This is a genomic window from Acinetobacter sp. LoGeW2-3 (assembly GCF_002688565.1).
Taxonomy (GTDB): domain Bacteria; phylum Pseudomonadota; class Gammaproteobacteria; order Pseudomonadales; family Moraxellaceae; genus Acinetobacter.
Map to the genome: position 1 here is coordinate 3,050,041 of NZ_CP024011.1, position 115,343 is coordinate 3,165,383.

Annotated in this window: 101 protein-coding genes, 1 tRNA gene and 2 pseudogenes (2 of these 104 only partly in view); 43 read left to right on the forward strand and 61 right to left on the reverse strand. The window is 42.0% G+C overall.

Annotated elements, in window-relative coordinates; genetic code table 11:
* Positions 1–226, reverse strand: the beginning of a protein-coding gene (locus BS636_RS14825) for a nitroreductase family protein (RefSeq protein WP_099339475.1). The gene continues 356 nt to the left of window position 1, outside the view; only the first 226 of its 582 coding nucleotides appear in the window; it begins with the start codon at positions 224–226; its stop codon lies off the left edge, out of view.
* Positions 227–485: 259 nt separating this feature from the next.
* Here BS636_RS14825 and BS636_RS14830 point away from each other — a divergent pair, with 259 nt between their 5' ends.
* The gene (locus BS636_RS14830; RefSeq protein WP_171266036.1) at positions 486–866 is read left to right on the forward strand and encodes a hypothetical protein; all 381 of its coding nucleotides are present in this window, start codon (positions 486–488) and stop codon (positions 864–866) included.
* A gap of 57 nt (positions 867–923) precedes the next feature.
* Here the strand turns inward: BS636_RS14830 and rhlB are convergent, their stop codons facing one another.
* Together rhlB and BS636_RS14840 are read right to left on the reverse strand one after the other, a co-directional pair.
* The gene (gene rhlB / locus BS636_RS14835) at positions 924–2,075 is read right to left on the reverse strand and encodes an ATP-dependent RNA helicase RhlB (protein WP_099339477.1); all 1,152 of its coding nucleotides are present in this window, start codon (positions 2,073–2,075) and stop codon (positions 924–926) included.
* A gap of 98 nt (positions 2,076–2,173) precedes the next feature.
* Positions 2,174–2,389, reverse strand: coding sequence for a cold-shock protein (locus BS636_RS14840; protein ID WP_004280099.1), 216 nt, complete (start codon positions 2,387–2,389; stop codon positions 2,174–2,176).
* Between the two features lie 382 nt (positions 2,390–2,771).
* Here BS636_RS14840 and BS636_RS14845 point away from each other — a divergent pair, with 382 nt between their 5' ends.
* The 5 genes from BS636_RS14845 to BS636_RS14865 all read left to right on the forward strand — a co-directional run bounded on the left by BS636_RS14845 (position 2,772) and on the right by BS636_RS14865 (position 5,541).
* The gene (locus BS636_RS14845; protein WP_213064227.1) at positions 2,772–3,005 is read left to right on the forward strand and encodes a sulfurtransferase TusA family protein; all 234 of its coding nucleotides are present in this window, start codon (positions 2,772–2,774) and stop codon (positions 3,003–3,005) included.
* 141 nt (positions 3,006–3,146) lie between these two features.
* Positions 3,147–4,016 (forward strand): RNA polymerase sigma factor RpoH, encoded by an 870-nt coding sequence (gene rpoH / locus BS636_RS14850; protein WP_004894167.1) that lies wholly within the window; start codon positions 3,147–3,149, stop codon positions 4,014–4,016.
* Positions 4,017–4,151: 135 nt separating this feature from the next.
* Positions 4,152–4,517: a DUF423 domain-containing protein gene (locus BS636_RS14855; RefSeq protein ID WP_099339479.1), complete on the forward strand. Its 366-nt coding sequence runs from the start codon at positions 4,152–4,154 to the stop codon at positions 4,515–4,517.
* Between the two features lie 28 nt (positions 4,518–4,545).
* Positions 4,546–4,743 carry a sulfur carrier protein ThiS gene (gene thiS / locus BS636_RS14860; RefSeq protein WP_004812315.1) on the forward strand — a complete coding sequence of 66 codons (198 nt, stop codon included), beginning with the start codon at positions 4,546–4,548 and terminating at the stop codon, positions 4,741–4,743.
* Between the two features lie 15 nt (positions 4,744–4,758).
* Positions 4,759–5,541 (forward strand): thiazole synthase, encoded by a 783-nt coding sequence (locus BS636_RS14865; RefSeq protein ID WP_099339480.1) that lies wholly within the window; start codon positions 4,759–4,761, stop codon positions 5,539–5,541.
* A gap of 207 nt (positions 5,542–5,748) precedes the next feature.
* Here BS636_RS14865 and BS636_RS14870 read toward each other — a convergent pair whose 3' ends face one another.
* The 3 genes from BS636_RS14870 to BS636_RS14880 form a co-directional block, all read right to left on the reverse strand.
* Entirely contained in the window at positions 5,749–6,060 is a 312-nt protein-coding gene (locus tag BS636_RS14870; RefSeq protein WP_099339481.1) for a putative quinol monooxygenase, read from the reverse strand.
* A 15-nt stretch (positions 6,061–6,075) separates the two neighbouring features.
* Positions 6,076–6,657, reverse strand: a complete 582-nt coding sequence (locus tag BS636_RS14875; RefSeq protein WP_099339482.1) for an NAD(P)H-dependent oxidoreductase — start codon at positions 6,655–6,657, stop codon at positions 6,076–6,078.
* Positions 6,658–6,815: 158 nt separating this feature from the next.
* Complete coding sequence (locus BS636_RS14880; protein WP_099339483.1) at positions 6,816–7,427, reverse strand: glutathione binding-like protein; 612 nt, start codon at positions 7,425–7,427, stop codon at positions 6,816–6,818.
* A 218-nt stretch (positions 7,428–7,645) separates the two neighbouring features.
* Between BS636_RS14880 and BS636_RS14885 the strand changes: the two genes are divergently transcribed.
* Both BS636_RS14885 and trmB read left to right on the forward strand, forming a co-directional pair.
* Positions 7,646–9,091 carry a SulP family inorganic anion transporter gene (locus BS636_RS14885; protein WP_099339484.1) on the forward strand — a complete coding sequence of 482 codons (1,446 nt, stop codon included), beginning with the start codon at positions 7,646–7,648 and terminating at the stop codon, positions 9,089–9,091.
* 158 nt (positions 9,092–9,249) lie between these two features.
* Positions 9,250–9,966, forward strand: a complete 717-nt coding sequence (gene trmB, locus BS636_RS14890; protein WP_099339485.1) for a tRNA (guanosine(46)-N7)-methyltransferase TrmB — start codon at positions 9,250–9,252, stop codon at positions 9,964–9,966.
* Positions 9,967–10,007: 41 nt separating this feature from the next.
* Here the strand turns inward: trmB and BS636_RS14895 are convergent, their stop codons facing one another.
* The 7 genes from BS636_RS14895 to BS636_RS14925 all read right to left on the reverse strand — a co-directional run bounded on the left by BS636_RS14895 (position 10,008) and on the right by BS636_RS14925 (position 18,601).
* Positions 10,008–11,435: a coniferyl aldehyde dehydrogenase gene (locus BS636_RS14895; RefSeq protein WP_099339486.1), complete on the reverse strand. Its 1,428-nt coding sequence runs from the start codon at positions 11,433–11,435 to the stop codon at positions 10,008–10,010.
* A 43-nt stretch (positions 11,436–11,478) separates the two neighbouring features.
* A complete protein-coding gene (locus tag BS636_RS14900) occupies positions 11,479–13,092 on the reverse strand; it encodes a GMC family oxidoreductase (RefSeq protein WP_099339487.1) in 1,614 nt (537 codons plus the stop codon).
* Positions 13,093–13,231: 139 nt separating this feature from the next.
* Positions 13,232–14,011, reverse strand: coding sequence for a Rossmann-like and DUF2520 domain-containing protein (locus BS636_RS14905; protein WP_099339488.1), 780 nt, complete (start codon positions 14,009–14,011; stop codon positions 13,232–13,234).
* Positions 14,012–14,110: 99 nt separating this feature from the next.
* Entirely contained in the window at positions 14,111–15,601 is a 1,491-nt protein-coding gene (locus BS636_RS14910) for an OmpA family protein (protein WP_099339489.1), read from the reverse strand.
* Positions 15,602–15,785: 184 nt separating this feature from the next.
* Entirely contained in the window at positions 15,786–17,024 is a 1,239-nt protein-coding gene (locus BS636_RS14915; protein ID WP_099339490.1) for a dihydroorotase, read from the reverse strand.
* Between the two features lie 10 nt (positions 17,025–17,034).
* Positions 17,035–18,051 carry an aspartate carbamoyltransferase catalytic subunit gene (locus BS636_RS14920; protein ID WP_099339491.1) on the reverse strand — a complete coding sequence of 339 codons (1,017 nt, stop codon included), beginning with the start codon at positions 18,049–18,051 and terminating at the stop codon, positions 17,035–17,037.
* Between the two features lie 223 nt (positions 18,052–18,274).
* On the reverse strand, positions 18,275–18,601 hold the full coding sequence (locus tag BS636_RS14925) for a hypothetical protein (RefSeq protein ID WP_099339492.1): 327 nt from the start codon (positions 18,599–18,601) through the stop codon (positions 18,275–18,277).
* Between the two features lie 252 nt (positions 18,602–18,853).
* Between BS636_RS14925 and rlmKL the strand changes: the two genes are divergently transcribed.
* Positions 18,854–21,058, forward strand: coding sequence for a bifunctional 23S rRNA (guanine(2069)-N(7))-methyltransferase RlmK/23S rRNA (guanine(2445)-N(2))-methyltransferase RlmL (gene rlmKL / locus BS636_RS14930; protein ID WP_099339493.1), 2,205 nt, complete (start codon positions 18,854–18,856; stop codon positions 21,056–21,058).
* A gap of 148 nt (positions 21,059–21,206) precedes the next feature.
* On the opposite strand, the gene clpB is transcribed toward rlmKL, so the two are convergent.
* The 3 genes from clpB to crp form a co-directional block, all read right to left on the reverse strand.
* Positions 21,207–23,786, reverse strand: coding sequence for an ATP-dependent chaperone ClpB (gene clpB / locus BS636_RS14935; protein WP_099339494.1), 2,580 nt, complete (start codon positions 23,784–23,786; stop codon positions 21,207–21,209).
* Between the two features lie 251 nt (positions 23,787–24,037).
* A complete protein-coding gene (locus BS636_RS14940) occupies positions 24,038–25,087 on the reverse strand; it encodes an NADP(H)-dependent aldo-keto reductase (protein ID WP_099339495.1) in 1,050 nt (349 codons plus the stop codon).
* 180 nt (positions 25,088–25,267) lie between these two features.
* Positions 25,268–25,972 (reverse strand): cAMP-activated global transcriptional regulator CRP, encoded by a 705-nt coding sequence (crp, locus tag BS636_RS14945; RefSeq protein ID WP_099339496.1) that lies wholly within the window; start codon positions 25,970–25,972, stop codon positions 25,268–25,270.
* Positions 25,973–26,120: 148 nt separating this feature from the next.
* On the opposite strand from crp, the gene BS636_RS14950 reads away from it, so the two are divergent.
* Positions 26,121–26,543 (forward strand): OsmC family protein, encoded by a 423-nt coding sequence (locus BS636_RS14950; protein WP_099339497.1) that lies wholly within the window; start codon positions 26,121–26,123, stop codon positions 26,541–26,543.
* Between the two features lie 78 nt (positions 26,544–26,621).
* Here the strand turns inward: BS636_RS14950 and BS636_RS14955 are convergent, their stop codons facing one another.
* The 3 genes from BS636_RS14955 to BS636_RS14965 all read right to left on the reverse strand — a co-directional run bounded on the left by BS636_RS14955 (position 26,622) and on the right by BS636_RS14965 (position 31,840).
* Positions 26,622–27,662: a metallophosphoesterase gene (locus BS636_RS14955; protein ID WP_099339498.1), complete on the reverse strand. Its 1,041-nt coding sequence runs from the start codon at positions 27,660–27,662 to the stop codon at positions 26,622–26,624.
* A gap of 305 nt (positions 27,663–27,967) precedes the next feature.
* Entirely contained in the window at positions 27,968–30,205 is a 2,238-nt protein-coding gene (locus BS636_RS14960; RefSeq protein ID WP_099339499.1) for an NADP-dependent isocitrate dehydrogenase, read from the reverse strand.
* Between the two features lie 981 nt (positions 30,206–31,186).
* Positions 31,187–31,840, reverse strand: a complete 654-nt coding sequence (locus BS636_RS14965; RefSeq protein ID WP_099339500.1) for a YitT family protein — start codon at positions 31,838–31,840, stop codon at positions 31,187–31,189.
* Positions 31,841–32,249: 409 nt separating this feature from the next.
* Here BS636_RS14965 and BS636_RS14970 point away from each other — a divergent pair, with 409 nt between their 5' ends.
* Positions 32,250–32,441 (forward strand): hypothetical protein, encoded by a 192-nt coding sequence (locus tag BS636_RS14970; protein ID WP_099339501.1) that lies wholly within the window; start codon positions 32,250–32,252, stop codon positions 32,439–32,441.
* A gap of 10 nt (positions 32,442–32,451) precedes the next feature.
* On the opposite strand, the gene BS636_RS14975 is transcribed toward BS636_RS14970, so the two are convergent.
* The 12 genes from BS636_RS14975 to efp form a co-directional block, all read right to left on the reverse strand.
* On the reverse strand, positions 32,452–33,144 hold the full coding sequence (locus BS636_RS14975) for a hypothetical protein (RefSeq protein WP_099339502.1): 693 nt from the start codon (positions 33,142–33,144) through the stop codon (positions 32,452–32,454).
* A 106-nt stretch (positions 33,145–33,250) separates the two neighbouring features.
* Entirely contained in the window at positions 33,251–33,982 is a 732-nt protein-coding gene (locus tag BS636_RS14980; protein ID WP_099339503.1) for an ABC transporter ATP-binding protein, read from the reverse strand.
* Positions 33,975–35,198 carry an ABC transporter permease gene (locus BS636_RS14985; protein WP_099339504.1) on the reverse strand — a complete coding sequence of 408 codons (1,224 nt, stop codon included), beginning with the start codon at positions 35,196–35,198 and terminating at the stop codon, positions 33,975–33,977. Before BS636_RS14985 ends, BS636_RS14980 begins: the two co-directional genes overlap by 8 nt.
* The gene (locus BS636_RS14990; protein WP_099339684.1) at positions 35,195–36,418 is read right to left on the reverse strand and encodes an efflux RND transporter periplasmic adaptor subunit; all 1,224 of its coding nucleotides are present in this window, start codon (positions 36,416–36,418) and stop codon (positions 35,195–35,197) included. Before BS636_RS14990 ends, BS636_RS14985 begins: the two co-directional genes overlap by 4 nt.
* Positions 36,419–36,741: 323 nt before the next feature.
* Entirely contained in the window at positions 36,742–38,469 is a 1,728-nt protein-coding gene (locus BS636_RS14995; protein ID WP_099339505.1) for an NAD-dependent malic enzyme, read from the reverse strand.
* Positions 38,470–39,143: 674 nt separating this feature from the next.
* Positions 39,144–39,220: transfer RNA gene (locus BS636_RS15000), tRNA-Val, on the reverse strand.
* A 25-nt stretch (positions 39,221–39,245) separates the two neighbouring features.
* On the reverse strand, positions 39,246–41,258 hold the full coding sequence (locus BS636_RS15005) for a transglutaminaseTgpA domain-containing protein (RefSeq protein ID WP_099339506.1): 2,013 nt from the start codon (positions 41,256–41,258) through the stop codon (positions 39,246–39,248).
* Positions 41,259–41,271: 13 nt separating this feature from the next.
* Entirely contained in the window at positions 41,272–42,177 is a 906-nt protein-coding gene (locus BS636_RS15010) for a DUF58 domain-containing protein (protein WP_099339507.1), read from the reverse strand.
* 10 nt (positions 42,178–42,187) lie between these two features.
* Positions 42,188–43,147: an AAA family ATPase gene (locus BS636_RS15015; protein WP_099339508.1), complete on the reverse strand. Its 960-nt coding sequence runs from the start codon at positions 43,145–43,147 to the stop codon at positions 42,188–42,190.
* Positions 43,148–43,606: 459 nt separating this feature from the next.
* Positions 43,607–43,909, reverse strand: coding sequence for a YbdD/YjiX family protein (locus tag BS636_RS15020; protein ID WP_099339509.1), 303 nt, complete (start codon positions 43,907–43,909; stop codon positions 43,607–43,609).
* 10 nt (positions 43,910–43,919) lie between these two features.
* The gene (locus BS636_RS15025; RefSeq protein WP_099339510.1) at positions 43,920–46,019 is read right to left on the reverse strand and encodes a carbon starvation CstA family protein; all 2,100 of its coding nucleotides are present in this window, start codon (positions 46,017–46,019) and stop codon (positions 43,920–43,922) included.
* A gap of 179 nt (positions 46,020–46,198) precedes the next feature.
* Positions 46,199–46,768 (reverse strand): elongation factor P, encoded by a 570-nt coding sequence (gene efp / locus BS636_RS15030; RefSeq protein WP_099339511.1) that lies wholly within the window; start codon positions 46,766–46,768, stop codon positions 46,199–46,201.
* A 378-nt stretch (positions 46,769–47,146) separates the two neighbouring features.
* On the opposite strand from efp, the gene epmB reads away from it, so the two are divergent.
* Genes epmB through BS636_RS15045 form a run of 3 tightly spaced genes read left to right on the forward strand, consistent with a single transcriptional unit; the run spans position 47,147 to position 52,092 of the window.
* On the forward strand, positions 47,147–48,163 hold the full coding sequence (gene epmB / locus BS636_RS15035) for an EF-P beta-lysylation protein EpmB (protein WP_099339512.1): 1,017 nt from the start codon (positions 47,147–47,149) through the stop codon (positions 48,161–48,163).
* A 12-nt stretch (positions 48,164–48,175) separates the two neighbouring features.
* Positions 48,176–49,921, forward strand: coding sequence for a GTPase (locus tag BS636_RS15040; RefSeq protein WP_099339513.1), 1,746 nt, complete (start codon positions 48,176–48,178; stop codon positions 49,919–49,921).
* On the forward strand, positions 49,903–52,092 hold the full coding sequence (locus tag BS636_RS15045) for an EAL domain-containing protein (RefSeq protein WP_099339514.1): 2,190 nt from the start codon (positions 49,903–49,905) through the stop codon (positions 52,090–52,092). The genes BS636_RS15040 and BS636_RS15045 overlap by 19 nt, the downstream gene beginning before the upstream one ends.
* 86 nt (positions 52,093–52,178) lie before the next feature.
* Here the strand turns inward: BS636_RS15045 and rpmE are convergent, their stop codons facing one another.
* From rpmE to BS636_RS15065, 4 genes are all read right to left on the reverse strand, one after another.
* Entirely contained in the window at positions 52,179–52,403 is a 225-nt protein-coding gene (gene rpmE / locus BS636_RS15050) for a 50S ribosomal protein L31 (protein ID WP_004782616.1), read from the reverse strand.
* A 200-nt stretch (positions 52,404–52,603) separates the two neighbouring features.
* The gene (locus BS636_RS15055; RefSeq protein ID WP_099339515.1) at positions 52,604–53,584 is read right to left on the reverse strand and encodes a bile acid:sodium symporter family protein; all 981 of its coding nucleotides are present in this window, start codon (positions 53,582–53,584) and stop codon (positions 52,604–52,606) included.
* A 150-nt stretch (positions 53,585–53,734) separates the two neighbouring features.
* Positions 53,735–54,136 (reverse strand): lactoylglutathione lyase, encoded by a 402-nt coding sequence (gene gloA, locus BS636_RS15060; RefSeq protein ID WP_099339516.1) that lies wholly within the window; start codon positions 54,134–54,136, stop codon positions 53,735–53,737.
* A gap of 11 nt (positions 54,137–54,147) precedes the next feature.
* A complete protein-coding gene (locus BS636_RS15065; protein WP_099339685.1) occupies positions 54,148–56,301 on the reverse strand; it encodes an AmpG family muropeptide MFS transporter in 2,154 nt (717 codons plus the stop codon).
* 243 nt (positions 56,302–56,544) lie between these two features.
* Between BS636_RS15065 and BS636_RS15070 the strand changes: the two genes are divergently transcribed.
* Complete coding sequence (locus tag BS636_RS15070; RefSeq protein WP_416202915.1) at positions 56,545–59,172, forward strand: Lon protease family protein; 2,628 nt, start codon at positions 56,545–56,547, stop codon at positions 59,170–59,172.
* Positions 59,173–59,264: 92 nt separating this feature from the next.
* Here the strand turns inward: BS636_RS15070 and grxD are convergent, their stop codons facing one another.
* Positions 59,265–59,606: a Grx4 family monothiol glutaredoxin gene (gene grxD, locus BS636_RS15075; RefSeq protein WP_099339518.1), complete on the reverse strand. Its 342-nt coding sequence runs from the start codon at positions 59,604–59,606 to the stop codon at positions 59,265–59,267.
* Between the two features lie 198 nt (positions 59,607–59,804).
* Here grxD and BS636_RS15080 point away from each other — a divergent pair, with 198 nt between their 5' ends.
* Complete coding sequence (locus BS636_RS15080; RefSeq protein ID WP_099339519.1) at positions 59,805–61,016, forward strand: aspartate aminotransferase family protein; 1,212 nt, start codon at positions 59,805–59,807, stop codon at positions 61,014–61,016.
* Between the two features lie 60 nt (positions 61,017–61,076).
* Here BS636_RS15080 and BS636_RS15085 read toward each other — a convergent pair whose 3' ends face one another.
* The 3 genes from BS636_RS15085 to surE all read right to left on the reverse strand — a co-directional run bounded on the left by BS636_RS15085 (position 61,077) and on the right by surE (position 63,818).
* The gene (locus BS636_RS15085; RefSeq protein ID WP_099339520.1) at positions 61,077–62,006 is read right to left on the reverse strand and encodes a LysR family transcriptional regulator; all 930 of its coding nucleotides are present in this window, start codon (positions 62,004–62,006) and stop codon (positions 61,077–61,079) included.
* 93 nt (positions 62,007–62,099) lie between these two features.
* Positions 62,100–62,933, reverse strand: a complete 834-nt coding sequence (locus BS636_RS15090; RefSeq protein WP_099339521.1) for a peptidoglycan DD-metalloendopeptidase family protein — start codon at positions 62,931–62,933, stop codon at positions 62,100–62,102.
* Positions 62,934–63,041: 108 nt separating this feature from the next.
* Positions 63,042–63,818 carry a 5'/3'-nucleotidase SurE gene (surE, locus tag BS636_RS15095; RefSeq protein WP_099339686.1) on the reverse strand — a complete coding sequence of 259 codons (777 nt, stop codon included), beginning with the start codon at positions 63,816–63,818 and terminating at the stop codon, positions 63,042–63,044.
* A gap of 109 nt (positions 63,819–63,927) precedes the next feature.
* Here surE and BS636_RS15100 point away from each other — a divergent pair, with 109 nt between their 5' ends.
* From BS636_RS15100 to BS636_RS15120, 5 genes are all read left to right on the forward strand, one after another.
* Positions 63,928–64,302 carry an MCR_0457 family protein gene (locus BS636_RS15100; RefSeq protein ID WP_099339522.1) on the forward strand — a complete coding sequence of 125 codons (375 nt, stop codon included), beginning with the start codon at positions 63,928–63,930 and terminating at the stop codon, positions 64,300–64,302.
* A gap of 158 nt (positions 64,303–64,460) precedes the next feature.
* Positions 64,461–64,844 carry an MCR_0457 family protein gene (locus BS636_RS15105; RefSeq protein WP_099339523.1) on the forward strand — a complete coding sequence of 128 codons (384 nt, stop codon included), beginning with the start codon at positions 64,461–64,463 and terminating at the stop codon, positions 64,842–64,844.
* Between the two features lie 126 nt (positions 64,845–64,970).
* Positions 64,971–66,119 carry a D-alanyl-D-alanine carboxypeptidase PBP5/6 gene (gene dacC, locus BS636_RS15110; protein WP_099339524.1) on the forward strand — a complete coding sequence of 383 codons (1,149 nt, stop codon included), beginning with the start codon at positions 64,971–64,973 and terminating at the stop codon, positions 66,117–66,119.
* Between the two features lie 103 nt (positions 66,120–66,222).
* On the forward strand, positions 66,223–66,753 hold the full coding sequence (locus BS636_RS15115) for a gamma carbonic anhydrase family protein (RefSeq protein ID WP_099339687.1): 531 nt from the start codon (positions 66,223–66,225) through the stop codon (positions 66,751–66,753).
* Between the two features lie 61 nt (positions 66,754–66,814).
* The gene (locus BS636_RS15120) at positions 66,815–67,597 is read left to right on the forward strand and encodes a DUF4262 domain-containing protein (RefSeq protein WP_099339525.1); all 783 of its coding nucleotides are present in this window, start codon (positions 66,815–66,817) and stop codon (positions 67,595–67,597) included.
* A 41-nt stretch (positions 67,598–67,638) separates the two neighbouring features.
* Here the strand turns inward: BS636_RS15120 and BS636_RS15125 are convergent, their stop codons facing one another.
* Entirely contained in the window at positions 67,639–68,154 is a 516-nt protein-coding gene (locus BS636_RS15125; RefSeq protein ID WP_099339526.1) for a DUF1543 domain-containing protein, read from the reverse strand.
* Between the two features lie 272 nt (positions 68,155–68,426).
* On the opposite strand from BS636_RS15125, the gene BS636_RS15130 reads away from it, so the two are divergent.
* From BS636_RS15130 to purB, 7 genes are all read left to right on the forward strand, one after another.
* A complete protein-coding gene (locus BS636_RS15130; RefSeq protein WP_213064228.1) occupies positions 68,427–68,840 on the forward strand; it encodes a hypothetical protein in 414 nt (137 codons plus the stop codon).
* A gap of 13 nt (positions 68,841–68,853) precedes the next feature.
* Positions 68,854–69,411 (forward strand): hypothetical protein, encoded by a 558-nt coding sequence (locus tag BS636_RS15135; protein WP_099339527.1) that lies wholly within the window; start codon positions 68,854–68,856, stop codon positions 69,409–69,411.
* Positions 69,408–69,821 carry a hypothetical protein gene (locus BS636_RS15140; RefSeq protein ID WP_099339528.1) on the forward strand — a complete coding sequence of 138 codons (414 nt, stop codon included), beginning with the start codon at positions 69,408–69,410 and terminating at the stop codon, positions 69,819–69,821. Before BS636_RS15135 ends, BS636_RS15140 begins: the two co-directional genes overlap by 4 nt.
* 299 nt (positions 69,822–70,120) lie before the next feature.
* A complete protein-coding gene (locus tag BS636_RS15145) occupies positions 70,121–70,606 on the forward strand; it encodes an NUDIX hydrolase (protein ID WP_099339529.1) in 486 nt (161 codons plus the stop codon).
* Positions 70,607–70,610: 4 nt separating this feature from the next.
* The gene (gene mnmA, locus BS636_RS15150; protein ID WP_099339530.1) at positions 70,611–71,750 is read left to right on the forward strand and encodes a tRNA 2-thiouridine(34) synthase MnmA; all 1,140 of its coding nucleotides are present in this window, start codon (positions 70,611–70,613) and stop codon (positions 71,748–71,750) included.
* A 7-nt stretch (positions 71,751–71,757) separates the two neighbouring features.
* Positions 71,758–72,489 carry a high frequency lysogenization protein HflD gene (gene hflD / locus BS636_RS15155; protein WP_099339689.1) on the forward strand — a complete coding sequence of 244 codons (732 nt, stop codon included), beginning with the start codon at positions 71,758–71,760 and terminating at the stop codon, positions 72,487–72,489.
* Positions 72,490–72,545: 56 nt separating this feature from the next.
* Entirely contained in the window at positions 72,546–73,934 is a 1,389-nt protein-coding gene (gene purB, locus BS636_RS15160; protein WP_099339531.1) for an adenylosuccinate lyase, read from the forward strand.
* A gap of 727 nt (positions 73,935–74,661) precedes the next feature.
* On the opposite strand, the gene BS636_RS15165 is transcribed toward purB, so the two are convergent.
* On the reverse strand, positions 74,662–75,735 hold the full coding sequence (locus tag BS636_RS15165) for an acylphosphatase (protein WP_099339532.1): 1,074 nt from the start codon (positions 75,733–75,735) through the stop codon (positions 74,662–74,664).
* Between BS636_RS15165 and BS636_RS15170 the strand changes: the two are divergent.
* The 3 genes and pseudogenes from BS636_RS15170 to BS636_RS15180 all read left to right on the forward strand — a co-directional run bounded on the left by BS636_RS15170 (position 75,720) and on the right by BS636_RS15180 (position 77,706).
* Positions 75,720–76,660, forward strand: a pseudogene (locus tag BS636_RS15170) (IS5 family transposase). The gene BS636_RS15165 and the pseudogene BS636_RS15170 sit on opposite strands and share 16 nt — an antisense overlap.
* A 193-nt stretch (positions 76,661–76,853) precedes the next feature.
* A pseudogene (locus BS636_RS16650) lies at positions 76,854–76,955 on the forward strand (adenylosuccinate lyase); the annotation flags it as partial.
* A 91-nt stretch (positions 76,956–77,046) separates the two neighbouring features.
* Positions 77,047–77,706 (forward strand): DUF2238 domain-containing protein, encoded by a 660-nt coding sequence (locus tag BS636_RS15180; RefSeq protein WP_099339533.1) that lies wholly within the window; start codon positions 77,047–77,049, stop codon positions 77,704–77,706.
* A 49-nt stretch (positions 77,707–77,755) separates the two neighbouring features.
* Here BS636_RS15180 and BS636_RS15185 read toward each other — a convergent pair whose 3' ends face one another.
* From BS636_RS15185 to BS636_RS15200, 4 genes are all read right to left on the reverse strand, one after another.
* Positions 77,756–77,995: a hypothetical protein gene (locus BS636_RS15185; protein ID WP_099339534.1), complete on the reverse strand. Its 240-nt coding sequence runs from the start codon at positions 77,993–77,995 to the stop codon at positions 77,756–77,758.
* Between the two features lie 199 nt (positions 77,996–78,194).
* Positions 78,195–79,157, reverse strand: a complete 963-nt coding sequence (gene sohB / locus BS636_RS15190) for a protease SohB (protein ID WP_099339535.1) — start codon at positions 79,155–79,157, stop codon at positions 78,195–78,197.
* Between the two features lie 237 nt (positions 79,158–79,394).
* The gene (locus BS636_RS15195; RefSeq protein WP_099339536.1) at positions 79,395–80,927 is read right to left on the reverse strand and encodes a pyridoxal phosphate-dependent decarboxylase family protein; all 1,533 of its coding nucleotides are present in this window, start codon (positions 80,925–80,927) and stop codon (positions 79,395–79,397) included.
* Positions 80,928–80,930: 3 nt separating this feature from the next.
* Complete coding sequence (locus BS636_RS15200; protein ID WP_099339537.1) at positions 80,931–82,304, reverse strand: diaminobutyrate--2-oxoglutarate transaminase; 1,374 nt, start codon at positions 82,302–82,304, stop codon at positions 80,931–80,933.
* A 475-nt stretch (positions 82,305–82,779) separates the two neighbouring features.
* On the opposite strand from BS636_RS15200, the gene BS636_RS15205 reads away from it, so the two are divergent.
* Together BS636_RS15205 and BS636_RS15210 are read left to right on the forward strand one after the other, a co-directional pair.
* The gene (locus tag BS636_RS15205) at positions 82,780–83,484 is read left to right on the forward strand and encodes an SIMPL domain-containing protein (protein ID WP_099339538.1); all 705 of its coding nucleotides are present in this window, start codon (positions 82,780–82,782) and stop codon (positions 83,482–83,484) included.
* A gap of 166 nt (positions 83,485–83,650) precedes the next feature.
* Complete coding sequence (locus tag BS636_RS15210) at positions 83,651–84,247, forward strand: phosphatase PAP2 family protein (RefSeq protein WP_099339539.1); 597 nt, start codon at positions 83,651–83,653, stop codon at positions 84,245–84,247.
* 56 nt (positions 84,248–84,303) lie between these two features.
* Here the strand turns inward: BS636_RS15210 and proB are convergent, their stop codons facing one another.
* Both proB and cgtA read right to left on the reverse strand, forming a co-directional pair.
* A complete protein-coding gene (gene proB / locus BS636_RS15215) occupies positions 84,304–85,437 on the reverse strand; it encodes a glutamate 5-kinase (protein ID WP_099339540.1) in 1,134 nt (377 codons plus the stop codon).
* A 27-nt stretch (positions 85,438–85,464) separates the two neighbouring features.
* Positions 85,465–86,670 carry an Obg family GTPase CgtA gene (gene cgtA, locus BS636_RS15220; RefSeq protein ID WP_099339541.1) on the reverse strand — a complete coding sequence of 402 codons (1,206 nt, stop codon included), beginning with the start codon at positions 86,668–86,670 and terminating at the stop codon, positions 85,465–85,467.
* A gap of 272 nt (positions 86,671–86,942) precedes the next feature.
* On the opposite strand from cgtA, the gene BS636_RS15225 reads away from it, so the two are divergent.
* Complete coding sequence (locus tag BS636_RS15225; RefSeq protein WP_099339690.1) at positions 86,943–88,133, forward strand: MFS transporter; 1,191 nt, start codon at positions 86,943–86,945, stop codon at positions 88,131–88,133.
* A gap of 56 nt (positions 88,134–88,189) precedes the next feature.
* On the opposite strand, the gene BS636_RS16505 is transcribed toward BS636_RS15225, so the two are convergent.
* From BS636_RS16505 to uvrB, 7 genes are all read right to left on the reverse strand, one after another.
* Positions 88,190–88,789: a hypothetical protein gene (locus BS636_RS16505; RefSeq protein ID WP_228206912.1), complete on the reverse strand. Its 600-nt coding sequence runs from the start codon at positions 88,787–88,789 to the stop codon at positions 88,190–88,192.
* A gap of 29 nt (positions 88,790–88,818) precedes the next feature.
* Positions 88,819–89,193 (reverse strand): winged helix-turn-helix transcriptional regulator, encoded by a 375-nt coding sequence (locus tag BS636_RS15235; RefSeq protein WP_099339542.1) that lies wholly within the window; start codon positions 89,191–89,193, stop codon positions 88,819–88,821.
* 186 nt (positions 89,194–89,379) lie between these two features.
* On the reverse strand, positions 89,380–90,837 hold the full coding sequence (locus tag BS636_RS15240) for a glyceraldehyde-3-phosphate dehydrogenase (RefSeq protein WP_099339543.1): 1,458 nt from the start codon (positions 90,835–90,837) through the stop codon (positions 89,380–89,382).
* Between the two features lie 240 nt (positions 90,838–91,077).
* Positions 91,078–92,844: a hypothetical protein gene (locus BS636_RS15245; RefSeq protein WP_099339544.1), complete on the reverse strand. Its 1,767-nt coding sequence runs from the start codon at positions 92,842–92,844 to the stop codon at positions 91,078–91,080.
* Between the two features lie 125 nt (positions 92,845–92,969).
* On the reverse strand, positions 92,970–93,905 hold the full coding sequence (rarD, locus tag BS636_RS15250) for an EamA family transporter RarD (RefSeq protein WP_099339545.1): 936 nt from the start codon (positions 93,903–93,905) through the stop codon (positions 92,970–92,972).
* 156 nt (positions 93,906–94,061) lie between these two features.
* Entirely contained in the window at positions 94,062–94,649 is a 588-nt protein-coding gene (locus tag BS636_RS15255) for a lipocalin family protein (RefSeq protein WP_099339546.1), read from the reverse strand.
* Between the two features lie 152 nt (positions 94,650–94,801).
* Positions 94,802–96,823: an excinuclease ABC subunit UvrB gene (uvrB, locus tag BS636_RS15260; protein WP_099339547.1), complete on the reverse strand. Its 2,022-nt coding sequence runs from the start codon at positions 96,821–96,823 to the stop codon at positions 94,802–94,804.
* 556 nt (positions 96,824–97,379) lie between these two features.
* Between uvrB and BS636_RS15265 the strand changes: the two genes are divergently transcribed.
* Both BS636_RS15265 and BS636_RS15270 read left to right on the forward strand, forming a co-directional pair.
* The gene (locus BS636_RS15265; RefSeq protein WP_099339548.1) at positions 97,380–98,168 is read left to right on the forward strand and encodes a hypothetical protein; all 789 of its coding nucleotides are present in this window, start codon (positions 97,380–97,382) and stop codon (positions 98,166–98,168) included.
* Positions 98,169–98,357: 189 nt separating this feature from the next.
* Complete coding sequence (locus BS636_RS15270) at positions 98,358–99,809, forward strand: sensor domain-containing diguanylate cyclase (protein WP_099339549.1); 1,452 nt, start codon at positions 98,358–98,360, stop codon at positions 99,807–99,809.
* 67 nt (positions 99,810–99,876) lie between these two features.
* Here the strand turns inward: BS636_RS15270 and BS636_RS15275 are convergent, their stop codons facing one another.
* Positions 99,877–100,056 (reverse strand): hypothetical protein, encoded by a 180-nt coding sequence (locus BS636_RS15275; RefSeq protein ID WP_099339550.1) that lies wholly within the window; start codon positions 100,054–100,056, stop codon positions 99,877–99,879.
* Positions 100,057–100,460: 404 nt separating this feature from the next.
* On the opposite strand from BS636_RS15275, the gene BS636_RS15280 reads away from it, so the two are divergent.
* From BS636_RS15280 to BS636_RS15295, 4 genes are all read left to right on the forward strand, one after another.
* A complete protein-coding gene (locus tag BS636_RS15280) occupies positions 100,461–101,573 on the forward strand; it encodes an OmpW/AlkL family protein (protein ID WP_099339551.1) in 1,113 nt (370 codons plus the stop codon).
* A 220-nt stretch (positions 101,574–101,793) separates the two neighbouring features.
* The gene (locus tag BS636_RS15285; protein WP_099339552.1) at positions 101,794–103,008 is read left to right on the forward strand and encodes an MFS transporter; all 1,215 of its coding nucleotides are present in this window, start codon (positions 101,794–101,796) and stop codon (positions 103,006–103,008) included.
* A 315-nt stretch (positions 103,009–103,323) separates the two neighbouring features.
* On the forward strand, positions 103,324–104,289 hold the full coding sequence (locus tag BS636_RS15290; RefSeq protein ID WP_099339553.1) for a TauD/TfdA dioxygenase family protein: 966 nt from the start codon (positions 103,324–103,326) through the stop codon (positions 104,287–104,289).
* 251 nt (positions 104,290–104,540) lie between these two features.
* Entirely contained in the window at positions 104,541–104,870 is a 330-nt protein-coding gene (locus tag BS636_RS15295; RefSeq protein WP_099339554.1) for a four-helix bundle copper-binding protein, read from the forward strand.
* A gap of 112 nt (positions 104,871–104,982) precedes the next feature.
* Here the strand turns inward: BS636_RS15295 and sthA are convergent, their stop codons facing one another.
* Complete coding sequence (sthA, locus tag BS636_RS15300) at positions 104,983–106,398, reverse strand: Si-specific NAD(P)(+) transhydrogenase (RefSeq protein ID WP_099339555.1); 1,416 nt, start codon at positions 106,396–106,398, stop codon at positions 104,983–104,985.
* 216 nt (positions 106,399–106,614) lie between these two features.
* Between sthA and lipA the strand changes: the two genes are divergently transcribed.
* From lipA to BS636_RS15315, 3 genes are all read left to right on the forward strand, one after another.
* On the forward strand, positions 106,615–107,628 hold the full coding sequence (lipA, locus tag BS636_RS15305; RefSeq protein WP_099336962.1) for a lipoyl synthase: 1,014 nt from the start codon (positions 106,615–106,617) through the stop codon (positions 107,626–107,628).
* A 412-nt stretch (positions 107,629–108,040) separates the two neighbouring features.
* Positions 108,041–110,545 (forward strand): acyl-CoA dehydrogenase, encoded by a 2,505-nt coding sequence (locus BS636_RS15310; RefSeq protein ID WP_099336963.1) that lies wholly within the window; start codon positions 108,041–108,043, stop codon positions 110,543–110,545.
* A gap of 169 nt (positions 110,546–110,714) precedes the next feature.
* Positions 110,715–111,107 (forward strand): carboxymuconolactone decarboxylase family protein, encoded by a 393-nt coding sequence (locus BS636_RS15315; RefSeq protein ID WP_099336964.1) that lies wholly within the window; start codon positions 110,715–110,717, stop codon positions 111,105–111,107.
* Between the two features lie 145 nt (positions 111,108–111,252).
* Here BS636_RS15315 and BS636_RS15320 read toward each other — a convergent pair whose 3' ends face one another.
* The 5 genes from BS636_RS15320 to rutB form a co-directional block, all read right to left on the reverse strand.
* On the reverse strand, positions 111,253–112,092 hold the full coding sequence (locus tag BS636_RS15320; RefSeq protein WP_265735298.1) for an NAD(P)-dependent oxidoreductase: 840 nt from the start codon (positions 112,090–112,092) through the stop codon (positions 111,253–111,255).
* Positions 112,093–112,143: 51 nt separating this feature from the next.
* Positions 112,144–113,505 carry a pyrimidine utilization transport protein G gene (gene rutG, locus BS636_RS15325; RefSeq protein ID WP_099336966.1) on the reverse strand — a complete coding sequence of 454 codons (1,362 nt, stop codon included), beginning with the start codon at positions 113,503–113,505 and terminating at the stop codon, positions 112,144–112,146.
* 33 nt (positions 113,506–113,538) lie between these two features.
* On the reverse strand, positions 113,539–114,054 hold the full coding sequence (gene rutF, locus BS636_RS15330) for an NADH-dependent FMN reductase RutF (RefSeq protein ID WP_416202916.1): 516 nt from the start codon (positions 114,052–114,054) through the stop codon (positions 113,539–113,541).
* Positions 114,055–114,199: 145 nt separating this feature from the next.
* On the reverse strand, positions 114,200–114,580 hold the full coding sequence (gene rutC, locus BS636_RS15335) for a pyrimidine utilization protein C (RefSeq protein WP_004646493.1): 381 nt from the start codon (positions 114,578–114,580) through the stop codon (positions 114,200–114,202).
* Positions 114,581–114,613: 33 nt separating this feature from the next.
* Positions 114,614–115,343, reverse strand: partial view of a pyrimidine utilization protein B gene (gene rutB, locus BS636_RS15340; protein WP_099336968.1) — the 3' portion only. The gene runs 32 nt beyond the window's last position; 730 of the gene's 762 nt are visible here — the last part of the coding sequence; its start codon lies off the right edge, out of view; its stop codon occupies positions 114,614–114,616.

Sequence of the window (115,343 nt, forward strand, 5' to 3'; positions counted from 1 at the left end):
CTAGATCAATCAATGCCTGTGACAACAACTCACCAAAAGCTTCACGCTTGTCATCCGGAATAACCACAAATTCAGTCGGTTTCAAACGATGATAATCAGGAGCAGTAAGTGCCGCTTGAAAAGCCATTTCCAGCTGTTCGGCATTTGGTGCTGGAGCAATCAGCTGACCAATAGATTGACGTTGATGAATATTCTGATGAACGATTTCGATCGTTGATTCGGTCATTGCCTTGTATTTCTATACTTAAAAACTGTGATCAAGATTAGCATATTCATCTCGGGATTCTCTATATCCTGTATTTTTATTCAGCCTGCTTAAGCACTTTTAGCTCATCTTTAATCATTTTTGATCACGATTTTTAAAATGCTTTAATCATGATGACATGGCTAATACTGAAAATTGCCAAACTTATACATGCTCTACAAATTATCAAGATTATTATGTGATTAATTATACGATTATCTGATCTTGACGAGTTTTAGACATGACAAAAACATTAACCATGGGTGCAGCGATTGCTACTGCACTAGCTTTGACCGCGTGTAGCTCCAATCCAACCAACACGACTGCAATCCAAAAAGAAAATAATCAATTTGAAGTCACTGGCTTAGGTAAGACTCAGGTGATTGCCAAAAACAATGCCGTGAACGCTGCTTCTAAAACCTGCGGCTCACGCGCAACACCAATTATTGTCGATGAACAATCTACTTATGATGGCGCACTCAAAGGCGTAGTCGATGAACAAACTGGTCAGATGATTCAGGCAGCTGCCAAAGTACTGGGCAATATCGCGGGTACAGGCAATAGCATTAACTCAGATGATGACTACCAAACCACCCTGACCTTCCGTTGTCAGTCTAGTTAATTAAAGTATTAACTATAAAAAAACCGCTCAATGAGCGGTTTTTTTATGAACTGGAAATTAGCAATAACCTTCCAGGCGCGTCAGTGGTAATTTCTGGCCAATGGCTTTCTCAATCTCTGGAAGATAGAACGCATCATCTTCAGACAGGAAACTGATACTCACGCCACGGGTACCAGCACGGCCAGTACGGCCAATACGGTGTACATAATCATCCGACTGTTCTGGCAAAGTAAAGTTCACCACATGCGATACGCCATCGACATGGATCCCACGACCAGCCACATCGGTGGCAATCATGATGTTGTGCTTACCGTTTTTAAACTGATCCAGCATTTTCAAACGCTTGTCTTGTGCAATTTCACCAGACAGCATCACCACTTTATAGTTATCACGTTTTAGATGATCATAAAGTTTACGCACCTGATCACGACGATTGGCGAAGATCATCACCTTCTCGATCGGTTCATCACGCAGAATGTCTTGTAGCAGTTTGTATTTATCTGCCTTGGCGACCATATACACACGTTGCTCGACATCGGCATTAGTTTTCTTCTCTGGCTCAATTTCAACAGTGACCGGTTCAAACAACCACTGTTGTGCCAGATTCAATACGTCATAACTAAAAGTCGCCGAGAACATTAAGGTCTGGCGCTGTTCCTTACGTGGTGAGAAACGTACGATACGTTTTACCGAAGGAATAAAGCCCATATCCAATAGACGGTCAGCTTCGTCGATCACCAAGAATTCAATCTGATCTAACCAAACTTCTTTTTGTTCAACAAAGTCAATTAAGCGGCCTGGCGTTGCCACCATGATATCAACAGGAGCTTTATCTAACTGCGCTTTTTGCTTGTCAAAATCCACACCACCAAGCAGTGTCACTACACTCAGGTCAGTAAACTTGGTGAGCTCATGCGCATCACTTTCGATTTGCAGGGCAAGTTCACGTGTTGGTGCCAGAATCAGTGCACGTGGTTCACCACGATAGCGCTGGCCTTGTACAGGATTGCTCAATAGATCATTGATGATACTCACCAGGAAGGCCGCTGTTTTACCCGTACCCGTCTGAGCACGACCAATTGCATCGTGACCTGCCAATGTGAATTTTAAAACCTTCTCCTGAATAGGCGTCATAGAAGAAAAGCCTAAAGCATCGATCGCTTGTTTTAGATTAGGATGTAAATTTAAGGTTTCAAAACCAGATGACATAAAGCGGTGCTCTAAATAGATAATCACTAAGATATAGACAGTATAAACAAAAAACGCCCCAATTTATATTGGGGCGTTTTATTAGCTTAATCCGAAGATTAGTCTAATGGTTGTACTTCTTCAGCTTGGAAGCCTTTTTGGCCTTTTACAACACTGAATTCAACACGTTGGCCATCACGAAGTGAACGGTGACCGTCACCTTGGATCGCACGGAAATGAACGAATACGTCATCACCGCCATTACGTTGAATAAAGCCGAAGCCTTTAGTATCGTTAAACCACTTAACTACGCCTTGTTCGCGAGCAGCTGTCATAAGTCAATCCTCATTGTACCGAAAAGAAGGACCACCCGGTGTTGCAAACAGCAGAGCAAACAAGTTTGAAAATATTATTTTTAAGCTTGTAATCATTCTGTAAAACTATTAACAAAATCCCGGTTACATCCATTTAGTCGTAGGACGAAAAACAATCAATTTGTTTATCTAAAATCCCACTAACGCATCGAGCTTAACATGGGTTTCTGACAAATAATAGCCTTTTTTTAGGTTTGTTCTAATTGATTTCGCTATTTTTTTCAGAAATTTGCATAAGGTTTTTTTATTTATTATTTCGTTTAATTTTTTTTAAAAAAGTTGGGATTTGGCATCCTATTTGCTAATATTTAAACCCTTTTTAAGTCGAATGAATATTACGGAAATGAGTGATCACGCAGATCAGATCCGCACCATCGATGCCATGGGTAAACTCTGCCCTATGCCACTCTTGATGTTAAAGCGCGCACTGAAAAGCCATCCAGGCGAAACCTTTCTGTTGAAATCATCAGATCCGCATAGTCAGATTGATGTTTCGCGTTACTGTGAGTTAAATCAGCTGAAGTATGATATGAAACAAATTTCCGACGTGGAGTTTCACTACGTAATTGAATCCTAAAAATTTTCAATTAAACTATTTATCTTCACATTCGTATAAAAGTTTACATATCTATACCCAAATATCCATCATTTGACTGGAGATTGGATTAACATAAATCTTAGATTTGGGAATGATCCCGTTATTCCTTAAGGAGAACACATGAGTGACAGCAGCAATCAATTGATGCCCCTGTCATTATCGGCGCCAGGTGTCAATCTCGGTGCTTATATTAGTACTGTCAATCAGATTCCTATTTTAACTGCCGAACAAGAAAAAGAGTTGGCAGACCGATATTTCTATGACCAGGATTTGGACGCAGCAAAAATGCTGGTGATGTCCCACCTGCGTTTTGTTGTACATATTGCACGTAGTTACGCAGGTTATGGCCTGCCTCAAGGTGACCTCATCCAAGAAGGCAACCTTGGTCTTATGAAAGCGGTAAAACGCTTTGACCCGAATATGGGTGTCCGTCTTGTTTCCTTTGCCGTGCACTGGATTAAGGCGGAAATCCACGAATATGTGATTCGTAATTGGCGTATTGTTAAAATTGCGACCACCAAAGCACAGCGTAAACTGTTCTTTAATCTGCGTAGTCTAAAAAAGTCATCTAAAAAGCTGACATTAGATGAAGCTCGATCCATTGCTAATGACCTGAATGTGACCCCTGAACAGGTTCTGGAAATGGAAGGCCGTTTGACTGCCTATGATGCAGCATTTGAAGCTTCTGGCGATGATGACGATGAAGGTTCAGGTCATGTTGCTCCAGCACTATATCTGGAAGATAACCGTTACGATCCGGCACGTCTGATTGAAAATGAAGACTACGAAGAACAAAGTACTGCTGCCCTGCACGATGCCATGGAACAACTTGATGACCGTTCACGTAACATCTTGCAGCGTCGCTGGTTAGATGATGAAAAATCCACCCTGCATGAGCTTGCCGCAGAATACAATGTTTCTGCCGAGCGTATTCGTCAACTGGAAAAAAATGCCATGGAAAAAATTAAAGTTGCGATGTCTTCCAACTAAGTTCCAAGCATTTTATAAAAAGTTTTATATAAAAAAGCCTTCAGATCTGAAGGCTTTTTTATCTTTTAATGCCGTGTTTCAGCCTGTACTTTTATGCTAAGGTTAAGCGCAAAATTTACAGGATGATCAATTCAGATGTGGATTGCGATTTCAGCGATTAACCTCGCCCTAGCGGTCATGCTTGGTGCTTTTGGTGCACATGGTTTAAAGAGCCGTGCAACTGAGGCTCAGCTTGGCTGGTGGCAGACTGCAACCGATTACTTTTTCTATCATGCGCTGGGCTTACTGCTATTAGGTATCCTGGCAAAAGTGATTCCACAGTTGCCAATTAAGCCAAGTTTTATTTTGATTCAATTGGGCATTTTACTGTTCAGTGGTTCACTTTATATTATGGCGCTTGGTTTACCGCGCGGTTTGGGTGCAATTACCCCGATTGGCGGTGCACTGATGATCGCAGGCTGGCTGACTCTGGCCTGGAATGCATTCAAATACATCAAGTAAGAACTGATCACATTCAGAGGGTGCCAACATGAACATCTATATCAATGGCGAACAACAACAGACCGACTGCACGACCTTGATGGAACTGGTCCAGCATCTTGCGCTTGAGGGTAAGCGCTATGCTGTTGAAGTCAATGAAATGATCGTTCCCAAAAGCAGATTGGCAGCAACGCCAATCTGTGAGGCAGATAAAATCGAAATCATTCACGCTGTCGGTGGCGGCTAAGGTTCGGAAAATACTATGCAAGATATACTTCAAATTGGCTCACGCCAGTTCCAGTCACGTCTGTTGGTTGGTACAGGAAAATATAAAGACCTACAGGAAACTGACCAAGCAATTCAGGCCAGTGGTGCAGAGATCGTGACGGTTGCAATCCGCCGTGTGAATATCGGTCAGCATCCCGATCAACCGAACCTGCTCTCTGTCGTTCCACCAGAAAAATACACCATTCTGCCAAATACGGCGGGTTGTTTCGATGCCAATAGTGCAGTACGTACCTGTATGTTGGCACGTGAACTACTGGATGGACATAATCTGGTGAAACTGGAAGTTCTGGGTGATGAAAAGACCTTATATCCAAACATTACTGAAACATTAAAAGCTGCCCACACCCTGATTGATGATGGTTTTGAAATCATGGTGTATACCTCAGATGATCCAATTGTAGCGCAAGAACTGGAAAGTATGGGCTGTGTTGCGATTATGCCTTTAGGTAGTCTGATTGGTTCAGGTCTCGGTATTTTGAATCCGCACACCATTTCCATTATTAAAGAAAATGCCAAAGTGCCTGTTTTGGTTGATGCCGGTGTTGGTACAGCCAGTGATGCAGCAATTGCTATGGAACTGGGTTGCGACGGCGTATTAATGAATACCGCGATTGCTGCTGCGCAAAATCCGGTCTTGATGGCGTCTGCTATGCGCAAAGCAGTGGAAGCAGGTCGTGAAGCATTCTTGGCCGGTCGTATGCCGCGTAAGCGTATGGCCAATGCCAGCTCGCCCGAAACCGGTTATTTCTTTAAATAAGAATTTGGGATGTTATATACAACCAAAGGATTTATTTTAGTGATGTCAATCAGTTCAGGAGCTTCCAGTAAACTCCTGAACTTTTAAACATTCATTATCCTGATTACATTTTAAGATTAAGTATGAGATTTCATCCACTCACTTGGATCAGTCCAAATGTGGAACTCAAAATATAATCACAGACTCTTTTAAACTCACAGTTGCAATCTAAAGCGCTTCTAAAATACGGATCTTCACACTGGCAACCGCGCCTTCAGTGGCTTTGGCATGTTGCTGCATATTCACACTGTGCATATGGGTTTCCAGATGCTGAATACTTTCCCATTTCTCAAACATCATGATTGAAAAAGGCACTTTGGTCTGCAATTGACTCTCAATCGATGGATGATCAATATAAACATCATAGAGATGACAACCCAGCTCTTGTAATACCTGTGCACGAATGTTTTCAAATGAATCCAGAACTTTTTTCATATCTTGTTCTGAATGACAGATAATTTCAGCAATAACGGTAATCATGGTTACATCTCCTGATTAAGCGAAAATTTTAGTTAAGTGTTCACGATACTGGACGATATATGTGTCAACTTTCGGTACTTTAATGACATCATTTACTATAAATGTTGGTAAAGCCTGCATACCCAAGAATTGGTTGGCTTTATGAAATGGTAAGTAAACACCATCTATGCCTACTCCATGGAAAAATTGCTCAGCATCATTAAAAGCCTCCATCGGTGCATTCCAGGTAAGTGACAACATATAGTTTTTATCGTGAATAAGACCACCTGAGCCATATTTTTTTGAAACGTCTGAACGTGAGCGACCATCATTTGCATACAGGCTGCCATGCCCTTCTGTAAAGACATCATCAATATACTTTTTCACTGTCCATGGTGTACCCATCCACCAGCCCGGCATCTGATAAATGACCGTATCTGCCCAAAGATATTTTTCAACTTCAGCTTGTGTATCATATTCACTGTCGGCACGAGTGATCTGAACCTGATGTCCTAACTCTGACAATACTTCTTGAGCCAGCTCAGTCAAGGTATCATTTAATTCACCATTCGAGTGTGCAAAAGTTTTCGCGCCATTTACCAATAAAATATTTTTCATTAAAAAAAATCTGCATCTAAAAATCTATGCAGGCACTATAAAGATTCTGTTTATCCCTAAAAAGTCGTTAATCTGAAAATGATTATTGACTAAATATCAATAATAATTTTTGAAGTAATAAAAAAAGCGCCATATGGCGCTTCTTCGAAACTTGAGAATTAAGGAATTAAACCTTCATCACGCATCGCAATTTGTACTGACTGACGTTCAGCTACTTTATTGCGAATCGCAATAATATTCTTATAAGGAGTCAGGTCATGTTCAATATGGTTAGACCAGTTAGTCAGTACAAACAGATAAGCATCTGCTGGACCAAAGTTATCATCTACCAGATAGTCATTGTCTGATTCACCAATGGCTTTATCAATGTAGCTTAATAAACGGTCAATTTCTGCATAGGCTTTTTTCTTGGTTTCATCATCCATTGGCGCACCAAAAAAAACTGAATACGCATCATGCAATTCTGAGTTCAGGTAACCTAACCATTCCAGAACTTTGGCACGCCCCATACCCGATGGCGGAATTAAATCTTGTTTTGGATCGTGTTGTGCCAGAAATGGAAGAATCGCAACGTTTTCAGTTAGGATCAGACCTGGGTTAATTTCCAGTGCTGGAACATAGCCTTTTGGATTGATCTCGTAATAATCTGCGCCTTTCTCAGTTTTATGTGTTTTTAAATCAACACGTTCCAAATCAAAATCAACATTAATTTCATTTAAAATAATATGTGCTGCCAACGAGCATGCACCAGGTGCATAGTAAAGCTTCATTTCTGATCCTTGTTATCTACTTCTCAATGTTTTAAATCGCTTCCAACAAACTTTCAAGTGATCAAACCTGTAAATTGCAAAAAAGCGTAACTGCCGCCAAAAGACATTTACTCCTTCAATATTGAGTATATTCCTGACATTTTCAAGTCATTCTTGTGTGGATTTTTAAACCAGGACGATTAAGATACGCAGGGTTTAAAATTTAATGATGAAATTCTGTGATAAGTCTGAAAAAAGAGGAATGGTTTTCCAATATCCGCACTGATGTTCTGGCTGGACTGGTGGTCGGTTTGGCACTCATTCCAGAGTCGATTGCCTTCTCTGCCATTGCTGGCGTCGATCCTCAAGTCGGTCTGTATGCCTCGTTCTGTATCGCGGTATCCATTGCTTTCTTTGGTGGTCGCCCTGCGATGATTTCGGCAGCAACAGGTGCGATGGCATTACTGATGATCACCTTGGTTAAAGACCATGGTTTGCAATACTTACTGGCTGCTACGATATTGACCGGGATAATTCAGGTGATTGCGGGAACATTTAAAGTTGCCAAATTAATGCGCTTTGTTTCGCAATCTGTGGTTTATGGTTTCTTGAATGCCTTGGCGATTTTGATTTTTGTCGCGCAGATTCCAGAAATGCAAAAAATGGATGCTATCGGTTATCTATTTGTCGCGCTCGGTTTAGTGATTATCTATTTATTTCCTTATATTCCGAAAATTGGTAAAGCCATTCCCTCACCGCTGATTTGTATTATGATCCTCAGTGGATTAGCACTTTTACTCGGTGCAGATATGCGTACCGTGAGTGATCTTGGGCATTTTCCAGATACTTTACCTGTTTTCTTGATCCCAGAAATTCCGCTGAATTTTGAAACACTACAGATCATTTTCCCTTATTCAGTGACTTTGGCTACTGTCGGTTTACTTGAAACCATGATGACCACAACCGTGGTGGATGAAGTCACCGATTCAGAAAGTGACCGTCATCAGGAATGTCGTGGTCAAGGTATGGCGAATATTGTTAGCGGCTTTATGGGCGGCATGGCCGGCTGTGCCATGATTGGTCAGTCGATCATTAACGTTTCTTCTGGTGCACGTACCCGTCTGTCTACCCTAGTTGCCGGGGTATTCCTGCTCTGTCTGGTGGTGTTCCTGAAAGACTGGCTGGCTTATATTCCTATGGCTGCATTAGTCGCAATTATGATCATGGTGTCTTTTACCACCTTCCAGTGGGGCGCGATCAAGCAATTTGGCAAGCATCCTCTTGTCTTTAATGTGGTGATGATTGCAGTCGTACTGGTGGTTTTGGCAACACATAATCTCGCGTTAGGTGTACTCATTGGTGTCGTTCTGTCTGCTCTGTTCTTTATCAACAAGCTAGAAAATACGGTTCATGTTGATACCCATTTGATTGATGAAAATTCACGTCGTTATGAGATTTCCGGGCAGATTTTCTTTAGTAGTTCCGACCGTTTCTATCAGTTCTTTGACTTTAAGGAAAACGTGAAAAAAGTCGAGCTAGATCTGACTCATGCGCATATCTGGGATGTCACTTCTGTGAATATGTTTAATAATATGGTGCAGAAATTCAAGGCTCAAGGCATTGATGTACAGGTAATTGGACTGAATGAAGCCAGCAGCACGTTGGTGGATCGTTATCAGACCTGATTAGAAATCATATTCAGTAAAAGGACCAATTGGTCCTTTTATTTTACCTGTCCTTTGCTGAAGCTCTATTTTTAATGGCGAATTCCTGAGAAAAGTTTGACTTGCTCAGCTCAGGACTTAAAATACCGCATTCTGAATTATTTAGATTTGCCAAAGTTATGTCGAACGATCAATTAGACCAGCAAGTCGTGGAGCTGGACAATTTAAGCGAGCACCGTGAAATTGTGACGTTTATGCGCCGCTCAGCACCGCTGAACACCTCTCAACGTACTGCGCTTGAACAATATGGTCACTTAATTTTGGAATATCCTGTTGGGGATTTACGTCAGCATTTTGAACATCCTGAACGTCCACTGACTGTAGAAATCGGTTTCGGTATGGGCCGTTCACTGGTACTGATGGCCAAAGCCAATCCTGAACGTAACTTTGTCGGTATCGAAGTGCATGTACCGGGTATTGCACAGTGCGTGTATGAAGCAGGTATGGCAGGCGTGACTAACTTACGTGTACTAGATGCTGATGCAATTCAGGTATTACGTGAAATGCCAGACAACAGTATCAATACTATTCAACTCTACTTCCCTGATCCATGGCAGAAAAAACGTCACTTTAAACGCCGTTTCGTGTCACACGACCGTATGCCATTGGTTGAGCAAAAGCTAGAGCTTGGCGGTACATTCCACGCTGCAACAGACTGGGAACCATATGCGGAATGGATGCTGGAAGTTCTGGAAGAACGTCCACGTTTAGAAAATCTGGCAGGCAAAGGTAATAGTTATCCACGTCCTGACTGGCGTCCTCAGACTAAATTTGAACGTCGTGGTATCGAAGCTGGTCACAAGATTAATGATTTTATCTTTAAGAAAATTTCTTAATTTAAAAGTCAAAAAAGCGCTGATTGTTCAGCGCTTTTTTATTAACGTAGAAAAATACGATAAATCAATTTGAGGATCGAACTGCCATACGGCGGATAAATCAACTTCATCAAACTGAATTTTGGTCGACTAAAGACTGACTTGGCATGACTAAAGGTCTTAAAGCCTTCATGTCCATGATAATGCCCCATTCCAGATGGTCCGATCCCGCCAAATGGCATATCTTCCATACCCGCGGTCATTAAAGTTTCATTGAGACAAACTCCACCACTATGCGTTGCATGTAGCACTTTTTGCTGCTCAACTTTATCATAGCCGAAATAATACAGTGCTAATGGCCGGTCATGCTGGTTGATATAGTCAATCGCTTCATCAATCTGCTCATAGCCAATGACTGGTAGCAATGGCCCAAAGATTTCATTCTGCATGATTAGCATATCTTCATGCACATTGGTCAGGACCAGATGTGGCAAACGACGCCCATCTACGCCCTGTTCAATCTGATGTAACTCAGCACCTTTGGCTCTCGCATCCTCAATATACTGCTGCAAACGAGTAAACTGGCGGTCATTAACAATGGTCGTATAATCCGGATTACTCAGGATACTATTTGGATAAAACTGTCGAATTGCGTTGAAATAAGCCTCTATAAAGGCCGGTATTTGTGACTGATGAACAAATGCATAATCAGGTGCCACACAAGTCTGCCCGGCATTCATGGTTTTGCCAAATGCTAGACGACATGCACTTTCCTGTAAATCGGCATCCTTAGCAACAATCACAGGGGACTTGCCACCAAGTTCCAGTGTCACTGGCGTTAGATTATCGGCTGCTGCATGCAGCACATGCCGCGCAATAGATGTCGCACCGGTAAATAGCAAATGATCAAACGGCAAAGTCGTGAATTGCTGCGCCACCTGAGCATCTCCTGTCACAACTGCAATTTGATCCGCTGGAAAATATCGCGCAATCAGCTGTTGAAACAGGCTGGAAAATTCCGGGGTATATTCACTCATTTTCAGCATGATCCGGTTACCCGCTGCCAATGCCTGTCCTAAAGGTCCGATGGCGAGAAAAAGTGGATAATTCCATGGGACTACAATACCAACCACGCCTACTGGCTGGTACATTACATAGCCAGTCGCTGGCTGGAATAAAATTCCGACCTGACGTTTACTCGGCTTCATCCATTTTTTTAGATGCTTTAAGCTGTGTTTCAGTCCATTTAAGCTGATCAGCACTTCAAACAGCTTGGTTTCATCAAGGCTCCGATTGGAGAAATCCCGGCTAATCGCGTCTGCCATTTCATCCTGATGCTCAACTACCATTTGATGTAGCGTTTTCAGTTGCTGCTGACGCTGTTCATAGCTTGGATAGGCCGCTTGCAAACAGGCCTGACGCTGCTGCTGAAAGATATCCTGCATATATTTGGTATTATCCAGATTGGTACCTTGTTCCCATGACGTCATATGCTATCCCTATTAATTCTGTAAAAATGAAGTTCTCATATTATTAAGCAACTTTTGGTGCCTGTTGTCTTGCACGGATCAGATCCACTGCTTTTTCCGCAATCATAATCGTTGGCGCATTGGTATTGCCATTCACAACCGATGGCATGACTGAAGCATCAATGACTCGAAGATTTTGAATACCATAAACACAGAGTTCAGGATCGACCACAGACATCTCATCAACGCCCATCTTACAGCTACCGACCGGGTGATACACGGTATCGACCCGATTACGCAGAATGTCCCGGATGTCATCATCCGTTTTCACATTCGCGGTAAATAAGTCCTGCTTATACAGACTGGAAAGTGATGGTGATTGCATTAACTTTTGCGTCAATTTAAAACCTTGCACCAGATCATCCAAATCGCGCTCATCATCCAGGAAATTTGGATCAATCAAGAGTGGATCATGAATATTTGGTCCACTGAGTTTGATCGAGCCCCGACTGCGCGGATTTAATAAACAGACATGGCAGGAAATGCCATGACTACTACGGAATTTTCGTGCATGGTCATCCACCAGCGCCACCACAAAATGCAGTTGCAGATTTGGAATTTTCAGATCAGGGGAACTTTTGATAAAGCCACCACATTCAGCAAAATTAGAGGCAATCATGCCACGGCGTTCACTGCGATAACGTGTAATCTGCTTCAACATATCCAGTGAACCTGACATGGAAATTCCAAAGGTTCCGGCAAACTCCTTGACACTATAGCCAAAAATAAAATCGGGATGGTCATGAAAATTCTTTCCAACGCCCGGTAAATGATGATTAAGTTCAATGCCATGCTGTTGCAATTCTTCAGCATTACCAATTCCAGATAGCATCAGGATATGTGGAGATTGCATAGCGCCAGCCGAGAGTAAAACTTCCTGCCGTGCCTTTAAAATTTTTAATTGACCAGCATGTTGTACCTGAACGCCGACTGCTGTTTTTTGCTCAATTAAGATTTTATGTGTGGTGGCTTTGGTCCAGATGGTTAGATTCGGACGATTCAAATGAGGAAACAGATATGCTCGAGCTGCACTACAACGTTCACCATTATCATGCGTGACCTGATAAATACCTAAGCCTTCTTGCTCTGCACCATTAAAATCATCCAGAACCGGATAGCCCTGTTCACGTGCTGCCTGCAGATAACGTTCATGGAAAATACTGTCCGTTTGCACATCGGATACATGTAAAGGACCATCATTACCATGATATTCATTCTGAATGCGATGATTGTTTTCAGACCTGATGAAATATGGCAGCACTTCCTCATAAGACCAACCAGTACAGCCTTGCGCTGCCCAATCATCATAATCGGCACGATTACCACGAATATAAATCATGGCGTTAATTGCGGATGAACCACCCAGACATTTGCCACGTGGCTGATAACCTTTACGTCCATTCAGCCCTTTTTGTGGAACAGTTTCAAACGCCCAGTTGTTGATTTTGGTCGGCAAACTCATGACACAGGCGGCGGGAATGTTCACTGTCCATGCATTGCCATGACCACCTGCTTCTAAAAGACAGACCGAAATATTAGGATCTTCACTTAAACGACTGGCCAGTACGCATCCTGCGCTCCCTCCACCAATAATGATGTAGTCAAATTCCTGTTGCATTGTTATTGTTCCATTTTCATTATTATCTTCTCAACTTAAGATATTTTTTGAAAATAGACAATCAAAATTCTGAATGAAACTCAATGCCTGATTGAGAATTCTGCACGGAATTCAAGTAGCTAGATGGTTTTTCTTACACTTAAGAAGATTGATGACGTTGCAAGATCTGCTGGCTTAGCAATGCATACACTTCTGCCAAATCATTTCGTTGAGACTGCTCTAACATCTGCTGATGCATATTGAGAATATTCTGATCGCCACGCATCGCAGGTCCGGTCTGCATCTGACGAGGATCATTCTGTGTGGCTTTATTGGCAGTTTCCAGAATCAAGGGATAAAGTAAGCTGAAATCTACATTTTCTGCATCAACCACCTGTTTGGCCATGTCATAACAATAATTACTAAAGTTACAGGCAAATACAGCAGCTAAATGTAAGCTCAAGCGTTGACTAGAACTGTAATTATAGACTCGCTTGCTTAGACTTTTTGCAAGCTCTAATAATAAGGTTTGATCTTGTTCATTTGCCGCTTCAATAAACAGTGGTGTCGTCTGCCAGTCAATATCACGCTCCAGACTAAAGGTTTGTAATGGATAGAATACGCCAGCTCGTGCATGCACTTTTTTGAGTACATCTAGATGGGTACTACCTGAGGTATGGACAATCAAGTTGTGTGGTAGATACGGGTGAATCTGCTCAATCACTGAAGCAATAGACTGGTCACTCACAGCAATTATTACCAGATCCACATCACTAAGCAGCTCTTTAGGTTGGGCTATCGCTTGTGCCTTGAATTGTTCAGCCAGTTGCTGTGCTTTTTCTAAAGTCCGGCTATAGATCTGCACAACCTCATGTTGTTCTGATAATACCCGCGCCAGATGATAGGCCACTCGCCCTGCCCCGATGATAGTAATCCGCATCTACTCATATTCCTGAATCATTGCGCACAGCATGCCAATAAAAAAAGGACGAAGCAATTCGTCCTTTTTTATTTTAATCAATTTACTTAAGTCTTATATTTATACCTTCTGTTTCACACCTTGCTCATCAACCGCACGTACAGTACCAGTATCGATATTCATTACCTCAAAGGCAATACGACGGTTTTTATAACGGTCTACCTCTTTAGCATTACCGGCATTTGGTTGAGCTGACCCGATACCTACTGCATTCACTTGAGCAGGATCAACACCCTGCTTAATCAAATAATTCATAATTGCTTGGGCACGCTGTAAAGACAACTGTTTATTTTGCTCCTCATTACCTTGCGCATCTGTATGACCAATCACTCGCAAATGAACTTGTGGTGCACGTTTCATCAAAGCTGCGGTCTGATCCAGAATTGATTGATTGGTTTCAGGGATTTCTGTTGAACCTGCCGCAAAGTTAATCGCTTGTAAATTTAAAGCTGTCGCAACATCTAAAGCCTTAATTTGTTCAGTTTGCATACTCGCCAGTACTTTTTCAGCCTCATTACTTTGAGCACTTGCCATTTGTTGAGGTTTCACTGGTTGCTGGGCCATGACCTGCATATTTTTTGCCAGATTACGGATTTCACCAGTAATACGCGCTGCATCTGCGGAATTGGCTGCCTGCACAGATACCTGATCACCCACCCAGTTCAAGCTGACATTCGGTACACCTTGTATCGTTTTGAGTACTGTGGGAATAGCATCCTGATCAATAAATTGCGAATGATAGCTCTGGTTATTGGCGGTACCACAACCAATGTTGTAGTTGTAAATCTGCTTGATTTCGTTTTGCAGAATTTCCATATATTGCTGATCATTCACCTGCACCTGACAGCTGGTGATCTGTCCTTCACTACCCGTACTTAATTTTAAAAATGCAGGTTGTGTTGCAGCTGCCTGACTCTTCTGCATGTCGCGGATATCATCTGGATCATCATCACGCGTACATCCTCGGAAGAAGAACATAATTAAAACTGCCACCGCAATGAATGCAAACACAGGTACAAGGAACGCATTCCGTTTCGCTTTCTGAACGGGTGGCTCAACCGGTTCGGGATCAATTCCTGGTACTGGGGTTGGATGATGATCCACTAGTGGCGATGCGCCTATAGTCAACAGAAGCGGAGAAGCCCACGCCGGCAAGGATTTTTGTATTGAGTCATTATTGGTTTCAATTACATAATTAATTGCATCTGGATTAGATGCATCGGCTTCAGTTTTTAAATATTCAATCGTTGGTTTAATCGAGCGGTTTAAGGTCTGTTCAAGCTGTTCCTGAGGTACGCTATCTGAGGTGTTAGCCAGATGATCTAGCAGTCGTTGTTTGATTTCTGGTTTTTCTGTGAATAATTCACTGATCTTTGGATTTAATTGCTGACCGAGGGTTTCTGCCTGTTCCGGATGCGCACGCAAGACGCTCAGGAAAATAGGATAAAATTGAGCAAGCGCCTGCTCTTTGGCAGCAACATACTCCGTTTCACCTTGCAGTACAGTCGGAGTGACATGATATTTTAATCGTTGAATCAGGTCTTCATTCATAAAGTCACCATTCTTTTGATTTTTTAATGATTAATATTTATTCAGTTTAAAGCCCGATCTTTTTAGTAAATGTAAATAGTTGTATGGAAATCATAACGTTTCATGAGTGCTAGTTAATGATATGTTTACCAAAATAAAAAAAGCCAGCCGAAGCTGACTTTAATTAAAACAAGCAAAAAATGATTTAAGCAGGTACAAAGCTTTGTAAAACTTTTCCTTTGACCTTTTGGTTGATCAATGGTGTATTTTTACCTTGAGATACGATGGTTTCTTTAGTTAAAGTCCATTCCAGCTCTGGATCCACCAGCACCCAACCCGCTTCCTGAATCCAGCGGTTCTGCATTTTCGCTACTGTTGCCGGCGCCAGGGTGACTTTCTCCACCCATTCCAGTGGGGTAAACAGACCTTCATTTACCAATTGCACACCGAATGGTACAAAAGTATCAAAAGCAGTAAAGCCCGGTTGAGTTTCAGCAAACGGTGCCATTTTTGCAGAACTGCTCAGTGGTTCGTGATGGGTACAGATCGCGTCAATCACACCAGATTTTACGCCTTGACGCAGTAATTCTTTATCAGCCTCAGAACGTAATGGCGGACGAACATGCGCAAGTGAATTAAAGCCATCAATCAATGCATCGGTCAAATGCAATTGATGCATTGCTACGTCACAGGTTACTGGTAAGCCTTTTTCTTTAGCGATCCGAATCAGTTCTACTGAAGCGCCACAAGACAATAGACCGAAGTGAGCACGTACTTTCGTTGCTTCAATCATGAGCAGATATTTGGCAATCGCAACGGTTTCAGCCAGTGCTGGAATCATTGGCAAGCCTTGGCGTGATGCAATAAAGCCTTCATGCACACAGCCATCTTTGGCAATTTGTGGTTCTTCTGCATAGAACACTACAGTCAGATTCAGACCTGCTGCATATTCTAGAGTACGAATCACGACGTCATCATCAGCAAACGGCGCATTGGCATTCGAAACTGCAGTACAGCCACCTTTTTTCAGACCGGCCATATTGGCAGGCTGATTGCCTTTCAAACCTTGAGTTTGCGCACCAATTACTTCCAGATAGATACCACCATCCAGCATGGCTTTTTCAACTAGACCATGAATCAGCGCACCATTGTCCTGCACGATTGGCTTTGAATCTGGTGGAGTAAATACATGCAGAATACCGTTTTCACGTGCTGCTTTACCTTCAGATTTCAGCGTACCATGCTGTTGCTGGCCTGGTTCACGTAAACGTGCGCATAGATCGACCATGGTTGGCATCAACCATTTGCCTTGTCCATCAATGGTCTCTAACACCTTCGTAGTTTCAGCAACACGCTTGCCATTTTCTAAATAAACAGTTTGTACGCTGTCGATTTTTTCGATTGGGTCTAGAACTCGAACATTCTCAATTTTAACAATAGACATGACTTATTCCTTATACCGCAATCGCTTCAATCAAACCTTGTTCCTGGAGCTGGCCTTGCATTGAAAGTGCCAACACCGCCATACGTACCGCAATACCATTGGTCACCTGATGCAGAATCACGGACTGTGGACCATCGGCAATACTGGAATCAATTTCTACACCACGGTTCATTGGGCCTGGGTGCATCACGATGCAGTCCGGTTTAGCCAGTGCCAGACGTTCTTTGTTCAGACCGTACATTTTGTAGAATTCAGCTTGAGAAGACAGTGCTGGCGAATCAATGCGTTCGTTCTGGATACGCAAGGTAATGATCACGTCACAGTCTTTAATGCCATCTTCCATGTTATTGAACAGACGCACTTCTGGACCGTAATCATCGAAACCATAAGGAAGCAAGGTATTTGGTGCAATCACACGGATATCTTTACAGCCTAAAGTTTGCAAGGCTGCAACATCAGAACGCGCGACACGTGAGTGTTTGATATCACCAATGATGGCAATTGAAATATCTTCAAAATTCTTTTTAGTCTCACGGCGAATGGTGAGCATATCCAGCATGGCTTGGGTTGGATGGGCGTGACGGCCATCACCTGCATTAATAATCGCGACATTTGGACACACATCTTTGGCAATAAAATGCGCTGCGCCTGAAGATGAATGACGTACCACGAAAATGTCTGCCGCCATTGCTTCTAGGTTCCACAAAGTATCGCGCAGCGTTTCACCTTTCGAGGTACTTGAACGTGCGATATCAATATTCAGAACATTGGCAGATAGGCGCTTTGCAGCTGCTTCAAAAGTGGTACGGGTACGGGTAGAATTCTCGAAGAAGAGGTTCATTACCGTTCGCCCTTCGAGCAAATTATTGGTAATGAGCTGATTTTGGTCATTAAAAAAGGACGCCGCGGTGTCCAATATTTTTGTAAGAGTTTCTTTAGATAGACCTTCGATAGTCAAGAAGTGTTTTAGATTGCCTTCTTTATTGAGTTGAATCTGGCTCGGTGTATGCAATGCAGCCAAGTGCATGAGAGATTCCTTATACGTTAAGTCAACGTATTATACAGAGATTCACTCCTGTTCGCACTTGGGAAATCGGCTACTTGTACAAAAACCGACTTGATAATAAAAATTGATTTTGAAATTCCTATGTATTTTTTCAATAAGATAATTTAACTTTATTTTAATAGATCGATGTTTTGGCATTCTAAAATGAGTGCTTCAGTCTGGAGCATCCGCACTCATAACCAGATTAGCGCAATGAGCCAATATAATGATGTGAAACCTGAGCACGATAGATATCTTCTTCTGTAGGTTCCACCCGAATCAAGTCTTCCTGACCCTGTCGATTTATTTCCGTTAAGGATTCATCTTGATCAGCAAATAGATTAAATACCTGTCTTAATTTTTCAACAAGTCGCAATAACTCATGATCTTGAGTAGCTTCAGCCAACTCAATCACATGCTTGGCATATTCCTTATTTTCAGACAGGTAAATTGCATCAATCACACGACCAGAAACGCGTCTTAAACGTGCGTAGATTAAAGTTGCAATTGAAAAGCTATCTCCGTTCACCATTTTAAATCCCCAATATATTTAAAAAAGTGAGACCGCAGCCCCTCCCCAGTGGCTGCAGCCTCATATTTTATAAGGAGCAATTTCCATACCAATTTTATTCACTTATCACGTATTTAATATCTTTTTTATTGCACCGGGTTCATTGCGATGAAATTTCAGAGCCAATCGAAACAATTTCAAAAGCTTTAAAAGGCAAAATACGGTAAACTGAGCACAGTTTTTTTATTTATTCTTTTCCGGTCTCTCTATTTTATGAATACCTCTTCACGTTTAAGCAATTATTGGGTCACCTGTGCCGATGGTCTGGAAACCTTATTAGAAGAAGAAATCAAAGGTTTAGGTGTTCAGGATATTGAACGTTTCCCGGGTCGTCTGACCTTTAAAGGCACACTTGAAAATGCATATCGCATTTGTATGTGGTCTCGCCTCGCTTCTCGTGTCCTGATGCCAATCCATACGCATGAAATTGAATTCTCCCATGATGCGCGTGATGTGGCTGAAGAGCTTTATGAAGGTGCAATCAGCTTTGACTGGTCGCTTATTTTTGCACCACAAAGTACCTTTGCAATTCGTCTGCATGTGGAACGTGATATTAAGGTCAATACCCAATTTGCCACTTTACGTGCTAAAGATGGTGTCGTAGATTCCTTTATGGAAGCTGTGGGCAAACGTCCAAGTATCGATACCAAACAGCCAGAAATCACCATGTATATTCTGGCGGGTAAAAAAGCGCATACCTACTGCCTGGATTTGTCGGGTGACTCACTGCATAAACGTGGCTACCGCCGCTTTATGACCGAAGCGCCAATCAAGGAAAACCTGGCAGCTGCGATTCTGCAAAAAGGCGGTCTGAAAGACATCAATCCGGATATCGTGGTTGATCCGATGTGCGGTTCAGGTACCTTTATTATTGAATCTTTAATGATTCTGACTGATCGCGCACCTGGTCTGGTACGTCGTTTCGGCTTTAATGGCTGGAATGGTCATAATCATGAATTATGGATGGAAATCAAAGCTGAAGCTGCTGAACGCCATAAAGCTGCGCTGGAAAATCCATTACCAAAATTCTATGCCTTTGATGCCGACTGGGAAGCGGTTAAAGCTACCAAGCAAAACATCATTGCGGCAGGTTTTGAATCAGCGCTCGACCAGATCATGATCGAAGAACGTACTTTAAATGACTGGCCGGACTTCCAGGCTGAAGGCAAGAAGGCCTTCTTCGTAACCAACCCACCTTATGGTGAGCGTTTAGGTGATAAGGCTTCTAACCGCGCATTGTATTTGGGTCTGTCTAATCTGCTACAGAAGAATTTCCCGAATCAGAAAGCAGCTGTGATTGCATCCCAAGTTGAACAAGCAGATGTTTTAGCTTTCAATGATCCGCAAATTCTACGTCTGATGAACGGTAAATTACCGATTTACATTCGTTTCGGTACAGTTAAACCAGCAGCAGTGGTACGCTCATTCCTGGAAAGCTGGCAGCCACAGCAATTTGAGCCAATCGAAGGTGCGATGGAATTTGCTAACCGTCTGACCAAGAATATGCAAACCCTGAAAAAATGGGCTGTGAAAGAAAATATTCACTGTCTACGTTTGTACGATGCCGATCTGCCTGACTTTAATGTCGCAGTAGACCTATATGGTGAACGCCTGCACGTTCAGGAATATGCACCACCGAAAAAAATTGATCCTGAAAAAGCCAAAAAACGTTTTAACCTTGCACTACAAGCGATTCGTGCTGTGACTGGTTTAGGCCGTGATGCGATCTTCATTAAGACTCGTGCCCGTCAGGAAGGTAAAAACCAGTACACCAAACAAAGTACTGCGTCTAAACGTTTTATCGTGCAAGAAGGTCAAGCCAAAATTCTGGTGAACTTAACGGATTATCTAGATACCGGTCTGTTCCTGGATCACCGTCAAATGCGTCTGCGCATTGCCCGTGAAGCCAAAGGTAAGCACTTCCTGAATCTGTACAGCTATACTTCTACGGCGAGCTTACATGCGGCTTTAGGTGGTGCAGCAAGTACAACTAGTGTGGATTTATCTAATACGTATCTGAACTGGTCTAAAGAAAACTTCGTTCTGAATGGTCTGACTGTCGATCATGCCGATCAGCAGCATCAATTCTTTGCTTCTGACTGTTTCGAATGGTTGAAAGAAGGTCATGAGCAATATGAGCTGATCTTTATTGATCCACCGACATTCTCAAACTCGAAGAAGTTCTACGGTACTTTTGATGTACAGCGCGACCATCTATCTTTGATTAAACGCGCGATGAACCGTTTAACCACTGATGGTACCTTGTACTTCTCAAATAACTATCGTGGCTTTGAAATGGACGAAGAGATTCTGGCATTCTACGACGTAGAAGAAATCACCCACGAAACCATCGGTCCTGATTTCAAGCGTAATCAGAAGATCCACCGTGCATGGAAAATTACTCATCCAAAAATGTAATATGATTGAGAATTAACTTCTTTCATCACGATTTACACCCTCTTTCTTTTTCTCCCATAGGGAGAAATGAAAAGTGGTGCGATGAAAGAAGTAAATACCATATAAAAAACCCAGCCTAGGCTGGGTTTTTCTTTTCAATGATCACGGATTAATTGAGCTTCATTTTATCAAAGACCAATTCACCATTTTCAGCGCTAACCACAATGGTATCGCCCGGGTTGAATTTACCTTCAAGAATGTTTTGTGCCAAACCATTTTCAATACGTTGCTGGATTGCACGTTTCAGTGGACGAGCACCGTATAATGGATCGAAGCCGACATCGATCAACTGATCGAAAGCACTGTCTTCCACGGATAAGCGCAAGTCGCGTTCTGCCAGACGTTGACGTAGACGGTTCAACTGGATATCGGCAATACCACGGATCTGTGCTTTTTCCAGAGAGTGGAACACCACAATCTCATCGATACGGTTAATGAATTCTGGACGGAAGTGTTCCGATACCGCATTCATCACCACACTACGCACTTCATCTCGTGTAGCACCGCTGCCCAGTTCACGCACATCGCTTGAACCCAGGTTAGAGGTCATCACGATCACAGTGTTCTTGAAGTCCACCACGCGACCTTGTGAGTCAGTTAGACGACCATCATCCAGCACTTGCAGCAGGATGTTAAATACATCTGGATGCGCTTTCTCGACCTCATCGAACAGCAGCACGCTATATGGTTTACGACGTACTGCTTCAGTCAATATACCACCTTCTTCATAACCGACATAGCCCGGAGGCGCACCAACCAAACGGCTTACCGAATGTTTTTCCATAAATTCCGACATATCGATACGGATCATCGCATCATCACTGTCGAACAGGAAGTTCGCTAAGGCTTTAGTTAACTCAGTCTTACCGACCCCTGTTGGGCCAAGGAACAGGAATGAACCACTTGGGCGATTTGGATCAGACAATCCGGCACGGGAACGGCGTACTGCATTCGATACTGCCACCACAGCTTCATCCTGACCGACGACACGGTTATGCAGAAATTCTTCCATATGCAACAGTTTCTCACGTTCACCCTGCATCATTTTCGATACAGGGATACCGGTTGCTGCGCTCACCACTTCTGCAATTTCATTGTCAGTGACTTTGTCACGCAACAGTTTTGGCGCTTCACTTTCTTCAGCTGCTTCAATGCGTTCCAGCTGTTTCTGCAACTCTGGAATCACACCATATTGATAACGTGCCGCTTCCGCCAGATCACCTTCACGTTGTGCCTTTTCTAATGCAATACGTGCTTGGTCCAGTTTCACCTGAATGTCTTTGTTACCAGCAACCAAGGCTTTGTCTGCACGCCAGATTTCTTCCAGCTCGCTGTACTCTTTCTCTACAGTGGCAATCTGCTCTTCCAGATGTTTCACTTCGCCTTGCGCACCAGAATCTTCGTCTTTTTTCACCGCTTCAAGCTGCATTTTCAGCTGAATCAGACGGCGTTCCAGTTTATCCAAGGCTTCTGGCTTAGAATCCAGCTCCATTTTGATACGTGAAGCTGCCTCATCAATCAGGTCAATCGCTTTGTCTGGCAATTGACGATCGGTGATGTAACGATGTGACATTTTTGCAGCCGCGATAATGGCTGAGTCTAGAATCTGTACACCATGGTGAGTGGCATAACGGTCTTTCAGCCCACGCAGAATCGCAATGGTATCTTCGACACTTGGTTCATCCACCAGCACTTTCTGGAAACGACGTTCTAGAGCCGCATCTTTTTCAATGTACTGACGGTATTCATCCAGTGTAGTCGCACCAACACAACGTAGCTCACCACGTGCTAATGCTGGTTTCAGCATGTTACCCGCATCCATGGCGCCATCACCTTTACCGGCACCGACCAGTGTATGCAGCTCGTCGATGAATAGGATGATTTCACCTTCGTGTTTGGCTAAGTCTTTCAGAACGGCTTTTAGACGTTCTTCAAACTCACCACGATATTTGGCACCCGCCAGCAATGAACCCAAGTCCAGTGACAAAACACGTTTACCTTTCAGTCCTTCTGGAACTTCGCCATTCACAATACGTTGTGCCAGACCTTCGACAATCGCTGTTTTACCGACACCTGGTTCACCAATCAGTACCGGGTTATTTTTGGTACGGCGTGACAAGACCTGAATGGTACGGCGAATTTCATCATCACGACCAATCACAGGATCGAGTTTGCCTTGCATGGCACGTTCGGTCAGGTCAATGGTGTATTTATTTAAAGAGTCACGTTGATCTTCATGATTATTGCTCATGACTTTTTCATTGCCTCGAATTTGATGAATAACTTGTTTTAAGGTCTCAGCTTTAACACCCACTTCACTTAACAGTGATTTGGTTTTGCCTGTTTCGGCCAGTGCCAACAGCACCCAGTCAGTAGAGAGAAATTCGTCCCCTGCTTTTTGGGCAAAACTGTCTGCCAGATGCAGTACTTTGGCTGCTTCAGGGCTGAGGTTAATGTCACCAGTGGATTGACTTAAAGTCGGTGCGTTACTCAGCGCAGTTTGCAGTTTAGTCTGCAAGTCACGTAAGTTGGCACCTGCCTGTTGCAGCAGACTGATATTAGATGATTCATCTAACAGGGTTGCCAGAATGTGAATACCGTCAATAGATGCATGATCCTTACCCATTGCTAAGGATTGAGCATCGGAAAGGGTTTGCTGCAGGCGATTTGTAAATTTTTCAAAGCGCATTATTGTTATTCCTCACAACAAATTTTTAACTTAATTCATATATGGGAGCAGGCGCACAAATTTCAAATAAAATTTTATATATTTTTCAAAAACTTAATATAAATAATGGGTAGTCTTCAATAATAATATTGGTATGCTCAAATCATATTTCAAGTGAGCTAAGAAGAATTATTATTAGGCTATAAAATTAATCATGTGAAATAGAAAAAGCCTTTATCAATAAAGGCCTTTTCAAAATAAAATCGCAAAAATTATGGTGCTGGATTTGGCTGCTGACGGTGAATCGCTTCAATACCTTGTAAGACTTCTTCAGACAGATTCACGTCAAACGCCTGAATATTTTCTTTGAGCTGATCCAGATTGGTTGCACCAATAATGGTACTAGTCACGAAGAACTGCTGTTTAATGAAAGCCAGTGACAACTGGGTTAATGTCAGGCCATGCTGCTCAGCCAGTTGTGCATACTGCTCGACTGCCCATTCACTTTCAGGATTACTATAACGGCTAAAGCGAGAGAACAAAGTGACACGGGCATTGGCTGGACGCGCACCATTGCGGAATTTACCGGTCAGATAACCAAATGCCAGTGGTGAATAAGCCAGTAAGCCTACACCTTCATATTTGGCGATTTCTGACATGCCAATTTCATAAGTACGGTTCAGCAAGCTATAAGGATTTTGCACACTGACAAATTTAGAAAGACCCAGCTTTTCTGCCAAATGCAGGAACTTCATGGTGCCCCAAGGCGTTTCATTCGATAGACCGATATAGCGAATACGACCTTTCTTGATTTCATCATGTAAAGCGGTCAGGGTTTCTTCTAGATCAGTGACTGCACGATCTTCTGCTGCTTCAGCATTGCCATAACCGAGCTTGCCAAAGAAATTAGCTGGACGTTGTGGCCAGTGCAATTGGTAAAGGTCGATATAATCAGTCTGCAAACGTGCAAGCGAGTTATCAATTGCAGCAGAAATCTCCGAAGCCACAAACTTGGTTTGGCCATCACGGATATGGCTACCACCTTGCGATGGACCAGCAATTTTAGAGGCTAAAAATAGTTTGTCACGACCACCACGTGATGCAATCCAGTTTCCGATAATGCGTTCTGTGGCACCTTGGGTTTCCGGTTTTGGTGGCACCGGGTACATTTCCGCAGTATCCCAAAAGTACAACCCTTGATCCAGTGCATAATCGAGCTGTTCAAAAGCTTGTTCTTGGGTATTTTGCTCACCAAAGGTCATGGTACCCAAACAAATTTCTGGAAGTAAAATGCCTGTATCTGCAAGTGGTTTGAATTGCATGAATAATCCCTGTCTATTCTAGATTCGACTTATCGTACTAAAGTGCCCATAGAGTATAGAAGGAAAGCGACTGGCTGAAATCATCTTTTCTGAGAAGTTTGTTCTTATTTGTGATGTTGAATTTTTAGCAGACATAAAAAAAGCAAACCCTGAGGCTTGCCCTTTTATCAAAATCGAAGCTTATTCTTCAGATTCATCTTCAGCTGGCACTTCATTTTGTTCTAATGAAGCATCAAAGATCAGAATTGCTTTACCATCCGTTTCGATCATGCCTTGCTCTTCCAGCGTTTTCAGCACACGCCCCACCATTTCACGGGAACAGCCCACGATACGGCCAATTTCCTGACGAGTAATACGGATCTGACGGCCATTTGGCAGAATCATCGCTTCAGGCTGAGCTGAAAGATCAATCAGACAACGTGCAATACGACCAGAAACATCGATAAATGCCAGGTCAGTTACTTTACGCGTGGTGTTCTTCAGACGTCGAACCAGCTGGGCAAATACCGCATAACTTAAGTCAGGATATTGCTTGCTGAGTTCATGGAAGTTTTCGTAGGTAATTTCCGCAATTTCACAAACGTCACGCGTACGCACTTCTGCAGTACGTTGTGGATTTGCTTCGAATAAACCCATTTCCCCAAAAAAGTCACCCGCATTCAAATATGCTACGACAATTTCACGCTCATCATCTTCACGAAGAATGATCGATACAGACCCCTTCAGAATCAAATATAAAGATTTAGATTCTGTTCCTGCATCAACGATCGTTGTACGTTTTGGGTAACGGTTGATATATGCACGTTTTAATAATGCCTTCACGGATTCTGGTAATTGCCCCGGAGAAAGTGCATCTGTGCTTAATTGTGAAAAGTTTGAAGTCATGCTTAACAGTTCCAAATAAGGATAATTTTTAGATCGCACAAGACCTAATGTGAACTTGTCACACAGAGGGAATGAAATTCCTTATCAACCCAATTTATGTTAGTGTACAGTTACTTCGTAAATTTATAGCTTTTTTTAGGTAGTTGCAATGCAAACAAGTGTACATTGGCTAGAGAATGTTGCTTTTGAAGCAAAAACTCAAAGTGGTCATACTGTGATTATGGATGGCTCGCCAGAATACGGTGGTGAGAACCGTGGTCCTCGCCCAATGGAACTATTATTAACCGGTTTGGGCGGTTGTGCTTCGTTTGATATTGTCACCATTTTAAAGAAAGCGCGTCAGGACATTACCGACGTTCGTTGTGAACTCAAAGCAGAACGCGCAGATGCGATTCCTGCAGTATTTACGAAGATTCACCTGCATTTTGTAGTGACGGGTAAAGGTGTTAAAGAGAAGCAAGTGGCGAAAGCTGTCGAGCTTTCTGCCGAAAAATACTGCTCAGCAAGCAAAATGCTGTCTGATGGTGGTGTAGAAATCACGCATGATTTTGAAATTATTGAAGCTGAATAATACTGCTGATTTAAGTATAAAGGCGGTCCTAGTGGTCGCTTTTTCTTTGCCTGAAATTTGATAGTGGGATAATAAAATTTAAACAGATCGAGAAGTCGAATAAGTTGAACCATCTTCAAAAATTACCTGCTTTTCAGGCCATCTAAGTGCCCCTAATTTACTAGAAAATTCTCGTTGATGCTGTCGATCCAGATAACGTTTCCCGACTGAATAATCTACGCAGAAGACATTCTGCTTATGACCAAACCACTGTAATGGATCAATCTGCTGAAACAGTCCAGCTTTGACTTCAGCCGAATTAAACTTACGCCAGTAGTGTCCAATAATCACCGGGATATCATCCTGATAATGCTCCCACCATGGTAAACGGTCTTTCATACGCCACTTACCACCTGCATAGATCGGCTTATCTGTCATATATTCAGCACCAGAAGTCGTGACCTTGATCGGGTTATACATCTGCTCAATCCATTCCTTTTGCGCCAGATGTTTCAGCCACGGAATATCACTATTCGGATCAGTCAGCTCGTCACGGAACTGCTCTGCCTCTCTTGATGCGTGTTCTGCAATACCCGCATCATCAATATGCTTCTGGGTCTGCTGGACAAAATGCTCATAGGCTTCACGCAAGTGCAGTTTGTCCAGTGATTTGAGTTGTTGAATAGATTGTGTATCCCAACATGCATGCACAATCCGGATTTGATCAGATTCCAGTGCGATGGGTAAGGTTTGCAGAAATTGTAGAATCCATTGTTGGTCTTCTGGGGTGGCCGATACGGAATAAAAAGATTTATAGTCATCCATATGCGGTGAGCCAAAATACCAGCCATTACCTTCACGACGGGATTGATTCAGCAAATTCAATTCATGGTTGCCAAGTACACAGTAGGCATTCCCCCGCTCCATCAGAATCTTGACCTGTTGAATCACGGCAATACTGTTCTGCCCACGGTCACAGAGATCACCGACAAAGATCAATTTGCGCTGTTCTGGATGCTTACCCTCAAGGTTATAGCCCATCACATGCAGTAAGCTGTTTAAGGCGTCGATCTCACCATGAATATCGCCCACAATGTCGAACCTATCTCCATGTATAGGCTGAATGAACTGATATGACATTCAGACACCTCCTTCGACACTTAAGTACGGGCATTATCCAAACACAGTTTTATAATAATTCTTTCAATATAATCATAATATTGTCTATACCATTAATCAGTTGTTCAATCCATACTTTGGAACGTTAAGAAAGAATCATCTTCTTTATATATGAAGAGCATTTTTATTAATTTTACTTATATATCTAGTACTTACAATCTGACTGATAAAGCGTCTTTTTATATTCTAGTAAACAAATAAAAACCGGCGCCTAAGCACCGGTTTCTGTTTCACCTCACTGACCTGATGGTCAGTCGAGCTTTTAATTAAGCTTGTAGTGATTCAATGATTTGGTTCAATGTAGTACTTGGGCGCATTACTGCATTTACTTTCGCAGGATCAACCGCGTAGTAACCACCGATGTCTACAGTTTTACCTTGAACAGTGTTTAGCTCTTCAACGATTTTCGCTTCGTTTTCAGCCAATGCTTGAGCAATCGGTGCAAACTTCGCTTTCAATTCTGCATCTTGGTCTTGCGCAGCAAGCTCTTCAGCCCAGAATTTAGCCAGGTAGAAATGGCTACCACGGTTGTCTAGCTCGCCAGTACGACGTGATGGAGACTTGTCATTGTCAAGCAATTTACCAGTCGCAGCATCAAGTGTGTTCGCTAGAAGTTTCGCACGTGGGTTGTTTTCTTTGATGCCCATTTCTTCTAGAGAAACAGCAAGCGCCAAGAACTCACCTAGAGAATCCCAACGTAAGTGGTTTTCTTCAACCAGCTGTTGTACGTGTTTAGGCGCAGAACCACCAGCACCAGTTTCGTACATACCGCCACCTGCCATTAACGGCACGATAGACAGCATTTTCGCAGAAGTACCAAGTTCCATGATTGGGAACAAGTCAGTCAGGTAGTCACGCAGGATATTACCAGTTACTGAAATAGTATCCAGGCCGCGAGCAACACGTTCAAGTGTATAACGCATCGCACGTACTTGAGACATGATTTGAATGTCTAGACCGTCTGTGTCGTGATCTTTCAAGTAAGTTTGTACTTTCTTGATCAGTTCGTTTTCATGTGGACGGTACGGGTCAAGCCAGAAGATTGCAGGCATGCCAGAGTTGCGAGCACGCGTTACAGCAAGTTTCACCCAGTCGCGGATCGGTGCATCTTTCACCTGACACATACGCCAGATATCGCCTTCTTCCACGTTTTGAGACATCAGCACTTCACCAGTTTCGATGTCAGTGATGTTCGCAACACCCGCTTCTGGAATTTCGAAAGTCTTGTCGTGTGAACCGTATTCTTCAGCTTTTTGCGCCATCAAACCAACGTTAGGTACAGTACCCATAGTACGTGGATCGAAGTTACCATTCCATTTACAGAAATTGATCATTTCTTGGTAAATACGCGCGAATGTAGATTCAGGCATTACAGCTTTACAGTCGTAAGGTTTGCCGTCAGCACCCCACATTTTACCGCCACCACGGATCATTGCAGGCATAGAAGCATCTACAATTACGTCGTTTGGAGAGTGGAAGTTAGTGATGCCTTTCGCAGAATCAACCATTGCAAGTGCAGGACGGTGTTCTTGACAAGCATGTAGGTCACGGATGATTTCTTCACGTAGAGAAGTTGGAAGAGTTTCGATCTTCTCGTAAAGGCCAGCCATACCGTTGTTGACGTTAATGCCTAACTCATCAAACAGTTTGCCGTGTTTTTCAAACGCATCTTTATAGTAAATTTTCACACAGTGACCAAATACGATCGGGTGTGAAACTTTCATCATGGTTGCTTTAACGTGTAGAGAGAACAGGATGCCTGCTTCTTTACAATCATCTAATTCTTTTTCATAGAAGTCGCAAAGCGCTTTTTTGCTCATGAACATTGAGTCGATGATTTCACCATCTAGAAGCGCAACTTTTGGCTTAAGAACGATGGTTTCACCAGAATTCGTGATCAATTCCATTTTCACGTTACGCGCGCGGTCTAAAGTCATAGACTTTTCGCCATGGTAGAAGTCACCTTCGTCCATGTGTGATACGTGAGTTTGTGACCACTGTTTCCACTCGTTCATAGAGTGTGGGTGTTTTTTCGCGTAGTTTTTAACTGCGGTTGGGGCACGACGGTCAGAGTTACCTTCACGTAATACTGGGTTTACAGCAGAACCGAGGCATTTACCGAAACGTGCTTTAAGTGCTTTTTCTTCTTCAGTTGTTGGGTTTTCTGGGTAATCAGGAATTGCATAGCCCTTAGACTGAAGCTCTTTAACACATGCTGTTAACTGAGCTACAGAAGCACTGATATTAGGAAGTTTAATAATATTTGTGCTTGGATCTTGTGTAAGACGGCCTAGCTCAGCAAGGTTGTCAGCTACTTTCTGTTCTTCAGTCAGGTAGTCTGAGAATTCTGCGAGCACGCGTGCTGCAACAGAGATGTCAGTTTTGACAATCTCAACGCCAGCAGGCTTAGTAAAGGTCTCAATGATCGGCAGTAGCGAGTAGGTCGCCAACAATGGCGCCTCGTCGGTCAGTGTGTAAATGATTGTTGACTTTCCACCAGCCATATATAGCCCCTTGCGTTTGATAGAGTTTTGCGGATCAAGCTTTTGGCTCAGACCCTGCGAACCGATATGTTTGAATTAAACCCTGAGAGTATCGTATCTCCTTGCTTTACAGTCAATGAAATATCATTTCAAGTTGTGATTTTGCTGAAAAATCATACAATTTGTTTCAATTTTTAGCTGTTTATAATCCGATCAATCTGGTCATATTCCATATAGAAAAAATCTATTATTTAAATTTTCCTATTTTTAATAGTTTATTAGCAGTTTTTTAAATATAGATTACTTGATCAATTTAAAAGCTCCTATGAATCCTTATGTTTGCATCAATTATCAGACTTATAGAACGCGATTTTCCTCAACATCTTTCTTCAATTAAACAAAATGGACAATTAAAAATGATTGTTTTTGGCACCATTTCAGGGCGATTAAAGTTTTTAACTATTAAAACTAATAAATAAACGATGAACGGAAATTTTAATTGTTGGACTAAGTGACAAGATGCTTGAAACATGTTGGTCAATTTAAAGCAAACCTGAATGTGCTAGTGAAAATGATGATTTTGCTGTTTTTAATTTTATTTTTGGTTCTGGATTTTTGACGAATAAATAGGCAAATTTAAGCTAAAAAATATACTTCCGTCTTCTTCAGCACCCTACTATAAGATTCTAATTTTGAAGTTCACAGAGCTACTTTGTTTGACTTGTAACACAATAAATAATTGTAGATATTTGTTATAAAAAAAGCCTTCAACCATGAAAAGTGAAGGCTATAGAAAACTAAACTTATGACTGTTATTTAAATGGTGAATTGAAGTAATTCGTGATCGTTAAGAAACATTGTGGGCTATCAATAAACATCATAATGATTACGTCCTGATTGAGGCAGATTGATTAAATAGCTAAAGAGCAATGAATTATGTATACATTGCTCTTTATAAATAAGGGATAATACTTAGGCTATTTTCTTAATATTATCTGTCAATTAGTGTCCTTTATAACGTCCAGGACGATGGTGCATTGCCAGAAAACTTCCCATAATTACTGCTGCCAAAATTGACCAGAGCACTTTATCCAAGGGCACAATCCAGATTGCAAGTAATACAACAATACAGTCAATTACCATCTGCACATTACCGGCTTTCATGCCCCACTTTTCTTGAGCATACAGGGAAATAATGGTTGCACCACCAAGACTGGACTTATGCCTAGCTAGAAATAGCACGCCAGTTCCCATCAGAAAGCCACCGACAATCGCAGCAAAGGCTGGATGCAGATAATCAATCTGCAAATATTGGGGTGCAATAAAGGTAATCAGCGATAATAAAGCGACAGAAATAAAAGTCTTAAGAGTAAATTCCCTGCCAATATACTTCCAAGCAAACCAGTAAAAAGGAATATTGATCACAAAATAGATCAGACTGAACGACCAGCCTGTGGCGTAATGCAGCACAAAAGCCAGCCCTGCTGTACTCCCGGTCAATAATCCTGCCTGAGCAAACATGGTCATACAGATACTGACAAATAGAGAACCTGAAAATAAGGCTTGAACATCTTCAAACAGGCTATGTTTTCTGGTGTCCAGCGGTACAGGATGATGCGTCGGGTAAATCACCCGAGGATTAGATTGAATTGCCATATGCGCTAACCTTTAAAACTCATTTTCGCTTGTGGCGAAGCCGAGGGTTTAATTTAGGCTTTGCACTTTTGGCACAAAACCTGTTGGTATGTTGTTATTGCAATTTGCTTGCCATCAATAGGCATTAAAACTGATTTTTATATGAAATTTATCATTCTCAATGTGATCAGGTATTTAATGCACTTTGCCTAGATTAATACATAGATCTATCCAAAAGAAAAAGAATTTGTGAACCAGTGCTTCTAAAACAAGATTAACCTTCATAAGGGGCTATCAATATTATCCAAACCATTTACATCAGCAACAATTTTTAAAATCAGCCTAGCTATAAATACAACAGACTCATCTGGGTCTGTTTATACAATAAAAAGCATATTTAATAACGCGATCCATTAGCAGGTGAACTCTTATGGCGAATCCAGATGAAAATAAAGAACTTGAAGAAGCATTAAATGAAGAATTTCCAGAAGAGGAATTAGATCCGCAAGAGAAACAGGATCGAGAGATTCAGCGTGGTCAATTAGGTGTAGATAAAGATCCTCAGGTTAAACGCGACCAGATCCGTCAACGACATGAGGATGAGGACGATGAGAGTCCATAACTCATGGCTTTTAATCGAGTACAGGCTTAATGGATTTACTCAACTGATCACTTCTTTTATAAAGCCACGTCAAAATGATTGTTGGAACAATAAAGCCAACTGTCACTAATATGCTATAAAAAAATGATGAATAAGGTTCTGGCAACATTGCAATAAACTTCATTGGTGATGTCCATGGTGACATCTGTAATGCTAACAGTCCGATAAAAAATAGCTGCCATTTAATATTTTCATTGGCTTTCAAATGTTGCTGAAAGGCATAGGTCAGCAATATCACTGCAAAACCAATCTCAAACATCCAGGACCAGACTCCCCATTTATCCCACAAACCCAAACCTAAATATTGCCCAGCATAGGGATACCAAGCCAAGTCAGCATTATGCATGGGAATATCTGCGACAAAATGCAAGAAACAGGATAATACAGCGACTGCTGCAATGCGTTTATCTTTGAAAAAAAATGCACCCCAAACGAATGACCAGACAATAGCCATCAGTAAGGAATGATCCCAATCAATAAAGGTCAAATCAAAATATAAGTAAGGTAAAGCCTGTAAATTTGCTGTAACTTTCTCAATGCCAATCGCCACCAAGATACCGTTAATCACATCAAGAAAACCTGCACCCAAAATAATCGGCAGCAAAGGAACATCCTGATATTTGGCTTTTATAGCCATCCCCACTGCAAAATGTCCAAAGTACATATGCTTTCCTTATAATTTTTATATTTTCTTTGACTTGATAATGTCATAAAAAGATTTATATCAGCAAATCAAACCGATCAAATGTTTTTAATTATGGATCAAAGGTTTATTGCGTTGATACCTCAGCAACCTCCTGTCCTCTAGTATCACTTTGAATCAGACCATCGACTAGATTAATAGTTCGATCACAAGTGGCTGACAAACGCGGATCATGGGTGACCAAGAGCACGGCACAATCTCGCTCCAGATGCACTTTTCGGAATAGTGCAAACATTTCTTCTGCAGTTTGCGTATCCAGATTTCCGGTCGGTTCATCGGCCAGTAACAAAGCTGGATTGGTGATTAAGGCCCTAGCAATTGCGACACGTTGCTGCTGTCCGCCAGACAGCTCATTTGGTTTACGATCCGCATATTTTTCCAGCCCGACCGCTGCCAGTAGTTCACGTGCCCGATCAATGGACTGTTGATCCGGTTTGCCATGAGTCAGCATGAGAGGCATCAAAATATTATTCAAAGCAGTAAAAGCCTGAATCAGATGATGAAACTGAAACACAAAGCCAATACTATTACCCCGTAACGCAGTCCGTTCAGTGTCTGTCATTTTACTGGTGGGCTGTCCCAGCAGATATAACTCACCACTACTTGGCTGATCTAGCAGCCCCAGAATATTTAATAAGGTACTTTTTCCTGAACCTGAAGGACCGATCAAGGCAGCGAAATCTTGTCGTTCAATACACAGGTCAATGCCGTGCAAGACTTCTACTTCATTGGGCTGACCGATATTATAGGATTTGCGTAATCCCTCTAAGCGCAACACTTCCTGAAACTGCTCAGACATGACGAATAGCCTCCACCGGATCCAATGCTGCTGCACGACGTGCCGGTATAGCGGCGGCCAATACACCCGTTAGCGTTGCCAATAACAACGCTAAAAATACCAGATTGATGGGCACCGGAATATAAAATAGCCCTGGACCAAAATTATTAAACACCCATACCAAGCCATAGCTGGCAGAACTTCCGATTGCCGAGCCAATAAGACCAAAGATCGCACCCTGGAATAGGAAAACTCTTAAGATCTGAGATTGGGTTGCACCGGTTGCACGCATAATCCCGATTTCCCGGGTTCGCTGTACTACGCTGACTGACATGACGCTGGCAATACCAAATGCGACTGAAACAGCAACGAAGATAATGATCATATTGGTGGAAAGGCTCTGAGATGTAATCGCATTCATCAACTGCGCATTGGTTTCAATCCAGCTTTCAGCTTGTAAAGAGGTTAATCGGCCCACCTGATCCGCAATCTGGTCCGCCTGAAAAAGATCGGTCACTCTAAGATCAATGACTGTTACACCGCCCGGGAGCAGCAATAAAGACTGTGCCTGCTTCAGATCTAGATAGATATATCGCGCATCCAGATCACGTACCCCTAGCTCAAAAATTCCAGCAATATTTACCAAAGTACTGTCTTGCTGTCCGGTATCTAGTCGCAATTTACTCCCAACCTGAACCCCGAGATCTTTAGCCAATTCACTGCCAATTAAGACATCATCTGCCCCAATCCTTAACTGACCGCTCTGCAAGTAGTCTTTTAACGGAATAATCTGCTGATAACGCTCCAGATCAATACCGACTATCGCAACAGATTCAATTGCATCACCACGTTGTACCAAAGCCGGCCCAGAGACAACTGGTGATACAGCTGTCAGATCTAGCAACTGATCCAGTGTCGTGACAATCTGCTGCCAATTATTAATCGAACGCAGTCGCTGGGCGCGTTTATCTTCCAATAAAAGCTGGATTACGCCTGCTTTGGTCGGTGCAACCTGATTGACTTCATCTGGAGACAATAAACGGATATGCGCCTGCGTTCCTAAAGTCCGATCCACCAGATTGGATTGCAGGCCCTGAATCAAGGCGGTAATGAACACAATCACAGCCACACCCACTGCAACCCCGACAGTGATCATGATGGACTGTGACCGGCCTTCACGTAAGAAACTGACCGCAATCGTCCATTCGGTCCATAGCCGTCCGAATAAGTTTTTCAATCGAATTTCACCGGTATTTCGTTTTTGGTATTGCTTTGGCTGGCCGTATTTTCAATTAAGATACTTTGTGGCTTTAATCTTACCCGCGTGCCGTCTTCTAAAGAAGCATCCGGATTCGCCAGTACCTGATCGCCTTCCTTCAAACCTGAAGTTACTTCAGCACGATCCAGACCGCGCAAGCCTAAGGTCACCTGCTGACGTTGAACCTTGCCATTGCGTACCAACAATACCGTAGCTTTATTTCCTTTCAGGCCGGTGAGAGCATCATTGGGTATGGCTAAAGCTCGCTCGCGCCGCCCCGTTTCTACATTGACTGAAACAGTCATATCCTGACGTAAAAAATCAGGTACCGGATCTACCGTCAGTTTAAGCTCAACTGTTCCACGCTGCGGATCGATACTTGGGGCGATAAAATTAATCCATGCCGGGAAAGTTTGTTCCGGATAGGCATCAGCAATCACTGTAGCTTTTTGCTGTAAAGCCAGTCGTGATAAATTGCGTTCATCCAGTGGTACACGAATTTCAGTATTGCCATTAATTGCAATGGTAAATATGGTCTGTCCCGGCTGAACCAGATCACCCGGCTCAACATCGCGAGTCAGTACTGTGCCTGCGACCGTTGCCCGAATTTTGGTTTTTTCCAGTTGAGCGTTTGCCACAGCGAGTTGCTCACGTAATGATGCATCTTCAACCTGCCCCTCTGCCAATGCAGTTGCTTTGATCCGTGCGGTTTCAAAGTTATTGCGTGCAATCCTTTGCGCTTCGACTGCCTGTTCAATTTCTTCAGCGGAAAGAATTCCTGGCTCTGCATTACGTCGGCGGTTGGCTTCACGGCTGGCCTGCTCAAGCTGGGCTTTGGCCGAGGCTAATTCAGCTGCGGCTTGTGGACGGCGGCTGGTGGCTAATTCAGTCAATGCTACTTCGGCCTGACGTACCTGGGCAGCCAATTCATCTGATTTCAGTACGACCAGCAGATCGCCCGGCTTGACTTGATCCCCTTCCTGCACTCGTCGTTCCAGCACTACCCCTGCAATCTCACTACCAACCTCGGCACGTGATACCGTTGCCACTCGTCCTGTTGCCACCACATTTTGTACTAATGGCATCGCCTTTAAGGTATAGCTCGGCAACTCTGGTCCTTTCCACCAGCGGAAAAGCCCAAAACCCACTATCAGGATCAGTAAGATAATAATCAAAATTTTATAGTGGGTAGCACGCAAATGATAGATCTCCAAGGATTTTTAACTGCATATTCAATTAAAAAGCTATAGAAGTATTTAGTGTTTTCGTAATCTTTAATTTATAACAAGTTTTTATCATAATTTGTAAGACGAATTTATTCAAAATCTCTCCACAATTTGCAGTAAATTGGAATATTTAAAAATGATTTGCTAGTGAATCTATCTAGATTTATTTTTAGCATCTAGCTTGCTAAATCAAGAAAATATTGATCGTAAAGATGATTGCTTTAGATATTAAAAAAGGGTTTATAAGCATACGACTTATAAACCCTTGAACCTAAATATTGATATCTATTGATCTATTAAAAAGTTACCCGTTGATATTTTCGATATTCAGGCTTCCAAAAGTTCCCTTCGATTGCTTTTTTCAAGGTTTCAATACTCACCTGAGGCGCTACACCATCTTCAATTGCCGCTTGTGCAACTTTCAAAGCAATCACCTTGGAAATCTGCTGAATCTGATCTAATTCCGGCAATAAATCTGCTTTTGGATCTTTCAATTTAGGTGAACATTCTGCCAAGGCATTACTGGACGCCATTAACATATTATTAGTCACCCGCTTTGCCCCAGAAGCAATCACACCTAATCCAATCCCAGGGAAAATATAAGAGTTATTACATTGTGAAATATTATAAATTTCACCTTGATAATTCACAGGAGCAAATGGACTACCCGTAGCAATTAATGCTTTTCCATCGGTCCATTGAATAATATCTGCAGGAACTGCTTCGACTTTAGATGTCGGATTAGACAATGGGAAAATAATCGGATGCTCACAGTACTCAGCCATTGCAGTGATGACATCTTTACTGAATAAACCTGGCTGTCCAGAAACCCCTATCAGTACAGTAGGTTTCGCAGATTTAACGACATCCAATAATGAAATCGTGCTCTCTGCATCTGCCCACTTGGCGATATTCTTCGGATCTTGAGCCAGCTTTCTTTGGAAATCTAAAAGATTCGGCTGGTTATCCGTAATCAGGCCAAAACGATCCACCATAAATACACGTTTACGTGCCTGAGCATCTGTTAATCCTTCAGACACCATTTGAGCAATAATCTGTTCCGCAATACCACAACCTGCTGAACCCGCCCCCAAGAAAGCAACAGTCTGATCTTTTAGCTTCTTCTTAGATGCATGTGAAGCTGCGATCAGACTACCCACAGCAACCGCAGCCGTACCCTGAATATCATCATTAAAACAGCAAGCTTGATCACGATATTTTTCTAATAATGGCATGGCATGATGCTGGGCAAAATCTTCAAATTGAATCAGGACATTTGGCCATCTTTTTTGAATTGCCTGAATCACCTGATCAACAAAATCGAAATATTCATCACCAGTAATCCGTGGTTTACGCCAGCCCATATAAATCGGGTCATTCAGTAATTGCTGATTATTGGTCCCAACATCCAGCGTGATAGGCAATGTATATGCCGGACTGATGCCACCACATGCGGTATATAAGGCTAATTTTCCAATCGGAATACCCATTCCACCAATACCTTGGTCGCCCAAACCTAAAATCCGCTCGCCATCTGTGATCACCACGACTTTGACATTTCTGCGATTGACGTTATGCAAGATCTGATCGATACCATCACGATCTGGATAGGAAATAAAAATTCCGCGATGTCGACGATAGATATCTGAAAAGCGCTGGCATGCCTCACCTACTGTTGGCGTATAGATGATTGGCATCATTTCACTTAAATGGTTTTCAATTAAGTGGTAGTACAGCGTTTCATTGGTATCCTGAATGTTACGCAGATAAATGTGCTTATTAATGTCATCATTAAACGAACAGTATTGCTGATATGAACGCTGACTTTGTTCTTCGATGGATTCGATAACATGAGGGATCAGCCCATGTAGATTAAAACTTTTTCGTTCTTCTTCGGTAAAAGCAGAACCTTTGTTTAGAAGAGGCAGTTCAAGTAACGTATATCCTGCATATGGTACATAAAGGGGACGTTTCTCTTTCTGGCTTTTAGTCACTTTGGTTGACTCACTTCTAGAATTTGACATATATCTCGGAGAATAGCTTCGTTAATTTTATGTTTTTAATCTTAGCTCTGTTTTCATTATTTTAGATATTTTAATAATTAATATTAAACAAACAGGTATTTAGTAAATTAATAGCCAGTTAATAAGTATAATAAATAGGCTATTTTTTGCACTTATATTTCAAAGAAATATGAAATTTACTTTTTATGTATTAATAATTTTTTAAACAGAAAATTGCATTTATATTAAAATTATTCAAGTAGATATGCAGCATGAAATTAAAAATAATCCATAAACAAAATATGGGTTTGACAGTCAATCTTAAATATTAACTAAGAGATTTTTTATTACCTACTTCTATTTGATCTTATCAATTAAATTTAAAATTCTGCTTTATATTTAAATAGTTTTACTAAATTGATAAAAATATCAAATTACTAGAATTACTGAGATTAGCCTGGATATCTGGGATATAGCTACACGGTCAACACATACTCAATAAATAAGCTTCTTTTAAATACCTGTTTATTTTTAAATTCCTAAAGATTTCCTTTCGAGTTCATTTCATTAATCTGAAGAATAAATTAAGAAGCTATGACGAAAAGTTGTAAAAGAATCTAATCGAATAAAATTTATATGTGGAAAGTGCTTAAAATAAAAAACCTCCTAAATAAATTGAGGAGGTTTTTTAATCTTGGTAGGTATATCCAGACTCGAACTGGAGACCTCTACGATGTCAACGTAGCGCTCTAACCAACTGAGCTATACACCTAGAATGCTACGCATATTATAAATTTTTAAATCCTAAGACAAGTTTTTTCCTTTTTTTTCAGTGTATATGCACATTTTTTAAGCAAACCTTTGAATTTATTAATATCCTTTTGTTCAGCTTCATAAGCTGAAAATCGATTCTTCTCATAAAGCCGTACAGCCTCATAAAAAGGCGTGACTTGATCCGATTTCAGGCTATCTGATATACGAAGCATCCACTGCTTAAAAGTTTCAGCAGACTGCTTACGCTCCTGAACAAGTAACGAACGATTAAGGCTTTCAATTGCTAGTTCAAACGGAGAATTCTGCTTTCGCTTTTGAATATAAATCCATAAAAAATAAGATGCTATTAAAAATGTAATACCTATTATAAGTCCCCATACGGCTGCATAAACTGAGTTCAAGCCAAGTTTAGACATCCAGCTGCGTTGTGAATCAGCATCGTAGCCGACTACCTTACTTTGCCATTGATAACTGGCATAATCACCCCAGATTCGCAGTTTGGTCAGCAACTGATAATGTTGTGCTGTCCAAGCTCTGCCCTCACCTAAAACTGATGCATTCTCAGACATCAAGTTTTGCATGCCATTTTCGATACGTTGTGGCGCAATAATGGCTGTAGGGTCAATTCGCTGCCATTGTTGATTTACCCAGACTTCTGTCCAGGCATGCGCGTCCATCTGGCGGACTTCCCAACTTTTGCCATCAGGTGCCAAAGAACCACCTTGATAACCTGTAACCACACGTGCCGGTATTCCTGCATAACGCATCAGCATGACAAAACTAGACGCGTAATGCTCACAAAACCCACGGCGCGTATCAAACAGAAATTCATCTACCCGATTTTGACCTAATGTCCCAGGAGTTAAGGTATATACAAAATTATTCTGTCGATACCAGTTCAACACGTTTTGAATATACCTTTGCGGGCTACCATTACTCTGTTTAACCAATCTTGCTGCTAACGCCTGAGTTTGAACATCATACTGAGCAGGCGTTCGGGTATTCACATATTGTAAATAGTTAGTATTTAAATAAGGCTGCTTTACCTGTATCCCAATCCAACGTAACTGAATAGGTTCCACGCGCTGAGTCAAACGGCGTGGCATAATACCCCAATCATAACGGTTGTAATAACGACGCTCCAAAGGAATTGATTTCTCCAATCCCATTACCCAAAGAATAGAGGGATCTGAAGCCAGATATTGATAATCCCAGCCTGATGGTAATTGGGCATTATCTTGCTGTTGGCGAAGTTGCGGTTGCTGATTGACTGCACTGCTGGTCCAGGTCTGACCATCATATTCATCTAAGACTAAGGCACGCCAGTATAATTCTGCACGTGGCGGCAGCTTGCTGACATCGCCTATAATTCGAAATGCCAAGGCACTCGACTGAGATAATTCGGCAATATCTCCTGGGGACATCCTGTCACTAATCCCGGTCACCCCTTTATTTTCTGGAATGGGGATATGCCACATCGGTGGTAGTCGTGGAAAAAAGATAAACAGCAAAACAAAAAATGGTAGCGCGTAGAGTATAAACTTGCCGACATGTTTTGCATCTTGTCTTAATGCTTTCTCTTGAGCCTGTGGATCGTGCTCAAATTCACCGACCTGAATACGATACAGGCCGATCAGACAGCTTAATAAGCACAACAGAATTCCAAAAGTCATGATAAAAGACTGGCTATACAGGAAGGTACTCGCCGCCACAAACAGGGCAAAGTTAAACAGAATAATCAGGTCGCGTTTAGTACGGGTTTCAAAAGCTTTGGCAAATAAGAAAGTGGAGAGCACAGCCACACCTGCATCTACACCTAGAAAACTCTGATGAGTGAAGTAAATGACTGCAAGCGCTATGACTGTCAGCAACAGGGTCCATGTTTTGGGAAAGTTCTTTCCTTTTCTGAGGTTCAGCCAGAGCAGTACCAACATCAAGGCAAAGATGATGCTGAGTCCTGCAGGCAGATAACTCACCTGTACAGCCAGAATTAAACTGAGACTGAGCAAAATGGCGGTTCGGATATTTGCATTCATCTTCTATATCCTCCTAAGCCTGTGCCAGTAAAAGTTTAGCCTGATATAAATGTTCAGCTCCAAAGCCTGAAGCTAATTGTGCCTGTGGCAAATATAAGCTATATGATAATTGCTGCTGTTCACATTGCTCGACCAAACCCATCATCCATTCCAGCTTTTCTTCATGCGACGAGCTTGGCATATGCGCATAATGAATCTCAATATTGTGCTGATTCTGCTGCTGTTCAAAGACTTTAATATACAGCCCCTGCCCACGCGCCACCTGCTTCCAGGAAACAGCCTGCAAAGATTCCCCAGCTTGATAGCTGCGCAACTCCCGAAACTCATCCATCTCTGGATCAAAATTTGGCAAATGCTGCTTATTTTCAGCAGTCGAATATTGAGCTTTGGGCGCTACCCAGGCAAAGCGCTGGTGATAAAGATAGGTCCACGCTCTTACCAATCCAAAAGGATAGACCGAATATATTTGAATGGCCGGATAGACAAATTTTCCACGTTGTTCTCCATAAAATGAAAGGCTGAATTTCTGCTTGGTCTGATTAACCAATACCTTATAAAGCTGCTCATCTGCCTGAATATATAAATATCGTGATTGTGTAACGAGCTGCTGAAAATGGAAATGCAGATTCAGGTCCTGCCCCACCTGCCCGATTTCATCTGTAAGCAATTCAATATTCAGGCCATGCAGCTGTTTAAAGGTCAGATAGAAACTGATACACAGGATGGCACTAATCAGAAAGCAGAAACCTAAAATCAGGTTATTGGCATAATTCACACCCGCAATAAAGGTGATAAAAATAAGTACCAGATACAGATAACCCTGCTGATAGATAAAAACCAGCACATCACGCTGTGAGAGTTTTTTCTGCTGTGCAAACTGAAAACGCTTACTGAGCCAATTCTGCCAAAACTTCCCCAAGATCTGGCTCCTAGCTTATCGCCACTTGCTGCATGACATTGAAAGTTTCTGCTTCGCTTAAACCTAAACGATGCGAAGCCACTGCCACAAATACCGCCTGCACATCATCCGGAGTGACAAAGGCACGATTCTCAATCAAGGCATGTGCCTGAGCTGCCCGTTTTAATGCCAATAGGCCTCGAGTAGACAATCCATAACGGTTTTTACGGCTTTCTTCAGCCAGATCTAGCAAATATTCCTGAACAGGTTCACTAATATAAATCTGATTAACCAGTTTCTGCAATTCTAAAATCTGTTCTTCATGAAAGACATGCGCCAAGGTCGCAATCAGGGCAAAACGAGATTCTTGCTGTAATAATAGTTTTTCTGCATGTCGGGATGGATAACCCAAAGACAGGCGCATAAGGAAGCGGTCTAATTGAGATTCCGGTAAGGCATAAGTTCCACTTTGAAATAATGGGTTCTGTGTTGCAATTACCCAAAATGGTTGAGGCAAGGCATAACGTACACCATCTACTGTCGCATAGCCCTCTTCCATCGCTTCCAGCAATGCACTCTGGGTTTTCGGACTACAGCGGTTAATTTCGTCAGCCAAGAGAATTTGAGTGAAGATCGGACCTTGCTTAAACTCGAACTGATGTTCTTTCTGATTAAACATATTGATGCCAATCACATCACTGGCCAGCATGTCATTGGTAAACTGAATGCGGTGAAATTTTAAGCCAGCAAGATGAGACAAAGCACTTGCCAATGTCGTCTTACCTAAACCTGGCAAGTCCTCAAACAATACATGTCCACCGGCAATCAGGCAACACAGCGCTAGTCGGGTTTGTGCATGCTTATCCAGCACAATTGCGTTTATTTCTTCAAGGAATTTTTCAATGCTGGGAGCATAGCTGGCAATCTGCTGTTCAAGCTGAGTATTTATATGCGCTACATCCTGATTTACTTTTTGCTTTATGCCCCACATCTCAATTTTTCTCATTAAAATAAATACTTGTAATTAACATACACCGAATTTAAATCGTACTAAAGATCAATAATATATCTTTACACTGGCTTGCATGCCTAGTCATCAGAAACATCAACTGAAAAGCGGATCATTTAAAATTTATATCCACTCCAATCAATCCTCTCAACTTAAAAAAATATAGCCTGATCCAGTATTAGAGATAAATCATCACAAGCAATTTAAATTGATTTTTTTATATATTGCTAAAGCGATGAAATGAATTAATCATCTACATATTTTAGAGTTATAAAACCTATATCTTAAAAGTATATTTTTAAGTCATTTGAATGAAATTTAAATTTTATAAATGGATATAAATCAGATCATACATCTATATAACCATCTCGTATTTTATCGATCTAGATTTTTAAACATAAAAAAAGCGCCCCGAAAGGCGCTTTTTTTTTTATTGATTCATTAACACGGACATTTCTTCATACCACCACCAGCAGATGGATAACGTGCATCCACGCAGTGACGATAGAAGGTTTTTGGATCCATCGCTTCCAGATCTGGATGATGTTTTTTCATGTGCTCCAGATAAGTCTGGTAGTCCGGCACACCCACCATCAGGCGGAAACTCTGCTGCAAACGTTGCCACAAGGTCGCAATACGCGACCAGTTTTTTGGATTCAGGATTAAATCCTTTTGCGACATGACAGTCATTTTAATGATTTTATAGATCACCGCTTTTCCGCCTTTAGCAAATTTCAGATTCATACCAGTCTCCTTAGTGATGCGCTGTCGGTTTAATCTCAGCAGGATCACGATAGATCGCTTCAGCTTCATGCACGGTTGGTTCCGGATTTGCCAAGGCACGGCGAATCACACCAATGGCTGCAAACAGCATTACGAAAGCAACGATCATAAAGAAAGCACATAGGCCCGCGTTGATTTGGTTTGCCATCGCAACCGTATGCATCTCAGCTACATTTTTTGCGGGTGCTAGGATTTCATTATTAGCAATTGCATTATTAAAACGATCTGCCTGTGCAAGGAAACCGATTTTTGAATTTTCGTGGAAAATCTTCTGCCAGCCTGCAGTCATCGAAGTAATGAACAGGAATACGGTTGGAATAATCGTTACCCAAACATATTTCTGTTTCTTCATCTTGAACAGGATTACGGTACCCAGAATCAATGCCATGGCAGCCAGAATCTGGTTACCAATACCAAACAGTGGCCATAAGCTGTTAATACCGCCCAATGGATCGACCACGCCCTGATAAACGAAGAAGCCCCAACCAGCAACCGCTACGGCAGTACCTAACAAGTTCCCGAAGAAGTTATGTGATTGTTTCACTGCAGGAATCACAATACCGACTGTATCCTGAACCATAAAACGGCATGCACGCGTACCCGCATCTACTGCAGTTAGGATGAACAATGCTTCAAACAGAATCGCAAAGTGATACCAGAAGGCCATCATTTCACGGCTGTTAAAGATTTCGGTAATGATATGCGCCATACCAATCGCAAAGGTCGGTGCACCACCAGTACGTGACAGAATCGAGTTCTCACCCACTTCCTGAGCCAACAGCGTTAATGCTTCAGGAGTGACCACAAAACCAAGTGTACGTACTGCTTCAGCTGCTGTGTCTACAGTTGTACCTAACAATGCAGCTGGTGAGTTAATCGCAAAATACACACCTGGATCTAGAATCGCGGCACAGATCAACGCCATGATCGCAACGAATGATTCCATTAACATGCCGCCATAACCGATTATGCGGATATCGCGTTCGTTGTTGACCAGCTTCGGTGTAGTTCCTGAAGAAACCAGCGCGTGGAAACCAGAAATCGCACCACAGGCAATAGTAATAAACAGGAATGGGAACATGGAGCCTGCAAAGACAGGACCTGTACCATCAACAAATTTGGTAATCGCTGGTAATTTCATTTCCGGCATCGCAAACAGAATACCAATCGCCAGACCTGCAATCACGCCAATTTTCAGGAAGGTCGATAAGTAGTCACGCGGTGCCAGCAGCAACCATACTGGCAGTACAGAAGCAATGAAACCATAGATGATCAGTGCCCAAGTCAGTTCAGTCCCTGAAAGAGTAAAGAATGGACCCCAATATGGATGTTGGGCAATATTTTCACCATAGATGATGCCGAGCATCATCAATACGAAACCAATAATGGATACCTCTGCGATTCGACCCGGACGGATGAAACGCATATAGATGCCCATAAAGATCGCAATCGGAATTGTCGCCGCAATACTGAATACACCCCATGGGCTATTCGTCAGTGCTTTCACAACAACTAATGCTAATACTGCTAGGATAATGATCATTACACCCAACGCACCGAGCATTACGACAATACCAGCAAAGGTACCCAGCTCCTGCTTGGCCATCTCACCCAGTGAACGGCCATCACGACGAGTCGAGATAAACAGTACTAAAAAGTCCTGTACTGCACCGGCTAGTACTACACCAACCAGCAACCAGATCGTACCTGGTAGATAACCCATCTGTGCTGCCAGAATTGGACCGACTAGTGGACCTGCGCCAGCAATTGCGGCAAAGTGGTGACCAAAAAGTACCCCTTTGTTGGTCGGTACATAGTCCAGACCATCAGCCAGACGATGCGCTGGCGTCAAACGGCGTTCATTCAGTTCAAAAACTTTATTGGCAATAAATAAACTGTAGAAACGGTAAGCGATACTATATACACAGGCAGCTGCTAGCACTAGCCAGACGGCATTGACATGCTCACCTCGGCTAAGTGCAAGAATCCCAAAGGATACTGCCCCGACAATGGCCACAATGAGCCACATAATTTTCGAAGTCATGCTCGACTTCTGTTGTAAAGTTTCCATTCAATCCCTCATATCTGTTGCATTTAAATCAGCGTGATTCTTTTTGTTCGAGGTACTGCTGTTTTCCCTTGCGACTTTACGCCTGTTCTTTTTTATTGCCTCTAAGACTTTGGCATAAAAGACATTAAAAAAGGGATGATTTTCATCATCCCTTTTGATAATAGTCTATTTTCAGACCATTATGCACGTTCTAAATAGTCACCAGTACGGGTGTCTACACGAACGCTTTCGTCTTGTTGAACGAACAATGGAACACGTACTACAGCACCTGTTTCAAGTTTCGCTGGCTTACCGCCACCGCCAGAAGTATCACCACGAACGCCTGGATCAGTTTCAACGATTTTAAGTACAACGAAGTTTGGTGCACTTACTGACAGTGGAACACCATTCCAAAGCATGATAGTACATTTTTCGTTAGAATCATCTTTTAACCATTTTGCAGCATCGCCCATAGCTACTTTGTCAGCAGCGATCTGTTCAAATGTTACAGGATCCATGAAGTTCCACATTTCACCGTCGTTGTATAAGTAGTCCATTTCTACTTCTACGATGTCAGCAGCTTCTAGTGAGTCACCAGATTTAAATGTTTTTTCTAACACTTTACCTGATTTAAGGTTACGTAATTTTACGCGGTTGAAGGCTTGGCCTTTACCTGGTTTTACGTATTCGTTTTCCATGATTGAACATGGGTTACCATCAAGCATAACCTTAAGGCCTGACTTGAAATCATTCGTAGAATAATAGGCCATGACTGGCGCACTCCAAACTTACTAACTTTAATCTGTTGATGCTATGGGCTGTTGCAATGTCATTTAGCAAGTCTGACACGAACATGTTTTGCCACATGCACATTCATTTGATGTTGCGTATTCTAAATGACCAATACACCATGCCGCAACGAAAAATTCCTATTTAACAGACCTTCACTGACTAAGTTACAGTCAGACATACTGATGAATAGACTATTCGGTCTGTGCCACATGTCGATTGTTAAAGCAGAACCTTGCATAATCTGCTCAACTGATACGTTAAACTTTATCCAATACAGGGACATTCATACTATATACAAACTGTTAAACTAATTGCTTCAGCGTCATCGCTTCCACTTTTACTTTTATTCTTCCCTCATGACAGACTTTCTCTATCAGGAACAAAACTGGCAATCGCAACTGAGTGACTTGATCACGAATCCGCAGGAATTGTTAGAGCAACTGCAACTTTCACCAGAGCAGCTGCTTTCCGGTGCAATTCTGGCTTCTCAACAATTCAAGTTACGGGTGCCACGCGCCTTTATTGCCAAAATGCAGGTTGGTAATCCGTTTGACCCCCTGCTACTACAAGTGCTACCCCATCATCTGGAACTGGAAGAGCATCCTGATTTTGTCACTGATCCATTAGGCGAAGAAGAAGCGAATCAACAGCCAGGTGTGCTACATAAATATAAGTCACGTTTTCTGCTAACCCTGACCGGAGCCTGTGCGGTACATTGCCGATATTGCTTTAGACGTCACTTTCCTTATCAAGAAAATTTACCCAAGAATGAAGACTGGGAAAATATTAAAAGTTATCTGCAAAGCCAGCCCGATATTAATGAAGTAATCCTGAGCGGTGGTGATCCACTAACACTTTCTAATAGGAAATTGAAGCTCTGGATTGAACGTTTAGAATCTTTGCCACAGCTTAAATTCTTAAGAATCCATTCAAGAGTTCCTATTGTCATCCCAAACCGAATCGATGACGAGCTGACAAGCGTGTTAAAAAACAGTAGGCTACGTATTATTCTGGTGGTACACTCAAATCATGCATCTGAGCTGGATGATTATACCTGTAGCAAATTGAATCAGTTGGTTCAACAACAGATCACCGTGCTCAATCAGGCAGTGTTACTCAAAGGCGTGAATGATACTGCACCGGTTTTGGTCGATTTAAGCTATCGCTTGTTCGAAGCCGGCGTGATGCCGTATTATTTACATGTACTAGATAAAGTAAAAGGGGCGCATCATTTTGATTTGTCACCTAAACATATAAACGATATTTATACTGAAGTTTTAGCGAACTTACCGGGGTATTTGGTTCCTAAACTTGTTCGGGAAATTGCGGGCGAAAAAAATAAGACACCGCTTTTTGGGGTTTCAACATTTTGAGTTAAATAATAAATGAGTAAACATACTTCAGATATTTTTCAGACGCCGACGGAACTTAAACTGGATCAACTGAGCTTTTGCCCAGCAAATGTTAAATCCTTACAGGAATGGGTTGCCGGAATTTCGATCCTGCAACTAGGAAACTCATCCAAGTCACTGTTCAGTGCCCTGCTGGAAATATCTGAACTACAGTGCGCTGAAACTCTACGTTTTGACCTGATTCAGGCACTGCATCCGACGCTTGAAAATGTACTCACCAGCCTGGAAAAGCATTTCGTCAATCAAGGCCTGATTACCACAGACCGTAATGATCAGATTATTGAACTGGCAATGTTGTTGCGTAGCCATTTTGCCAAGGCCTATATCGATATTGCCAAACGCTGTGATCATGAGTTGGAGAACAGCAGCTTTTCCCTGTTTAAAATGGGAAAAAAGAAAAGCCTGACGACGGCACGCATGATTTCGATTTATTATGCGCTGCAACAACTGAGCCTACTGCTGTATCAACAGCACATGCTTTATGGCAAGCCCGTGATGGGACAATGGTTGGCTGCACATCAGCTGCTTGAAATTGCGATGCAGAATAATTTCCATCAGACCAATATCAATCAGGTCTTGGGAACCCAGCATGAACTACAAAATATTTCACATGCGTATGCACAACTGATCCTGCTAGATATCTTTAATACTCATCAAATCCGTCCCGCAGAAATTCAGGGACTTTATCTGTGCAGTTTTGACTGGGCCAAACTGGTTCAGATTTTACCCAAAGAAACTACTTTATCCCGCTATGCGGTGGATGGCAGCAAAGACTTGCCACCGGTATATAACTCGCGTCTGAATGATCAGTTTAAGCCGAGCATTTTTATTGCCACTCAAAACCTTATGGAGCATCTGGCCGGTACACAAACCAAAAATGCCCAGTACCTGTCGCGTAATGAAAAACTGTTCCTGACCCCAGCGTTGCATTTCCATATCTATAACCTGTTAACGACCACCATGGAACGTCGTCATGAGCGTTATGAATATTCGGCACACATCAATATCTGTTTTGGTTTGTCGGTTGCACATTTCTATCTGTCTCAAGGCAAGAATTTCCATGAAACTTTAGATGTTGAAGGTGGCTATAACTTCCAGAGTGAAAGCAGCTTTGTTAGTTCATCAGAAAATACTGTTCCGGGTGCATTTAGCCATATCAAAGCGCTGGATCGTGAAGCCAAGCAGATTCATCATGCCGAAGTACTGGACATCAGCGTCAACGGTTACCGGATCAAATGGACAGGTTATACCCCATCTAACTTAAAAACCGGCGAATTTATTCTGGTTCAGGAAAATGCCCAAAGCCAATGGCGTGGTGGCGTAATTCGCTGGATCAAGCAATCAACAGAAAAGAGTCTGGAACTGGGATTAGAAATTCTGGCACAAGACCTGTTCCCATGTGCAGTTTATGCACGGACTGACCGTAATGTGAAAAATTATCAGCCTGCACTGCTGGTACAAACCACACAATTGGATCAGATCTCGAATAGCATCATTGTGTCAGGTGTACAGATGTTTAGGGAAAAACAGACGATTCACCTGCGGGTTGATGGTCATGAACTGAAGATTTATCTGACCAAAGCGCAGTTAATCACACAAAGCTTTATTCGATTTGACTATGAATTATTGAATGATCAGGAAGAACAGATCATTAAAGGCTTTATTCACAAGCAAATGAATGAAATCAATAATCACGATTTATGGGAAGCATTGAAGTGAGAAATCCATTATTGTCTAAAAAGTTAAAACGTACGGAAACGCGTTTACTGATTATTGATGATAATCAAATTAGATTTAACCAGATTCGTGATCTTTTGACCGCAAATGAGTATCAGGTAGATGCGGTTCTGCTAGATGACTTGCAGAATTTTGAAAAGCAGCTGAATTTCAACTGGGATCTAATCATCTTTGGTCGTGCTTATGACCTGAAATATGAACAGGCACTCAGTCTGGTACGCTTGTCTAAACAGCCAAATTTACCGATTCTGTTGCTTAAACCTGAAGACTATCAGGCTGACCAATATACCGGTTATATCCAGAAAGGTGTTTATGACATTTTGAATCTGGAATATCCAGAACGTTTTTATCTAGGCCTTGTACGTGCCCTATCTTTCAGCCGCCTGACGCAGACTCAGCAGCATTTAGTGGAAGAACTGGAAACTGCGCAAACTCAGGCACAATCTCTGGTTGAGGACAGCAATAAAGCGGTAGCCACTATCCAGGAAGGTATCCACATTCAGGCCAATGAAGACTACCTGAAACTGTTTGGCCTGAATTCTGAAGATGACATTATTGGTCTGCCTTTACTGGATTTATTGCAACCGCAAGAGCTGAATGAGTTTAAAACTCGTTTTAAGAAAATTTCTCAAGGTCAGTTTGAGCTGGGTGGTTTTGAAATTCATTCCACCAATCCAAGTATTGCTGCAGCTAATCCACTTAAACTGGAGTTTTTGGCATCGACTAGTGAAGAAGATGCACTACAGCTGACAATTGATACTGCGAAAACTCAAGTCAATACGACAACTGAAAAAGTTGCAGCCAAGCCAAGTACCTTACAATTACTAAAACGTGAGCTGAGCCGTGAGCCTGCTAATGCCAATGCACTGATCACTTTCTCTTTCGCTGCTTATGAGCCTCAAATCTTAAATGGAGATTGGGCGACCTACATGGGCTATTTCCATGAAATTGAGAAATTCTTAAAAGAACAGGTTCGTGTATCGCTGTTTAAACTAGAACATGATGTTCTGGTCGGTGCTATTCAGGCAGATTCTCAAGAAATTCTGGAATCCAAACTGATTGGGCTAGCGGCACTGACCAAACCACAGCTGATTACGGTTAATCAGCAGAGCTATTCGCTGAACTTACGCATCGGTTATACCAAGCTCGACAGTGAATTACGTGATGATGCACAGCTGGATCAATATGTTGCTCGTGCCTTCTCTACGCCATTGCCACAAGCACAGCAATCTTCTACATTTGTACTAGATATCCCATCAGATATGCATGCACCTGCAGAAGCCATTCCAAGTCTGGAATTTAGCATTGCGGAATCCGCTGCACCAGTAACAGCATCTAATCAAGCCCCTGCTCCAGCTATGGCTCCTATAACACCAGCTGCGGCAGCTGCACCCATGGCGATGCCAGGTTCAATCTTGCATGCGCTGCGTGAATGTCTGGAACGCGGCGAGATTCATTTAAAATATCAACAGCTGTATGACAAAGAAGATACCAACTTATACACCTATGAGGTGACCAGCGGTTTTATCTTTGAAAACAAATGGCAGGATATTTCCAAGCTGCTGGAACTGCGTGAAGATGATGAACTTTCTATCAAACTGGATCGTTGGATTCTGGTCGAATCATGTAAGCAATTGCATAACTTTATTACCCAGTATCCTAAAGCTCGCTTAATCATCAATCTGAATCGTGCCGTGTTATTCAAGGATCGTAGCTTCCCTGAGTTTATCTCCAAACTGATTACGATTATTCGCAGTAAATTGAAGCATCCGCTGACCTTACAGTTTGCTGAAGAAGATCTGATCCTGAATCGTGAGGATGCGCAGAAATATATCCGTATTCTACGTGACCACGGCGCAGAAATTTCGATTCGTGAATTCGGCAATTCAATGTATAGCGAAACCTTGCTACGTGAAATGGATGTGAATGCTTTAACCATTCATCCTCAGCTGACAGCGCAATTAAATTCCAATACCGAAGAGTTACAGGAAAAAATTACTGGCTATCTGGAAATCAAACCAGTTTACCTCCTGCTTCGTGAATTGAATGACATGACTTCATTTGCCAATGCCTGGAATGTCGATGCACGCTTCATTCAGGGTGATTATTTCCAGAAAAAACTGGATCATTTAATTGATGTACAGGAGCACTAAGCTCCTGTACAGGACCTGAATGCTGTGAATCCACAAATTTCAGGCACAAAAAAACGGGCTTAAAGCCCGTTTTTTCATTTTGGGTATTAACGTTTAACAGAACGTGACATACCAGCAAAACGTTGTTTGAACTTGTCGATACGACCGCCAGTGTCAACGTTCTTTTGCTTACCAGTGTAGAATGGGTGACAAGCTGAACATACGTCTAGGTAAAGAGTTTCTTTACCAACAGCTGAACGAGTTTCGATTACGTTACCACATGAACAAGTAGCAACTAGTTTTTCATATTTTGGGTGAATATCGGCGCGCATGGTCGATTCTCCATAAAGATCAAGAAGGTTTTGCTGTCATCGCAATTGATCACTCTCAGAAACTGAGGAAAGGCCAGAATTACATTCAGGCAGATCAACACCACAACAGACCATTCTTTTGGCCCACCGAGACGGATACCGTCAGAGCTAAGCACAACAAGTTGGGCAATATTATACGTGAAACAAAATCAATAAGCGAATTATTCTTCGGTTTTGATTTCAATCTGTTTCGACCACATATTGGCAATAATACCGCAGACCATGAGCTGGATCTGATGAAAAATCATGATCGGTAATACAATCATCCCCAAAGGCTGACCAATAAATAGGATTTGTGCCATGGGTACCCCGCTGGCCAGTGTCTTTTTCGAGCCACAGAAGAAAATTGTTTTCTGATCAGCTTTATCAAAACCAATCCAGCGCGGTACAAACAGTGCCAGCAGCATCACTAAAGTTAGTAAGACTGAGCAAGCAATGATTAACACTAACAAGGTTGATAAGCTCACCTGATGCCACAGCCCTGCCACAACGGCGCTACTGAATGCCCCATAGACCACCATCAGAATCGAGCCCTGATCAAAGAATTTCACGATCTTCGGCATTTTTTTCATTTGTGGGAATACCCAAGGACGCAGGATTTGCCCCAGAATAAACGGCACGAGGAGTAGCAAAGTAATCTGAATAATGGATGAAGTCGGATCAAAGCCATGTTGTGACTGGCCCAAGATAAAAAAGGCCACCAATACTGGGGTAATGAACATCCCAATAATATTCGAGAATGAGGCACTACATACCGCACCCGCGACATTGCCCTGCGCCACGGAGGTAAAAGCAATGGAAGACTGGACGGTAGATGGCAGGAAGCACATAAACAGGAAGCCCCAGTATAGCTCCTGGCCCAGAACTGGAACCAGCACCGGCTTGGCTAATAAGCCGATGATAGGGAACAGTGCAAAAGTGAATGCAAAAACTAGTGTATGCAGTTTCCAGTGCATTAGCCCTTCAACCACTGCTTCACGTGATAACTTGGCACCATGTAGAAAAAATAAGATAGCAATGGCAATCGTGGTAATCGATGAAAAGACTTCAGCCGCCTGCCCTGATACTGGCATAAAACTTGCGAGTATCACCATGACAAATAATAGTATCGTAAATCGGTCCAATGCCAACAGCTTCAGCATATCCCTTCATCCCTCAAATTTTATTGTTTGATATAAAAATGCCCGGCTATCTTAACAGATTCCGGGCATTTCATTGGCGTGATTCCAGCTTAAGTTTATGATTTCATCTCATATCCTTATCCAGGAATCCCAATAATATTCACGTATAACTTAGTTATTACGTGCATTCTGATCTTGCTGGATCAGTTCGATTTTATAACCGTCTGGATCTTCAACAAAGGCAATCACAGTTACGCCACCTTTCATTGGACCTGCTTCACGAACCACTTTGCCGCCACGCGCCTTGATTTCTTCACAGGCTTTATAGGCATCATCTACTGCAATCGCAATATGACCATAGGCATTGCCCAGTTCATAGCTGTCTGTATCCCAGTTATGAGTCAGTTCAAGTACGGTATGGTTTTCTTCATCGCCATAACCCACAAATGCCAGCGTAAAACGACCTTCTTCATAATCACGCTTACGAAGTAAAGTCATACCCAGCACTTCAGTATAAAACTTTAATGACTGTTCCAGATTGCCTACACGGAGCATGGTATGCAGCATGTGCATATTATTCATCCTTATTTGCCAGATTGTTGTTGGTGTTCACCGAGTAATTTTCCAACCCAAACCACTAAAATGAGAATTGGAATCCCGATTAATGTGGTCATCAGGAAGAAGTTCGGATAACCGATATTGGTCACTATAGTACCTGAATATCCCCCTAAAATCTTAGGGGTTAGCGTCATAAGTGAGCTGAAAATCGCATATTGAACTGCAGTAAAAGAGACGCTGGTCAGACTGGACAGGAAGGCAATAAATGCTGCGCCTGCCAGACCAGCCGCCAGATTGTCCACAATAATGGCAAAGTACAACCAGGCATCGCTATATGGCTTGATCACCTTGCCGGTTACTTCAATATCAGTAGTACTACTTACATCCACAGGCACCAGTGGCTGGATATCAATATCAAGGTTCTTGGTATTTTTAGCATCAGTCGTGGTTTGGTAGACATGTGTGACTTGTTGAACAGCGCGTTCACCATCCATCAACACCGCACTAATCAGATGTGCAGGTGCTGTTTTTAGTTTCTCTGCCGGAATAGCTGCACTAAACACACCCTGTTCTTCCAGCTTGGCTTCAAAACGCTCATCATTCAGTTCATAAATGATCTTTTGATTATCTTGTAAGGCTTCACCGACATATTGACCACGCACCACAATGCTGCCTTCTTCATTAACATTTAAGGTATTGTCACTGGTAATTGGCATGACTTGCAGTTGTGCATTGCCAGCGCTTTGCAGTAAATATGGCATAGTCACGTTGACTGCACTATCAGCCGTATTAGCATCAGCATAAGCTGCCTGAACCTGAATCTGCTTGGCATCAGCAAGCACTTGTGCAGGCACTTTTACTTTCCAATACCCCACTTCATCTGTTTCTGCCTGATAGCGCTGCTGCCCCACCTGAATTTCTACTGGATTCAGTTGCTGCCCTGATTTCACCAAGCCGATAAAGATCAGGTTAGTTGAACAAGCCAAAATGGCACCGACAAACATCAGCTTCATGATGTTCATCTTCTGCGCTAAAAGACCGCCGAGGAAACCGCCTAGAAGTGAGAAAATCACCCCATAAACTTTCACCGCTTCAGCAATCTGTTCCTTGCTAAAGTTCATATCCTGATAGAACACATTGGAAATAACACCGGCGATAATGTCAGAAACACGGTAAAAACCAATCAGCAATAACAGTACTAAAGCCAGTTTCAACCCATAGCGTTTGAAGAAATCTGCAACCGGGTTGACCCAGGTTTCATAGGCCATTTCCCGATTGACCGCACCCATTTTCACCAAGGCCGTTCCTACACCAAATGCGACTGCACCAGAACCAATAAAGCGTAAAGATTCAAAAGCAAATAAGGCGAAGGTATCCTGAATAGTAAACTGTTCGGTTAACATGCCCACCAAATTGCCCGAATACACATAGCTCAGGACGAAGCTGATGACGGCGATGAAGAACACCCCAACCAAACGGAAATAGTCACTGCGCACATAGGTTTTACGCACGCGATCAACTTGCGGTTCACGAATCGACAATGTCGTAATAATCCCGACCAGCATCACTGCAGCCATCGCTAGATAAGTCCATTTCCAGGCATCATAGATATAGTTGCCTTTCGCGGTACCTAAGTAGGCTGCAAGGAATAATGCGCCTGCACCCGCCACGATCATCCCGATTCGGTAACCTGCATTATAGGTTGAGGCCAACACGGTCTGCATCTGTGTTTCTGCCAGCTCAATACGGTAGGCATCAATGACAATGTCCTGAGTTGCTGCGGAAAAACCAAGCAAGACCGCACCCAGTGCCATTTGCTGTAAATGAGACTGTCCCAAGGCTGGATCTGAAAAAGCCATGATACAGATGGCACAAACAATCAGAATCTGGGCAATCAGCAGCCAGGCACGACGTCGACCTAAAGCTTTGGTTAGAAATGGAACCGGCAATTCATCAATCAGCGGTGCCCAGACAAATTTGAAGGAATAACCCAAAGCAGCCCAGCTAAAAAAAGTGACTGCACTTTTACTAATACCGGCTTCACCGAGCCAAAGAGACAGACTTGAAAAGATCAGGAGAATCGGCACACCGGCTGAGAAACCCAGGAACAGCATGATCAGCGCACGCCGATCCAGAAAGGCTGTAAAGGCGGATTTCCAACCCGTCGTTTGTGTTGTCATTGCTTTATTATTTTCCGCAAAAAACCAGTAGTTGCTATTCAATCCTTTAATACGGGATCTTTCAACAAGATTTACCATTTTCTCTGCGTAGATGATTTATTTTTTTACGTCAAAAGCGACATGTTCGCTTGAATTTTTCAGCTAATTCTGTATACCTTAAATCATTAATGCACTATTTCGTTTTGGACATCAACAGTGACCCAGAGACTCGATCAAATTCATTCTTCAATAACCGCCAATACGATTAACACCACGACAACTGAACAACAAAACCAAGCTGCTGAACTGCTTAAGTCAGCATTTGAACAAAGCGAAATACAACCTACTCTTGAAAAAACCCGCTTGCAGCCAACGCAACTGACACATATTCCAAAACTGGATAAAATTCCGGCCTCGACCAAGCGCATTAAACCATTAAATAATTTTCTTGGTCAGGATCGTGCACGTGCTTCGGTAGAAGCCGGGATTGCCCTGCCATATTCGGGCTATAACATTTTTGCCGTGGGGACTGCTGGTCTTGGCAAGCGCACCATGGTCAAGCGCTTGTTACAGCAGCATGCTAAAACAGTAGCGACGCCGAATGATTGGGTTTATGTGAATAATTTCCAGAATTCCCGTCAGCCGATTGCATTGCAGTTTCCTGCAGGTCAAGGCCCTAAATTCCAGGCCATGCTGCATCAAAGCTGGCAAACTATTCTGAAACAGCTGGAACGTCGTTTTACTGCGGAAACTTATTACAACCGTATTGAGATGATTCGTCAGCAAACGGGTGATGAGCAGCAGCAGGCACTGATTGAATTAACCCGTGAAGGTGAAGAATTCGATCTGAAGCTGATTTCTCGTAATGATGAGCACTGCTTTGTCCCAGTGCATCTGAAAGATGACAAGTTGCAGGAAATGACGCAGGATGACCTGAATGCCCTGAGCAACAAAGATCGTGCCGAAATCGCATCCAACATGCGCTACATGGATAAGAAACTAGAGCGTCTGGGTTTACATCTTGGTGATTTAGAAGATGATGCCCGTGACCGTGTGCAAGTACTGAACCGGGATATTGCCAAACAGGTGGTCGTGCCACGTGTTGAGCAGATGCTGGCCAAATTTAAAGATGTGGAAGGTCTGGATAAATATCTAAAGTTCTATGCAGAAGACATTATTAACAATGTCGAAATCGTGCTGGAACAGGAAGAAGATGACTTTACTCCAGGTCTATTCAGTCGCGTGCCATCTCGTTATCAGGCCAATGTCATTGTGACGCATAAGCCGAATAGTGGTGCACCGGTGATCTTTGAAGATTTTCCAACCCATTACAACCTGCTTGGGCATGTAGAACAGCTCACTCAGAATGGCACGATTACTACCGACTTTACCTTGATCCGTCCGGGTTCGATGCATCGCGCCAATGGCGGCTTCCTCATGATCGAAGCAGAACAGTTGTTAGAACAGCCGTATGCATGGCAAGGGCTAAAACGAGCGCTGAAATCTGGTCAGCTGAAGTTATCTTCTTTGGAACATATGCTGACCCTAACTGGCAGTATTTCGATTGAACCCGCAGCAATTCCTTTAGATATCAAGATCGTATTGTTGGCTGAGCCAGAAGTTTATTATGAGATTCTAGAGCTTGAACCAGAGCTCGGCAGCATCTTTAAAATCCGCGCTGACTTTACAGATACATTACAACGTAATGACGAAAATGAGCAGGCCTATATACAGCTGATCGCAGATTACGTTCAGGCAGACAAATTGTTGCCATTTGACCGTTCTGCCTTGGCTGCTTTACTGACTGATTCAAGCCGTCAGGCCGAAGACCAAAGCTCCTTGTCATTACATGCCCTGACCTTAGGTGATCTGATCCGTGAAGCACATCATCACGCTTTTAAAGCCGATGACAAGATGGTCTCCGAAAAGCACATCAATACGGCACTGGATCATCGTAAATATCGCTTAGGCTATTTACGTGAGTTGTATTGGCAGGATTTATCTCGTGGTACCCAGCTGATTGAAACTCGTGGTCATCGTCTTGGTCAAATCAATGCCCTGTCTGTAATTCACTATGCAGATGTGGAATTCGGTCTGCCTTCACGCTTGACAGCATCGGTTTATCAAGGTGGCGGTGACATTCTGGATATCGAGCGCAGTGTAGAACTTGGTGGTTCGTTACATGCTAAAGGCGTGTTACTGATGGCTTCCTTCCTGAAAGCACATTTTGGCCGTGAACAAACCCTGCACTTCTCTGCCGCACTGGCTTTTGAACAAAGCTATGGTCAAGTCGATGGCGACAGCGCTACTGTGGCAGAACTATCTGCACTGATTTCTGCGATCAGCCAGTTGCCAATTGACCAGTCTTGGGCAATTACCGGTTCCATGAACCAACTTGGTCAGGTACAGCCAATTGGTGGCGTGAATGCCAAGATTGAAGGTTTCTTCGATGCCTGTAAGTTACAAGGCCTGACTGGTAAACAAGGTGTAATTATTCCGCGTCAGAACATGCAGCATCTGATGTTGCGTAAAGACGTGATTGCAGCCGTTGAAGCAGGTCAATTCCATATTCATGCCATCGATACCATTGATCAGGCGCTAGAAATCCTGATGGCGCGTCCGGTCGGAACTTTGGATAAGAAAGGCCGATACAGCAAGCATTCGATTTATGCTGCGGTAATGGAACAGCTGGATTACTGGCAAGCCATTGAAGATGGTGCCGAGCTTGAGGAAGAAGAGCCGAAGAAAAAGAAAAAAAAGAAGAAAAAGAAAAAAGACAAAGCGCCAGTAAAGGACATTCAGGCCGATCCAGATGCACTTGCAGAAGTACTTGCGGCTGAATCAAAAGAACTCGAAAATGCTGAAATTTCTGAGGCGAAGGCAGAAGATTGATTCTGCCCTCTCTATTTAGAGTTTAAAATTAAAGCATAAAAAAAGCGCTTCTCAGGAAGCGCTTTTTAACATCTGCAAGTTTAATAAATTTATTAAGCTTCAGGTGCTGGGCTGTATTGTTCAACTAAAGGCTGTAATTCACCTTTCTGGAACATATCAAGCATGATGTCGCTACCACCGATCAACTCGCCATTGATCCACAATTGCGGGAAAGTTGGCCAGTTCGCAATAATTGGAAGAGTTGCGCGAATGTCTGGATTTTCCAGAATATTTACATAAGCAAATGGACGACCAATTTGACTGAGTGCTTCAACCGCACGAGCAGAAAAACCACATTGTGGGAATTGTGGTGTGCCTTTCATATAAAGAAGTACTGCGTGTTTGGCAATTTGGTCACGAATTAACGCTTCTGTATCGCGTGCTTGTTCAGTCATTGATATATCCTCAATAAATCTGCTTCGCATTATACTCAAAATGAACTAAAACAGTATGTCTAAAACAATATTTCATGTTTTATTTACAATTCAGCTTTTATTCTGTTTGAGATTTTGCTTATATAGGACCTGTCCTTATGTCTATATATGGCATCTTTGACTCCAATTTTCAATCCACCTAACAGATAAGAGTTAGTCATGAAGAACATTACCCTTGCTCCTGTGCAAACTGATCAACCTTCACACTTGATGCCGGTATTTGGCCGTCAGCCGATCAGTTTTGTCCGAGGACAAGGTGCTTATCTTTATACTGAAGATGGTACTGAGTATTTAGATGCGCTGACCGGAATTGCAGTATGTGGCCTGGGCCATGCCCATCCTGTGCTTGCTGAAGCAATTGCAGAACAGGCCGCAACCCTGATTCATACCAGTAACCTGTTTGAAGTGCCGTGGCAGACTGCTGCTGCACAAAAACTGGCTGAAGTTTCAGGTATGGAAGAAATTTTCTTCTCAAACAGTGGTGCAGAATCAAATGAAGGTGCAATCAAGATCGCACGTAAATTTGGTCATCTGCAAGGTATCGCTACACCAAAAATTATTGTGGCTGATAAATCTTTCCACGGTCGTACCCTGGCTACCCTTTCAGCTACAGGTAACAAAAAAGTTCAGGAAGGTTTTGCGCCACTGGTTGAAGGCTTTATCCGTGTACCATTTGGTGATATCGAAGCGATTCAAGAAGCAGCGATTAATCACCCTGACATCGTGGCAGTTTTTGTTGAACCGATTCAAGGCGAAGGCGGTGTAAATACTGCCCCTCAAGGCTTCAGCTACCTGGAAGAAATCCGTCAACTATGTAATCAGCACAACTGGCTGATGATGCTCGATGAAGTTCAAACAGGTAACGGTCGTACTGGTAAATACTTTGCCTATCAACATACCAATATCGTTCCGGATGTATTGACTACGGCAAAAGGTTTAGGTAATGGTTTCCCGATTGGTGCTGTAATGACCCAAGGTCGTGGTGTCGGTGTACTAACGGCCGGTAACCACGGTTCAACTTATAGCGGTACAGCATTAGGTTCACGCATTGTCTATACCATCATCGATATCATGCAGAAAGAAAATATCGTGGCGAATGCAGCTGAAAAAGGTGCTTATATTGTTGAGCAACTGCGTAGCAAGCTTGCAGATCAGAACGTGACTGTTCGTGGTTTCGGTTTGATGATCGGTATTGAATTACCAAAAGCATGCGGCGAACTGGTTGATATCGCACGTGATGAATACAAGATGATTATCAACGTCACTGCAGGCAATGTAGTACGTCTGCTGCCTACCCTGAACATTACTCAGGAACAGGCAGATCAACTGATTGAACGTCTGGTTAAAATGATCAACGCCTATCTGGATTAATTTGCAAGAAGTCAGATACACAAAAAGCCGCATCAAGCGGCTTTTTTAATTCTGTGCAGTTTATGATGCGATTTGCAACAAACGTCCGCCAGACAACTGGCTAAAATATTGTTTCAAGGTATCAAGACAACGGAGAATTTTTGTAGGTTGTTGTTCACGTTTTGGCATCACTGCATAAAGCGTAAATGGTTGTAATTTCCACTCAGGCAGAACTTCAACCAGAGAACCGTTCATTAAATCTTTTTGTACTTCCAGATATGACATGCGGGCAATGGTATTGCCATGCAGACACATCGACTTTGCTACAATACTGTTATTGGTATTTAGTCGTGAGCTGAGTTCAAGTTCAACTTTTTGGGCTGTATTGACGTGCTGGAAATAAAATTGTTGATGATTATTTAAATGACTCAGTGACAAAATGTCATGTTGCTTCAGATCATTCGGCTGTGCAATTAAAACAGACTGGTTGATGTAGCTCGGAGCTGCCACCAGAATCTGTTCAATTTGAATGAGCGGAACGACTTCAACATTGCTATCGTCAATGACTTGATCCAGGCGTAATTCAATATCAACACGACCCTCCTTCAGGTCAAGCGGTTGATCTTGAGTTTCAAACTGTACAGTCAAACCGCGGTGAGCAGACATCCAATGCGACAATGCTGGGATCACATGCATTGAACACATTTCTGCAGTTGCAGCAATACGCAGGTCGCCGACTAGATCATCACGTAGCTCATTGATACGGACTTTGCCACGTTCCGCAGCGGACAACATTTCTTGACAGCTATAGAAAAAAGCCTGGCCTGCTTCAGTCAAACTCAATTTTCGTGTAGAACGATTCAGGAGTACGACTTCCATGTCCTGCTCTAGCGATCGAATCTGCTGGCTCACGGCACTGGTAGTAATACCCAGTTCACGTGCAGCACCGCTAAACGAGTTTTTCTCTACAACACAAGCAAATACGCCCATTGCTCGAAGTTGATCTAACATAAATTCCCCTCTAAACTTATGAGGTGCTTTCATCCTTTGATAAAAGCAACTCATTGTATTATACGGTGAAATTTAGCATTTGCACCTTTTTATTCAACTATTCGGTAAAACAGATGCTGGATTCACCGGTTTTCCATCGAGGCGTACCTGAAATTCAAGCATAGTACGGGTTGTACCACTTGAACCCATTTCCGCAATCTTCTGACCTGCTGTCACATTTTGTCCACTTTTCACGTTAAGTTTACTGTTATGTGCATAGGCAGTGATGTAACCATTAATATGTTTGACCAGCACCAGATTACCGTATTCTTTTAGGCCGTCAGCCGCATAAACCACCTGACCGTCAGCAGCAGCAAACACCGGGTCACCGACATTACCCGCGTAACGAATGCCTTTAATATTCGACGCCAGATTATATTGCTGCAATACTGCACCATTCGATGGTTTTACCCAACGTAATCCTGATGACGCTACAGTCGTCGTCGGAGCAGGTGTAGTCACCACTGGCGTCGTAACTTTCGGTGTCGTTTTAACAGTTGTCTGTGCCGAAGTTACAGGCGCTGGTACTGTTACTGTTTTACGCTGAATTGGCGCTGAAGAATCTACGACTTGAGTCGTAGTACTGCGTTTGGTGTTTTTCAAACGGATCGACTGACCAACGTAGATGCGATATGGCTCAGGAATGTCGTTCATTTCCGCCACACTGATATAGCTCAGACCGTAACGCGCCGCAATGCCACTTAAAGTGTCACCTGAACGAACCGTATAGAAATCAGGTGCTGCAGCATAACGTGTGGAATTGTGAATATAGGGTTTGGTTGCACACCCCGTTACGATAACTGCTGAAACCACTGCTGTTGTGAGTGCTAAAGTTTTTATCAGGCTTGTAGGCAAAGCAATAAAGCGTTTCGGTGACACCAGGAACATTATCTTCCTCTCTAACATCTATACGGTTTAAAAAACTCGATTAGATTAGCAAAAAAACAAAGCAAATAAGGTTGCAATGTCAAACTATTCACAAAGTTATAACATTAGTTAGATTTTGTTTAAAATCTGCCCTTGTAATTCGTGAAGTACGTCATAGTTTGTGGCATCCATCTGGATTGGTGTCACACTTACATAACCATTGGCGATAGCAAAGAAGTCCGACTCAATTTCAGTTCCTTTATGCTTTGGCATCGCAACGGCTTCACCGGATAGACCAATCCAGTACACCTGACGACCACGTGGATCCACATGACTGGTAATTGGCTTGGACTGGCTACGGCGACCTTGGAAAGTCACTTTGGTTCCTTTTAGCTCAGCGATATCCGGAATATTGACATTAAAGATCTGACGCTCCGGCAAGGCTGGTAAACCTGCTGCAATAAAATCATGTACCCATTGCGCTGCAACACGATAATCTTCTGGTGAAGTATAAGCACGTACGTTTTGGCCACAGAGAGAAATCGCCAGTGCAGGCTGTTTTGCTAGACGACCTTCAAATGCTGCACCGACTGTGCCTGAATACAACACATCATCACCCAGATTGGCACCGCTGTTAATGCCACTTACTACCAGATCGAATTCGACATCAAATAAACCATTCATAGCCAGATATACACAGTCTGCCGGCGTGCCATTGACTGCCCACACATCTTCAGCGATCTGAATTGGTCGCAGTGGACGGTCAAGGGTCAATGCACTGGAAAATCCACTGCGTTCACTTTCAGGTGCGACCACGACTACACGACCGAGCGATTTCAAGCTCTGTGCCAGTGCCTGTATGCCCGGAGCGAACACGCCATCATCATTTGATATCAATATATTCACTGCAAAATCCCGTTCGTCCCAAAAAATGACTGGTTGGGACATTTGTTTGTATTAGCCACGGAATTATATATATTTATCGTTCAACATCCATCTTTAATATGCGTGGTTCATGATGATTAAAAATACGGTTGCTGTAACCGCAATGGCCTTTGCTCTGACTGCTGGCCTATGTTCTCCTGCTTTTTCAGCTGAAAATTTATCTGCTGAAGTTGATTTAACCATTAAGGAAGACCTTGCTTCAGTTCAAGTACTCACTGAAGTTTGTCCGGGGATTGTGGGTAAAAATGCTAAATTTGACCAGAACACTCAACAGCTGATCAAACAGTATTTGTCAGACTATTCTGATAAAACGATGACGTATGACAAAATCCAGCAGGACAAGGAATATCAGTCTGTGCTTCAGGAAGCGCGTCAAGAAGCTAAACAAACGGCTAAGGATGAACATCAGGCAGTTTGTAATGACCTGATCGCTCAAGAGATCTAATTCAAGATTTTTGGCAGGATGATGCAACGCCATCATCCTGTTTATATAACGATTTTCTCCATTATTTTACTGCTTCCTTACATTTTTACTCTTTTCATTCTGCAAAATTTGATTAATCTAAGCGCATCGTTATTTTTATTTTGAGCTTTTGATTTTCAATGAAAAATTCATTCATTAAAGCCTTTGGCATTTTCACTCTTTCAACTTTTAACATTTTGAGCACAAACAGTTTTGCAGCCGATACCAATATTGAAGTGACCCCAATTCAAGAAGTGACTCAACATGAACTTGCAGCGATTTATGTGCTTTCGGAAATCTGCCCAAGCATGGTGAAAGACCAGAACAAATTTAATGCGGGTTATAACCAGCTGGTCAGTGAATATATGCCAGGTCAAAAGAACCCGGTAGAAGCCTTAAATCAGCTCAGTAAAAACTCAAAATTCCAGCCGATCCTGAAAGAAGCACAGCAAGATGCTCAAAAAGCAGGTAAGCAGAAAAATCAAGCGATTTGTACAGAACTCACTACTTATAGCAAATCCTGATTTTTTTCTGCCGAAATGCTTACAATACTTTTGAAATAAGCCGCTGCAACCCATAGAAGTCCGCCTAGCTTTGTCCTAAAATGCTAGGCTCTTCGTGCTTATATCAAGATACTGGAACTAACTAGAATGACCCGTAAAACCGCCCTTGCTGCACTCCTTCTTGTACCTGGATTCAGCTATGCAGCAACAGTATTATCTGCGCCACCAGAATTAAATAATAAATCCTATGTTCTGATGGACTTTGAAACTGGGCAGATCCTTGCAGCTAAAAATGAAAATGAAAAACTAGCCCCTGCTTCAATGACCAAAATGATGACCAGCTACATCATTGAGCAGAAGTTACTTAGCGGTGAACTGACTGAAGACGAACAGGTTCGTATGAATGAATCGGCATGGTGTCGTGGCAGCAGCTCTGAATCATGTATGTATGTTCCGTTAAATGGCACAGCAACAGCACTTGAAATGCTGCGCGGTATCATTATCCAGTCAGGTAACGATGCGTCTAAAGCAATGGCTGAACATATTGCAGGTAACGAGGGTACCTTCGCACATATGATGAACCAGGAAGCGAAACGTATTGGCATGACCAATACCAGCTTCATCAACTCTACTGGTATGCCGGCTGAAGGTCACTATTCGACTGCTAAAGATATGGCTACGCTGGCTCAGCACATCATTAAAGACAGTTCAAAGTACTACCCGATTTATTCTGAAAAAGAGTTTACTTTTAACGGAATTAAGCAAGGTAACCGTAATGCCCTGCTTTATACAGATCCAAGTGTTGATGGTCTGAAAACAGGTCATACGGATGAAGCGGGTTACTGCTTAACGACTTCTGCAAAACGTGGTCCAATGCGTTTGATCTCTGTGATCTTCGGTGCGCCATCTATGCAGGATCGTGCGACACATACACGTGAACTTTTGGCTTGGGGCTTTGCAAACTACGAAACCAAAAATGTTCAGGCAGGTAAACAAGTTTTAGCCAAGTCTAAAGTCTGGTTTGGTAAAGAAAATGAAGTTCAAATCGGCCTTGCTGAAAACTTCAACGTGACCATGCCGAAAGGCAAAGCCAATGCGATTAAAACGCAAATCGTGGTTCAACCCAAACTGACTGCGCCTTTGAAACAAGGTCAAGTGGTAGGTAAATATGTTGCCTCTCTTGATGGCAAAGTGATTGCTGAAAAACCACTTGTTGCTTTAAAAGCAGTTGAAGAAGCTGGTTTCTTTGCCCGCATGCTGGATCATATTAAACAGTTCTTTAGCAACCTGTTCTAATATTCTTTACAGATATTCGTTCAGACTAAAGCTAAAGCACACATTCCTCGAATGTGTGCTTTTTTATTTTATAATGAGCGTAAACTTTCAAGATGATAATGCTATGAGCCAGAACATTCGCCCTTACCTGGATACTAGTCCGCAAATTGCAGATTCCTGTTATATCGACCCAATGGCCGTGGTCGTGGGTGATGTGGTCTTAGGTGAAAATGTATCGGTCTGGCCTTTTGCCGTGATCCGTGGCGATGTCAATCATATCCGCATTGGCAAGAACTCCAATGTTCAGGATCATGCCATTCTGCATGTCAGCCATAAGAAAGTAGATAAGCCTGAAGGTTCACCACTGATTATTGGCGAAGATGTCACCATTGGTCATCATGTCACGCTGCATGGTTGTACTATTGGCAACCGTGTCCTGATCGGGATTAACAGCATTATTCTGGATGATGTGGTGATTCCGGATGATGTGATGATTGGTGCAGGTACACTGGTTCCACCGGGTAAGGTACTGGAAAGTGGTTGGTTATATATGGGGAGCCCTGCTAAAAAAGCCCGTCCATTGACTGAGAAAGAAATGGCATTCTTGCCGTATTCAGCGCAGAATTATGTCAAGGTGTCTGGGAATTACAAATAAATTTGTCTTGATCTAAAATCTTCTGTATGTTCAATTGAAAATAATTCAAAGAATAAAAATCATGAAACATACAGAAGATCATTATTGCCCGGATCGCAATGAATTATTAAAACAAACCAAAATTAATATTCGACAATATGGCGTGCAAATTATTTCGATCACGCATACTGATTACTCCCCACCTTTTAGCTATAGCATTGGTCTGTATGAACGATTCCAGCATCCGGAAATTATCTGTTTTGGTCTTACCGCAAAACTTAGCCAGACCATTCTGAATCATGTCGCTGAGGTTATTCAAAAAGGTCAACCTATTCAGCTGAATAACACTTATCCTAATGTGTTTTTTAAAGAGAGCCGCTGCAAGTTTCTAAAGGTTGATCGCAGGAATATTGGCGACTATTTCGGTATTGCTGAAAGTTATTATCAAGATGAAGCATTTCCAGCTTTGCAATTAGTTTGGACAGACCGGAATGATAAATTTCCGTGGGAAGATGGCTTCGAAGAATGTTTTGAATATGATCAACCCCTGCTAGACCGGAATGCTGATTTTAAATTCCGCGAACCAAGAAATTTAGGGATTTATACCACCAAGCAATGGCTGGAACAAAACCAGCCAATTGTCACCGTACTGCATGAACGTGATGGTGACTGGCAGTTTTTAACGGCAGAGCCTTTGGCAGATGATGACTATATTCTGGTTGGGTTAGAACATTTGATCCAACGTGATCCAACCTTAAATGAAGTCTTTGACCTGCAATATGGACAGGCAGCAGACCGGAAATTTATTGGCGATGAATGGGTGATTATCGAACTAGAAGATGACGGTGACCAGCTCGCAGGTTAAAGATAAAAATGTCTACTTCATGTGAAGTAGACATTTTTTAATTAAGGAATAATTAGATAATCATTTTTAAAACTGTTAGCTTCAAAATCCCCTTCAACCAAATGCACAAATTTCTGATCAATCTTGTTTAACTCTAAACAGTCATCGACATCAATTACGGCATCGGCATGTGGTTTAAACCATGTTTTCTCAATCGCCAATTTTCCTTGTGCTTTAGCTTCTGTTTTGTTTTTGGCAGCGACCACCAGGTATTTATGAATCTCACCAAACTGGTCTGGGAGATATGCACCCAGATTAATCAGGAACAGTTTTAAATCTGTGTTTGCGAGTGTATCTGTAATTTGAACCTGATAATTAGTTCCTTGATAGCTGACACCATTGATCTTCATCCAGCCATCAACATGCAGACCTTTTTGCCGACCAAACCATTGCTCTTTTAAATATGGAAAAGCTGACTCGATATCTGAACTGATGACAGGAACTACATCATGCACTTCTACATTGGCTTTATCATGTTTACCGCCCAATAAGATGATGTAGAGATTGAGTTCAGGCATAGGAAATTCTCTTTAATAGAATGATAAAGTGAAGAGATGTAGTTTAAATTAATTCGAATGAATCAATTAAGAAGTAAGAAAATTTTATTTATTCAATATTTGAGTAAGATTTGAATTATTATCCTGCTCTCTTCTTATATTCTAAGTTTTGGAGGATAAATTGGGGAATCACTCACAATAATTAATAATACGAAAGTTATAAAAAAGTATATTTCATATGTATAAATATGTAAGATATTTCCCGCAATTATTTAAAATATTATGGGGTTATTGTGATTAATAAAAAGCTTACTTATGCAATTTTCTGTTTAATATCACCTACACTCTTTACAGGATGTAACGCTACATACCATTCACAACAAGTTAGTTCTAACGAACAAAACCTAACGGTTGGAACTGTTCAGCGTGAAATTCATATAGGTATGAGCTCTGCAGATGTTATCAGTGTATTAGGTTCTCCAAATATTGTAACAACTGATGAGAATCGTCAGGAAGTTTGGGTTTATGACAAGATTTCGACTGAAACAGCCTATTCCAAAAGTTCAGTTGGTGGATCTATATTAATTTTAGGTGCTAGCAGTTCTAGTGGAGCTAGATCTACTACTCAAAAGACATTAACAGTAGTTGTAAAATTTGATAACCAATCAAAAGTACGTGATTTTGCATATCATACTTCTAAGTTTTAAGGGACTATTGAAAGTGAAAAATACTCTTTTAAAATTGGGAATTATGACCATATTAGCAAGTACTTCACTTACTACATGGGGTCAGAAAATTCCTGCTGATGCCTTGCAACTAAGCACTAGTTCTCTTGAAACTCGTCAAATGCAAACTAGACAATTTGATGGAGTGAGTGAATCAGATGCTTTATCTTCAGCAGCTGGTGTATTACAGGATATGGGATTCACCATAACTGAATCTGAAGCAAAATTAGGTGTGATTGTTGGGAATAAAGATCGAAGTGCTGTAAGTGGTGGGCAAGTAGCTGGAGCAATGCTATTAACTCTTCTATCTGGTGTACCTGTAGATTATGATAATAATCAAAAAATCATAGCCTCCTTGGTGACACGTCCGGTTCTAGATAGCCAGGGGCGTATAAAACCTAATTCGTTCTATATAAGAGTCACTTTTGCAAGAATGGTATGGAATACTGCAAATCAATTAACGAAAGCAGAGCCATTAAATGATGCACAGTTATATCAAGAATTCTTTGACAAATTATCTAAATCTGTCTTTTTAGAAGGACAAAAAATATGAAGTATTTATTAATTACTATGACAACGTTTGCTTTGCTTCTTACAGGTTGTGCAACGACAAATCAGCGTGTTTTAGATAGTGAACAAAGTCAAGTACAGCTTAGAAGCATCCAAACAAGAACTTTTGAAACTACAGATAAAGATAAAACATTACGTGCAGTCATAGCAACTTTACAAGATCTAGGATTCGTTATTGATAAAGCGGATGAAACGCTAGGGACTGTAACGGGAACAAAGTTAAATAGATATACTATCAAAATGACTGTGACTGTTCGCTCTCATAATAATGGCGTTCTAGTACGTGCTAATGGTCAATATAATATAACCCCGATTACAGATCCTATCATCTACCAAAACTTTTTCACTTCTTTAGAGAAAGCAATGTTTTTACAAGCAAATGCTGTAGATTAAAATACCCCCGACGTCCCGTCGGGTTTTTTATTCTTCGAGGCTTAGATCTGCTCCCCTGCGTGACCTCATATTCCTTGTAATTTATCTTCTATTTATTTAGAACCTTCTGCTCTCCATGTCTCGTTTATAGGAGACTCCTAGTATCTTACCTAAATACCACGACCATCTGCCGCCAATCATTTCACAAAGTTGCTTATTTAAAGTTTATAAATGTCTAGTAGCCAAAGAAATTACCTCCTCACATAGCCACCGCCCCCTAAATTTTGTAGAATACAGTTTTTATTCCATGGTGCTGCTCTATGACCGCTTGGACTGCTCACGTCACTGTCGCAACTGTCGTCGAAAAAAATGGAAAATTCCTGTTCGTTGAAGAACATACTGAAGGTGTAACGCACACTGTATTCAACCAGCCAGCAGGCCATGTCGAGGCAGGTGAAACCATCGTCGAAGCAGCCATTCGTGAAACCATGGAAGAAACCGGTTATCAGGTCAACGTGACTGATCTGATCGGCATCTATACCTATACTCCGCCGATGTTCCCAGACCGTACCTATTTCCGTTTCTGCCTGAAAGCTGAAGTGATCAGCTATGATGAAAATGCAGAGCTGGATACCGGTATTGTTGGTCCAGCGTGGATGAGTTTAGATGAGCTGATCGAAACTGCTCGCGCACGCAGTCCACTGGTGATCAAAGCTGTACAAGATGCCCTTTCCGGTCAAAAATATCCTTTATCGCTCATTTACGAGCACCAAAATTCTCCCTTAATTTCAAATTTGGATGCCTAATCCTATGCAACAACGTGTCATCGTCGGTATGTCTGGTGGTGTAGATTCATCTGTGTCTGCAGCACTTCTACTTCAACAAGGTTATCAGGTTGAAGGTCTTTTCATGAAAAACTGGGAAGAAGATGACGGCACAGAATACTGTACGGCAATGGAAGACCTTGCCGATGCACAAGCCGTTTGTGACAAGATCGGGATTAAACTGCACACGGCTAACTTCGCGATGGAATACTGGGATCGCGTGTTCGAGCATTTCCTGGCTGAATATGCTGCTGGCCGTACCCCAAACCCGGATATTTTGTGTAATAAAGAAATCAAATTCCGTGCCTTCCTTGATCATGCAATCAATCTAGGCGCTGACTTTATTGCGACGGGGCACTACTGCCGTCGTGGCGAAACCATGACCAATTCTCGTGGTGAAGAATATGCACCTTTACTACGTGGTTATGACAATAATAAAGACCAGACTTATTTCCTGCATGCGGTGCATGGTCGTGAAATTAATAAGACTCTGTTCCCTGTTGGTGAAATTGAAAAGCCACAAGTACGTAAAATTGCAGAAGAATTAGGTCTAGCTACTGCGAAGAAAAAAGACTCGACTGGCATCTGTTTTATTGGTGAACGCCGCTTTAATGACTTCCTGAAGCAATATTTACCGGCTCAACCCGGAAAAATCGTACTGGAAGATGGCAAAGAGGTTGGTGATCATCACGGCTTAATGTACTATACGCTCGGTCAACGAGGCGGGATCGGCATTGGTGGTATGAAAGGTGCTGAAGAAGGTGCCTGGTTTGTACTGCATAAAGATATTGAAGGTAACCGTCTTGTCGTTGGTCAGGGTCATGAGCATCCACTGATGCAAAGCACCATGCTTTGGAGTGAAGCAATTGACTGGGTCGCTGGTGAGCAGGATATTCCTGAATCAGGTTTCCGCTGTACGGCAAAAACCCGCTATCGTCAGCCTGATCAAGCGTGTACCATTTATAAGGATCCAGAAACACCACAAGGTGTTCGTGTAGAATTCGATGAACCACAACGTGCTGTGACCCCAGGTCAAAGCGTGGTGTTCTACTCAGGTGAAGTATGTTTAGGTGGCGGTGTGATTCATCATACCAATGCACCAAAACCTGATTTTATTAAAGGATGAGATCGGCATGACGGAGTTACCATTTCAACAAGCCACAACGTTGAATGCTCGTCAAAACCGTGCTTTGGCGTTAGCGGGGGTTTTTCAGGCCACCCAGCTGACCCACATGACTGCCCTGACCGGACAGCAAGGCATTGGCGACACTGGTAATTTCTATTTTGAACAGCTGATTAAGGCCAGTCTGAATATCCGACCAAGTGGTACGCTGAATGTTCAGACCTTGGACTTCTTTAATCAGCTGGCCGATATATCATTGGGATTAAAGACTTTGGAAAGTTCTATTACCCAGCCTTTTGATACCGGGCCAAAATCCAGACTTCCAAAACTCTCCTCCACCAAACTGCCAATGTCCTATGCGATGGCACTTCTTCAGTTAGAAAAGAAGGTCTATAGCAATCCAAAATTCGTTGAAATCATTGAACAATCCCAGCAAAAAATTCTAAGACAGCTCTCCTTTTTCGATAATAACTACATGCACCCAAGCATCATTGCCAATCTCGCTCAAACCTATGTCGATACCGCCGGACAGATCAATCCGCGGATCATGGTGCGTGGCAATGCTGAAGCTTTTAAAGATTCTGGTCATACCAACCGCATCCGTGCTTCCTTATTTACTGGCCTACAGATGGCGCATTTATGGCGACGGCTCGGTGGCAGTTCCTGGGGCATGATCTTTGGCAAGCGCAAGCTGCTACAGGATATCCAAAATCTCGCACGCATACAGTTTCAGGTGGTCTAAGCCATGCTGTACGCGTATTTCGTTTTTCGTTTAATTCCAAAATTTAGGGAATCGATATGAACGCTTTAACTGCACTTTCTCCATTAGATGGACGCTACGCTAGCAAATGTGATGCGCTGCGCCCTTTTCTTTCTGAGTTTGGCTTAATCCATGCTCGTGTGACTGTTGAAGTGCGTTGGTTACAAGCGCTTGCCAACCGTCCTGAAATCACTGAAGTACCTCCTTTCTCTGCAGAAACTAATGCTGCACTAGATGCCATCGTTGCCAACTTCTCTGAAGAAGATGCCAACCGCATTAAAGAGATCGAACGTACTACTAACCACGACGTAAAAGCGGTTGAGTATTTCCTGAAAGAAAAAATTGCAGGAATTGAAGAGCTAAAAAATGCCGGTGAGTTCATCCACTTTGCATGTACTTCTGAAGACATCAACAACCTTTCTCACGCATTAATGCTGAAAAATGGTCGTGATGTGCTGGTTGCTTCTATGCAACAAATCATTGATTCGATCGTTGCTTTGGCTGAAACTCATGCTGAACAACCAATGCTGTCTCGTACTCACGGTCAAACTGCCAGCCCAACTACTTTGGGTAAAGAAATGGCGAACGTGGCTTACCGCCTGGCTCGTCAAATCAAACAGTTCAAAAATGTTGAGCTGCTGGGTAAAATCAACGGTGCTGTAGGTAACTACAACGCGCACTACTCTGCTTACCCAGAAATCAACTGGCCTGCTCACTCTCAAGCATTTGTTGAATCTCTAGGTCTGACTTTCAACCCGTACACCACTCAGATCGAACCACACGACTACATGGCGGAACTGTTTGATGCGCTGCGTCGTTTCAACACTATCCTGATCGACTTTAACCGTGACGTATGGGGTTATATCTCTCTTGGCTTCTTCAAACAAAAACTGAAAGAAGGCGAAGTAGGTTCATCTACTATGCCGCATAAAGTCAACCCAATCGACTTCGAAAACTCTGAAGGTAACCTGGGTATTGCAAATGCCGTATTGGCTCACCTGGGCGAAAAACTGCCTGTTTCTCGCTGGCAGCGTGACCTGACTGACTCTACTGTTCTGCGTAACATGGGCGTTGGTTTTGCACAAAGCTTGATCGCTTTCGAAGCTTGCTTAAAAGGTATTGGTAAACTTGAACTGAATGCTGCACGTATTCTTGAAGACCTTGACCATGCTCAGGAAGTTCTGGCTGAACCTATCCAAACGGTAATGCGTCGTTACAATGTTGAAAAACCATACGAAAAACTGAAAGCACTGACTCGTGGTCAAGCCATGACTCGTGAAATGATGGTTGGTTTCGTAAATGGTAACGAGTTAGAAGCTGTTCCTGCTGCGGATCGTGCTCGTCTGACTGAAATGACACCTGCTACTTACACAGGTAATGCGGCAGATCAAGCAAAACAGGTGAAAGATCTAATCTCTAAAATCTAATTTAGACGGTTAAGACCAAAAGCGAAGCTCCGGCTTCGCTTTTTGATAAGTAAAAATATATTTAAAATAACAACATCATTCGGAAGCAAATATTCACAGATAACACATTAAAATCTAATACAGAAAATAGCTTAAATGTACTCAATGAATAATATTAAATATAATTACATTAACTTTAGTACAATTAGTTTTTTATGAAAAATCATCTGCTAAATTATTAAGATTAATCTCTTTCACTTAATTTATCTAATTTTTATTAATTACAGCGTTTTAAAAATATTTAAAATAGAATATTAATCCGAATCTAGGATAGAAAATTTACTTAAAAAACCAAAGCTACAAGATAAGTTATCACACCTAATTTAAGGCTCTAGTCCTTATACTAAATAGCAAGGAATGATTATTATTAAATTTAAAATAACTTAATTATAAATTTCTAACTAAAATTACGTCCCTCAGCAAAAACTCAAAGGATGTTTTTATGATTACAAATTACATATTGCGATGAATTAATTTAGTGAAATTCCTACTTAGTTATCACTAAAGAACATAGTATTTATGGGTCTCTAAGTAGGTACTGATGCAGCATCAAAACGCATATCAATTAATTAATAGAAATAGCCAAAAAATTTAGAATATAGAATCAATGACTTAACCAAATTTAGGTTAACTATAATTTTTAATTATTATGATCACTCCATATTGGAATGATCATAATACGTCTTAATTATTCAATAATTTGAAAATTATTAAAGTTGGAATTTAATATATTTTTATTAAAACATATTTTTTCGACTTGAGCATCTTTAGGTCCATCATAACAAATTTGAATAATATGTTGTAATGTTGCTTTAGGTCCTTTTATAGTTATATCGATACTACTTTTATCTTGATTATTTTGGACAAAACCATCAATTCCATAAAGTTCACATTTAGTTTTTAACCAACTACGGTAACCAACATTTTGTACTATTCCATATATTGTAAAACTATAGGTTCTAATACTTGGTTTGAAATTTGGAAATAGGCTATCTAATAGTGAACTTGCTACATCACGACCTTTACCATATTTAGGGAATTGCGGTAGTGCTAGGGCAGGATTAGCATTAACTTCAATTATAGTCCATTTTTGATTTTTAGGAGAAATTTGAATATCTTCCGCCATAAAATCTAATCCTAACATTATTGGAGATAATAGCGCTTCTTTTGCTCTGATTGCAATATCTAACCAGTCAGGATGAATATTATCAGTATGATCTATACTACCTCCGCCAGAACTAATATTTACTACATCTAATAATTCTACTTTTTCGTTAGAATTTACAATAGAATTTAATGTAAGATTTTTTTTTGATAAAAAATTAATTAGTTTTTGATCTAGTTTTAAAGGATGTTCACCTAAATATATATTCTTACTTCTCTCAATTTGACGTACTTGAATTAGTTCTTCAATTGTAGATTGACCATCACCAATGATAAAAGGAGGCACTCGTTGAGTTACAGAACATAATTTATTATCTATCACAACGATTCTGTAATCATTACCTTCTACATATTCTTCTACTATCACTGTTTTATGTTTTAATTTTTCGCAAAGATTCCAAGCTTTGTCAAAATCAACCTTTTCTACAATATTTGTTGTCACACCTTCACCACCATAACTATTCAGTGGTTTTACAACAATAGAGTTATTAAATTCTTTAACTTTTTCCCAAGCTTCTTCCTTTGAATGGCTTTGTTGCACAAAGCTATTCTTGAGGGCTTCTTTAGCAATATAATTTCCAGATGAAGAAGCCTGCACCTAAAACTTACCGTACAACCAATTGGTCCTCGTATAACCAAGCTTTAATCAAGCGAGGAAATATTTCAATCTGGTTTGATCCTAAGACCCAATGGTATGCACAACCACAAGGCAAGCACGGACGAAATCAAACTTATTCCGATACAGCGATTCAATGCTGTTTAATGATCAAATCTCTATTCCGTCTTTCTTTACGTATGGTCACTGGCTTTGCTCAAAGCCTGATTAAACTCTGTGGCTGAGCAGCCCCGAATATCAGTGATATTCGTACTCCACCCTCTGTAGACGACAAAAGCATATTGATATTGCGATAAGCTATCAGAAAAGTCGTGATGGGTTACACCTACTCGTCGACTCTACGGGTTTAAAATTTTTAGGTGAAGGTGAATGGAAGCGTAAGAAACATCAGCCTGAATACCGTCGGCAATGGCGTAAACTGCATATTGGTATAGATGCTGAAACACTGCAAATACGTGCCGTTCAGCTTACGACAAATAATGTCAGTGATTCACAAGTACTAGGTGATTTACTGGATCAAATCCCACCAAATGAGCGAATAGATTCTGTCTATACCGATGGGGCGTACGACACGAAGTGCTGCAGACAAGTGATTTCAGATCGTCAAGCACATGCAGTAATTCCACCCAGGAAGAATGCCAAGCCCTGGAAAGATTCTAAAATCAGTTCAATAGAACGAAATGAGTTACTTCAAACGGTTAAGCATTTAGGCAGAACCCTATGGAAAAAATGGTCGGGCTATCACCGTCGCAGTTTGGTGGAAACCAAGATGCATTGCATCAAATTATTAGGAGATAAGCTGACGGCAAGACATTTTCAAAGTCAGGTCAATGAAGTTCATGCGCGTGTGGCAGTTCTGAATAGATTTACGGAATTAGGTAGACCTCACACCCAAGTTGTCACTTAAATTTGAATGGATTGGGGAAAACTCAGCTTTTGAATGTTTATGCAACAAAGCCAATATTTTTTATAATTATTTAGTTTGGTGAAAAATAATGTAAAATCAATATCATTCGTCTTATATTAATTTCACTATACTTAAGGATTTTTAATATATAGCATAGTTTCCATTTAATTAATTCCTCGAAATAAATTTCATTACTGAACACCGTGCTCGTCTAGCTGAAATGACACCTGCAACTTATACAGGTAATGCTGCAGATCAAGCAAAACAAGTGAAAGACTTAATCTCTAAAATCTAATTTAGACCATTAAGACCCAAAGCGAAGCTCCGGCTTCGCTTTTTTTATCTATAATATTTTCTAACTTAAAAATAATATTTATAAGAAGTCTATGATGGATTATCGACTGAGTGGCAAGCATTGGGTCAGTTTAGGAATTTTGGCAGTTGCGATAGGGATTTCCAGTATTCAGCCTCTGGATATGCAGTCCTATATTCTGCATCAGGTTGGCACAGTATTTATGATCGGCATGTTGCTGTTTTGCCTATATAAAGTCGGATTCAATTTTTTCAGCTTTAATTTGTATATTCTCTTTCTACTGATTCATGTCGTTGCAGCACATTATCTATATTCTTATGTGCCTTATAATGAGTGGATTCAGGCACTATTTAGCTTTGACCTGAATGCTGCCATGGGCTGGTCACGCAATATGTTTGACCGTTTTGTGCATCTGGCCTCTGGTCTGCTGCTTTACCCTGTGTTCTATCGACTGTTTGACGTCTGGTTTCCTCAACACAAACCTTTCACCCTTTTCCTGTTGGTCGTTCAATTTGTGATGGCAACCAGTCTGATCTATGAATGGATCGAATGGTTGATCGCGATTGGCTTATCACCAGAGCAGGCGGAAAGTTATAACGGTCAACAAGGTGATATATGGGACGCGCATAAAGACATGTTCCTCGCGACAGTCGGTGCGATGTTTACTGGTGGACTTATGCTGATTCCACAAAATAAAAAGCCCACCACAGTGAGCTTTAATCATAAACAATGAGTGAATTAAAATTTCAAATCACGTATCGAAATAAATTGATCGAACTTTTTTATGCACGCGGACAATAACGCATAAAATCCGCTTTCATTTTGTCAAATTCTTCACCAGTTAATACATCACTGAAGTAGACATAATAGGTTGCTTCAGGATATTGGATCTCATGACGGAACATCATGCCACGCAGTGACACAGAAAGCTCTTCAGGAAAATCATCCGCTAAATTAAGTTCTTCAAATTCATAGTTAAAGTAACAATTTTGTTGAGCAATAAAGGCTTCTACAACTGCCATCTTTCCAGCCTAATGATTAAAGCACTTAATTTTAAGGATTTGCTTTCAAAAAACCAAATTGATTCTTTAGCTCAGTTTCCGAAACTGTAAGTTCTATTGAATAACAGAAATTGAGCTACACAATAAAAAAATCACCCGTCGCTTGAATATAAAAAGCCCACTTACGCGGGCTTATATCTATATAAAAATATCGATCAGATTAAAGTTTCGGATCACGCATCTGAACCAGATTTGAATTGGCTTTGGTCAGCGTGTCTACCACTTTGTTCATCACTGCAGGAATCAGGGAATCTGCAATTTGTGCTGCCTGTAAACCCAGTTTTTCACCTAACGTTGGTTTCTTACGGGTATTGATCGTATATATATCATGCTGTGGTAATAAACCTAACAGGTATTCATCCGATGTTTGCAGCTTATCCACCAGATTCAGATCCAATGCATCCTGACCATACCAATGCTCGCCTGTTGCAACTTTTTCAACATTCAGTTGCGGACGATACTTTTCTACAAAGTGCTTGAACAGTGCATGCGTTTGTTGAATTTCCTCTTCAAATTTTGCTTTACCTTCTTCGGTATTTTCACCGAACATGGTTACGGTACGTTTGTACTCACCTGCTGTAAACAGTTCAAAGTCGATCTTGTTGTCTTTCAATAGACGGTTAAAGTTTGGTACCTGAGCAACCACACCAATTGAACCGACAATTGCAAACGGTGCAGAAATAATTTCGCTGGCAATACAGGCCATCATATAACCGCCACTGGCTGCGACTTTGTCTACACAGATGGTCAAATGGAAACCAGCTTCACGCAGACGTACTAGCTGGGCAGCTGCAAGACCATAACCATGCACCATACCACCCGGGCTTTCCAGACGTACAATTACACGATCACGACCCGCTTTTGCTGTTGCCAGAATTAAAGTAATTTCTTCACGCAGCTGTTCAACTGCCGAAGCTGCTGTATCACCCTTAAAATCGAGTACATAGATTTTTTCATTGGTTTTTTTACGGGCACGTGCCTCTTTTGCCAGTTGTTGGCTTAATTGCAACAGCTCCAGCTTAGAAGCAGTTGTTTGCGCAATTTTTTTTCGTTGTTCATTAATACGCGCATTAAGATGACTGATACGGATTTCAGCCGGCAGTTTCGGAGTATGAAATAACATATAAAATCTATTCTCAGTTTAATTCGGGCTATAAGTCTTAGATTAGGTCAGTTTTGGCTTTTTTCAACTGAATTTCGTGAATAATTCCGATCAGCCTCATTCGCCCGACCTATAAGAATAAAATTCCACGCTAAGATTTATAAGTAAAACATTATCCAAAATGTCCGGTATAGAGACTTCAGCCACTTGAATAAAAAAAGGAGATCATTAAGATCTCCTTTTTCACACCATCACAGCTTATGCGATTGGCGGCGTATAAGTACCATCAGCAATTGAATCCTTGATACGGTCGGCTTCTGTAAGCACGAGTGCCAACAGGTTCTTCACGTTTTCAAGTGTTGCAACCGGACTTAAAGTGGTCATTTTCAGAGACTGTACCTGACCCACTTTAGTGACGCCAATATTCGCTTCACCACGGGCAAACAGTTCATCTGCGACGTTCTGGTTCAAAGCATCGACAAACTCAGCTGGATAGCCTGCCGGTACTACACGGAACAATACTGATGCAAATTGTGGCTCAACCAGAAGTTCCAGACCATCAGTTGCCTTGATGTAATCTGCCACTTCACGAGTCAATTTCACGCCATGGTCGATCATCGAACCATAAAGTTCTTCACCCAATGCTTCAACCGTCATCCACAACTTGAGCGCATCAAAACGGCGAGTTGTTTGCAGTGACTTGGACACCAAGTTAGGAACACCATGCTCTTCATCATAAGCAGAGTTCAGATATTCTGCTTCATAATGCATGAAACGATAATTCGCTTCATCTTTCAGCAAGAATGCACCACATGAAATCGTCTGGAAGTAATGCTTATGGAAATCTAGTGTCACAGAATCAGACAACTCGATACCATCTAGCATTGAACGATAGTCATTAGACAGGATCAGTGCGCCACCCCATGCTGCGTCGATATGCATCCACGCGCCATATTTGTTGGTGATTTCACGAATCTGCTTGAGTGGATCAATTGCACCAGCATCAGTCGTACCCGCAGTTGCGACTACACATGCTACGATTTTGCCTTCAGACTGAAGATGCGCCATGGTTTTTTCCAGAGCATCCACATCCATCTGCGCATTTTCATTCACAGGCACAGTCACGACAGACTGGAAGCCCATGCCCATCATCGCCATGTTCTTTTGCACAGAGAAGTGTGCATTTTCAGAACAGATAACTTTGACATTACGCATTGCATCCGCGGGGATACCATCACGCTGAACAGACCACGGGTTGCCGTTTTCATCTTTCCAGTTTTTCGCGATGCAGGCATCACGCGCCAGTAATACGCCCATCAAGTTAGACTGCGTGCCACCAGAAGTGAACACACCTGCCTGACCTGAACCATAGCCGACTTTTTGACGTAGCCAGTCAATCAGCTGCACTTCCATCAAAGAACCCGCTGGGCTTTGATCCCAAGAGTCCATTGACTGGTTAGTGGCGTTGATTAGCACTTCCGCGATCTGGCTGGTCACCATCGTCGGGCAATGCAAATGCGCAAGCGAATGCGGGTGATGTACTTTCAAGCTCTTGTTGAGGAATAGCTCAACCATACGCTCTAAAGATTTCTGTACACCCAGACCTTCTTTAGAAGGATTGAACGCAATTGCGCTACGCAATTCCTTGATGCTACCGCCGGTATACATCTTGTCGTTTTGCAACCATGCTGCAACCGCTTTGGTCGCCTGATCCATCGCCGACTCATAGTCAGCGATAGATGCAGCATCATTGCAGAGTAACGCTTTACGGTGTTCTGCAAAATCTACCATGGATTACGCGCCTCGAACTGCGACTAGAGCTTCAGCAACCGCTTTCTTGAAGCGAACCAGAACTTCTTCACACTCTGCTTGAGTGATGATCAATGGGCAAAGTAAACGGATCACTGTACCGTTACGACCACCTTTTTCCAGCAACAGTTTGTTGTTGAAACAAGCGGTTTGAATCGCTGCAGCCAATTGACCATCAGCAGGTAAAGAACCCATATGATCCGCTGGTTTACGTTCGTCAACAATCTCAACACCGATCATCAAACCACGACCACGTACGTTACCGATACATGGGAATTCAGCAGCCAGTTTTTTAATTTCAGCTTGCAGGAAGTCACCACGCTCTTGAGCATTTTGCGCAAGATTTTGTTCTTTAATGGTTTGCAAAGTCGCAAGACCTGTACCCATTGCCAGCTGGTTACCACGGAATGTACCGGTGTGGCCAGCAGGTTGCCAAGCGTCGAACTTACGTTTGATACCCAGTACTGCTAGTGGCAAGCTACCACCGACAGCTTTAGACATCACGACAACATCAGGTTCAATACCCGCATGCTCAAATGCAAACATTTTGCCTGAACGCGCAAAGCCTGCTTGAACTTCGTCAAGAATCAACACGATGTTGTGTTTTTCAGTCACTTCACGGATTTTTTGCAACCATTTCACAGGTGCTGTTACCACACCGCCTTCACCTTGAATCGCTTCAAGAATTACAGCTGCTGGCTTGGTTACACCACTTTCGACATCTTCAATGAAGTTTTCGAAATAATAAGTCAAAGCGTCAACGCCCGCTTCACCGCCCAGACCTAGTGGACAACGGTATTCATGCGGATATGGCATGAATTGAACGCCTGGCATTAAACCATTTACTGAATTCTTCGCCGACAGGTTGCCTGTCATCGCAAGAGAACCGTGAGTCATGCCGTGATAGCCACCAGAGAAGCTGATCACTGAACTACGGCCAGTAAAGGTTTTGGCAAGTTTAATCGCTGCTTCTGTTGCATCTGCACCAGATGGACCACAGAACTGTAGGCAGTATTCTTCTTTGCCACCTGGCAGGTAAGCAAGAAGTGCCTCAGTAAAAGCATCTTTTAAAGGAGTTGTGAGATCCAGCGTATGCAGTGGAAGACCGCTTGCAAGTGTGTCCTGGATACTTTGAATGACCGCAGGGTGATTATGGCCTAATGCCAATGTCCCTGCCCCAGCTAAACAATCAAGGTACTCCGTACCTTCAACATCGGTAACCCAGCAACCTTGTGCTTTCGCTATCGCTAACGGTAATTTACGTGGATAACTACGCACATTCGATTCCATCTGACTTTGGCGAGTCAAGTAGTATTCGTTTGTGGAATTGGTGGCAGGATTTACAGAAGAAACGCTCATATCGAATTACCATCTCTGATATGGGTTGAAAGAAATAAGTCTGGTGACTTGCGGTCCTTTGACTCGGTGCTTTATATAATCTAGTTAGACGGTTTTCTATTCAGTAACTAGGAAGGCGGATGATACAGTTTTTTTCAAGAAAATAAATAACTTTTAGTATCAATTTGCCTCTGATGTTATTGAAAAAATATATCAAGTAATGTTGCTGTTTAAATTATCAACTGAACGCACAACAATGACAAGGCAACCTGAATATTTTATGCAATTTTGTTGTCATGAATACAACAGTGTAATTATCAAGCAATTATAACAATAAGTATATAATTTACATCATGTTTAATTTCGATATATTCATAAAAAATAAAATATATTTTTAACAATCTAACGACAATAATTGCTGAATATCAACACATTTCCACCTTAGTATTTTATGATCAGTACAAGGCCAACAATTCCACTAAAACAGGACAACAAAATGCGTCTTTCTTCTCTTTCAGCGCTAGCCTTGCTCGGCGCATTATCTTCTGCCGCTTTCGCCGCTCCTGAAGAAACCTTAAACTACAATGTAGTCAATCTATCAGCAGAAGCCAGCCGCGATATTTCTAATGATTTAATGAATGCCAATTTATATGTGGAAAAATCGCATAAACAGCCGGCTGAGCTTGCAGCGCAAATCAATCAATTGATGAATTTTGCGATTAATACTGCCAAGAAATATCCAGCAGTAAAAATAGAAACCGGTTCACAGAATACCTATCCTGTTTATGACAATGACAACCGCAAACTGAAAGAATGGCGTGGTCGTGCTCAGGTTCGTCTGGAATCTACAGATTTTAAAGCCGCTTCGCAGCTGATCGCGGAACTGCAACAATACTTCCAGACTGAATCCATTAACTTTTCTGTCTCTGAAGCAAAACGCAAGAAAGTTGAAAATGAGCTGATGCTTGAAGCATCTAAAAATTTCCAGCAACGTGCACAAAGCCTGGTACAAGCCTGGAACAAACCTGGCTATCAGTTGGTAAACATGAATATCAATACCAATAACTCAGGCTATCCACCTGTACCACGTATGGCGATGGCGAAAGCGGCTTATGCCGAAGCTGCAATTCCTGATCAGGAAATGGCAGCAGGTGAATCTAAAATGACCGTCAGTGCCAATGGTTCTATTCAGTTTAAATAAGTCTTAATAAAATTATTCTGATGTTTGAAAACCACCCTTTTGGGTGGTTTTTTATCACTTGAATATTCTTTAAAAAATCAACGCTACAATTTCATACATACTTCGGTAGGCATACCGCTGCGATAGGTTTAGAGTAACCAAAATTTGTCTCAAGTCCATTCTCCTCATGTCCCTCGATCAACTCAACCTTTACCTATTCCATATTCTGAATGTACCCGAACAAGCCTCTACCTGGATGATCAACTATGCCTGTCTGATTGCACATGATCTGGTGTATTTATTTCTCCTGATCTTTGCCATTGCCTGGCTGGGTGGCAATCGTGAAGTAAAAACTGGGATTATTAAGGCCGCGATCTTTACAGCAATTACCTTGTCGATTAGCGAAGTATTGTCTGCTGCATTGAATACACCACGCCCTTTTGTCATGGAAGTCGGTCGCACCCTCATTGAGCATGAGGCTACAGGCTCTTTCCCCAGCAACCATATGAGTATTTTTAGTGGGATTGCCCTTGCCTATTATTTTTCACCGCAGCGTGATTTGGGTCGAATCCTGCTCTGGACTGCTTGGCTTGTCGCTTGGTCACGGATCTATGTGGGTGTACATTTTCCGATTGATATGGTGGGAGCATTCATGATTGCACTGGTGGTGAACTTAGCTGGCCTACCACTGTGGTGGAAATATCAGGATAAGCTCATGAACTTTATCTTGAGCATTCATCAGTTCCTGTTTGCGCCTTTTATTCGGATGGGCTGGATTAAGTAAAATGGTGGCAATAAAAAAATCCCGCTCGAAAGCGGGATTTTTTTAATCTCTATAATTTAATAGATCGACATATGATTACGGTGAATCATTTCCAATGAACGCGCTTCACCTAAGACCTGATGGACTTTATCCGATGCCAAACCTTTGACGATTTCAGCCGAACGTGAACTGAAGTTCACACGACCAACAGCAATACGGTGACCTTGTGTATCCACACATTCCACCACATCACCACGTTCAAAGTGCCCTTCTACTGCTTTAACACCAACTGGCAACAAGCTGCGGTGGTTTTCTTTAATGGCCTTAATCGCACCATCATCAATCACCAGACGACCTGCTGTTTGTAAGTGTGCTGCTAACCATTGCTGATGTGCAGTCAAGCGGTCATCATCAGTGATAAATAAAGTACCCAGCATTTCACCTGTCATCAGACGCGATAAAACACAATCACTATCGCCACTGGCAATCAGCGTTGGACAACCAGACTTCGCCGCCAGACGTGCAGCACGGACTTTGGTCAACATACCACCACGACCAAATTTACCACCACCGCCGGCCATATCAAACAGGCTCTCATCCATTGCACGCACTGTATGGAACAGTTTAGCATCCGGATTAGAACGTGGATCTGAGTCGAACATGCCTTCCTGATCGGTCAGGATAATCAACAGATCAGCATGGACCTGACCCGCCACCATCGCAGCGAGCGTATCGTTATCACCAAAGCGGATTTCATCAGTCGAAACGGTGTCATTTTCATTAATCACCGGAATCACACGCCATTCAATCAGGTGCTGCAAGGCATCACATGAGTTGAGATAGCGGCGACGATCTGCCAGGTCGTCATGAGTTAACAATACCTGAGCGGTCTGGATCTGGTGTTTATCCAATACGCTTGACCAGGTATGAATAAGGCCCATCTGACCGATGGCAGCGCAAGCCTGAAGACTGGGTAGATCGGTGGGTCGATTCTCAAGTTTCATTCGAACCATACCTTCAGCCACAGCACCTGATGACACAAGAATAATCTCATGTCCGGCATTGTGTAGATCTGCGATTTGTCCCGCCCAATGCGAGATGGCATCTAAATCTAAACCTTGCCCGTTTGCTGTGAGTAAAGATGATCCGATTTTAACAACGATTCGTTTACAACCCTTGAGCTGACGTTGCCCATCTACCACTTCTATCATCTTGTCCTCAGACTTATCTTTAAAAGATTAACGTACGTAATATACTTCTACGTCGCTGTCGTCATCATCTTCATCATCAAAGTCATCGCCACCCAGACGTTGAGCGCGACGCATTTCACGATAAGCTTCCTTCGCAGCAATCGTTTGTTCACGTGTTTCAGCTTCAAGCTGATCACGGAATTCTTTCATTTCTGCTGCATATTCTGGATCTTCAACCTCGCGTTCGCGTTGCTGTTCGATTTGATCCATCAGGTAGTACACAACGTCTTTAGTGCCTTCAGCCGTTAAGCCAGAAGTTTTAAAGACAGGACCTTCCCACTGTAATTCTTCAAGAATGTGGTTACACCATTCGTCACGAGTTTCTTCTGCCAATTGGTCAACCTTGTTCAGAACCAATACCACAGGCAATTTAGACAACGTTGGCGAGAATTTCTCAAGCTCCGCTGTAATTGCTTTGGCATTGTAAGCAGGATCTGAACCGTCAATCGGTTGTACATCGACAATGTGCAGCAAGATACGTGTACGTGCCAGGTGTTTCAGGAAACGAATACCCAGACCCGCACCTTCAGCAGCACCTTCGATCAGACCTGGAATATCGGCCATCACAAATGAGCGGTAACGATCCGCATCCACCACGCCCAAATTCGGCATCATTGTGGTAAATGGATAGTCTGCCACTTTTGGTTTTGCAGCCGAAACTGCACGGATAAAGGTCGATTTACCTGCGTTTGGCATACCGAGTAAACCCACATCTGCAAGCACTTTCAGCTCCAGACGGATTTCACGGAATTCACCTTTAACACCATGGGTACACTTACGTGGAGAACGGTTAGTCGATGATTTGAAGTGAGTATTACCCAAACCACCATCACCGCCTTGAGCGACCAATACTTTCTGACCGTCTTCGATCAGGTCACCAATAATGTCGCCAGATTCGCTATCTACAATGGTTGTTCCCACAGGAACTTTTAAAATAACTGATTCGCCACCACGACCAGCACAGTTTGCGCCAGCACCGTTTTTACCACGTTCAGCGCGAAATCTACGGGTATAACGATAATCTACAAGGGTACTCGTGTCGTCGTCAGCCTGTACATAAATGCTGCCGCCACGACCACCATCACCACCATCTGGACCACCAAATGGTACGAACTTTTCACGGCGAAAACTGGCTACGCCATTGCCACCGTCGCCAGCCTCTACGGTAATGACTGCTTCATCAACAAAGCGCATAATGCCAATCCTCTAAAAACTTTAAAACCGCCTATTCTGCCATATTTTAAAGCATTTCTCGACTATATTTATGCACTATTCCATGAAGATCGCTCATTTCAAGAGTAATTTCATTCAGCTTGTTTCAAAATATAAAATCGTCTGAAAAATATTCAGTCACTTACAATTTAAGATATAGTTTTTAAAGCTTAATTGATCGTTTTTTATTATTTCTGATTTGGCATAGGGCTGCCTATAGTGCTCAGCGTCGAAAAAGAGTCCATGGTATGCCTATGACCACAGAAAGGAATGCTGTCAGCCCATTGTCATCACAATTTGTATTACTTATGGCAATGGCGTGTGGTCTATGTGCTGGATCTACTTATTATAGTCAGCCTCTAATTTATTCGATTGAAGAAGGTTTAAGCATCACGACCAGTCAGGCCGGCTTAACAGTGGTAATCGCTCAGATTGGTTATGTACTGGGTTTAATGCTTTTAGTACCGTTAGGTGACTTTCTAAATAAACGTAAGCTGGTGGTCAGCTTGATGGTCTTCGCGGCGACTTCTCAGATTCTTCTCTCGTTAAGTACCACGCTAAGCACCTTGTATTTATTTACCTTGTTCGCTACTTTTGGTGCTATTTCCGCACAGGTTCTGATTCCTTTTGCTTCTACGATCAGTCCACCTGAATCCAGTGCTGCTACAGTAGGCAAGCTCATGAGTGGTCTGGTGATGGGCATTATCCTGTCACGAACCTTTGCTGGCTTTGTTTCGACTTACTGGACTTGGGAAGGTGTGTATCTATCCAGTGGTATCATTACTCTACTGTTTGCAATACTCATGTGGAAAAAACTGCCAGATACTCAACCTCAGGTTGGATTAACTATTGGTGGTATTTATCGTTCCCTATTTTTCATTGCTAGGCAAAATCCGCATCTGATTCGTCGAGCTTGTGCCGGTGCCTTGGCTTTTGGCATTTTATCCATGATTTTTACCTCTATGACTTTCGTCTTAGGCAATGATCCATACTACTTCACCGACTTTGAAATTGGGTTATTTGGGTTACTCGGTGTGATTGGAATTTTTTCATCGAGCTGGTCCGGCCGAACGGTTGGTGCAGGTCGAGAAAATCTGGTTGCTGTGCTTTGCATTAGCCTTATGCTGCTTTCTTGTATTCCCCTCTATTTCGCTCAGCAAAATATTTTGGTATATGCAGTTGGTGTGCTGATGGCATATTTTGGTCTGACTGCCTTTCACGTGCTAAACCAAAACCTAGTATATCGGATCGATCTGAAATCACGTTCCCGAATTAATGCGGTGTATATGACCATTTACTTTAGCGGTGCAGCTTTAGGTTCACTCGGTGCAGTCTACGCTTGGCAACACTTTGAATGGATGGGCTGTGTAATTCTAGGTTTAGTTTTCTCAATTGGAATTTTACTGATTGATCGAGTTGATTTTAGGAAGATGATCAAAAAGTAAGTTATTGATGAGGAATAAATCGTGTGGTTTATTCCTTCTAAAATTATATACAACAATTAATCATCCTCAAACCGATATAAAGCAATTTTTTCTAGTTGCTCCACTAATTCCCCATATAAGCTCGTATAATTTATAGATAAGCACGTATTAATTAGTTTTTCATCCGCGATACCGAAGCCCCTAATTCTAAGTACATTTTCTATCAAATTTAATAAATCAATCATCTTCAAGAAACAATTATTATCTTTATCTAATTCAAGACTTAAAATACCCAAATCTTTACTCAAACATTTTTTAATTTTTACTATTTTTTCAACATTTTGATCAAGCGTATTTATACTACCTGATTTAATATTTTTAATATTGTCAATAAAATTTAATAAATATCTAATCTCTCCTACTTCTTGGTTTATTTTTTCACGCAAATTCATTGCAATTTGAGCTAAAACTTCAGCCCTCTTCTGCTCCCTCCAACTCGTATAAGTCATCAATACCGCTATAGGAGCAAATATTGCTGCCGACCAAAGTAAAAGATTCGTAGCTAAAGTGATATCAACTTCTAAAAGTTTAAAGATCGCATAAATTGCGATGCACAAAGTTAAGATAATTGCATACACTGCCAGCAAAGTAGCAACCAAATTTTCTAATTTTTTCATTCATTGCTTCCCCAAAAGCAATTTAATTTTTATTTCGCAACACGCTCTTTATTTTCCAAAATCTCCGGCAGACTACGCTCTAACCAGCCAATCAGATAATTTATTTTTTCCGCAGCCTGCGAACCGGTAATCGTCAGCTGATATTCCACTTTAGGTGGTACAACTGGATAGACCGTTCTTAAAATGAAGCCATCCTGCTCCAGCATTTTCAGCGTCTGTGCCAGCATCTTTTCACTGACGCCTTCAATACGCTGTTTCAGCTCACTAAAACGATGAACGCCATCACTCAAGCAACGCAACACCAGAATCGACCATTTATTAGCAAGGTGTTCCAGAATTTCACGCGAAGGACATTCTGTTGATAAAACCTGACCCAGTAATTTACTGGTTTCATAAGTAGACATAATATTTTCTCTAATTTATAAACTTACTTTTTCGCATGTACTTTCATTTAGAAAGTTATCAGATCAAGATTTCATCAGCAAGGTGATTTTTAAAATTAATCTTCCACTTAAATCGAAAAATTAAACCCAAAACTCATGCAATAAAAAAGAGCCTCAAATGAGGCTCTTTTATCAGCTAAACACTAATTAAGCATTAGTTTCAGCAGGAACTTTTGGATAGCTTACGCCGCCCATTTGTTCAGCAATACGAAGTACCTGGCAGCTATAACCCACTTCGTTATCGTACCAAACGTAAGCAGTTAAACGGTTGCGTGAAGTGATTGTCGCTTGAGCGTCGAATACACCTGCAGTACGTGAACCGATAAAGTCAGAAGATACAACTTCAGTAGAGTTTGTATAACCGATTTGACCTTGAAGGTTAGAATTGATAGAGATTTGGCGAATGTATTCATTCACTTCGTCACGATCAACTTCTTTATCTAAAGTCAGGTTCAGAATAGCTAAAGATACGTTTGGAGTTGGAACACGTACAGAGTTACCAGTCAACTTGCCTTTAAGCGCAGGAAGTGCTTTCGCAACTGCTTTAGCAGCGCCAGTTTCAGTGATTACCATGTTCAGTGTAGCAGCACGACCACGACGATCCGCTTTATGGTAGTTGTCGATCAGGTTCTGGTCATTCGTAAATGAGTGAACTGTTTCAACATGACCATTGATCACTGTGTACTTGTCGTTTAACACTTTCAAAGTTGGAGTGATTGCGTTTGTTGTACAGCTTGCTGCAGAGATGATTTTATCTTCATCAAGGATGTCAGCTTGGTTCACGCCGTATACAACGTTCTTCATGTCACCTTTACCAGGTGCAGTCAAAATTACACGCGCAGCGCCTGGGCATTTCAGGTGTTGCGCAAGACCTTCAGCATCACGCCATTTACCAGTGTTGTCGATCACTAATGCATTTTCGATACCGTATGCAGTGTAATCCACTTCAGATGGGTTTGATGCATAGATTACTTTGATGAATTGACCGTTCGCAATGATTGCTTCGTTTTCTTCATCTACAGAAATCGTACCAGCGAATGGACCGTGGATTGAGTCACGACGTAATAAAGACGCACGTTTTTCCAGGTCACCATCAGATGATTTACGAACAACGATTGCTTTCAGGCTTAGACCACGACCAAGACCAGATTGGCTGATCATTAGACGAGCAAGGATACGACCGATACGACCGAAACCGTAAAGAACAACGTCTTTGTTTTCTACAGTTGTTGCGCTGCCTTCAAGAGACTTAACAGCATCTGCTACAAATGCATCAATGTCGCCACCTTGAGCTTTATATGCTTCAGCAAGTTTGCCTAGATCAATTTCAGCAGTACCGATGTTTTCAACTTTAGCCAATGCTTCAAGAATTGGGAAAGTGTTTACAACAGAAAGTTCAACATCAAGAACGCGAGTACGGCGGTGAGCTTTAAGGATCTGGATTACAGAACGGTTAATTAAAGAACGACCGTATACTGTAACTACGATGTTTTTTTCACGGTACAATTGGCCTACTAGGGCAATCATACGTTCCGCGATTTCTTCACGGTTTTTCCAGCGACCTTGGTGCTCTGCATGGAGGGCAACGATAGTGTCTTTGCTCACAGATACGTCCTCTAATTAATTGTAAATCTAAGCATAAATTTCAAAACCCCATAATTGTAATGGAATTGGCAGCAAGTTTGAATCAAAAGCTGCCAAAGTCTTGATGAAAAAGGCCTATATTCACTATAAATTTTGAAAATAATTGGAATTAGTCAGATGATTTTACATTTAAAAATTGAAAAACTAGGTTTTTAAACATCTGACCAAGATTTTTGTTAAATGTTGTTTATTCAAACAGATTTAGATCTCAAAGCTGACCACATTATCCCGATCAAGCTGTACCTTGCTTCCTGCCGAGAAATTCATATCCAGACTCATGGAAGCATTGAAGTTTTCTACATCAAAATCATCATAGGTTTCTGGTAAATGAATTAGTACAGGTAACCGGGTTAAACCATTGTCCCCACATGGAAAGGCATAATGACGCTCAATCTGCTGAAAACTTTGCATACTTTCAAACTCTAGGAACACACTACTATTTTCATGAGTTCTTGGTACCTGAATAATTTCCAGAAACATGCTGCGTTTGAGCTGCTTTAATTTATTCTCAGCAATATCGATAGCTTCATCTGAATTATCCTTAGACCAAAGCTTTTTAAACATAGATTTTTTCTCATGTTCAGCTTTCTGGCGATTCAGAGTCCTAATATATTTGTTCAGATCCCGATACTGCTGCACATTACTTGCAATAGTTTCCTGAATATCTTTAATCGGCTGCTCAGAGCGCTGATGCATCACCTGCCATTCATGCGAATTGGTCGGGATGAAAGTTTCACCTTTACGTTTTTCCAGTAAGCGGATAAACGCCAATAACTTATATTCAAAATTCTGGATATATTGATTGAACATAAATCCTGGCTGAGATTTGAAATCACGGTAATAGGCCAAAATTTCAGTAAATATTTTATGGACATGTAAATAAAGATAAGCAAATTCTTCAATATGAGATAAATGATCACGAATCGCATCACGCATTGGCAGCAGAATTTCACGTGTCAAAATTTCTTCAAACTGCTTTAAATGGCGTTGTGCTACCACATCGGCATTTTTCTCAACCACCTGAATCGGCTCAACCAGTAAAGGCAATAACTTCGATTCAGAAATCTGTTCCAGATTATGCACAATATCCATCACATCTAGATGGATCTGGCTCTGCAAGGTCACCATGCGCTGCATCTGGGATTTCAGCGTTTCAACCGCTTCTTCTTCCATATTCTCTTGCAGATCCAGCACCAGAATATTCAGATAGACCTGATCTTCGAGCGCACCTTTTTCTTCAATCAGGAAACGGCGAATAGAATACGGGTTTTGGTGTACATCCATCACGGGTGCAACAATGAATAAAAATTGTGAAGTACGGACAATGTCAAAATGGCGGATTTGCTGCTCTTTGATCAGAAAATAACGAAATAGCGGGTGTTGCATTTCCGCAGTCTGTTTTTTTAATAAAGGCTTATACCAATAACCTAACAACTGCTGCTTGATAAACACTTCAATGATAAAGCATTTAACCTGCTCTTCTGTCAGCTTACGCACACCTTCGACTGGCTGTAATTGAAGACCACGAATAATTTCAGCAGCATTCAACAGAAAGGTACGACGTAACTCCAGCTTTTCACGCTGCATCTGGAAGTTTTCATCAACTTCAATTTTATCAATCTGCTCGAGTACGTTTTCCAGGTAATCCGCAACTTGCAAGCTGTCATTCAACCCGAGTAGGCTTTTTAGAGATAGGCCGAAAGTACTGGCATAATAACGCATCCGGTCATTCAGAAACTTTTGGCTTAATGCCTCTACCGAATGATAGGATTGATAACGATATTGGTTGGTTTCCTGATCCCAAAGAATTTTCTTAGGTTTCAAAATTTGAAAGTCCACACTTTCTTTTAGCTCAGGCGAGACATCTGCCAGAACGGTTTTAAGTTCCCGCTCCCATTCTAAATCCAGACTTGGCTCCAATTGCGACAAGCGAGCACGCAACTGATATGGAATGGTGATCTCTGACATGCCCTATCCTCTTAAAAACTCTTCAATTTTGTATCGATTATTTAATTCGTTAAAATTGTACACAATTCAGAAGATGATTAAATCAGTATTATCTAACAAATATTAAACTTATTGAGAAAGAGTTATCATTTTTCTTGCTTAAGTCTTTCTAATTGTTCTAGCTTAAGATTTAGGTCACGTCTATTGCGTTGCTGTTGATGTAAATGCAATACCCCCTCTATCACTAACAAAACCACTGCCAGCCAAATCGGAATATAAGTCAACCACTCTCCTGATTCCACCCGTTCCCCGAGTGTCATCGAAGCAAAAGCCAGCAGCACCGGTTCGAGATAACTCAACAGACCAAAAATCACAAAAGGTAGATAACGGCTTGCCAGAATATAGCTTCCTAATCCTAATGCACTCAAGAAACCTAAGCCCAATACAGCGAAGACGAGATGAGGGAAATTAATAATTAAATTAAAAGAATCGCTATGCACAAAGCCCAGATAGATTGCTACTGGAAGAATAAGACACAAATCCCACCAAAATCCACCCAAATGATCCGTCCCAAAACGACGACGCAGGAAAAAATAGAGTGGATAAGCTAAAGCGACATAAACGGTTTCCCAAGCAATAAATCCAATGCGCCAGATTTCATGTCCTACACCGAGTACAGCACATGCTACTGCCGCCATCTGCCAGGCAGACAGTTTTTCCTTATAAAGTACGCAACCCACCAGCACCATCACCAACGGCAATAGAAAATAACCAAGCGACACTTGCAAGCCACGACCATTAATCGGCCCCCACAGGAATAACCAGAGCTGTGTCGTACAAAGCAAAGAGCTGATAATCAGCCAGATTAGAAAAGTCGGCTGTTTTAGAATTCGCTTAAAAATACTGCTAATGTGATTGAGATCACCTGACCACCACATAAAAGCTGTCAAAAATGGCAGGGTCGCCAGCATACGCCATGCAAAGGTTTGCTCACTGTCCAGTGGCTGCAAAAAAGGCGTGAAAATATAAAGCACACCAAAAACCATCGATGCTAAAACTGACAGCGCGATACCTTTATACATTCACCACCCCAAAATCTCTTTGCGCGCATTATATCGGGATGTCTTCCAGAATACTTGCCTGTATTCTTTGATCGAATGATAAATTTTCTATTTAAAGCTTCTGATTTTTTGAATATAAAAAACCATGCCGAAGCATGGTTTGAGGAGAAACATAGATTATCGTGCTGTTTGTTTGGTATGGATCAGATCACTCAGGTCATAGCCGACAGATTTCGCATATTCCAGGTATTCATTTACTACCGCCTGATCTGGTTGCGGTGTACGTGACAATACCCACATATATTTACGTTTCGGCTCACCGACCAATACAGTCTGGTAATTATCATCCAGTTTCAAGACCCAATAATCACCACGCGCAATTGGAATCCAGCGAATCGCTTCTGGTAAGAAGCTAACTTTTAACTTGGTATTGTATGGTGCATTCTGTACAAATGCTTCACCCACTGAAGCAGTCTGAGTACCATCCTTTTTAATACAACGGTTATCGACTTTAATATTGCCATTTTCATTTAATGTATAAGTAGCAGTCACATCACGATCACATTTATTCTGGAACTGAAGTGGCTTACGTGCAACTTCATACCAAGAACCCAAATATTTATCCAATTCAACTCTTTCCACAGTTGGAAGCGGTTTGGTATCTGCATAGGCCATGGTTGCAGCGCCCAAACCGAGAAGAACAGCACCACCTACCGTAATTTTGGCAATTTTCAAGCTTGCCTGAGAGAAATTCTTAGTTGTCATAAAGTATCCTTTCATTCACACAGATGAGTGAAGCACATGTTTTTGCGAAATTTTATCTGTGACAACAATAACGTCATCGTGTGAATGATTGTGTATCGATATGTAAGATTTATGATTAGTTTTGCACAACTAATCATAGGCAGATCAGATGCTTAACTCAGCATCTGAGCCTTCAAACGCAGAATTTCATCACGCAAACGTGCTGCTTGTTCAAATTGCAGTTCTTTTGAAGCTTTCAGCATCTCTTTCTCAAGCTTACTCATGTGCTTCGCAAACAGTTTCGGATCTGCCAGCAGATGACGCTCATCAGCACTTAAAGCTTTAGCCTGATCAGAAATACGTTCATCAATTTGATCATCATCAAGTACTTCACCGGTATCAATTTCCTTAATTACCTGACGGACTGCGCTGCGTGGGATAATGCCATGCTCTTCATTAAACTGAATCTGTTTGGCACGACGGCGCTCAGTTTCATCAATTGCCTTCTGCATGGAGTCAGTAATCCGATCTGCGTAAAGAATTGCTCGACCTTTCAAATTACGCGCAGCACGACCAATAGTCTGAATCAGTGAACGTTCGGAACGCAGGAAGCCCTCTTTATCTGCATCCAGAATCGCGACCAAAGATACTTCAGGCATATCCAGACCTTCACGTAGCAGGTTAATCCCGACCAGTACATCATAAATACCAGTACGCAGTTCATGAATGATCTTCACACGTTCTACGGTGTCGATATCTGAATGTAGATAAGCCACCTTCACACCATATTCTTTTAGGTATGAAGTCAAATCCTCTGCCATACGCTTAGTTAATGTGGTTACTAACACACGTTCATTCAAATCTTTACGGATATTAATTTCCGACAAGACATCATCGACCTGTGTCAGGACTGGACGGATTTCAATTTCAGGATCGACCAGACCAGTCGGACGTACCACCTGCTCTACAATCTGTTCTGACTTTTCCAGTTCATATCGTGCTGGCGTTGCACTGACATAAACTGTGGTTGGCACAATACGTTCCCATTCCTCAAATTTCATTGGACGGTTATCCAATGCGCTCGGTAAACGGAAACCATAATTCACCAGATTTTCTTTACGCGAACGGTCCCCCTTATACATCGCACCAATCTGTGGAACAGTCACATGCGATTCATCAATAATCAGCAAGGCATCATCAGGCACATAATCGAACAGTGTCGGCGGTGCTTCCCCAGATGGACGACCCGATAAATGACGTGAATAGTTTTCAATGCCGTTGGTATAGCCCAATTGCTGCATCATTTCCAAGTCATAACGGGTACGCTGTTCGATACGTTGTGCTTCCAGTAATTTGTCATTTTCACGAAAAAATACCAAACGCTCTTTCAGCTCTTCCCGGATAGTCTCGATGGCACGGGTCAGATTATCTTTCGGTGTGACATAGTGACTTTTTGGATAAATCGTCACACGTGGTACCTTACGGATCATTTTACCTGTCAGTGGATCAAACCAGCGGATCGAATCGACTTCATCATCAAACAGTTCAATACGAATCGCATTCTGATCCGATTCAGCCGGGAAAATATCAATGATTTCACCGCGAATACGATAAGTACCACGCAAGAACTCTAATTCATTACGCGTATATTGCATCTCGACCAGACGGCGGATGATGTCATCACGCCCAATCCGATCCCCTTTTACCACATGCAGCAACATGCTCATATAGGCATTCGGATCACCCAAACCATAAATCGCAGAGACTGAAGCAACAATAATCGCATCACGGCGTTCTAATAAGGCACGTGTTGCAGACAATCGCATCTGGTCAATATGATCATTAATTGCTGAATCTTTCTCGATAAAAGTATCGGAAGATGGCACATAAGCTTCTGGCTGATAATAGTCATAATAGCTGACGAAATATTCCACCGCATTATTCGGGAAGAATGCCTTAAATTCGCCATAAAGCTGTGCCGCCAGTGTTTTGTTATGCGCCATGACAATAGTCGGACGTTGCGTCTGTGCAATCACGTTAGCCATGGTGTAGGTCTTACCTGACCCCGTCACGCCCAGCAACAGCTGATTCTTATAGCCCCGTTCAATTCCCTTAACCAGTTTTTCAATGGCTTGTGGCTGATCGCCAGCAGGTTGATAGCTGGTCACTAATTCGAACGGGGTTTTATCGGACATAATTCTCGGCAATTCACTGACAATATTTTGTTGCTCTAATTATGGGGTCAAATCGGAATTACTCAATGCCTAAACCAGTGTCTATTTGGTAAATATTGAAGTGTATAAGTAACTTAATAGAATTATTAAAAGATAGCTAACTTCATCTTATTAACTTTTACCAATCTATTAAACTTAGAAAATAACTATTTAAAAATTAACCAATAATGCTCAAAAAATTCAGTTAACTATGATTCAGGCTTCATAAGGACTACAGATATGATCAGTTTACATAAAATCTCAATTTTCTGCCTTATTCAAGAATGGTTCTTCTATGGAAAAATCGCGAGCTATCCTTTTCATTCGTTACAAATACTTCTGAAGCCTGCTTCTATTAAAAATTGATAGATGAATGACTTTTATCATTCATATCTACCACATCTTGGAAAACAGATCGTCAGAGATTTTAGATTATTATCTATACTGATTCATTTTCCCTTTTATAGACACAATTTGCCTTGACCCTTATGAATTTCAAAGGCAACATGAAACCAATAAGGATATCGAATTAAGAGCCATGACTTACCAATACCATGATGAAAGCATCGTCAAATCCTTGCCAGAAAATACCGTGTTTGTATTTGGCAGTAATATGGCAGGACAACATGCCGGCGGAGCTGCAAGAACAGCACTGGAGCATTTTGGGGCTGTAGAAGGTGTTGGTCGTGGCTGGTCTGGTCAAAGCTATGCTATTCCAACAATGAATGAGCATTTACAGCAAATGCCGTTATCCCAGATTCAGCACTATATCGATGACTTCAAAATTTACACCAAGAATCATCCGAAAAATAAGTACTTTCTGACTTCAGTCGGCTGTGGTATTGCCGGTTATAAAGTAGAAGAAATTGCGCCGATGTTTAAGGGCATTTCACATAATGTGATTTTCCCGCAATCCTTCCGTCCTTTTGTAGAAAAACCATTACCAAAACTGACGGAAAAATTCCTTAAAACTATATTCCGCGATTCTATTATTTTTGCAGATCCTACCGATGAACTAATCGAAGTTCTTGCGGTGTCCGATAGTGAAAAAAGTCTGGCTAAAATTTTACTAAATACCCAGATGTATCCGACCGATAGTAATGGCCGTGATCGTGTCTTTGAGATTCAGGACATTCTGCATAATTTGAATGGTAAGGTTTTTGATTTCCAGAATAATTCTGAAGGCCCAATGGTCTTTGGTGGTGTAATTCTGGCACTGCTTGAACTGTATAATATTAATGAGCAAGATTTCTCAGACGTTTGGCATGGTAAACGTGAGATTGCTCCGCCAAAGCCTGAAAATAAGGCGCGTAGAAATCCTCGTTAATTCCTAACGTTCAGTCAATTCAAAGCCAATTATCGAATTGGCTTTTTTTTTCATTGAAAGATATAGATATGATTTAAGAGAAAATACATCTAACTTTCAAAATAAATATAATTATCACATTATTTTAAAATAATTTTTTTGGTCTTATACTTGTTTCATTACATTAAATAATAAATTTGAGCTGCTTGAATGAACATGTTGGATTCCCCTATTTTTGAATTATCTCCTATTGCTATGTGGCTTGAAGACTTTAGTGAAGTAAAAAAACAATTTGATCTCTGGCGTGCTCAAGGAGTGCAGGATTTATTTACTTTTTTACAGGAAGACGAATCACGCATTTTGGAATGTGCTCGAAAAATTAAACTGCTTAAGGTGAATTCCAAAACCTTAGAACTTTTTCAAGCAGATGACTTTAATCATTTAAGTCAAAATTTGGACCAAGTCTTTAAAGAGGATATGAGTAAGTCTCATATTCAGGAACTCGTGGCTTTATGGAATGGAGAAACCCAATTTTCCCATTCTGCCATAAACTATACCTTGACTGGTCAGCGTCTGGATATTCAGCTTAAAGGCATTGTTCTACCACAGCATGAACATGATTTATCCCTGCTTTTAATCACCACTGAAGACATTACGGCTTATACACAAGCTCGTCGTCTAGAAGAACAAAACCGTCATCTCGCAGAAGCCCGTTTTATCTATTCTCCAGCTTCATTGTGGATCGAGGATTTTAGCCAGATTAAACTAAAATTAGATCATTTGCGTGAATTAGGAATTGAAGATTTTCATACTTTTCTAGATGTACATCATGACTTTATTTATGAATGTATTCGAGAAATCAGAATCATTGATGTCAATCAGGCTACTCTCGATTTATTTGGGGCCCCAGATAAAGATGCTCTCTTAAAAAATGTTCATAAAGTCTTTGCGAAAGAAATGGTGCAGACCTTTAAAGAACAACTCATTGAGCTTTGGAACGACAATCTGCATCATCAGCGCGAAGCGGTAAATTATGCACTGGATGGCAGTATTCGCCATGTCTTGCTTCAATTCACAGTGTTTCCTGATTATCTAGATGACTGGAGTGTTGTTCAGGTTGCATTGACTGATATCACCGCACGTAAAAAAGCGGAACATTATCTGGAATATTTAGGCAGACATGATGTCCTGACCAAGCTATGTAACCGTTCATTTTACATGCAGGAACTGAACCGACTGGAGCGTAATTCACTGCGCCCTGTATCCTGTATTTTTATGGACCTTAATGGACTAAAAGAGCTGAATGACAGCCTTGGGCATGATGCCGGAGATAATCAGTTACGCCGTATGGGCAACATCCTGACTCAACTTATTCAACATACGCCCTATTCTGCCTCACGAATTGGTGGAGATGAATTTGTAGTCCTTTTACCGGGCGCGGATCAGACTGCTTTGCAAAACTGTTTGAATAGTCTGCATGAACTTTTAATCGTTGATAACCAGTTCCATTCGCATCAACCCATCAGCCTGTCGATCGGGCATGCAACGAGTCATGCAGATGAACGTCTTGAAGACATGCTGAAGCGTGCCGATCAAGAGATGTACCACCAGAAAAGAACTCATTACCAAAATAATGACCGGAGAATATCAGTCTCTCAGTAAGTTCCATGATTTAAATATCAGCTAATAAAAAGCCATGGTCAAATGCCATGGCTTTTTATTTTAAAACTTAGCGTTTTCCCATTGAACGGCGGGTACCACGTGGTGGCATCCAGGTTCTATCCGCATAACGTTGTGGCTTAGGACGAAGATCTTCAAGGATCTCATCTGTCGCACCTTGTTCAGCTTGCTTCAACGGAAATGGTAAATTAACTAAAGGCTTTTTCTTGGGAGTATTTGGGGAGCTCATCAGACTGACTCAATAATAACTCAGCCTATTGTACAAAAAAAAAGAGCTGAATGTAAAAACAAGTCTTTTTATTATGCACTCTCATGACCATTCACTTAATTTCGATATCATGTTCAGGATAAAAAAATACGTCTTAAGTGTTCTATTTTATCTAACTAAAAGATGTCTAAAAAATAGATAGCTATTCATATTTTCTAAAAAGCAGAGCAAACCAGTATTTTTTTATTTTTAGATTAATAAATTACAAAATCACTAAGATAATCCAACTCATTGAAATAAATTTCCTTCTTTATTTACCTTTCACCTACTTAGTCCTGTTATTTTTCATACAGATTAATTAAGCCGATTTTAGTTTTATGAACAATAACAAAAACAAAGATGAATAAATTGAACAAGGAGTTCAAATGAAAAAGGTTTTAGGGACGTTTATTGGCTCAATGGCATTGATGCCTATTTTGACTCACGCCGATTCCCCTTATTTTAGCCTACAAGAAGGCGATAGCTTTAAACGTTTTTCAGTTTCCGTTGGTGCTTTACACGTTATGCCACAAGGGAAAGCACAACCTTTTAAAGTAAATACAATTGTAGCTGAAGGCGAAACATCTAAAGTGGGTGACGTTGCTACAGCTGATATCATTGCAAATAGAGAAGGTAATAAAATAAATTTAGCCAACCTTATTGTTAACTTCCTAAATGGTATTAGAAATGACTCAACGCTCCCTTCATCATTAAGTGGTACCGCAGACATTTATGGCCTCAGTTATTGGGATAATCCAGGTACAGGCCTAGAAGCAGATGATGTGACAACCCTTGGCATCATGACTAACTACTTCTTCACAGATAATGTTTCCTTTGAAATGAAGGCGGGTATCCCACCTAAAGTGGATCTTCAAGGTACAGGTAAAATTTATGCTCCATTTTCGGCTATTTCCAGCCCCACTGGTTCTACCATCATAGGGCAAATTGATTTAAAAAATGATTTATTAGTTACAGATCTAGGTGCACATGGTCCAGCTGCGTCTGCTCGAGCTTGGACACCTGCATTTGAGTTCCAATATCATTTTGGTAAAACAGGCGTAAATAAGTTCCGACCTTATGTGGGCGTAGGCCTAATGTATGCTTATTTCAATGAACTGGAAATTAATTCACGTACCGAGCAAGATTTAATTAAAGCAGGCCATATGATTGCTAATATTAAAGATGGCGAAGCTGGTAAGGCACTCGGAATTAGTACATTGGCCCCAGGTGAAGCAGTACCAAGTAATTTAGCAAGTAAAGGCAGTACACCAAAAGTAAAAGTAGAAGCTAGTGATGCTTTTGCACCTGTCGCTACTGTAGGATTTACCTATGATTTTAATGATAAATGGTTTGCTGTAGGTTCAGTGAGTTATGCTCATCTAAAAAATGATACAACTATTACAGTGTCTAATGATACTTACGGCACTTTAATTACTTCTAAAGCAGATATTGAGGTTAATCCAATCCTAGCTTATGCAGGTTTTGGTATGCGTTTCTAAGCTCATCCGATTTAAAAGCAGGGCTATGCTCTGCTTTTTTATTTTTTATCCATGAAATAGTCAAAAACTTTATTCAGTGTATGAATTCTATGTATGACCAACCTATCTTTATAGATATCAAATCCATAAAAAAAATTTATCTTTTAAGTAATTATTATTCTATCGCGACAACAAGTTGAATCGACTAACATAGGCTCGACGATCTAAGCACAAAGTTCTTATGACCAATACCCAGTTTTCCAAGCCACTTATTTATATGCTCATTGGTTCAGCAGTGATTCTGGCTTTGTCTCTAGGTGTCCGTCATGCATTTGGTTTATATCTGGTGCCGATGAGCCATGAATATGGCTGGGGACACAACGTATTCAGTCTGGCAATTGCCATGCAAAACCTGATTTGGGGTGCAGTCCAACCTGTAACAGGTGCAATTACCGATAAATACGGCAGTAAATTAGTTGTGGCAGTCGGTGGAGCCTTATATGCCTTAGGCTTATTACTGATGGCGATCAGTTCAACCGCCTGGATGTTGAATCTAAGCGTAGGATTGATTTTAGGCTTGGCGCTTTCTGCTACCTCTTTCCCTGTTTTACTCTCTGCGGTTGGTCGCGCAGCGCATCCCGAGAAGCGTAGTTTGGCGATGGGGATCGCAAGTGCTGCAGGTTCCTTCGGTCAGTTTATTATGCTGCCTTCTACGCTATTACTGCTGCAAAGTATTGGCTGGTCAGCCGCATTGGTGGCGAGTGCGATTCTGATTGCTCTTATAGTTCCGCTTGCCTGGATGCTTAAAGCACCGATGTATGCAGATCCAAATGCAGCACCGACTCCCACAAAGCCATCACTGAGCTTTAAACAGATTCTGGTCATTGCTAAAAATCATAAACCGTTCTGGTTCCTGGCACTGGGCTTCTTTGTATGTGGTTTTCAGGTGGTCTTTATCGGGATTCACTTGCCTGGCTATCTGATTGACCATGGTTTTAATGCCACAACGGGAACCATCTTCTTGGCCCTGGTTGGATTATTTAATGTAGTCGGAACCTATACCGCAGGCTGGTTAGGTGGAAAATACTCCAAACCACACTTATTGATGGGACTGTATGGCCTACGTGGCATTGCCATCATTGCATTTTTACTGCTGCCGCTTAGTACATGGACAGTCTATGCCTTTGGTGTCATCATGGGATTATTATGGTTATCTACCGTGCCGTTGACCAATGGCATTGTCGCCAATATGTTCGGTGTGAAGTATCTGACCATGCTCAGTGGTATTGTGTTCTTTACCCATCAGGTCGGATCATTCTTTGGTGGATGGCTCGGTGGTGTTAACCATGATATGGCGGGCAACTATAATGCAGTGTGGATACTTTCGATTATCTTAAGCGTCTTTGGGATATTGATTCATTTCTGTGTCAATGAGGAGCAGATTGTGCATGACTGATTCAGGCTTTTTACTTAAGCTCATCATCAGTATGAGTTTGATAGTGCTATTGGCTCTCGCTCTACTATTATGGAGCCGGACACCAGAGTTATTTGAATACTTTAATCAGGCTTTCTGTGCGCATTAATCACACAAACTGTTGTCAAATCATCAGCAAAATTCACTATTTTTTCAGCATAAAAAACTAAAAGCTGAAAAAACAATAAAATAATACATTTTCATTGCTATTTCATAAACTTAGCATTTCTAATGATTTTGCTTTATCTTCAGTTTTTCATACATTTTTGATTATCAAAAAAATGATGAGACTTTCTAATGACAAGTTTATCCCAGTTATCACAAGCAATTCACGATGCACCACGTTGGCATCAGCCTGATCAGTTTCAGAATCCTGAAGAAATTCAAATTGTACCGCAACAAGATGCTGCTTTAGGCGCAGTGGTTTATGGTCTGGATGCACGTAAAGCCCAATCCGGTGAAACCATTCTGAAGCTTAAACAAGCACTGGCTGAACACCTTATTTTAATCTTTAAAAACCAAAGTCTGGATGACCTGCAGTATCTGGCATTTACGACTTATTTTGGTTCAATCTTCCGTCCTAGTCCTGATACCCCGGTACTTGCAGCACAATCTGACACTGGGGTTCCTCCAGATGTGGTTCCTGTTTCAAATGCCGTCGGTCAAGGTGATTATACGGGCCATGGCGAATTGACGCCACATGCGGACCATCAGTGGACACCACTGCCTTCTTTTGGTTCATTACTTTACGCTATCGAAATTCCTAAAGATGGCGGCCAGACTACATGGATCAATACCATCAAAGCTTATGATGCACTTGATAAAGAAACCAAAGCCCATATTGATCAACTGCAACTGATTACCTATAACCCATTTGTCCGTCGTCAAAAGACTAAAGATACAGCCAATGATCAAGGGTATGGATCAAGTCCATTCTATCGTTTTAAAGATCAACCGATTTTAAGCCATGCTTATCCTCATCCGCTGGTACGCACCCATCCTGAATCTGGGCGTAAAGCATTGTGGTTGAATACCCATACCGAAGTGGAACTGGTCAATTATGATGATCAGGTGGGCAGCGAACTGATTGCCAAACTTCGTGCCCATGTACAAAAGCCTGAGTTTGCTTATGAGCATAATTGGGAAGTTGGCGATATCGTATTCTGGGACAATCAAGTCACCCTGCATTCACGACGTCCCTTCCCCGCTGATCAGCGTCGCTTACTAAAACGCATCAGTCTGGCAGGTAGCCGTCCATTCTAATCCTCAATAAAAGAATAAATTAGAATAATAATGGCTTTATTTTCACCATTGAGTGTCTGGCAGGCTCAATGGTGTTTTTATTTAGAGTCAATCCTTCTATTTCAAAATTTTCATCCCGCCTATTCAAACCCTTTAATTATTTAACAGAATTCTCGCCTAATTAACCTTTCTTCACGCAATCCTTATCGTGTAGTCGTGTTTTTCTGATTAGCGTAATTGAATATTGAAATCACTGCATTAAGGAGAAGAAAATGAATGAGATTCAATTTTCAGATTGTGTTCGCGCTTGTATGACCTGTTCACTCGCCTGTACGAATTGCGCAGCTTCATGCCTGAAAGAAGAACATTTAGAAATGATGAGAGAGTGTATACAGCGCTGTCTGGACTGTGCAGATCTCTGTCAACTCTGTGCCCGTATGGAACAGAAGCAATCACCTTTTATGAAAGATATCTGCGAGCTATGCACCAAAGCCTGTGACTATTGCGTAGAAGAGTGTGGGCATCATAAAGATGATCATTGTCAGCAGTGTGCCGAAGCCTGCCGTCGCTGTGCTGAAGAATGCCGAAAAATGGCAGCTTAATTTAAGAATATTTATATTAAGCTAGACAGATCAACTGAAAATTAAAATCCTATCAATAAAAAACCCGTAAGCAGATACTTACGGGTTTTTGATCTAAGCTGAATAAATTAAATTAGAATAAACGGTTCATACCATTCAAAGTTGCTACACGATACGCTTCCGCCATGGTTGGATAGTTGAACGTTGTTTCCACGAAATACTTAATAGTATTGTTCGGGCTGTTCATTACCGCCTGACCAATGTGAATAATTTCAGACGCGTTATTACCGAAGCAATGTACACCTAAAACTTCCAGTGTTTCGCGGTGGAATAAGATCTTTAATTCACCGACTGTGTCACCAGTAATTTGAGCACGTGCCAGATGACGGAATGACGCCTGACCAACTTCATACGGAATTTTTTCTTCAGTGAGCTGTTGTTCAGTTTTACCAATCGAAGAAATTTCCGGAATGGTATAAATACCAGTTGGGATATCTGTTACAGGCGCTACATCTTTCTCGCCACTCATGTTTGCACCCGCGCAACGACCTTGGTCATATGCAGCAGAAGCTAGAGATGGCCAGCCAATCACGTCGCCTGCAGCGTAGATATTTTCTACTTCAGTCTGGTATTGATCATTCACTGTCAATTGACCACGACTGTTTGGTTTCAGGCCGACATTTTCTAGACCTAGGCCATCCGTGTTTCCTGAACGACCATTACACCAAAGAATGGCATCCGCTTTAATTTTCTTGCCACTTTGCGTATGTAGAACCACATAATCATCAGAAGTTTCAAGATAATCGATCTGCTCATTGTGACGGATCAACACGCCTTGTTCACGTAAGTGATAAGACAACGCATCAGAAATTTCGTCATCTAGGTAGCTCAGCAGTTTCGGCTGAGTATTGATCAGGTCAACTTTATGGCCTAGACCAATAAAGATCGACGCATATTCACAACCAATCACACCTGCACCGTAAATAATGATTTTTTGGATTGAATAATCCAGATCCAGAATTTTGTCTGAATCAAATACGCGTGGATGATTAAAGTCTAGAATTTCAGGACGATAAGGACGAGAACCAGTTGCAATCACCAACTGTTTAAACTGAATCGTTTCTTTAATGCCATCCGGGCTAAATACGAAAATCGTGTTTTCATCCTGAACGTAGGCACGACCATGGAAGATATCAATTTTATTACGGTCGTAGAAACGTGAATGGGTTTCAACCTGTTGTTGAATCACTTTATGCGCATTACGAAGCACTTGCTTCATGGTGAACTGTTTCCATTCACCCACTTTCTGGAACATTGGATCACGTTGATAACGGATGATGCTTGATACCGTTTGACGCAATGCTTTACTTGGAATTGTACCCACGTGAGTACAGTTACCACCAAGTTGTTCACGCATATCAACGATTGCAACGCGTTTGCCTGATTTGGCAAGCTTCATTGCCGCGCCTTCGCCCGCAGGGCCTGAACCTAGAACTACCGCATCGTACTTAACGAAAGTCCCACTAACGACCTCTTTTTTACGTGGCATTCAACGCTCCTTTATAAATTAAATTCATCTGCAATATCTGTTTGCCATATTATGACGTAAATCATGTCATTTTGGTGTATTTAACTGACATATATTGTGTGATGAGAACATTTTTTAAATGAATAGTCCTTTTTGCCCCATTTGTAGCTAAGTCCGTTATAATAAAAGCGCTATCTTTGATTATCTCCTCCCTTCAAAACAGTGGAAAAGTTGAATATGTCTGAAAACCGTAAACCTGAACAGGGTGTCAAACTTCGCGGCGCGGAAAAGGTCGCTCGTATTCCTGTAAAAGTTGTACCTACGGTTGAAACACCACGGAAGCCGGACTGGATTCGCGTCAAAATGGCAGCGCCTGAAGAAGTACAACGTATTAAAACCACACTTCGTCAGCAAAAATTACATACCGTATGTGAAGAAGCAGCCTGCCCTAACCTGCCTGAATGTTTTGGTGGCGGTACAGCAACCTTTATGATTATGGGTGATATTTGTACCCGTCGCTGCCCATTCTGTGATGTGGCTCATGGTCGTCCAAATGCACTTGATCCTGACGAACCTCGTCACATGGCAGAAACCATTGCCAACCTGGGTCTGAAATATGCGGTAATTACCTCGGTTGACCGTGATGACCTGTTAGACGGTGGTGCACAGCATTTTGTCGACTGTATTAAAGAAGCACGTGAACTAAGTCCGAAAACATTATTAGAGATTCTGGTTCCTGACTTCCGTGGTCGTATGGATATTGCCCTGCGCATCATGACTGAATGTCCGCCAGATGTGTTTAACCACAATATTGAAACTGTGCCACGTCTGTATAAAGCGATGCGTCCAGGTTCTGATTACCAGCACTCTTTGAACTTATTGAAAATGTTTAAAGAATACTGCCCAGATATTCCAACCAAATGTGGTTTGATGGTGGGTATCGGTGAAACTGAAGAAGAAGTGATTGCCCTACTAGATGACTTAAAAGCACATGAAGTTGATTATGTGACCATTGGTCAGTACTTGCAGCCATCTAAACAGCACGCGCCGATTGACCGCTTTGTAACGCCTGAAGAATTTGAGCGTTATGCAGAACATGGCCGAAAACTTGGCTTTAAAAATATCTGGTCTGCACCAATGGTGCGTTCTAGTTATTTTGCGGATCGTCAATACTACGGCGAGCCGGTTCCAGCAGTACGTCGTAAGGCTGATCCTGCCAAAAAAATTGCAGTACAAACGATTGAAGCTTAATTTTGCTTAAATCAAAGCCCTCTATGTAGAGGGCTTTTTTATGCTGAATAGAAATTTCTTCTGCGATCCTAAATTAGAAAAATCCTTTTAAAATGTCTTATCACTCTTATCGTCAGTAGTTCTCAAGCTATTGCGATCTTCTATTCTGTTAAGATTCTATTTTCCATTTTTTTACCTGAGCTAAGTTATTACTTATCTTCACATTTCTTTTCGTGTTCTCACTTGAATACTGATCACTTTTCAAACAATCTCAAAAATAGCTAAACATTCAACAATATCGTTATGAAGTGAAAAACGATAAGAGTCTCAAGAACATCCATGATCAAAGCCATGTGCAGTGATTGCACCATGATACTGACAGATAGACCAACAAATTAAGGTCATGGATGCATAACCCTGGAGAAATATAACGATGCTATTTATCTATGCTGTTTTGCTTCTATTACTCAGCTTATGGGCGATTTTTTATTTTCAGCTTTCTCGAACCACAGGTGCATTTGCCCTGATTTTTGTGTCGATCTTGGTTGCATTTATCAGTCCATGGTCGCTTTTACTAGGCATCCCTCTGATTCTAATCAGTCTGGTGGTACTGATTGATCCTTTACGTATGGCTGTCATTACACGACCAGCTTACAAAGCCTTGGCGAATGCCATGCCGAGCATCAGTTCAACAGAGCGTGAAGCATTGGAATCCGGCACTAGTTGGTGGGAAAAAGAACTGTTTATGGGTGCTCCAGACTGGAAAATCTTTAACAACTATCCATATCCCAAGCTGTCTAATGAAGAACAGTCTTTCATAGATAATGAAGTCGAAACACTTTGCAGCATGTTAGATGAATGGGAAATTCATCAACAGAAAGAACTTCCTGCACATATCTGGCAATTTATTAAAGACAATGGTTTCTTGGGTCTGATTATTCCAAAAGAATATGGTGGTCGTGCCTTTAGCTCCTTTGCCCAAAGCCGTGTAATGAGTAAGATTGCTTCCCGATCTTTAACAGCTGCAGTGAGCTGTATGGTGCCAAACTCGCTTGGACCGGGTGAACTGTTGCTGCATTATGGAACAGAAGAACAGAAAAATCGTTATTTACCCGGTTTAGCTAAAGGACTAGAAATCCCCTGTTTCGGTCTGACCAGCCCGGAAGCCGGTTCCGATGCCGGTGCGATTCCAGATACTGGTGTAGTCTGCTATGGACAGTATGAAGGCCAAGAAGTTCTGGGTTTGAGAATGAATTTCTCTAAACGCTGGATTACCTTGGCGCCGATCGCTACTGTCGTCGGTTTAGCCTTTAAAATGTATGATCCAGACCGTTTACTGGAAGGACCAGCCGAATATGGCATTACCTGTGCCCTGTTACCTGCCAATCATGAAGGCGTTGTCGTCGGTCCACGTCATAATCCCGGCCCGCCATTTATGAATGGTACGGTTGAAGGTAAAGATGTCTTCATTCCACTGGACTGGATTATTGGCGGTGTTAAAAATGCCGGTAAAGGCTGGCGTATGCTGATGGAATGTCTGGCAGTAGGTCGTGGTATTTCGCTACCCGCTCTATCTACTTCCAGTGCAGAAATGGCTTATCTGAATGTCGGCGCATTTTCACGAATCCGTCAGCAATTCAAAATATCGGTGGGTAAATTTGAGGGCGTGCAGGAAGCCAATAGCGAAATTGCTAGCGACACTTACATGCTGGAGGCTTTCCGTTATCTAGTAACTTGTGGCCTAAATCAGGGTGGTAAACCAGCAGTAATGACCGCAATTGCCAAATACTATGCGACTGAAACCATGCGTAAAATTGTTAATCACGGTATGGATGTGGTTGGTGGCCGTGCCATTCAGATGGGTCCACGTAACTTCCTCGCCTTGAACTATCAAGCCATTCCGGTGTCGATTACAGTTGAAGGTGCCAATATTCTCAGTCGTTCCTTAATGATTTTTGGTCAAGGTTCAATGCGTTGCCATCCTTATTTGTATGAAGAATTACAGCTCTTACAAGCGCAAGACAGGGATGCAGCTCAAGAAACATTTAATGATCTGTTATTTAAGCATTTAGGTTATACCTTTAACCGTACGGCTCGCTCCTTTGCTTATGCCTTTACAGGTGGCTCAGGTGCATTTCCACAAAGTGCAGTTGATTTTACCCGTCCTTATTACAAGATCATTAACCGACTCAGTGCCAACTTTGCCCTGACTGCAGACATGTGTCTAGGTTTACTTGCCGGTGATATTAAGCGTAAGGAAATGCTGTCCGGTCGTCTGGCAGATATTCATGCGCATTTATTTATTGCCTCTGCAATTCTCAAGTTCTTTGAACATAGTAAAAAGACTGAAGCTGAACGTTTACATGCCAAATTGGCAGTAGAAAAATCCTTATATACTGCTCAGGAAGCTTTTTATGATCTGTTTGAGAATTTCCCGGTTCGTATTGCAGCGGGTATGGTGAAATTACTCTGCTTCCCATTTGGTCGCCCATTGAAGAAACCATCAGATCATCTCAAACAGCAGGTTGCGAATAGCATGATGGAAGATAATGCTTTCCGCCAAGTTTTAAAAAAACATGTCTACTACAGTAAAGCTGAAGATGATGTCACCGGTCGTATGGAATCAACCTTTAGCATGCTGCTGGATATTGAGCATCTTTGGGATCGCTTTAAGAAAGCCGAGAATAAGGGCCAATTTAAAGGTCTGAGTTTTGCTGAACATGTAGCAGATGCACGACAACATGGTTTTATTAACGAGCATGAGGCTGAAAAGCTCTTGCATTATAATGCCCGACGTTATGACAGTATGCTGACTGATGTCTTTGATCTGCAGCTCCAAGAAGCGATGGAATTAGAAAATCCATATATCAGTAAGGCAGATGCAACCGGTACTGATACTTCAGTTCAAACAGATCCTTCGCATTCAACGACTCCTTAGATAGAGCTTTTATCTAAATCGGTCTTTGATTCCAAAGCGAAGTATTATTTCTTTACTCTGCTTTGGAATCTCTCAAGTGGCTACCCAGCCACTTTTTTACGACTATTGCACGATGGCATTTTGCCTTTAAAGCCTTAAGCTAGACCGATAATAAAATTGAGGGTTAATGATGTCACAACAAGATTATGAAAATGGCTTGAAAGTCCGTACTGAAGTGATGGGTGCAAGTTTTGTAAAACGTGCTCAGGACAATACGGTTCCTTTTACCCAACCGTTACAGGACTGGATTAATGAACATGCCTGGGGTTCAACCTGGCAACGTGAAGGGGTTTTACCACGTAAATACCGTTCTTTAATTACTATTGCTTTTCTTACCGCGCAAAAAAGCCCAACTGAATTGAAAGGCCATGTTCGTGGCGCTTTGAATAACGGTGCGACAGTTGAAGAAATTCAGGAAGTACTACTGCATAGCTTGCCTTACTGCGGCGCTCCTGCAACACAAGAAGCATTCCGTGCAGCGCTTGAAGTGATCCAAGAATATCAATCGAATCAGCAGAGTTAAGAATTGCTTAGGCTATTTAGCCATCTTAGCAATAATAAAGCCGGGAATTAAAATTCCCGGTTTTTTAAATTTTGAATCGATAAATCTATTGTTCTTTAATTAAAGAATCATAGTTTCTCTGTTTAATAAAAAATTAAAAATAAACTTATCCTCTTAATTCAATTTGAGTACGTTGCTCCAAGCCTTGCACCGCAGCGGAAAAATCTAATTGACTGGCCTGAGATTTCGCTATTTGCTGAAACTCTTGCTGAACCAAAGACATCACCGATAAATCCAGTTGCTGTTGTTGTACCAGCTTCAAAGCAATGCCAATATCTTTCTGCAATAGATCCAGTGCAAAGGTCTTGTTAAATTCACGGTTCAGTACACGCTGCGCCATGATATTTTCCGACATGCTGCTTTTACCACTGGAATGATTAATACAGTTCAGTGCACTGCTTAAATCAACGCCCTGTCCTTTCAGTACAGTCAGTCCTTCAGCCAATGCCCATAAGTGAGTCGCCATTAAGGTATTATTCACGGCTTTCACCGCAAAGCCCGAACCACTTTCTCCCACATATTCAATTAAACTAGCAAAGGCATCAATGATCGGTTTAGCTTGCTCAAAGGCTTGTTCATTGCCTCCGACCATAACGGTTAAAGTGCCACGTTCTGCCCCAATCGTTTGACCCGAAACCGGTGCATCCAGATAAAAACTGCCTTGTTTCTCCAGGAGCTTCGCCAGTTTCTGGGCAGATTCTGGCACCCCGCTGGTACAGTCAATCCAGATTGCACCTTGTTTGGGTGGATGAGCTGCAATCAATGCTTCAACATCCTGACTGGTCGGCAAACAGGAAAAGATAAAATCTGCCTGAACCACCTGCTCAATACCAACTGCCTGCGTTGCAAAAGTTTCAGCATGCGCTACAGCTTTCTGTTCAGTACGGTTCCAGACCCAAACCTGATGTCCGAGTTTTGGCAAATGGGAGGCCATATGCCAGCCCATTGCCCCGAGTCCTAAAAATGCAATTGAATGACTCAAAAAATGCTCCTCATATTAAGCGACTGGCTTAGCTTCAACTTCAGTTACGGTTTCAGCTGATTCATATGCTGGCAATTCTTTATCTTCACCACGGTTCAGAAATAGATTCAATAGAATCGCAGCCACAGTTGCAGTACCAATACCACCGAGGTCAAAACCACCAATCTGCAAGCTATAGCTCCCTGTCCCCATGATCAGACACACGGCACCAATAATCAGCGTACTGTTCTTGGTGAAATCAACACGGTTATCTACCCAGATTTTCGCACCAGCCACCGTAATCAGGCCAAATACGACAATCGATGCACCACCTAATAAGGCCACTGGAATGGTACTGATCACTGCACCGAATTTAGGTGAAAGTCCGAGTAAAATGGCGAAGATACCCGCGAAGACAAATACAGTGGTTGCATAAACTTTGGTCACTGCCATTACACCGATATTTTCGGCATACGTAGTCATCCCTGTACCACCGACAGAAGCTGACAATGAAGTACACACCCCATCCGCAAAGAAACCACGACCCATATATGGCGACAGGTTTTTACCCGTCATCGCAGATACGGCTTTAAAGTGCCCCAGATTTTCTGCAACCAAGATAATTGCCACTGGTGCAATCATCAGCATGGCATTCATTTCAAAGACCGGACTCTGGAAATTTGGTAAACCAAACCATGCGGCTTCACTGACTTTGGTAAAATCAATCGCAGGTCCGAAGCCCATCACATTAGTGAAAAGGAAGTAAATTAGGTAGGAAGATAATAAGCCCAATAACAATAACAGACGGCGTACCATTCCTCGGGTAAATACAGCAATCACACTGATACAGATAATGGTGATTAATGCCATCCAGGAATCAAACTGGTTCGCTGAAACACTTTTAATCGCAACGGGCGCCAGGTTCAAGCCGATAATCATCACGATCACGCCTGTCACTACAGGTGGCATCAGTTTTTCAATCCAGTTGGTACCAGTTTTCATGACCAGTAGCCCAATCAAGGCATAGACGATACCGCAAGCAATGGTGCCGCCAAGTGCCAGTCCGATATTAGGATTCGCGCCAACACCGGAATACCCCGTTACTGCGACGACCGCACCAATAAAGGCAAAGCTTGATCCCAGATAACTTGGCAATCGACCGCCCGTGATCAGGAAAAATAAAATGGTGCCAATCCCGGTAATAAAAATCGTGAGATTGGGATCAAACCCCATTAATAAGGGTGCCAGCACGGTTGCGCCAAACATGGCAAACACATGCTGTAACCCGAGAATAATACTTTTTCCAGCAGGCAGATATTCATCTGTTTGCACGGGTGTGGTATCGAGATTGCCTTGGTAAGGCTTAAATTTTGGAAACCACGTTTCTTTTTCTTGCATCGGCTTCCCCTCCTTGATTAGGATTGAATTGAATTAGCACATTTTGTGTGGCTCACAGTAAGAACGGTTGAAGTACATCAGCGCATTGCCTTGACTCTGGCACATGGCTTTCACCTCACAGAACAGCACGTCATGACTGCCTACGGATAAACATTGGACCACCTCGCAGTCAAAACTGACCAAGGCATCCTCAAGTACAGGTGACTGGGTCACCAGGGTTTTCCAGTTCCCCTGACTGAAACGCTCTGCCATTGGTGTTTTTCCACCAAACAGATTGGAAAGATGTTGTTGATGTGATGCCAAAGTATTCACACACAACACCTGATTCTTTTTAAAGGTTTCATAGACTGACGCAGAACGGTTCAGGCACACCAGCAACGTTGGTGGTGTATCCGTCACGCTACATACGGCCGAAGCGGTAAATCCAGCCATTCCTGCATCGCCTTGCGTGGTAATCACATTCACCGCAGCACCCAGATTGGACATGCCCTGACGGAAAATCTGCTGATCGACTTGGGTAAAGATGTCACCCGATGAATTAGTCGCCAAAACCTTATTTAATGCGTTATTTTCTGCAACTGTCTCTGTGATGATTTTAGATAGTTTGGCATTCATGCTGTTCTCCTGACCCCAAGTCAATATTCAGTTTCAGACCTGGGGCATCTAGTAATGAGATTGAATCAGGTGGATCGGCTTATACATGGGCAATCGAAGCAATTTCAACTAGCGCATCAGGTTTGACCAAACCTGTCTGTACGCAATACCGTGCCGGCTTATCTCCCGGGAAATACTCTGCATAAACTGCATTAATCGCAGCATAATCTGCCCAGTCTTTGACAAAGACATGGTTAAAGGTTACGTCATCCATACTGCCTCCCGCTTCCTCAATCACACGCTTGATGGTTTCCAGAATATGACGGGTCTGTGCTGCGGCATCACCGACATGCACCACATTATTATTTTCATCAAAAGCTAATGTACCGGATACATACACAATATTGTCTGCCTTGGTTGCCGGTACATACGGTGCTAATGGTTTCGATGTTCCTGCTGGAATAATGATTTCTTTAGGCATACTATTTTTTCCTTAATTCTGTTCTTTAATTCTTTATGCGCTTACAGCCAAATTAGTTTCTTTTAGTGACTCACTTTCTTTTTGAAAGGTCTCTACAAAATTTGCAGTATCTGACACCCAGCCAAAGAAAGTCTTAATGTTATACAGACTGGCTTCATGCGCTTCGACTGGACCTGCCTGATGGCAGGCATCAGCAAGGGCTACACCGAAATACTCCAAGAAGAAGCCATCACGTAGCGTTGATTCCACACACACGTTGGTGGCAATTCCGACAAAGACCAGATTGCGAATACCTCGGACACGCAACATGCTGTCCAACGCAGTATGAAAGAAACCGCTATAACGTGGCTTTTCAATGACCAGATCCTGTGGCAGTGGCTTTAACTCATCAATCAGCTCAAAATCCCAACCGCCTTTTGCTAACAATTGTCCCTGTAATTCAGGACGTTTACGCATAGTCTTTAAGGCATTGGATTTATGGAAGTTTGGAGAGTCGGTACCACCTGCTTCCTTATATTCGGCATCCCAGCCATTTTTGAAATAAATCACCTGAATACCGGCTGCATGCGCTACATCAACGGCCTTTTTAATATTTTCTACTACTGGCCTGGTCTTTGAAACATCAAAGCCCGCCAGATCCAGATAGCCACCCTGTGAGGTATAAGCATTCTGCATATCAATCACAATCAAGGCAGTCTGTTCTGGTGCAAGACAAATCGCTTCTGGTTCCGCTTTAAGCGTTTTCCCTGTGCCGAGTTTTTCC

Excerpts from the sequence above, each read along its gene's own strand:
- BS636_RS14830 (WP_171266036.1), top strand. The coding sequence starts at position 486 with ATGACAAAAACATTAACCATGGGTGCAGCGATTGCTACTGCACTAGCT.
- rhlB (WP_099339477.1), bottom strand. The coding sequence starts at position 2,075 with ATGTCATCTGGTTTTGAAACCTTAAATTTACATCCTAATCTAAAACAA.
- BS636_RS14840 (WP_004280099.1), bottom strand. The coding sequence starts at position 2,389 with ATGACAGCTGCTCGCGAACAAGGCGTAGTTAAGTGGTTTAACGATACT.
- BS636_RS14845 (WP_213064227.1), top strand. The coding sequence starts at position 2,772 with ATGAGTGATCACGCAGATCAGATCCGCACCATCGATGCCATGGGTAAA.
- rpoH (WP_004894167.1), top strand. The coding sequence starts at position 3,147 with ATGAGTGACAGCAGCAATCAATTGATGCCCCTGTCATTATCGGCGCCA.
- BS636_RS14855 (WP_099339479.1), top strand. The coding sequence starts at position 4,152 with ATGTGGATTGCGATTTCAGCGATTAACCTCGCCCTAGCGGTCATGCTT.
- thiS (WP_004812315.1), top strand. The coding sequence starts at position 4,546 with ATGAACATCTATATCAATGGCGAACAACAACAGACCGACTGCACGACC.
- BS636_RS14865 (WP_099339480.1), top strand. The coding sequence starts at position 4,759 with ATGCAAGATATACTTCAAATTGGCTCACGCCAGTTCCAGTCACGTCTG.
- BS636_RS14870 (WP_099339481.1), bottom strand. The coding sequence starts at position 6,060 with ATGATTACCGTTATTGCTGAAATTATCTGTCATTCAGAACAAGATATG.
- BS636_RS14875 (WP_099339482.1), bottom strand. The coding sequence starts at position 6,657 with ATGAAAAATATTTTATTGGTAAATGGCGCGAAAACTTTTGCACACTCG.
- BS636_RS14880 (WP_099339483.1), bottom strand. The coding sequence starts at position 7,427 with ATGAAGCTTTACTATGCACCTGGTGCATGCTCGTTGGCAGCACATATT.
- trmB (WP_099339485.1), top strand. The coding sequence starts at position 9,250 with ATGTCGAACGATCAATTAGACCAGCAAGTCGTGGAGCTGGACAATTTA.
- BS636_RS14895 (WP_099339486.1), bottom strand. The coding sequence starts at position 11,435 with ATGACGTCATGGGAACAAGGTACCAATCTGGATAATACCAAATATATG.
- BS636_RS14900 (WP_099339487.1), bottom strand. The coding sequence starts at position 13,092 with ATGCAACAGGAATTTGACTACATCATTATTGGTGGAGGGAGCGCAGGA.
- BS636_RS14905 (WP_099339488.1), bottom strand. The coding sequence starts at position 14,011 with ATGCGGATTACTATCATCGGGGCAGGGCGAGTGGCCTATCATCTGGCG.
- BS636_RS14910 (WP_099339489.1), bottom strand. The coding sequence starts at position 15,601 with ATGAATGAAGACCTGATTCAACGATTAAAATATCATGTCACTCCGACT.
- BS636_RS14915 (WP_099339490.1), bottom strand. The coding sequence starts at position 17,024 with ATGTCTATTGTTAAAATTGAGAATGTTCGAGTTCTAGACCCAATCGAA.
- BS636_RS14920 (WP_099339491.1), bottom strand. The coding sequence starts at position 18,051 with ATGCACTTGGCTGCATTGCATACACCGAGCCAGATTCAACTCAATAAA.
- BS636_RS14925 (WP_099339492.1), bottom strand. The coding sequence starts at position 18,601 with ATGGTGAACGGAGATAGCTTTTCAATTGCAACTTTAATCTACGCACGT.
- rlmKL (WP_099339493.1), top strand. The coding sequence starts at position 18,854 with ATGAATACCTCTTCACGTTTAAGCAATTATTGGGTCACCTGTGCCGAT.
- clpB (WP_099339494.1), bottom strand. The coding sequence starts at position 23,786 with ATGCGCTTTGAAAAATTTACAAATCGCCTGCAGCAAACCCTTTCCGAT.
- BS636_RS14940 (WP_099339495.1), bottom strand. The coding sequence starts at position 25,087 with ATGCAATTCAAACCACTTGCAGATACAGGCATTTTACTTCCAGAAATT.
- crp (WP_099339496.1), bottom strand. The coding sequence starts at position 25,972 with ATGACTTCAAACTTTTCACAATTAAGCACAGATGCACTTTCTCCGGGG.
- BS636_RS14950 (WP_099339497.1), top strand. The coding sequence starts at position 26,121 with ATGCAAACAAGTGTACATTGGCTAGAGAATGTTGCTTTTGAAGCAAAA.
- BS636_RS14955 (WP_099339498.1), bottom strand. The coding sequence starts at position 27,662 with ATGTCATATCAGTTCATTCAGCCTATACATGGAGATAGGTTCGACATT.
- BS636_RS14960 (WP_099339499.1), bottom strand. The coding sequence starts at position 30,205 with ATGGCTGGTGGAAAGTCAACAATCATTTACACACTGACCGACGAGGCG.
- BS636_RS14965 (WP_099339500.1), bottom strand. The coding sequence starts at position 31,840 with ATGGCAATTCAATCTAATCCTCGGGTGATTTACCCGACGCATCATCCT.
- BS636_RS14970 (WP_099339501.1), top strand. The coding sequence starts at position 32,250 with ATGGCGAATCCAGATGAAAATAAAGAACTTGAAGAAGCATTAAATGAA.
- BS636_RS14975 (WP_099339502.1), bottom strand. The coding sequence starts at position 33,144 with ATGTACTTTGGACATTTTGCAGTGGGGATGGCTATAAAAGCCAAATAT.
- BS636_RS14980 (WP_099339503.1), bottom strand. The coding sequence starts at position 33,982 with ATGTCTGAGCAGTTTCAGGAAGTGTTGCGCTTAGAGGGATTACGCAAA.
- BS636_RS14995 (WP_099339505.1), bottom strand. The coding sequence starts at position 38,469 with ATGTCAAATTCTAGAAGTGAGTCAACCAAAGTGACTAAAAGCCAGAAA.
- BS636_RS15005 (WP_099339506.1), bottom strand. The coding sequence starts at position 41,258 with ATGAATGCAAATATCCGAACCGCCATTTTGCTCAGTCTCAGTTTAATT.
- BS636_RS15015 (WP_099339508.1), bottom strand. The coding sequence starts at position 43,147 with ATGTGGGGCATAAAGCAAAAAGTAAATCAGGATGTAGCGCATATAAAT.
- BS636_RS15020 (WP_099339509.1), bottom strand. The coding sequence starts at position 43,909 with ATGAATCTGAAATTTGCTAAAGGCGGAAAAGCGGTGATCTATAAAATC.
- BS636_RS15025 (WP_099339510.1), bottom strand. The coding sequence starts at position 46,019 with ATGGAAACTTTACAACAGAAGTCGAGCATGACTTCGAAAATTATGTGG.
- efp (WP_099339511.1), bottom strand. The coding sequence starts at position 46,768 with ATGGCCTATTATTCTACGAATGATTTCAAGTCAGGCCTTAAGGTTATG.
- epmB (WP_099339512.1), top strand. The coding sequence starts at position 47,147 with ATGACAGACTTTCTCTATCAGGAACAAAACTGGCAATCGCAACTGAGT.
- BS636_RS15040 (WP_099339513.1), top strand. The coding sequence starts at position 48,176 with ATGAGTAAACATACTTCAGATATTTTTCAGACGCCGACGGAACTTAAA.
- BS636_RS15045 (WP_099339514.1), top strand. The coding sequence starts at position 49,903 with ATGGGAAGCATTGAAGTGAGAAATCCATTATTGTCTAAAAAGTTAAAA.
- rpmE (WP_004782616.1), bottom strand. The coding sequence starts at position 52,403 with ATGCGCGCCGATATTCACCCAAAATATGAAAAACTAGTTGCTACTTGT.
- BS636_RS15055 (WP_099339515.1), bottom strand. The coding sequence starts at position 53,584 with ATGCTGAAGCTGTTGGCATTGGACCGATTTACGATACTATTATTTGTC.
- gloA (WP_099339516.1), bottom strand. The coding sequence starts at position 54,136 with ATGCACATGCTGCATACCATGCTCCGTGTAGGCAATCTGGAACAGTCA.
- BS636_RS15065 (WP_099339685.1), bottom strand. The coding sequence starts at position 56,301 with ATGACAACACAAACGACGGGTTGGAAATCCGCCTTTACAGCCTTTCTG.
- grxD (WP_099339518.1), bottom strand. The coding sequence starts at position 59,606 with ATGACTGAACAAGCACGCGATACAGAAGCGTTAATTCGTGACCAAATT.
- BS636_RS15080 (WP_099339519.1), top strand. The coding sequence starts at position 59,805 with ATGAAGAACATTACCCTTGCTCCTGTGCAAACTGATCAACCTTCACAC.
- BS636_RS15085 (WP_099339520.1), bottom strand. The coding sequence starts at position 62,006 with ATGTTAGATCAACTTCGAGCAATGGGCGTATTTGCTTGTGTTGTAGAG.
- BS636_RS15090 (WP_099339521.1), bottom strand. The coding sequence starts at position 62,933 with ATGTTCCTGGTGTCACCGAAACGCTTTATTGCTTTGCCTACAAGCCTG.
- BS636_RS15100 (WP_099339522.1), top strand. The coding sequence starts at position 63,928 with ATGATGATTAAAAATACGGTTGCTGTAACCGCAATGGCCTTTGCTCTG.
- BS636_RS15105 (WP_099339523.1), top strand. The coding sequence starts at position 64,461 with ATGAAAAATTCATTCATTAAAGCCTTTGGCATTTTCACTCTTTCAACT.
- dacC (WP_099339524.1), top strand. The coding sequence starts at position 64,971 with ATGACCCGTAAAACCGCCCTTGCTGCACTCCTTCTTGTACCTGGATTC.
- BS636_RS15115 (WP_099339687.1), top strand. The coding sequence starts at position 66,223 with ATGAGCCAGAACATTCGCCCTTACCTGGATACTAGTCCGCAAATTGCA.
- BS636_RS15120 (WP_099339525.1), top strand. The coding sequence starts at position 66,815 with ATGAAACATACAGAAGATCATTATTGCCCGGATCGCAATGAATTATTA.
- BS636_RS15125 (WP_099339526.1), bottom strand. The coding sequence starts at position 68,154 with ATGCCTGAACTCAATCTCTACATCATCTTATTGGGCGGTAAACATGAT.
- BS636_RS15140 (WP_099339528.1), top strand. The coding sequence starts at position 69,408 with ATGAAGTATTTATTAATTACTATGACAACGTTTGCTTTGCTTCTTACA.
- BS636_RS15145 (WP_099339529.1), top strand. The coding sequence starts at position 70,121 with ATGACCGCTTGGACTGCTCACGTCACTGTCGCAACTGTCGTCGAAAAA.
- mnmA (WP_099339530.1), top strand. The coding sequence starts at position 70,611 with ATGCAACAACGTGTCATCGTCGGTATGTCTGGTGGTGTAGATTCATCT.
- hflD (WP_099339689.1), top strand. The coding sequence starts at position 71,758 with ATGACGGAGTTACCATTTCAACAAGCCACAACGTTGAATGCTCGTCAA.
- purB (WP_099339531.1), top strand. The coding sequence starts at position 72,546 with ATGAACGCTTTAACTGCACTTTCTCCATTAGATGGACGCTACGCTAGC.
- BS636_RS15180 (WP_099339533.1), top strand. The coding sequence starts at position 77,047 with ATGATGGATTATCGACTGAGTGGCAAGCATTGGGTCAGTTTAGGAATT.
- BS636_RS15185 (WP_099339534.1), bottom strand. The coding sequence starts at position 77,995 with ATGGCAGTTGTAGAAGCCTTTATTGCTCAACAAAATTGTTACTTTAAC.
- sohB (WP_099339535.1), bottom strand. The coding sequence starts at position 79,157 with ATGTTATTTCATACTCCGAAACTGCCGGCTGAAATCCGTATCAGTCAT.
- BS636_RS15195 (WP_099339536.1), bottom strand. The coding sequence starts at position 80,927 with ATGGTAGATTTTGCAGAACACCGTAAAGCGTTACTCTGCAATGATGCT.
- BS636_RS15200 (WP_099339537.1), bottom strand. The coding sequence starts at position 82,304 with ATGAGCGTTTCTTCTGTAAATCCTGCCACCAATTCCACAAACGAATAC.
- BS636_RS15205 (WP_099339538.1), top strand. The coding sequence starts at position 82,780 with ATGCGTCTTTCTTCTCTTTCAGCGCTAGCCTTGCTCGGCGCATTATCT.
- BS636_RS15210 (WP_099339539.1), top strand. The coding sequence starts at position 83,651 with ATGTCCCTCGATCAACTCAACCTTTACCTATTCCATATTCTGAATGTA.
- proB (WP_099339540.1), bottom strand. The coding sequence starts at position 85,437 with ATGATAGAAGTGGTAGATGGGCAACGTCAGCTCAAGGGTTGTAAACGA.
- cgtA (WP_099339541.1), bottom strand. The coding sequence starts at position 86,670 with ATGCGCTTTGTTGATGAAGCAGTCATTACCGTAGAGGCTGGCGACGGT.
- BS636_RS15225 (WP_099339690.1), top strand. The coding sequence starts at position 86,943 with ATGACCACAGAAAGGAATGCTGTCAGCCCATTGTCATCACAATTTGTA.
- BS636_RS16505 (WP_228206912.1), bottom strand. The coding sequence starts at position 88,789 with ATGAAAAAATTAGAAAATTTGGTTGCTACTTTGCTGGCAGTGTATGCA.
- BS636_RS15235 (WP_099339542.1), bottom strand. The coding sequence starts at position 89,193 with ATGTCTACTTATGAAACCAGTAAATTACTGGGTCAGGTTTTATCAACA.
- BS636_RS15245 (WP_099339544.1), bottom strand. The coding sequence starts at position 92,844 with ATGTCAGAGATCACCATTCCATATCAGTTGCGTGCTCGCTTGTCGCAA.
- rarD (WP_099339545.1), bottom strand. The coding sequence starts at position 93,905 with ATGTATAAAGGTATCGCGCTGTCAGTTTTAGCATCGATGGTTTTTGGT.
- BS636_RS15255 (WP_099339546.1), bottom strand. The coding sequence starts at position 94,649 with ATGACAACTAAGAATTTCTCTCAGGCAAGCTTGAAAATTGCCAAAATT.
- uvrB (WP_099339547.1), bottom strand. The coding sequence starts at position 96,823 with ATGTCCGATAAAACCCCGTTCGAATTAGTGACCAGCTATCAACCTGCT.
- BS636_RS15265 (WP_099339548.1), top strand. The coding sequence starts at position 97,380 with ATGACTTACCAATACCATGATGAAAGCATCGTCAAATCCTTGCCAGAA.
- BS636_RS15270 (WP_099339549.1), top strand. The coding sequence starts at position 98,358 with ATGAACATGTTGGATTCCCCTATTTTTGAATTATCTCCTATTGCTATG.
- BS636_RS15275 (WP_099339550.1), bottom strand. The coding sequence starts at position 100,056 with ATGAGCTCCCCAAATACTCCCAAGAAAAAGCCTTTAGTTAATTTACCA.
- BS636_RS15280 (WP_099339551.1), top strand. The coding sequence starts at position 100,461 with ATGAAAAAGGTTTTAGGGACGTTTATTGGCTCAATGGCATTGATGCCT.
- BS636_RS15285 (WP_099339552.1), top strand. The coding sequence starts at position 101,794 with ATGACCAATACCCAGTTTTCCAAGCCACTTATTTATATGCTCATTGGT.
- BS636_RS15290 (WP_099339553.1), top strand. The coding sequence starts at position 103,324 with ATGACAAGTTTATCCCAGTTATCACAAGCAATTCACGATGCACCACGT.
- BS636_RS15295 (WP_099339554.1), top strand. The coding sequence starts at position 104,541 with ATGAATGAGATTCAATTTTCAGATTGTGTTCGCGCTTGTATGACCTGT.
- sthA (WP_099339555.1), bottom strand. The coding sequence starts at position 106,398 with ATGCCACGTAAAAAAGAGGTCGTTAGTGGGACTTTCGTTAAGTACGAT.
- lipA (WP_099336962.1), top strand. The coding sequence starts at position 106,615 with ATGTCTGAAAACCGTAAACCTGAACAGGGTGTCAAACTTCGCGGCGCG.
- BS636_RS15310 (WP_099336963.1), top strand. The coding sequence starts at position 108,041 with ATGCTATTTATCTATGCTGTTTTGCTTCTATTACTCAGCTTATGGGCG.
- BS636_RS15315 (WP_099336964.1), top strand. The coding sequence starts at position 110,715 with ATGTCACAACAAGATTATGAAAATGGCTTGAAAGTCCGTACTGAAGTG.
- BS636_RS15320 (WP_265735298.1), bottom strand. The coding sequence starts at position 112,092 with ATGGGCTGGCATATGGCCTCCCATTTGCCAAAACTCGGACATCAGGTT.
- rutG (WP_099336966.1), bottom strand. The coding sequence starts at position 113,505 with ATGCAAGAAAAAGAAACGTGGTTTCCAAAATTTAAGCCTTACCAAGGC.
- rutC (WP_004646493.1), bottom strand. The coding sequence starts at position 114,580 with ATGCCTAAAGAAATCATTATTCCAGCAGGAACATCGAAACCATTAGCA.